The sequence below is a fragment of the Enterococcus sp. DIV2379 genome (assembly GCF_050542965.1).
Lineage (GTDB): Bacteria > Bacillota > Bacilli > Lactobacillales > Enterococcaceae > Enterococcus_D > Enterococcus_D entomosocium.
Genome location: NZ_CP172938.1, coordinates 3445515 through 3560857 on the forward strand (window position 1 = coordinate 3445515; position 115343 = coordinate 3560857).

95 protein-coding genes, 2 pseudogenes and 1 riboswitch (2 of these 98 cut by a window edge) are annotated in these 115343 nt (G+C 42.2%); of the genes and pseudogenes, 28 read left to right on the top strand and 69 right to left on the bottom strand.

What is annotated here, in order from left to right:
* A protein-coding gene (locus tag IGI92_RS15855) for a sensor histidine kinase (RefSeq protein ID WP_430607421.1) crosses the window boundary here: on the bottom strand, positions 1 to 1028 show its 5' portion. It extends 778 nt beyond the left edge of the window; 1028 of the gene's 1806 nt are visible here — the first part of the coding sequence; it begins with the start codon at positions 1026 to 1028; its stop codon lies off the left edge, out of view.
* Between the two features lie 53 nt (positions 1029 to 1081).
* Here IGI92_RS15855 and IGI92_RS15860 point away from each other — a divergent pair, with 53 nt between their 5' ends.
* Positions 1082 to 1798 (top strand): response regulator transcription factor, encoded by a 717-nt coding sequence (locus tag IGI92_RS15860; protein ID WP_008381846.1) that lies wholly within the window; start codon positions 1082 to 1084, stop codon positions 1796 to 1798.
* Here the strand turns inward: IGI92_RS15860 and citG are convergent.
* The 3 genes from citG to IGI92_RS15875 form a co-directional block, all read right to left on the bottom strand.
* Positions 1775 to 2638: a triphosphoribosyl-dephospho-CoA synthase CitG gene (gene citG / locus IGI92_RS15865; RefSeq protein WP_430607424.1), complete on the bottom strand. Its 864-nt coding sequence runs from the start codon at positions 2636 to 2638 to the stop codon at positions 1775 to 1777. The two genes, IGI92_RS15860 and citG, sit on opposite strands and share 24 nt — an antisense overlap.
* Positions 2631 to 3326 carry a GntR family transcriptional regulator gene (locus IGI92_RS15870; protein ID WP_430607426.1) on the bottom strand — a complete coding sequence of 232 codons (696 nt, stop codon included), beginning with the start codon at positions 3324 to 3326 and terminating at the stop codon, positions 2631 to 2633. The genes citG and IGI92_RS15870 overlap by 8 nt, the downstream gene beginning before the upstream one ends.
* A gap of 116 nt (positions 3327 to 3442) precedes the next feature.
* Positions 3443 to 4789 carry a CitMHS family transporter gene (locus IGI92_RS15875; RefSeq protein WP_008381841.1) on the bottom strand — a complete coding sequence of 449 codons (1347 nt, stop codon included), beginning with the start codon at positions 4787 to 4789 and terminating at the stop codon, positions 3443 to 3445.
* Positions 4790 to 5301: 512 nt separating this feature from the next.
* Between IGI92_RS15875 and IGI92_RS15880 the strand changes: the two genes are divergently transcribed.
* The 11 genes from IGI92_RS15880 (at position 5302) to IGI92_RS15930 (ending at position 13760) form a co-directional block, all read left to right on the top strand.
* On the top strand, positions 5302 to 5568 hold the full coding sequence (locus IGI92_RS15880) for a hypothetical protein (protein ID WP_223597790.1): 267 nt from the start codon (positions 5302 to 5304) through the stop codon (positions 5566 to 5568).
* Positions 5569 to 5577: 9 nt separating this feature from the next.
* Positions 5578 to 5991, top strand: coding sequence for an acetyl-CoA carboxylase biotin carboxyl carrier protein subunit (locus IGI92_RS15885; protein WP_194188581.1), 414 nt, complete (start codon positions 5578 to 5580; stop codon positions 5989 to 5991).
* Positions 5992 to 6014: 23 nt separating this feature from the next.
* Positions 6015 to 7130, top strand: a complete 1116-nt coding sequence (locus IGI92_RS15890) for a sodium ion-translocating decarboxylase subunit beta (protein ID WP_005233072.1) — start codon at positions 6015 to 6017, stop codon at positions 7128 to 7130.
* Positions 7131 to 7154: 24 nt separating this feature from the next.
* Positions 7155 to 7280 (top strand): OadG-related small transporter subunit, encoded by a 126-nt coding sequence (locus IGI92_RS15895; RefSeq protein ID WP_008381833.1) that lies wholly within the window; start codon positions 7155 to 7157, stop codon positions 7278 to 7280.
* 12 nt (positions 7281 to 7292) lie between these two features.
* The gene (gene citC / locus IGI92_RS15900; RefSeq protein WP_430607430.1) at positions 7293 to 8288 is read left to right on the top strand and encodes a [citrate (pro-3S)-lyase] ligase; all 996 of its coding nucleotides are present in this window, start codon (positions 7293 to 7295) and stop codon (positions 8286 to 8288) included.
* A gap of 12 nt (positions 8289 to 8300) precedes the next feature.
* Complete coding sequence (citD, locus tag IGI92_RS15905) at positions 8301 to 8609, top strand: citrate lyase acyl carrier protein (RefSeq protein WP_005230465.1); 309 nt, start codon at positions 8301 to 8303, stop codon at positions 8607 to 8609.
* Positions 8597 to 9484, top strand: coding sequence for a citrate (pro-3S)-lyase subunit beta (gene citE, locus IGI92_RS15910; RefSeq protein ID WP_430607434.1), 888 nt, complete (start codon positions 8597 to 8599; stop codon positions 9482 to 9484). Before citD ends, citE begins: the two co-directional genes overlap by 13 nt.
* 2 nt (positions 9485 to 9486) lie before the next feature.
* A complete protein-coding gene (gene citF / locus IGI92_RS15915; protein WP_005233060.1) occupies positions 9487 to 11019 on the top strand; it encodes a citrate lyase subunit alpha in 1533 nt (510 codons plus the stop codon).
* Positions 11012 to 11554, top strand: a complete 543-nt coding sequence (gene citX, locus IGI92_RS15920) for a citrate lyase holo-[acyl-carrier protein] synthase (RefSeq protein WP_430607438.1) — start codon at positions 11012 to 11014, stop codon at positions 11552 to 11554. The genes citF and citX overlap by 8 nt, the downstream gene beginning before the upstream one ends.
* Positions 11551 to 12942, top strand: coding sequence for an oxaloacetate decarboxylase subunit alpha (locus IGI92_RS15925; RefSeq protein WP_430607441.1), 1392 nt, complete (start codon positions 11551 to 11553; stop codon positions 12940 to 12942). Before citX ends, IGI92_RS15925 begins: the two co-directional genes overlap by 4 nt.
* A 278-nt stretch (positions 12943 to 13220) precedes the next feature.
* Positions 13221 to 13760 (top strand): DUF1697 domain-containing protein, encoded by a 540-nt coding sequence (locus IGI92_RS15930; protein ID WP_430607443.1) that lies wholly within the window; start codon positions 13221 to 13223, stop codon positions 13758 to 13760.
* A 78-nt stretch (positions 13761 to 13838) separates the two neighbouring features.
* On the opposite strand, the gene IGI92_RS15935 is transcribed toward IGI92_RS15930, so the two are convergent.
* The 12 genes from IGI92_RS15935 to IGI92_RS15990 all read right to left on the bottom strand — a co-directional run bounded on the left by IGI92_RS15935 (position 13839) and on the right by IGI92_RS15990 (position 27650).
* Entirely contained in the window at positions 13839 to 14462 is a 624-nt protein-coding gene (locus tag IGI92_RS15935) for a YoaK family protein (protein ID WP_430607446.1), read from the bottom strand.
* 352 nt (positions 14463 to 14814) lie between these two features.
* The gene (locus IGI92_RS15940; RefSeq protein ID WP_430607448.1) at positions 14815 to 16191 is read right to left on the bottom strand and encodes an MATE family efflux transporter; all 1377 of its coding nucleotides are present in this window, start codon (positions 16189 to 16191) and stop codon (positions 14815 to 14817) included.
* An 80-nt stretch (positions 16192 to 16271) separates the two neighbouring features.
* Positions 16272 to 16652 carry a MarR family winged helix-turn-helix transcriptional regulator gene (locus IGI92_RS15945; protein ID WP_016613715.1) on the bottom strand — a complete coding sequence of 127 codons (381 nt, stop codon included), beginning with the start codon at positions 16650 to 16652 and terminating at the stop codon, positions 16272 to 16274.
* 411 nt (positions 16653 to 17063) lie between these two features.
* Complete coding sequence (locus IGI92_RS15950) at positions 17064 to 17903, bottom strand: RsiV family protein (RefSeq protein WP_430607450.1); 840 nt, start codon at positions 17901 to 17903, stop codon at positions 17064 to 17066.
* A 33-nt stretch (positions 17904 to 17936) separates the two neighbouring features.
* The gene (locus IGI92_RS15955) at positions 17937 to 18455 is read right to left on the bottom strand and encodes an RNA polymerase sigma factor (RefSeq protein WP_430607452.1); all 519 of its coding nucleotides are present in this window, start codon (positions 18453 to 18455) and stop codon (positions 17937 to 17939) included.
* Positions 18456 to 18491: 36 nt separating this feature from the next.
* Positions 18492 to 19889: a polysaccharide deacetylase family protein gene (locus tag IGI92_RS15960; protein WP_430607455.1), complete on the bottom strand. Its 1398-nt coding sequence runs from the start codon at positions 19887 to 19889 to the stop codon at positions 18492 to 18494.
* Between the two features lie 351 nt (positions 19890 to 20240).
* Entirely contained in the window at positions 20241 to 20588 is a 348-nt protein-coding gene (locus IGI92_RS15965; protein ID WP_194188590.1) for a DUF7006 family protein, read from the bottom strand.
* Between the two features lie 176 nt (positions 20589 to 20764).
* Positions 20765 to 21103 carry an LPXTG cell wall anchor domain-containing protein gene (locus IGI92_RS15970; protein ID WP_194188591.1) on the bottom strand — a complete coding sequence of 113 codons (339 nt, stop codon included), beginning with the start codon at positions 21101 to 21103 and terminating at the stop codon, positions 20765 to 20767.
* A gap of 34 nt (positions 21104 to 21137) precedes the next feature.
* Positions 21138 to 21701 carry a hypothetical protein gene (locus IGI92_RS15975; protein WP_429968883.1) on the bottom strand — a complete coding sequence of 188 codons (564 nt, stop codon included), beginning with the start codon at positions 21699 to 21701 and terminating at the stop codon, positions 21138 to 21140.
* Between the two features lie 25 nt (positions 21702 to 21726).
* The gene (locus IGI92_RS15980; RefSeq protein ID WP_430607459.1) at positions 21727 to 22245 is read right to left on the bottom strand and encodes a hypothetical protein; all 519 of its coding nucleotides are present in this window, start codon (positions 22243 to 22245) and stop codon (positions 21727 to 21729) included.
* Between the two features lie 39 nt (positions 22246 to 22284).
* Positions 22285 to 25401 (bottom strand): BspA family leucine-rich repeat surface protein, encoded by a 3117-nt coding sequence (locus tag IGI92_RS15985; RefSeq protein WP_430607461.1) that lies wholly within the window; start codon positions 25399 to 25401, stop codon positions 22285 to 22287.
* Positions 25402 to 26174: 773 nt separating this feature from the next.
* Positions 26175 to 27650, bottom strand: a complete 1476-nt coding sequence (locus tag IGI92_RS15990) for a helix-turn-helix domain-containing protein (RefSeq protein ID WP_008381810.1) — start codon at positions 27648 to 27650, stop codon at positions 26175 to 26177.
* A gap of 296 nt (positions 27651 to 27946) precedes the next feature.
* On the opposite strand from IGI92_RS15990, the gene IGI92_RS15995 reads away from it, so the two are divergent.
* Genes IGI92_RS15995 through IGI92_RS16005 form a run of 3 tightly spaced genes read left to right on the top strand, consistent with a single transcriptional unit; the run spans position 27947 to position 29885 of the window.
* Positions 27947 to 28282, top strand: a complete 336-nt coding sequence (locus IGI92_RS15995) for an ArsR/SmtB family transcription factor (protein WP_142437256.1) — start codon at positions 27947 to 27949, stop codon at positions 28280 to 28282.
* Entirely contained in the window at positions 28279 to 28971 is a 693-nt protein-coding gene (locus IGI92_RS16000; protein WP_430607465.1) for a type 1 glutamine amidotransferase domain-containing protein, read from the top strand. The genes IGI92_RS15995 and IGI92_RS16000 overlap by 4 nt, the downstream gene beginning before the upstream one ends.
* The gene (locus IGI92_RS16005) at positions 28956 to 29885 is read left to right on the top strand and encodes an NAD-dependent epimerase/dehydratase family protein (RefSeq protein WP_087664488.1); all 930 of its coding nucleotides are present in this window, start codon (positions 28956 to 28958) and stop codon (positions 29883 to 29885) included. Before IGI92_RS16000 ends, IGI92_RS16005 begins: the two co-directional genes overlap by 16 nt.
* 504 nt (positions 29886 to 30389) lie before the next feature.
* Here the strand turns inward: IGI92_RS16005 and IGI92_RS16010 are convergent.
* From IGI92_RS16010 to IGI92_RS16045, 8 genes are all read right to left on the bottom strand, one after another.
* Complete coding sequence (locus IGI92_RS16010) at positions 30390 to 31259, bottom strand: ROK family protein (protein ID WP_416136090.1); 870 nt, start codon at positions 31257 to 31259, stop codon at positions 30390 to 30392.
* 51 nt (positions 31260 to 31310) lie between these two features.
* Positions 31311 to 32303, bottom strand: coding sequence for a LacI family DNA-binding transcriptional regulator (locus IGI92_RS16015; RefSeq protein WP_010729373.1), 993 nt, complete (start codon positions 32301 to 32303; stop codon positions 31311 to 31313).
* A 175-nt stretch (positions 32304 to 32478) separates the two neighbouring features.
* Complete coding sequence (locus IGI92_RS16020; protein WP_016621147.1) at positions 32479 to 33963, bottom strand: glycoside hydrolase family 32 protein; 1485 nt, start codon at positions 33961 to 33963, stop codon at positions 32479 to 32481.
* The gene (locus IGI92_RS16025) at positions 33964 to 35571 is read right to left on the bottom strand and encodes an ABC transporter substrate-binding protein (RefSeq protein ID WP_042890386.1); all 1608 of its coding nucleotides are present in this window, start codon (positions 35569 to 35571) and stop codon (positions 33964 to 33966) included. It lies immediately after the preceding gene.
* A 48-nt stretch (positions 35572 to 35619) separates the two neighbouring features.
* The gene (locus IGI92_RS16030) at positions 35620 to 36504 is read right to left on the bottom strand and encodes a carbohydrate ABC transporter permease (RefSeq protein WP_005230433.1); all 885 of its coding nucleotides are present in this window, start codon (positions 36502 to 36504) and stop codon (positions 35620 to 35622) included.
* A gap of 15 nt (positions 36505 to 36519) precedes the next feature.
* Positions 36520 to 37512: an ABC transporter permease gene (locus IGI92_RS16035; protein ID WP_005233042.1), complete on the bottom strand. Its 993-nt coding sequence runs from the start codon at positions 37510 to 37512 to the stop codon at positions 36520 to 36522.
* 863 nt (positions 37513 to 38375) lie between these two features.
* A complete protein-coding gene (locus IGI92_RS16040) occupies positions 38376 to 39563 on the bottom strand; it encodes an MFS transporter (protein WP_430607472.1) in 1188 nt (395 codons plus the stop codon).
* A gap of 123 nt (positions 39564 to 39686) precedes the next feature.
* Positions 39687 to 40970, bottom strand: coding sequence for a radical SAM protein (locus IGI92_RS16045; RefSeq protein ID WP_194188601.1), 1284 nt, complete (start codon positions 40968 to 40970; stop codon positions 39687 to 39689).
* A gap of 517 nt (positions 40971 to 41487) precedes the next feature.
* On the opposite strand from IGI92_RS16045, the gene IGI92_RS16050 reads away from it, so the two are divergent.
* Complete coding sequence (locus IGI92_RS16050) at positions 41488 to 42333, top strand: helix-turn-helix domain-containing protein (protein ID WP_074934213.1); 846 nt, start codon at positions 41488 to 41490, stop codon at positions 42331 to 42333.
* A 376-nt stretch (positions 42334 to 42709) separates the two neighbouring features.
* On the opposite strand, the gene IGI92_RS16055 is transcribed toward IGI92_RS16050, so the two are convergent.
* From IGI92_RS16055 to IGI92_RS16075, 5 genes are all read right to left on the bottom strand, one after another.
* Positions 42710 to 43390 carry a hypothetical protein gene (locus IGI92_RS16055; RefSeq protein ID WP_430607476.1) on the bottom strand — a complete coding sequence of 227 codons (681 nt, stop codon included), beginning with the start codon at positions 43388 to 43390 and terminating at the stop codon, positions 42710 to 42712.
* Between the two features lie 9 nt (positions 43391 to 43399).
* Positions 43400 to 44275, bottom strand: coding sequence for a carbohydrate ABC transporter permease (locus IGI92_RS16060; RefSeq protein ID WP_016621142.1), 876 nt, complete (start codon positions 44273 to 44275; stop codon positions 43400 to 43402).
* On the bottom strand, positions 44276 to 45160 hold the full coding sequence (locus IGI92_RS16065) for a carbohydrate ABC transporter permease (protein WP_016621141.1): 885 nt from the start codon (positions 45158 to 45160) through the stop codon (positions 44276 to 44278).
* 94 nt (positions 45161 to 45254) lie between these two features.
* Positions 45255 to 46577: an ABC transporter substrate-binding protein gene (locus IGI92_RS16070; RefSeq protein ID WP_315044097.1), complete on the bottom strand. Its 1323-nt coding sequence runs from the start codon at positions 46575 to 46577 to the stop codon at positions 45255 to 45257.
* A 139-nt stretch (positions 46578 to 46716) separates the two neighbouring features.
* Positions 46717 to 48675, bottom strand: coding sequence for an alpha-glucuronidase (locus IGI92_RS16075; RefSeq protein WP_430607481.1), 1959 nt, complete (start codon positions 48673 to 48675; stop codon positions 46717 to 46719).
* A gap of 632 nt (positions 48676 to 49307) precedes the next feature.
* Between IGI92_RS16075 and IGI92_RS16080 the strand changes: the two are divergent.
* Positions 49308 to 49436 (top strand): annotated as a pseudogene (locus IGI92_RS16080) (helix-turn-helix transcriptional regulator); the annotation flags it as partial.
* Here the strand turns inward: IGI92_RS16080 and IGI92_RS16085 are convergent.
* The 8 genes and pseudogenes from IGI92_RS16085 to rplM all read right to left on the bottom strand — a co-directional run bounded on the left by IGI92_RS16085 (position 49419) and on the right by rplM (position 57688).
* Positions 49419 to 49652 (bottom strand): helix-turn-helix domain-containing protein, encoded by a 234-nt coding sequence (locus IGI92_RS16085; RefSeq protein ID WP_016621137.1) that lies wholly within the window; start codon positions 49650 to 49652, stop codon positions 49419 to 49421. The pseudogene IGI92_RS16080 and the gene IGI92_RS16085 overlap by 18 nt on opposite strands.
* Before the next feature lie 363 nt (positions 49653 to 50015).
* Positions 50016 to 50132, bottom strand: a pseudogene (gene rpsI, locus IGI92_RS16090) (30S ribosomal protein S9); the annotation flags it as partial.
* Positions 50133 to 50383: 251 nt separating this feature from the next.
* Positions 50384 to 53461: a type I restriction endonuclease subunit R gene (locus IGI92_RS16095; RefSeq protein ID WP_430607485.1), complete on the bottom strand. Its 3078-nt coding sequence runs from the start codon at positions 53459 to 53461 to the stop codon at positions 50384 to 50386.
* A gap of 3 nt (positions 53462 to 53464) precedes the next feature.
* Complete coding sequence (locus IGI92_RS16100; RefSeq protein ID WP_430607486.1) at positions 53465 to 54643, bottom strand: restriction endonuclease subunit S; 1179 nt, start codon at positions 54641 to 54643, stop codon at positions 53465 to 53467.
* The gene (locus tag IGI92_RS16105) at positions 54633 to 56156 is read right to left on the bottom strand and encodes a type I restriction-modification system subunit M (protein WP_430607488.1); all 1524 of its coding nucleotides are present in this window, start codon (positions 56154 to 56156) and stop codon (positions 54633 to 54635) included. The genes IGI92_RS16100 and IGI92_RS16105 overlap by 11 nt, the downstream gene beginning before the upstream one ends.
* 79 nt (positions 56157 to 56235) lie before the next feature.
* Positions 56236 to 56457, bottom strand: a complete 222-nt coding sequence (locus tag IGI92_RS16110; RefSeq protein ID WP_430607490.1) for a hypothetical protein — start codon at positions 56455 to 56457, stop codon at positions 56236 to 56238.
* A 376-nt stretch (positions 56458 to 56833) separates the two neighbouring features.
* Positions 56834 to 57226, bottom strand: a complete 393-nt coding sequence (gene rpsI / locus IGI92_RS16115) for a 30S ribosomal protein S9 (RefSeq protein ID WP_003128901.1) — start codon at positions 57224 to 57226, stop codon at positions 56834 to 56836.
* Positions 57227 to 57241: 15 nt separating this feature from the next.
* On the bottom strand, positions 57242 to 57688 hold the full coding sequence (rplM, locus tag IGI92_RS16120) for a 50S ribosomal protein L13 (RefSeq protein WP_301280258.1): 447 nt from the start codon (positions 57686 to 57688) through the stop codon (positions 57242 to 57244).
* 406 nt (positions 57689 to 58094) lie between these two features.
* On the opposite strand from rplM, the gene IGI92_RS16125 reads away from it, so the two are divergent.
* Both IGI92_RS16125 and argH read left to right on the top strand, forming a co-directional pair.
* Positions 58095 to 59309, top strand: a complete 1215-nt coding sequence (locus IGI92_RS16125) for an argininosuccinate synthase (RefSeq protein WP_005233014.1) — start codon at positions 58095 to 58097, stop codon at positions 59307 to 59309.
* A gap of 54 nt (positions 59310 to 59363) precedes the next feature.
* A complete protein-coding gene (gene argH / locus IGI92_RS16130) occupies positions 59364 to 60743 on the top strand; it encodes an argininosuccinate lyase (RefSeq protein ID WP_430607493.1) in 1380 nt (459 codons plus the stop codon).
* A 40-nt stretch (positions 60744 to 60783) separates the two neighbouring features.
* Here the strand turns inward: argH and IGI92_RS16135 are convergent, their stop codons facing one another.
* Complete coding sequence (locus IGI92_RS16135) at positions 60784 to 61272, bottom strand: Dps family protein (RefSeq protein ID WP_005230382.1); 489 nt, start codon at positions 61270 to 61272, stop codon at positions 60784 to 60786.
* Between the two features lie 125 nt (positions 61273 to 61397).
* On the opposite strand from IGI92_RS16135, the gene IGI92_RS16140 reads away from it, so the two are divergent.
* Complete coding sequence (locus tag IGI92_RS16140; protein WP_430607494.1) at positions 61398 to 62069, top strand: prepilin peptidase; 672 nt, start codon at positions 61398 to 61400, stop codon at positions 62067 to 62069.
* An 81-nt stretch (positions 62070 to 62150) separates the two neighbouring features.
* On the opposite strand, the gene IGI92_RS16145 is transcribed toward IGI92_RS16140, so the two are convergent.
* Positions 62151 to 68009: a Spy0128 family protein gene (locus IGI92_RS16145; protein WP_430607496.1), complete on the bottom strand. Its 5859-nt coding sequence runs from the start codon at positions 68007 to 68009 to the stop codon at positions 62151 to 62153.
* A gap of 295 nt (positions 68010 to 68304) precedes the next feature.
* On the opposite strand from IGI92_RS16145, the gene IGI92_RS16150 reads away from it, so the two are divergent.
* Complete coding sequence (locus tag IGI92_RS16150; protein ID WP_430607497.1) at positions 68305 to 69723, top strand: helix-turn-helix domain-containing protein; 1419 nt, start codon at positions 68305 to 68307, stop codon at positions 69721 to 69723.
* A 211-nt stretch (positions 69724 to 69934) separates the two neighbouring features.
* Here the strand turns inward: IGI92_RS16150 and rpoC are convergent, their stop codons facing one another.
* Entirely contained in the window at positions 69935 to 73585 is a 3651-nt protein-coding gene (gene rpoC, locus IGI92_RS16155; RefSeq protein ID WP_034871965.1) for a DNA-directed RNA polymerase subunit beta', read from the bottom strand.
* 87 nt (positions 73586 to 73672) lie between these two features.
* Positions 73673 to 77290: a DNA-directed RNA polymerase subunit beta gene (rpoB, locus tag IGI92_RS16160; RefSeq protein WP_430607498.1), complete on the bottom strand. Its 3618-nt coding sequence runs from the start codon at positions 77288 to 77290 to the stop codon at positions 73673 to 73675.
* Positions 77291 to 77723: 433 nt separating this feature from the next.
* Between rpoB and IGI92_RS16165 the strand changes: the two genes are divergently transcribed.
* Positions 77724 to 78686, top strand: coding sequence for a biotin--[acetyl-CoA-carboxylase] ligase (locus tag IGI92_RS16165; protein ID WP_429968891.1), 963 nt, complete (start codon positions 77724 to 77726; stop codon positions 78684 to 78686).
* Between the two features lie 331 nt (positions 78687 to 79017).
* On the opposite strand, the gene menA is transcribed toward IGI92_RS16165, so the two are convergent.
* The 3 genes from menA to pplA all read right to left on the bottom strand — a co-directional run bounded on the left by menA (position 79018) and on the right by pplA (position 82258).
* A complete protein-coding gene (gene menA, locus IGI92_RS16170) occupies positions 79018 to 79971 on the bottom strand; it encodes a 1,4-dihydroxy-2-naphthoate polyprenyltransferase (protein WP_430607500.1) in 954 nt (317 codons plus the stop codon).
* A gap of 12 nt (positions 79972 to 79983) precedes the next feature.
* Positions 79984 to 81060 carry an FAD:protein FMN transferase gene (locus tag IGI92_RS16175; RefSeq protein WP_005232994.1) on the bottom strand — a complete coding sequence of 359 codons (1077 nt, stop codon included), beginning with the start codon at positions 81058 to 81060 and terminating at the stop codon, positions 79984 to 79986.
* 259 nt (positions 81061 to 81319) lie between these two features.
* Positions 81320 to 82258 carry an extracellular electron transfer flavoprotein PplA gene (gene pplA, locus IGI92_RS16180; protein WP_422708984.1) on the bottom strand — a complete coding sequence of 313 codons (939 nt, stop codon included), beginning with the start codon at positions 82256 to 82258 and terminating at the stop codon, positions 81320 to 81322.
* A 270-nt stretch (positions 82259 to 82528) separates the two neighbouring features.
* Between pplA and IGI92_RS16185 the strand changes: the two genes are divergently transcribed.
* The 4 genes from IGI92_RS16185 (at position 82529) to IGI92_RS16200 (ending at position 86652) form a co-directional block, all read left to right on the top strand.
* The gene (locus IGI92_RS16185) at positions 82529 to 84469 is read left to right on the top strand and encodes an NAD(P)/FAD-dependent oxidoreductase (RefSeq protein ID WP_005230327.1); all 1941 of its coding nucleotides are present in this window, start codon (positions 82529 to 82531) and stop codon (positions 84467 to 84469) included.
* Positions 84470 to 84675: 206 nt separating this feature from the next.
* Entirely contained in the window at positions 84676 to 85083 is a 408-nt protein-coding gene (locus IGI92_RS16190) for a NusG domain II-containing protein (RefSeq protein ID WP_144330828.1), read from the top strand.
* 10 nt (positions 85084 to 85093) lie between these two features.
* Positions 85094 to 85654, top strand: coding sequence for a Gx transporter family protein (locus IGI92_RS16195; RefSeq protein ID WP_005232987.1), 561 nt, complete (start codon positions 85094 to 85096; stop codon positions 85652 to 85654).
* A gap of 11 nt (positions 85655 to 85665) precedes the next feature.
* On the top strand, positions 85666 to 86652 hold the full coding sequence (locus IGI92_RS16200; RefSeq protein WP_081119194.1) for a polyprenyl synthetase family protein: 987 nt from the start codon (positions 85666 to 85668) through the stop codon (positions 86650 to 86652).
* Between the two features lie 164 nt (positions 86653 to 86816).
* Here IGI92_RS16200 and gor read toward each other — a convergent pair whose 3' ends face one another.
* The 18 genes from gor to IGI92_RS16290 form a co-directional block, all read right to left on the bottom strand.
* A complete protein-coding gene (gene gor / locus IGI92_RS16205; protein ID WP_313263676.1) occupies positions 86817 to 88163 on the bottom strand; it encodes a glutathione-disulfide reductase in 1347 nt (448 codons plus the stop codon).
* 93 nt (positions 88164 to 88256) lie between these two features.
* Positions 88257 to 89498, bottom strand: a complete 1242-nt coding sequence (locus IGI92_RS16210) for a peptidase U32 family protein (RefSeq protein ID WP_430607503.1) — start codon at positions 89496 to 89498, stop codon at positions 88257 to 88259.
* Between the two features lie 13 nt (positions 89499 to 89511).
* The gene (locus tag IGI92_RS16215; protein ID WP_429968893.1) at positions 89512 to 90432 is read right to left on the bottom strand and encodes a peptidase U32 family protein; all 921 of its coding nucleotides are present in this window, start codon (positions 90430 to 90432) and stop codon (positions 89512 to 89514) included.
* Positions 90433 to 90701: 269 nt separating this feature from the next.
* Entirely contained in the window at positions 90702 to 93182 is a 2481-nt protein-coding gene (locus IGI92_RS16220) for an ATP-dependent Clp protease ATP-binding subunit (RefSeq protein ID WP_008381720.1), read from the bottom strand.
* Between the two features lie 5 nt (positions 93183 to 93187).
* A complete protein-coding gene (locus IGI92_RS16225) occupies positions 93188 to 93655 on the bottom strand; it encodes a CtsR family transcriptional regulator (RefSeq protein ID WP_005230319.1) in 468 nt (155 codons plus the stop codon).
* Between the two features lie 223 nt (positions 93656 to 93878).
* A complete protein-coding gene (pknB, locus tag IGI92_RS16230) occupies positions 93879 to 95882 on the bottom strand; it encodes a Stk1 family PASTA domain-containing Ser/Thr kinase (RefSeq protein ID WP_005232981.1) in 2004 nt (667 codons plus the stop codon).
* A complete protein-coding gene (locus tag IGI92_RS16235; protein WP_005230317.1) occupies positions 95879 to 96619 on the bottom strand; it encodes a Stp1/IreP family PP2C-type Ser/Thr phosphatase in 741 nt (246 codons plus the stop codon). The genes pknB and IGI92_RS16235 overlap by 4 nt, the downstream gene beginning before the upstream one ends.
* 14 nt (positions 96620 to 96633) lie before the next feature.
* Positions 96634 to 97992, bottom strand: a complete 1359-nt coding sequence (gene rsmB / locus IGI92_RS16240; protein WP_430607506.1) for a 16S rRNA (cytosine(967)-C(5))-methyltransferase RsmB — start codon at positions 97990 to 97992, stop codon at positions 96634 to 96636.
* Positions 97982 to 98935, bottom strand: a complete 954-nt coding sequence (gene fmt, locus IGI92_RS16245; RefSeq protein WP_008381712.1) for a methionyl-tRNA formyltransferase — start codon at positions 98933 to 98935, stop codon at positions 97982 to 97984. The genes rsmB and fmt overlap by 11 nt, the downstream gene beginning before the upstream one ends.
* Positions 98928 to 99419, bottom strand: a complete 492-nt coding sequence (def, locus tag IGI92_RS16250) for a peptide deformylase (protein WP_005230314.1) — start codon at positions 99417 to 99419, stop codon at positions 98928 to 98930. Before def ends, fmt begins: the two co-directional genes overlap by 8 nt.
* A gap of 10 nt (positions 99420 to 99429) precedes the next feature.
* Complete coding sequence (priA, locus tag IGI92_RS16255; protein WP_430607508.1) at positions 99430 to 101832, bottom strand: primosomal protein N'; 2403 nt, start codon at positions 101830 to 101832, stop codon at positions 99430 to 99432.
* Between the two features lie 128 nt (positions 101833 to 101960).
* Positions 101961 to 102266: a DNA-directed RNA polymerase subunit omega gene (gene rpoZ / locus IGI92_RS16260; RefSeq protein WP_005232977.1), complete on the bottom strand. Its 306-nt coding sequence runs from the start codon at positions 102264 to 102266 to the stop codon at positions 101961 to 101963.
* Positions 102267 to 102271: 5 nt separating this feature from the next.
* Entirely contained in the window at positions 102272 to 102886 is a 615-nt protein-coding gene (gmk, locus tag IGI92_RS16265; RefSeq protein ID WP_005230308.1) for a guanylate kinase, read from the bottom strand.
* Positions 102887 to 103010: 124 nt separating this feature from the next.
* Entirely contained in the window at positions 103011 to 103292 is a 282-nt protein-coding gene (locus tag IGI92_RS16270; protein ID WP_005230307.1) for a hypothetical protein, read from the bottom strand.
* A gap of 13 nt (positions 103293 to 103305) precedes the next feature.
* Positions 103306 to 104190, bottom strand: a complete 885-nt coding sequence (locus IGI92_RS16275) for a YicC/YloC family endoribonuclease (protein ID WP_008381708.1) — start codon at positions 104188 to 104190, stop codon at positions 103306 to 103308.
* 27 nt (positions 104191 to 104217) lie between these two features.
* Positions 104218 to 104433 (bottom strand): YdbC family protein, encoded by a 216-nt coding sequence (locus tag IGI92_RS16280; RefSeq protein ID WP_005230288.1) that lies wholly within the window; start codon positions 104431 to 104433, stop codon positions 104218 to 104220.
* Positions 104426 to 106090 carry a patatin-like phospholipase family protein gene (locus tag IGI92_RS16285; protein WP_275626464.1) on the bottom strand — a complete coding sequence of 555 codons (1665 nt, stop codon included), beginning with the start codon at positions 106088 to 106090 and terminating at the stop codon, positions 104426 to 104428. The genes IGI92_RS16280 and IGI92_RS16285 overlap by 8 nt, the downstream gene beginning before the upstream one ends.
* A 75-nt stretch (positions 106091 to 106165) precedes the next feature.
* On the bottom strand, positions 106166 to 106882 hold the full coding sequence (locus IGI92_RS16290) for a class A sortase (protein WP_005232974.1): 717 nt from the start codon (positions 106880 to 106882) through the stop codon (positions 106166 to 106168).
* 231 nt (positions 106883 to 107113) lie between these two features.
* On the opposite strand from IGI92_RS16290, the gene IGI92_RS16295 reads away from it, so the two are divergent.
* Entirely contained in the window at positions 107114 to 107902 is a 789-nt protein-coding gene (locus IGI92_RS16295; RefSeq protein ID WP_005232973.1) for a hypothetical protein, read from the top strand.
* Positions 107903 to 107957: 55 nt separating this feature from the next.
* On the opposite strand, the gene thiT is transcribed toward IGI92_RS16295, so the two are convergent.
* From thiT to IGI92_RS16330, 7 genes are all read right to left on the bottom strand, one after another.
* Entirely contained in the window at positions 107958 to 108530 is a 573-nt protein-coding gene (gene thiT / locus IGI92_RS16300; protein WP_015510621.1) for an energy-coupled thiamine transporter ThiT, read from the bottom strand.
* A 52-nt stretch (positions 108531 to 108582) separates the two neighbouring features.
* A riboswitch (TPP riboswitch) is annotated at positions 108583 to 108684 on the bottom strand.
* A gap of 181 nt (positions 108685 to 108865) precedes the next feature.
* On the bottom strand, positions 108866 to 109840 hold the full coding sequence (locus tag IGI92_RS16305) for a ribose-phosphate diphosphokinase (protein ID WP_008381705.1): 975 nt from the start codon (positions 109838 to 109840) through the stop codon (positions 108866 to 108868).
* A 116-nt stretch (positions 109841 to 109956) separates the two neighbouring features.
* Entirely contained in the window at positions 109957 to 111330 is a 1374-nt protein-coding gene (gene glmU, locus IGI92_RS16310; RefSeq protein ID WP_034871957.1) for a bifunctional UDP-N-acetylglucosamine diphosphorylase/glucosamine-1-phosphate N-acetyltransferase GlmU, read from the bottom strand.
* 177 nt (positions 111331 to 111507) lie between these two features.
* Positions 111508 to 112332, bottom strand: coding sequence for a pur operon repressor (gene purR, locus IGI92_RS16315; RefSeq protein WP_008381701.1), 825 nt, complete (start codon positions 112330 to 112332; stop codon positions 111508 to 111510).
* Positions 112333 to 112483: 151 nt separating this feature from the next.
* The gene (locus tag IGI92_RS16320) at positions 112484 to 113314 is read right to left on the bottom strand and encodes a metal ABC transporter permease (RefSeq protein ID WP_005230272.1); all 831 of its coding nucleotides are present in this window, start codon (positions 113312 to 113314) and stop codon (positions 112484 to 112486) included.
* On the bottom strand, positions 113287 to 113967 hold the full coding sequence (locus IGI92_RS16325) for a metal ABC transporter ATP-binding protein (RefSeq protein ID WP_005232967.1): 681 nt from the start codon (positions 113965 to 113967) through the stop codon (positions 113287 to 113289). The genes IGI92_RS16320 and IGI92_RS16325 overlap by 28 nt, the downstream gene beginning before the upstream one ends.
* A 12-nt stretch (positions 113968 to 113979) precedes the next feature.
* On the bottom strand, positions 113980 to 114927 hold the full coding sequence (locus IGI92_RS16330) for a metal ABC transporter substrate-binding protein (RefSeq protein WP_430607514.1): 948 nt from the start codon (positions 114925 to 114927) through the stop codon (positions 113980 to 113982).
* Between the two features lie 306 nt (positions 114928 to 115233).
* Between IGI92_RS16330 and IGI92_RS16335 the strand changes: the two genes are divergently transcribed.
* Positions 115234 to 115343 carry the 5' portion of a hypothetical protein gene (locus tag IGI92_RS16335; RefSeq protein ID WP_005232965.1) on the top strand. The gene runs 70 nt beyond the window's last position, so only the first 110 of its 180 coding nucleotides appear in the window; the start codon lies at positions 115234 to 115236; its stop codon lies off the right edge, out of view.

Sequence of the window (115343 nt, forward strand, 5' to 3'; positions counted from 1 at the left end):
TCTTTCAATGCTTGGTTTTCGACATAGGCTTGATTGCGTTTCATGTAGTTTTTGATCAGGACGGTCAATAAAATCATAATGACAAACAACAAACCCAGTAGGCCAATCAAAATCAAGTTATCTTGTAAAAAGAGACCGCTTTGCTCCAAAAAATCGGCATTGCTGGCGACGATCAGCCGACTGTCGCCGATGGTGATCCATTGATAAGCAGCCAATTTCAGCACTTTTTGCAGTGTTTCTTCGTTCCACCAATAAGAATAATAGACGGAGGTGCCTTCTTCATTGTCGATTTGTTCTTGCTCCAAGCGCTCAAGATCGGTGAAATCCAGCTCTGGAAATTCTTTTTTGCGGCTCTCAACGATGGAAAAACCAATTTGTTCGTCCGATGGGTGCATAACGATCCGCATATCGGCGTTTTTGACCATCGTATAGCCGGAAACATTGCGATCGGTGGTAAATTCATGATGATACATGCGCTGCAGATTCAAAGGCATCACAAGAACCGCTTCTTTGTCGTCAAGGGTTAGGGACTGATACACATTTAAATAGGCCTGCTTGCCATCAAAATAGACTTGCCCATTTTGTACTTGCCGTCCTGCCAATACTTTGTCTAAGGATGAGTCTTTGAATAACAATTCTTGCACCGGCGGGTCTTCTGGTTTATTGACCGACGTTGCGGTATTTTGGGCGATGACCTGACCTTGTTGGTCGATCAAAAACAATCCGACCATGGCATTGTTCGCGGAATTGATCACTGGTAACGTTAAGGGGCGCTGCAAATCAGCCAAGGCGGCACCTTCGAGGTGGTCATCGGCATAATTGGCAAGAGCCATGTGGTACGATTCGATACTACGGCTGATCAGCTTGATCGCCGCTTGGTTGACCGTTTCTAACTGCCGCAGCCCGACGGTTTCAGCTTGTCTTTGTGCGCTTTTATAACTTGTAAAGGTAAAAATAAGTCCAATCAATGTAATGAATAAGGTAGCGACCACGCTTAAATACAGCCAAAACTTTGATGGCGGTTTCATTGTAAACCCCTTTCATATTTACTATAATACTATTGATACAGGAGGCGGATATTTTGCGAGATGAAAAAATTTTAATCGTTGATGATGACCCTGCTATTCGGCGGCTGATTTGGAAATCTTTACAATCGACGGGCATTTTGATCTACCAGACTGATTCCGTTGAAAAAACGATTGCGATCAATTCTCGTGTCAGCTTTGATCTTTTTTTACTGGATATCAGTTTGGAGCATGAAAATGACGGCTATCATTTGGCACAACTGATTCGAGAAGAAAACCCCACGGTGCCGATCGTCTTTTTGAGCGGTAAAAGTGACGAAAAAGATATGATCAACGGCTATGAGATCGGTGCCGATCACTACATTACGAAGCCTTTTTCACCGGCACTCTTAAAAGCACAAATCGTTTCGATTCTTGATCGCCGCAACGTGCTGCGAGAAAAAGGGATCGCCAAACCGGAAGGGGATCTGTGCAGCGGCATGTTTCGTTTTGACCAAAAACGCTATCAGTTTTTCAAAAATGATCAGCCCATCAAGTTGTCTTCAAAAGAAATCATGCTGATGCGCTTTTTCATGGAAAATCCGGATCAAGTGTTCTCGAAAGAACAGATTTACAGCAATGTTTGGCAAGATGGCCAATTCGATGCCAATACCGTGATGGTTTTTATCAATCATCTGCGAAACAAAATTGAAGATGAGCCGAAGCAAGCCCGTTTTTTGAAAACCGTTTGGGGGATCGGCTATACCTTTTTACCAGAAGGAGACGCCTTCTAGCTGCAAGAAATAAAGGGCCAAGGTTAAAAGATCCGCCGAGCCGCCGGGACTCAAATGGCGTGCAATCAATACTTGATCATAGGTCGTTAATTCACGAAGCAAGTCTGTATCCGACAGATTGGCTTGGTGAATTTTTTGCATCTCCTGCTGTACGGTCTTCATCGCCTCGTAGCCGCCTCGGTGGACGAGGTTGCTGTCTTCGGTTTCACTCATTAGATAGACCAACCCTCGCAACAAGGAAACGGAGGTTTTTTGTGGTTGCTGCCGTAAGTACTCCAGCAGTTTTTTAACCGTTGGATAACCAGCTGCGGCTTCTCCACGAATCCCCATCGTGCCGTAGGTCAAATAATTTTTTTCTCCGTAAGACAACTGGTCTTTGTGGGTGATTTGCTGCAGGTCTTGCTTGACCAAATGCTGGCAGATGTTGGCGGCAAGCTGCAGGATCTGATTAGTATCTTCAGCCGTCAGCACAGCCTTGTCATGCTGTTGATAATAGACTCCTGTCGCCCCCAACAAAACTGCAAAGGAAAAGTTCGCCCCTTTGTGGGTATTGATGCCTTTGGTTGCCTGAAGCATCGCTTCTTCTGCTTCTTGACCGATCCCACGTAACTGGTCAAACAGCTGGATCAGGGCGCCTGTATGGGCAAAGCCAGCTTGGCTATAGCGCTGAAAAAACGGCGCCAAACAAGTGATACTATTGATAAAGGTAAACACATTCATGTCCTGATGCGCACCAGAGGAGCAAGGATCTACTAAACCAGGCTTGGGTGCTAACGCTACCTCATAATGCAGCGCATTGACTGCATAGCTGCTGGCGATAAAAAGACGGGAATCAGTCAATTTTTCTTCGCTCCATTTCAGCAAGAATAAATTGCAGGGAGTGATTCAAATGTTCATGGGTCAACAACGTGATCTGTTCCGTGTCATTGGTTCTCATGCCGCGATAAATCAGCCAATGTTCCGCCAATGCCGCATCCCTTCTTCTAGAAGAGCGAATCGCAATGTCACGAAAATAAACGAGGTACGCTTGCAGATCCAGCACGATACTTTTTAACCGCAGCATCTGGCTTTTTTCGTAAATAAACGCATTGAAGTCAGAAAAGTTTTTCAAGACCCCATCCACATCATCCTCACGATTCAGCTGTTCGCCATGTTCTAACAAGCAGCGCATCTCCCGGAAATCCTCCTCACTCATCAAGGCCATTGCTTTGATAGTCGCCAATGTATCCAATGATTTGCGGATATCGTAAATCTCATAAGCATCTTTGATACTGATCCCTTTTACGACGATGCCGATTTTTGGTACGTGTTCCACCAGTTTTTCAGCCACCAGCTGAGTCATAGCGTAACGAATTGGGGTCCGGCTGATGTTTAACGTATCGGAAAATTCTTTCTCATTGATGCGAGAGCCTGCGGGAATGTCTCCTAAAATGATGGTTTTTTTGAACGCTTCATAGATCAAATCTTTTAATGGTTTATTTTTGGTCAGATCCAGATTTTTATTTACTGCATCAATAATTGGATTCATGATTTACTCCTATCATACTAAAAACAAATGAGATTTTTGGGAAAAAATAGATATATCGATAAACAAGGAAAACTACCGAGCAAAATGGCAGCCTGCTCGATAGTTTCTTTATGAAGTTACTGTGGAATATAAAACGGCATATGACCTAATAGTACGATCGTAACGACAAAGATCACGAAAATCCCCAGTGCGTATTTCGCCGCTTCTTTTTGCCATTGCCCCATATCTAAGCCAGTCAAGCGTAATAGCAAGTAGATGAAGGCAACCAATGGACTTAACAAGTGGAACGCTTGGCCCATTAAGGACGCCAAGGCCATCTGCATATTGGTGAAGCCATACGAACGACCCGCTTCTGCTAAGACCGGTAGAACCCCAAAGTAAAACCCATCATTGGAAATAAAGAAGGTCCCAGGTGCAGAGATCAGGGCGATAACTATGCCCCAGAAACCAGCCAATTGTTTAGGAATGATTTGCGTGAAACTATTCGCTAAGGCAGTAGCCATCCCAGAGCCTTGGAACAAGCCCATGAAGACGCCCGCTGCAAAAACTAAAATTACTACTTGCACAGCGTCGCCGCCGTTGGCACCGATCCGTGACGATTGATCTTTCAAAATTGGGTAGTTGACCATCAATGCGATACAAGTACCTACAAGGAATAACAAGATTGGTGGTAAAGCGATACTAGAAATAAAGGAGCTTGCTACTAACCAGCCAATCAAGACGATCGTTAAGATACCGTTGAAGACAAAGTTTTTCGGACGGCGGATCGCTAATGTATCAGGATCAGTCACAGTCGTCATTTCTAATATCTCATCGTTCGTCAGTTCCGTAACCCCTAAACGTTTCCGTTCTTGGATCCCCATTCTGCGAGCCACGAAGAAAATCACATATAACAGAGACAAAATCATTCCTGGTAACAAATAAGAAAGAATATCCGCATCAACTTCCAGCACGGCCATTGCTCGGGCAGTCGGTCCGCCCCATGGCAATAAGTTCATGATGGTGTTTTGCAAAATGATCAAGACACCAAGGTTCATCATTTTCATATTCAGCTTCTTGTAGATGGGAATAAACGCAGAACAACAAATCAAGGTAGTGGTCGTTCCATCACCGTTCAAAGAGACCGCAGCGGCAACGACTGCCGTTGCCATCAAGACTTTCATCGGATCGCCTTTAGCAAAATAAATCATTTTTTTCGTGATTGGATCAAACAAACCGGCATCCAACATAATGGAAAAGTACAAAATCGCAAACAGCAACATGATTCCTGTGTTGGCTGTTGTGGAGATGCCCTCAAGGACAAAATCACCGATGTTGCCTTTTTCGGAAACACCGGCAACCATCGCAACGAGGGTAAATAGTAATGGGATAATTACTAAGGATGTAAAGGGTGACATTTTTTTCTTCATGATGACAAACATGAAGACAATAATCATGGCATAGGACAAAATTGTTAAGAACATTTTCTTCTTCCTTTCATGCATCGAAATGTGTAAGCGTTATCAAAAAACATTTTAAAAAAATTACAGGCCCGTAATTTGTTAGCGACAAGCGTCACTAGTTTGTGAATATTTTTCTTTTCTTAAAGGAAATAATGTTATTGAATGCTTTACACGTCTAAGAATAAACAATCAAGAAATAGAAAAAAAGACCCGTTTAAAAAAAGAACAGCAAAAAAACAATTTCTCTTTTCAAATCTTATTTTTCGTTTAAAAAGTTCTTAACAGAATATTAACGCAAGAAAAACCTTGATAAATCAACGTTTATATCGGTTTTTCACTCTTTTCTCAAAAAAGGAACACTGAAAAAACAATTTTCAGCCGAAATAAATCTCGCTGATTGAACGGGAGTTTCTATAATGAAAGGGAACGAATCATTGAGAAAGGAGAAACCCATGAATCTTATTAAAAGATTGTTCAAAAAAACGCATGATGAACCAGATGCGCCTGTCAGTCCTCCTCTGAAGCCAAGGGAAATGATAGCAGACCCACCCGCGTCTGATTGGCAAGAAGTGTCGGGCTATCAGCCGGCGCCTGCAGAAGATTATCCGTTAGTCAGTCTGATAGCCGCCGCACTAGGTGCCGAGTGTTCCCCTGAAAGTCAGTTTGTCATTCGAAGAATTGAGAAACGCAATCCTGAATTTAAGCGAGTCGCCCTGATTGCCGCCAGTATTGCCGCAGGAGAGCTGCCTGATTCTCAGTTCACAATCAAAAAAATAGCCAAAAAAAATGAAAACAAGTGAGGGAAAAACATGTTACGTAAATTTAAAATAGCAATCGATGGGCAAGAATACCTTGTCGAAATGGAAGAAATCGGTGCGCCGCAACCTACCGCTCCTGCCCCAGCAGTGCCAACACCGGCTCCTGCAGCGGTACCTGCTCAACCAGAGGCAGTCAGCACACCAGAACCAGAAGTAGCACCACAGCCAGTGCCAGCTACACTTCCTGCTGACGGCGAGCCGATTCATTCTCCAATGCCGGGAACGATTTTACGTCTCTTGGTCAATGTGGGGGATACTGTGCAAGAAAACCAATCATTGATGATTTTAGAAGCCATGAAGATGGAAAATGAAATCGTGGCACCAAAAGCAGGAACCGTTGTTGCCATTGCAGTCAATGCGGGCGATATGGTCAACCCAGGAGAACTGCTGATTACGATCGGCTAATTTATTGAAAAGGAAGTGACGTAGTGGAAACGTTAATTGAAGGTGTAGTCGGGTTAGGATCGGAGCCGGGACGGATCGTTATGATGCTCATCGGTGGTCTATTGATGTATTTGGGGATCAAGAAAGAATATGAACCAACCTTGTTGGTCCCTATGGGATTGGGCACGTTGTTAGTGAACTTCCCGAACTCAGGTGTGTTAAGTGCTGGTGGAGAAGCTGGCCCGTTCCAAGTATTGTTTGATATGGGAATCTCAACTGAATTGTTCCCTTTGCTTTTGTTTATCGGGATTGGTGCGATGATCGACTTCGGTCCATTGCTGCAAAATCCATTTCTTTTATTGTTTGGTGCCGCTGCGCAATTCGGGATCTTCTTTACGATCATCGTTGCCGTGCTGCTTGGTTTTGATTTAAACGACGCAGCTTCCATCGGGATCATCGGTGCCGCTGACGGACCAACGTCGATTTTTGTCGCAAATACGCTGAACTCGAAATATATGGGTGCGATCATGGTAGCAGCTTACTCTTACATGGCGCTAGTACCGATCATTCAACCGGTAGCCATCAAAGCTGTGACGACCAAGCACGAACGAAAAATCCGCATGACGTATCGTGCCGGTGAAGTTTCGCAAACGGCAAAAATTTTGTTCCCGATCGTGATCTCGATCGTAGCAGGGTTGATTGCTCCTGTTTCATTGCCATTGGTCGGATTTTTGATGTTCGGAAATCTCTTGCGGGAATGTGGTGTCTTAGATCGTTTGTCCATCACCGCTCAAAACGAACTGGTGAATATCATCAGTATCCTCCTAGGTTTATCAATTTCTGTGAAAATGCAATATGAAGAATTTTTACAAGTCGATACATTGATGGTTATTGGTTTAGGGCTGGTTGCCTTCATTATGGACTCGGTCGGCGGCGTGTTGTTTGCGAAAGTGCTGAACTTGTTCCGTAAAGAAAAAATCAACCCAATGATCGGTGCAGCTGGTATCTCTGCGTTTCCAATGTCTAGTCGTGTCATCCAAAAAATGGCGACAGATGAAGATCCGCAAAACTTTATCTTGATGCATGCAGCCGGTGCCAACGTTTCAGGACAGATTGCTTCGGTCATCGCCGGTGGCTTACTGCTGGCACTGATTGCTTAGGTCACTAGAAAGGAGAGGAAAATTATGAGTCAAGATTTACTGACTTCATTTGAATTGTTGTTATTCGGTTGGGGCGGCGTCTTTGTCGTGATCCTGATCATCTACTTCGCATCCTTGCTTTTGTCGAAGCTCTTCCCAGTAAAAAAATAAAGAAGGCATTGTATGTATACCCTAAAAAGAATCTGGCTGCAAAAAGATCCGGAAGTCTTTTTGCAATGGCAAAAATTGATCACCCGTGCTGGCTTAGCCGTCGGTGAAGAAGTAGCCTATACCGTCGGCATTTTTGACCAGCAAACCTTGATTGCTACTGCTTCTTGCTATGCCAATATCATCAAGTATGTGGTGGTCTGTGAAAAAAAACGCTCCGAACAGCTGTTGACGCAATTGATTTCGCACCTTAGCGATCATATCAAAGACGAGGGCTATACCAAGTCCTTCGTCTATACAGCACCGAAAAATCGTCTGTTTTTTGAATCTCTCGGGTTTCGTGAAGTGCTCGCTGCGCAAGACATCTTGTTCATGGAACAAGGCGTTCCTTCTTATGAAAGCTATGCCCAACAACTGCAACGGCAGCGAATCGGACAAAACAACGGCGCGATCGTGATGAACGCCAATCCTTTTACCAAGGGACATTTGTACTTAGTCGAAACGGCTGCGAGTCAAAAAGAACAGGTTTATGTGTTCGTTTTATCAGAAGGCCGCTCGCAATTTTCTGCCAGTGAACGGCTGCAGATGGTGATGGATGGCGTGGCTCACCTGCCAAATGTAACGGTGCTGCCAACCAACAACTATCTCGTCTCTTCGGCAGTTTTTCCCAGTTATTTCTTGAAAGAGCAAGCACCTGAGGCGATCGCCAAAAAACAAGCCGCCTTTGATGCAACCCTCTTCAAAGAAAAAATTGCCCCGCTGTTGGCGATCACCACGCGTTTTGTAGGCTCAGAGCCTTATTCGCCCGTGACCCAACTCTACAATGAGGCGATGGCTGCCGTTTTTTCTCCCGAGCTTGAACTGATCGTGATCGACCGTCTGAAGATCAACCAATCAACCGTTTCGGCTACAAACGTTCGGAAAGCGATTGCAGAAAAAGATATACCTTCCTTGCAGCAATTTTTGCCAGAAACAACGTTCTCATTTTTAATGCAGCATAACTATATTTAGAGGTGATAATAAGTGGAAATCAAAAAAAGTGCGGTTGCCGGCTCCGTTGAATCCAGTGATATCTTGATCGCGATCGAGCCCACCACAACCCAAACCATCGAGCTGACCCTCGATAGCAGTGTCGAAAAACAATTCGGCAAACAAATTCGCGCCGTCATCCTTGAGACGCTGAACCATCTAGGCGTGACACAGGCCAAAATCACCGCCACCGATAAAGGCGCATTGGACTGTACCATCAAAGCCCGAACTCTGACAGCCGTTCATCGGGCCGCCGAACAAGAACAGTATGCTTGGAAGGAGATCGACACATGGAACGTTTAAGAAGAACGATGATGTTTGTACCAGGAGCTAACGCTGCCATGCTACGGGATGCGCCATTGTATGGCGCCGATTCCGTTATGTTTGATTTAGAAGATGCGGTCTCCTTGAATGAAAAAGACTCTGCTCGGACACTGGTGCATTTTGCCTTAAAAACCTTTGACTATTCTGCCATCGAAACCGTCGTGCGCATCAACGGACTCGACACGGTGGGTGCCTTTGATATCGAAGCGATGGTCCTAGCGGGGGTCAACGTCATTCGTCTACCGAAAACCGAAACCGCCCAAGACATCATTGATGTTGCCGCCGTGATTACACAAGTGGAAAAAGACAATGATCTACCGGTAGGAACCACCAAAATGATGGCTGCCATCGAGTCGGCCGAAGGCGTTTTAAATGCCCGAGACATCGCCACAGCTTCCGACCGCTTGATCGGGATCGCTTTAGGGGCAGAAGATTATGTCACCAATATGAAAACCCGTCGCTACCCAGATGGGCAAGAGTTGTTGTTTGCCCGCAGTATGATTTTGCATGCAGCTAGAGCTGCGGGGATCGCCGCCATCGATACCGTCTTTTCTGATATCAATGACACAGATGGCTTTATCGCTGAAACGACCCGCATCAAGCAGCTTGGTTTTGACGGAAAATCAGTGATCAATCCCCGGCAGATTCCCCTAGTTAATGGGATCTATGCGCCTTCAAAAGCCGAGATCCAACAGGCCAAAGAAGTGATCTGGGCCATTCGTGAAGCCGAAAGCAAAGGTTCTGGTGTGATCTCCTTGAATGGCAAAATGGTCGATAAACCAATCGTTGAGCGAGCGGAACGCGTGATTGCCCTTGCCAAAGCAGCGAAATTGATTACCGAGGAGGAAGTGTAATTATGGTGTTAAACAAAGCAGGAAAAGACATCCCTGAATGCTATGCCAACCAATACGGGGTCTTCGAAAATGAAACAGCCAATATCCATGCCTACAAAGAAGCGAGTCGCAAGATCGAGCCAGTCCTGCCGGGCAAAAGCAAGGTCTTGGGCAGTATTCGTGAAGCCATTGAAAAAACAGGGTTAACGGACGGCATGACGATCTCCTTCCACCATCATTTTCGCGAAGGGGACTTTATCATGAATCTCGTTTTGGACGAGATCGCAAAAATGGGCATCAAGAATCTTGCGATTGCCCCTAGTTCCATCGCCAATGTCCATGAACCATTGATCGGACATATCAAATCTGGGGTCGTGACCAATATCACCTCCAGCGGTCTGCGGGACAAAGTCGGTGCCGCAATCTCCGAAGGCATTATGGATGCCCCAGTCATTATCCGTTCTCATGGCGGTCGGGCTCGTGCGATTGCCGCCGGCGATATCCACATCGATGTCGCCTTCTTAGGGGCGCCTAGCTCAGATGCGTATGGCAATGCCAATGGTACCGTCGGAAAAGCAACCTGTGGCTCATTGGGCTATGCGATGGTCGATGCAAAATACGCCGACCAAGTCGTGATCATCACCGACACCCTGGTGCCGTTTCCAAATACCCCAATCAGCATTCCCCAAACGGATGTCGATTATGTCGTGGAAGTCGACGCCATCGGTGATCCTGCAGGGATCGCAAAAGGTGCGACCCGCTTTACCAAAAATCCAAAGGAATTACTGATTGCTGAGTATGCAGCCAAGGTCATCACGAGCTCGCCTTACTACCAACAAGGCTTCTCCTTCCAAACCGGAACAGGCGGTGCCGCATTAGCCGTTTCTCGTTTTTTACGCGAAGCAATGATCAAAGATGAGATCAAAGCCAGCTTTGCCCTCGGCGGCATTACCAATGCCATGGTGGAACTGTTAGAAGAAGGATTAGTGGAAAAACTGATCGATGTCCAAGACTTTGATCACCCTTCCGCACAATCGCTAGGGAAAAACGCCAATCATTACGAGATCGATGCCAATATGTATGCCTCACCATTAAGCAAAGGGGCGTTTATCAATCAATTGGATACCGCCATTCTTTCCGCACTGGAAGTCGACACGGATTTCAATATCAATGTCATCACCGGTTCTGACGGTGTGATCCGCGGTGCTTCTGGTGGCCACTCAGATACCAGTATGGCGTGCAAAATGAGCTTAGTGATCGCTCCTCTTGTGCGGGGACGGATCCCAACGATCGTCGATACCGTCAACACGATCGTCACGCCAGGCGCCAGCATTGATGTCGTCGTCACAGAAATCGGGATCGCCATCAATCCAGCTCGCAAAGACCTGATCAGCCATTTTGAAGCATTGGATATTCCCCAATACACCATTGAAGAATTAAAAGAAAAAGCCTACAGCATTGTCGGTCAACCCGAACCAATCAAGTACGGGGAAAAAACCGTCGCTTTGATCGAATACCGCGATGGCACGATCATTGATGTGGTCAAAAATGTCTGATGCCCTATTTTCAGGAACCCCTGTGACGCTAACCGATATGCTGCAGGCGCGAGAAAATAGAAGCTCCCTTCAACGGGAGCTTCTCGCTGCGGATGAAAAAGCGGCATTGCTTGTTGCCACCATGAATATTCCCGGTCCCGTGAAAAATTCTGTCCCATTGACCGCCGTTTTTGAAGAACTCATTACGGAAATCGAAGAGGCCGTCAAGGAACTGATTCCACTGGCAAACCTCTACCGTAGTTTGGAAACTGGACCGGAATATTATCTCGTACTGCCCACAGATCCTTATGAACTAAAACGAATGATGGTTCAGATTGAGACCCATCATCCTTATGGTCGATTGGTGGATCTGGATGTCTTAGCCAAAAACCAAGACCAGCTTTTACCTATCAGCCGCACCGAAATCGGACTGCCGGCAAGAAGCTGCTACGTCTGTGAACAAGATGCCAAAGTTTGTGGCCGTTCTAGAACTCATAGCGTAGCAGATATACAGCAGCAGATCCGTAAAATCATTCAGGAAAGAGTGAAAGAATGAAAAAAATCCAATTTACCGAAACCGTCTTGCGGGACGGCCAACAAAGTCTGATCGCCACGCGAATGCCTACCAGTGATATGCTGCCGATTTTAAAAACCATGGATCAAGCAGGCTATCATGCCCTTGAAATGTGGGGCGGCGCGACCTTCGATGCTTGTCTGCGTTTTTTAAATGAAGACCCATGGGAAAGATTGCGGGCGATCCGCAAAGAAGTGAAAAATACCAAATTGCAAATGCTCTTACGGGGACAAAATCTCTTAGGTTACAAAAACTATGCCGATGACGTCGTTGCTGACTTTGTGACCAAATCGGTCGAAAACGGCATCGACATTCTTCGTTTGTTTGACGCCTTAAATGATGTTCGCAATTTAGAAACCGCCATCCGCGCCACAAAAGCAGCCGGTGGACACTGTCAAACGGCAATCTCTTATACTACTAGCCAAATCCATACCGTGGATTACTTCGTTGACCTTGCCCATAAAATGGCAAACCTCGGCGCCGATTCCATCTGTATCAAAGATATGGCCGGCGTTTTGACGCCGCAAACCGGCTACGAGCTGGTCAGCCGAATCAAAGATGCCGTCGATCTGCCGCTAGAAGTCCATACCCATGCCACCAGCGGCATCGCTGAGATGACCTACTTAAAAGTTGCGGAAGCCGGTGCAGACATCATTGATACCGCCATTTCCTCTTTTGCTGGCGGCACCAGTCAGCCAGCAACCGAATCTGTGGCAATCGCCTTAGAAGATTGCGGCTTTGCTACGGGACTTGATTTGCAGAAAGTCGCTGAGATTGCTGAACATTTCAATCCCGTTCGTGATCGTTTCCGCGAAGAAGGACTACTGAACCCGAAAGTCAAAGATATCGAACCTAAAACCTTGATCTATCAAGTACCTGGTGGCATGTTGTCAAACCTACTCAGCCAATTGACGGAACAAGGATTGCAAGACAAGTATGAAGAAGTCCTAGCAGAAGTACCAAAAGTCAGAGCAGACTTGGGCTATCCGCCACTAGTGACCCCATTGTCGCAAATGGTCGGTACCCAAGCCTTGATGAATGTGATTTCAGGAGAACGTTACAAACTTGTCCCAAGTGAGATCAAAGATTACGTCAAAGGACTTTACGGTCAATCGCCAGCACCCATCACCGACGAAATCAAAGAAACAATCATCGGAGATGCTGAAGTGATCACCGTCAGACCAGCTGATCTACTGGCACCACAACTGCCAGCCTTTCGGGAAGAAATCGCTGAGTATGCCCAAAGTGAAGAAGACGTGCTGATGTACGCCCTCTTCCCTCAGCAAGCCCAAGACTTTTTAGGCCGACGAGAAGATCCCTTTTATGATGTCCCCGTACAGACAGTGTCTGTGAGGATTGCGGTGGATTAACAATGAAGCCAGAAATAGAGAAAACAACTTAAAGTGCCCCTCACAAATTCGCTTGCTTTAGCAAATTTGTGAGGGTTGTTAGCATTTACGGATATTTTCATCTTCATTTTTACTAAACCGCCAAGCTCGAAAGCCCCGCGCTGTATCCACCTCGCCAATAATCTTGTATTAGTCGCTTCTCGCTCACGTATTTTGGGTAGCTGAGAAGCCAGGATTGTGCTTCCGCTCCATCCATTCTATAATCAGCTAAAAGAAGGGTTTTAAAGGAGGGGTTATCCATGCAACGATACATCGCTTTATTAAGAGGCATCAATGTCGGTGGAAAGAACAAAATTTCTATGAAAGAATTGAAAGCCGGTTTTGAAGAATTGGGATTTAGCAATGTGGTCACTTATTTGAATAGCGGCAATGTGATTTTTTCCAGTAAAGGGGATGATCCACAAGCCCTTGTCGAAATGATTCAAGCAATGATCAAACGGTACTTTTCCTTTGATATCGCTATTTATATCATTCGCCAAACAGAGCTGCAGGAACGCTTGACCCATATACCTGACTGGTCAGGAACGGAAGATAAAACCATCTATGACAACCTGATCTTTTTGATGCCTTCACTGTCCTACGAGGTGTTATCTGAAAAACTCGGGGCTCCGAATGCCACCCTTGAACAGGTTTTTCCTTACAAAGACGTCGTCTTCTGGTCCTACCTCCGCAAAGACTATCAAAAAACCAATTGGTGGAAAAAAACAGCCAGCACTAGCGTCGGCAAGCAGATTACGATTCGGACCATCAATACCGTACGGAAGATTGCGGAGCTGTGAGGACATTCTAAAAAATATTCCTGTTTCAGCTTATAAGAAAAACCGTCAGCAGGAGTCCCTCTGACGGTTTTTCTTTGACTATCGAATCGTCTTTTTCGCTTGATGGATTTCAATAAAAAGTGCCAGCAGAAACGTGAAGGTTACGATCCAAATTGAATATTTTTTCAAAATAAGACTGATAAAGGCTAGTAAACAAGCACCAATGACAAATGAGAGCACGACGATCGTATAGTTATGGGCATTGCGTTTTTGAAGCGACGTTTTATTCCGTGAGGTCAGATACAGATACCATTCATTTAGCATTTTCCGATAATTTCCTGAGGTCATCATGATCGTATAAGGATTTCCTTCGATTTGCGTTCCAGTAAACGTCAGCATCAGCAAGCCACTGCCAAAAGCAAGCAGACCAATTTTAAAAAGGTGCAAGTTTTGAGACAACAAGGGAATGATCAAGCTCGATAAAATAACAGGTAGCATGGTGTAACTGCGCCAATAATGACTGAAATTGCTGCGCTTTAGAAGAATACCTAATAAAAATCCTACCGTAAACAAAACGATCGATACAATCTTAGGCAGCATTTGCTGCCAATTATATTGGGATAAATTCGAAGCCATCAAAATAATGTTCCCAGTTTGAGTAGCAACTAATCCATGAAAGTAATTATGAGAATAGACATCTAATGCCCCACCTGAAAAAGCCATTAAAATCGCAAACAGACGACTGTTATTCGAGACAGCGACAACTTTATAAATTTTTTTTGCATAGTAGATTCCTCAATCGCTTGATAATTTTGCTAATAGCATTTGTTTTAGACGCTTTTCTTCTATTGATACATGAAAAAGATCGTTTATCCTTGAAATGGAGTTTTTTTCAATAGTAAGTATAACAGAATCAACATCTCCTCTTACTTTAATGCAAAGAAAATAAATAGCAAGTAAAGAAGCCCAACAAAGCAAACTTCGTTGAGCTTCCCATGCCCGAGATTCGAAAAGAAACCTTTCGCTATCTTTTCATCCAGAAACCAATAGTTCAAACGTACCTGCTTCTTATATGCTACTGGTTTTGCATGGCGGGCAGGTCATCCTTATTTAGTTTATTTAGATAAGGAATCATCATTAAGACACCCGCAACAAACGCGATACCTTCTGTAATCGTCATTGACCAAATCAATCCATCCAATCCATAGAAATGATGCAGCACTAAAACGATTGGAATAAAGAATGTTCCTTGAATCGTGGACATCACTCCGGTCTGAGCACCTAGTCCAGATGCCTGAAAGATGCCCGTGAATAAACCAGAGAAACCATTAAAGATCGAAGAAACCAACTGGGCCCCTAAAATCGTTAAGCCAACTTGGATCACACGAGAATCACTTGTAAATAACCCCAGCACAGGCACTCGCAACCAATACACAATCAAGGCAAAAAGGATGGAGATCCCACCTATCCACAAAGATACTTCTTTTAGTGCTTCTTTCACTCGTTTCGTGTTATGGGCAGAGAAACTGTAAGCAAATAACGGTATGACACCCAAAAATAGACCCATTGTTAAAAATTCCGGTAATTGCGTGATTCGAACAGCGATACCAAAGCTAGCCACAACATTGTCCCCATACTCAGCAGAAAAATTGTTCAACAATAATGTGGTGACGATCATGAAAGCTGATTTAAACAGCTCGGATACCCCTATTTTATAAACTTCTAGCTGATCTTTGATTGAAAGTTTCATGCTTTTTAAAAAACCCTTCAATGTCTCGCTTTTCGTTTCTAGGAACCAGACATAATACGTTGTTGAAGCGATATTCGCAATCACCAGTGATAGCCCTGCACCGATCACATGTAGGTTAAAGACGAGAATCAATAATGCATCAAGTAGGATACTCACTGCAACACTGACAAACATGCCATACATTGATTCTTTTGATGCCCCTTCTGAACGCACCAATTGTTCCAAAGCAAAATTTAAAATGAACGATGCTCCACCAACAAACAAAATCAGTGAATATTGTTTTGTATACAAAAATGTCTGCCCACCTGCTCCTAGTAAATGAATAAATGGATCCATGAAAATTACTGCGACAATCCCTATGATTACACCGAGCAGGATGCTCGAGTAAAACGCATAGCCGGCAACTTTCTTGCCCTTTTGAGTGTCTCCATTGCCTAGTAGTCGTGTGATATAGCTTCCTCCACCAACACCCAGCATGTTCCCAACGGCCATCAACAGAATCGTAATGGGCATCGCCAAGGTAATCGCCGACATCATATTGGTATCATGGATCAATCCAATAAAATAGGCATTAATCAAATTATAGATCGTCGTGGTTGAAATACCAACCATCATCGGGATCGATAAATGGGCAATTGCCTTTCGCACCGGACTTTCGCTTAAGTAGTAAATATTGGATTCATTCATTGTGACTTCTTCCATGATGATTCCTCCTTCTATTAGATAGTTAACTGTTAGAATTCTAACTTTAAGGCAATAAGCAGTGATTGACTGCTTATTGCTCATAGACTTTGATCGATTTTTCTTAACAAACGAGTCAGTTCTTCGACTTCTTCTGCATTCAGTGCTTGGACCAGTTCTTTTTCTGCCGCATAAAAAGCTTCATTGGTTTGATCAATCAACGCTTTTCCTTTAGGTAAAACGTATATATTTTTTTGCCGCTCATTATTTTTTGGGATGCGGCGTTCGATATACCCTTTTTTTTCTAACCCTTGAAGCATACTTGTGATACTGGCATCACGACGTTGAAACACTTGGGCCAAATCCTTCTGAATCAATCCCTTGTCTTCATTTTGTGCGATATACGCAATCATTCTTCCTTGCTGCTGACTGATATCCAGGTCTTTTATACGCAGTTCCATCGATTCCCGTGACTTATTCATAATGGAACGCATCAAATTCGAAACGATCAGTTCCTCCAAAACGACTCCCCCTTTGCCAAATGTTAGATATCTAACTATTCGAAAAGAATATACACCGGTTAAAAAGGAAAGTCAATAAAAAGATTCGCTACCTAATAATTAGATCTCTAATTATTTTCAAATCCAATAATGGTAGTAAGGCTCAGGGAGTTCCACACTGTGGAAAAGTTACTCACAAAAGCAGACAACAAGGGACTTTTTATTGCCTTTGTAGTAAACGTGTATAAAAGAGACTCTGGGTTCATCGATTTTTTCCCCTCATGGTATCAAAGCCAATTAGAAAAGTAGGCTTTATTTTCCGCTCTTGCTAGCGAAAAAAAGAAAGCTTATCCAGAAATCATTTTCTGAATAAGCTTAAACTGATTTATCGATCTAATTAAAAAAATTTTCGTCAACTAAGATCGGCTTCAATACTGTAGTAGGTATTATGAACTCTTGTGTCCCCATGTATCCAGCCGAAACTTCATATTTATCAAACGAAATAACTAGTTCATGATTTTCATTAATATAAAAATTCGGATCATTCTCCAACCAATTTGTATCTTTATAGTCTAAAACCCAATATTTGATATCGCTATTTACTCTCATCCGCTCTTTCATTTGGTGCTCAATTTCCTGAGCCAGCACCTCTAAATAGTTTTCCGTTTTAAATAACATCTTTAATGATAATAAGACCTCGTTCTTTTTATCGAATGTATCAAATCGATGTTCGACATTGGTGCTCCCCACTGTCTCTTCAAATGTACGGTCGATTACTAAAAATCGATTATCATTGACTTTCACATCATAGGTACCACTGACATACATTTGTTTTTCGTCCACCTTATTTATTACGTCTATATAACTTTGATATGCTCGTTGTCCTTCACGGAGATATTTTTCATTTAATTGCGAATACACTTGATTTTCTTCTGTTATCTTAGGCACATCAATAGTGATTTCTGCCTCCTCTTGACTGAACAGAAGCGTTTCCCCAGTTATAATTGATACCAAATCCCCCAAAATAGGTATTTCTGATGCAAAACCTCTAAAGGTAGTATTTTGAAGCATAATCAAAAAACTAAAAACCACCAAGATCACGCTTTCGACGCCTCTTCTAAGTACTTTTCGCTTCTTTTCTTCGTATACCTTTGCCTTTTCTATTTGAAAACGTGCAACTATTTCACGCTTTAATTGTTCTTGGTTTTCTCCATCAAACGTGTGCTGTTTCATTTCGCTCATTCTCCTTTTCATATCTTATTTTTTTTAATTTAAAAGATGCTTAAATTGAACAAGAGAACGGTACATCTTCGTTTTCACCGTATTCTCATTTAAATTAAGTATTTGAGCAATTTCCTGCAAGGTAAATCCATCAAAATATTTTAAAATGATGATATCTCTTTCCGGACTAGGCGTTCTCTCTAGAATTTCCTTTAGTTCAAGAAATTCACTTTGATCGAAACGAAAATGTCTTAGTTCTATAGTTTCTTCAAAGGCTAACCCAAATGGTCTTAGTCTCTTCACTCGCCATTGATCAATCGCGGTTCTTACTAAAATTTTATAGAACCATGCTTGAAAATTATCAATTTCTACTGTGTTTCTAAAGCTTTTTAACGCCTTTTGAAAGCTATCCTGCAGGACATCTAAAGCATCTTCGTGATCATAAACATAACTGTAGGCAATTCGATACATTTGATCATATTTACCTTCTATCAGTTCTTCTAGTAGATGCTCATAATAGCGCACTTTTTTTGTTTGACTTCTATGCTTAAAAATAAAGATCACTCCTTCAACAACTCTCCAAGGGACTAGAAAAGACTGCTATTTAATTTCTCTTTGGTCAGCTAAACCAAAATACTGATTTAGTGGTTTTTGTCCATAAGAGAGCAATTCGCTTATAGTCACAAACTCATAGCCTCTTTTTCTTAGTTGACTTACCATTTCTGGAATGGATTCTACGGAACGTTCATGGATATCATGAATCAAAATGATTGATCCATTTTCTACAGTATCAATTACCTTATTTACAATCAAATCTTTATTTTTGACTTGCCAATCTTCAGAGTCTACATTCCATTGAATAATAGGCAATCCGATGGTTTTGGCAACGGCGCCGTTTACTGCTCCGTAAGGTGGTCGAAAGAGTTTTGGCAATACCCCTGTAGCATGAAATATTGCCTTATCAGTCTTCAGTACTTCTTCTTTGACTTTATCCAGGGTTACTTGAGTCAAGTCTGGGTGAGTGTATGAATGACTGCCAATTTCATGCCCCTCTCCCACTATTTTTTTCGCGACCTCTGGGTTCTTATCAACCATCTGACCTAAAACAAAAAAAGTCGCTTTGATCTTTTCTTTTTTTAACTCTCCTAGTAATTTTTTCGTAGACGTATCGTTAGGTCCATCATCAAAGGTGAGCGCGATATAGTTTCTTTTTTGGTCTAAGGATTTTTTCGGCAGATTATTATCAGAAACGATCGCTGGATTAATAAAAGGCAGAATTTTTTCAATGTCGACATTCATCTTTGTCACCCCTAAAACCTCTTTATCAAAAGCGATTTGTATTGAGTGGGGGAGAATGGTTATCTTACTATCCTTGCTTAAAAAGTCATTTGTTAACACTTGATCTAATTCGTCCTCATCAATTGTTGATTTTAATTTAGTTCGAGTACTAAGTAGCTGTTCTTGTACAATTCTGTTTATCGCAAGCAAGTCTGATTCATCGTTGACAATATCTTTTAATCGAGGCTCATTTCGATTTTTGGATAAGAGTATTTCAGATAATTCTTTTAATTCACCTAAATATTTCAAAGACTTTGTTTTATCATCCCAAATATATTCCTTTGTTACTAATTGTCGATTAATAAGGGCATCATTCACCTTTTCCTCATTGACATAGGAAAGCACCATTGACCGAGAATCCTTCAATTGTTTCGAAGCAACCTGAGTTTGAGCTTCCAATTGTTTTATAATATTTTTATTTTCAGTCGCAGAATAGTACAGGTAATATTTATTGTATTGATTATCGCCACTCTTTGATTCTTCAATCTGAGTGATATCACGATCAAAAAATTCAGTTTTAATTGTTTTTTCGACTTGCGTTTCAAAATTTGTTTGTTCTTCTCCATACACTTGACTCATTAGATACTTATACGTGACACCCACTACTAACGTAAGAATCAGTGCACAGAATATAGCTATTAACAATAATTTTTTTCTCATAGTATTTCCTCTCTTTCGTTGTTCTATAGGGTATGACGAAAGAACAGGTCAAATAGTTTCATTTATTAGCAAGTTTTTATCAATCGTGAACTTTCTTAATCGTGATTCCTTTATCTCCATAATGTTGCTGTCTAAATTCATTAGCGAAAAATAGTAACTTCCAAATTATTCGTTTTTTCCTATCTTTTCCTTTAAGGTTTAGCTTTGACATCAGACCTTTGCATTTTCCCTTAACTATGTCATTAGACAATAGCGTTAGTTCTTAATCTTAATACTTGCGGAAAACAAAAAAAGGCTTCAAAAAATTTTTTTTCGAAGCCTTTTTTAAGATAATTTTTATTTATGCAAAACCTATGACACATTGAATACGATAGAATTCTTCTTTTCTACACTTAGATCATAACCACAGATTTCTTTGAAATATGTCTTGTAATCATTCTCAGTAATTCTAATAATCTCATCTGCTGAGAAATCGTCGAATCGAGATAATTCTGAAACTAGATTCATCTTTGCATCAAGTCCTAGAATTTTTGGGAGCACTTCCCAGAAATTATCTTTTGAAATCGATTCAATCAGCTGACCGAATTCAGTTAGGTGTTTTTCGCAATATACTTCCAATTTTTCACGTTCAATACCTTTTTTTATTTTCTTAAAATTGAAGTAGTAAGAAAAGGTTTCGTGGTTGTTTCCACCGTCCATTCATTTGCCCCTCTTTCTATGTATTTTTCCTAAAATTTTATTTGTATCAGCTAAACGCTATTATCTTGCCTTCCTTTTTATAACAATTAAATAAAACTGCCCTATCAGCTCCATCGAGGTGTTCTGATAGGGCATAAGTAATTATAGAATACTCTGCCTACTCATTTATTTGTTCACTAATTATAGTAATCAGTCGTTCCATAAATGTGTCTGCTTTTACTCAATAGTAATAAGATAGAAAATACTATGAGTGCATACCCCAGGATGATCAAACTGCTTGTGTTTGAAGAACCTGTTTGCGGTAATTTCCCTTGTCCGATTTGAGAAGTATCTGCGACGATCGTTTTCTTATTGTCATCGTCTGCTTCTTCCTCTTCCTTCGCTGTTTCACCAATTCGACCAGTCACAGTGACCTGCCCTGTTGTCGCCTCTGCGACAACAGTTTCTGATAGCTCCCAGACAGTCAGAGCCAGTAATGCAGCGATGAAAAAAATGATTCTTTTTCGTTTTTTCATACGATAGATCCCTTCTTTACTGGGATTTCAGTTTTTAGTCTTCCTCTACATCCGACGCAAAACTCAAGACCAATTTGAAACTTGGGTTTGATTCTTCTGATGCATTGGCAGGTGTTGCTTCACCAGTGAACGCAAACGTCCCTTCATTCGTTCCTTGGTTGCCTTCAAGGGTAAACAATTCTGTTTCTGTTACAGTTGGTGTGCCGTTTTCAAACAACTCAATCCCGTTTACGTTTAACAAGTCTACTTCAGACATATTCAATGGTGTATCAACACCTGCAACAGAAGCGATCACACCAACTGCTGAGTTATTTGTCACTGTGTACGTAGGCGAAACGATCTCTGTATGACTTGACGCTTCAGTCGTATAGAACAAAGCAGTCGTTGGAATCGTTACATTGATCCATTGGTTCAAGTCATCGGGATTTGGTCCAGGTGTTGTATTCTCGAATTCACCGATGATCCCGTTTACTTGAACATCTCCTGACGTATCGCCTTCACGTCCATCAATAGTTTGTGTCGCAAAAGCGGTGGTGCCGCTTGCGATTACTCCTGCGATCGTTGCTGTACTTAGAATAGCTGCTACAAATTTTTTCATTTTTATTTCCTCACTTTTCCTTTTTTTAATTCTTAACGATAATCGTTAATTCAGCTTCAGTGACCCCTTGTTTTTCTTTGCTTTCAGGGTCGTAAATATTGATGGTGGCTTTGGCAGGATACTCTCCTTTTGCCAATGGTGTCGCTAAGGCGACATTTTCAACAAATTGATTTGGATAGATCGCACCGGAAGAATAGATGACTTCCCCGCTCGCCAGTAAAGAGATGTCCACGGCGATTGGGTACACATTGGTGCCTGGATTAACGATTTCGATGGATCCCGTGCTTTGACCATCTTCAAAAATGGCTTCTGGATTGATTTGCAGGGTGAAATAATTCGCATCTGCAATTTCCTGCGCCCGTTCAGATAATCGCTGATCGGTGGCATCGCCAGATTCAGGCAAAAGGTCTGCACTGATCAACGGAACCGCTTCGTTTGATTGATAGAAATAGTACCCGAGTCCACCGGCAAGTACGGCCAATAGCAACAACCACCAGAGCCATTTCCGTCGTTTTTTGTTTTCGGTTTGATTCGTTTGCTCCAATGGATTCACCTCCTTCACATTTGGTACGATCTTTTTTTCTTAGTCTCGTGGAACAAAGCGTAAGACGATGCGATAATTCGGTACAAGTAAGTCTTCATAATACCCGCCTTGATCGGCTTCTGAATCAACGACCCACTGGGGATAGTCCCCATAGAAATCCCCCGTTAAGGAAATCGGCACGCGACTTCTTTCTTCTAAGCGAACCAAGTGTTGTTCTTCCATCGTTTCATAGAGTTGGATCTGGGTTTCTTCCGTTTTTAGGTTCAATCGCAACAGCGGGGTTGAGATATCGTCATAAGTAAGGGTTGGGTCTTCCTCTTCGCTCTCACTTTCAGCGTAATCGAGGGGATCTTCTCCCTCTTCTAACAAGACGATTCCGGCAGAATCATCGATCGCCAATTGATTGATATAGGTATCCACAGCAAGTGGCGATTGATTGCGGATCTCATACGCTTGGCTTTCAAAATTACGATTCGATTCCGCCGGATTGTACAAGGATTCAAAGACCATTTTGGTCGGGATCGTTACTCGCATATGCTCAAGTTTCGATGTCACATCGATACCGATGGTCATCTGGTAGGCTTTATTCCCCACCTCAAGAACAGCGAAGTAACTGCCGTCTTCGTCCACTTCTCGTGTAAGATCCGTTTCTACGATGCGAAAGTCATCCGTCATATCCGCTTCCGTCAACACATTTACGGCTTGCGCGCGACTTTCTTGAAGGATCAAAGCATCTAATTCTTCTTGCGTGCTTAATTCATTAATTTTGAAACGGTCTAAAGTGAAGTTATTCGCTCGATAATTAATTCCTTTTATGACTGTTTGTTCTTCCGTTCTATCACCGGTCGTTTCAACAGAAGGTTTCGAAACTGTAATCGTTACCTTTGTCTCGGTCTCAAGACGTTCATTCCCTATCAAATCAATTTGGAACTGTCGGACTTGTTGATTTGACTCTTGATAATCGCCCCAAACAATTCGAGGATCATCTTTTTCAAGAACTACCTTATCTCCAGACGTCGTTTGGTAACTAATAGTCAACTCATCTACGGACTCTGTTGCATATCCAGTAATAGTTTGGGACTGATCGCTTACTCGATCAATGCTTGCGACAAGCTGTTCTGGAGCTACTCGCTCCCAGATATAGGTTCCTGGGGAACTACCATCATAGTTAGCCATAAACTCAGTTGAGTTTTCAAAAGTTATAACCGAACCATCACCCGACAAATTTTCTTCTAGCGTCCAGCGTCCAGTATATTGTTCAGTACTTGGGATTGCTGGTAAGTTTGCAGCAGCAGAAAAAATAGATTGTTCTCCTAATGTTATTCTATTTAATGTGTTAGTATTACCAAACATACTCTGCATATTAGTTACCTGAGAAGTATTCCAGTTGCTGACGTCAATTTCTTCTAAGTCACTTGCATTGGTAAACATGAATGCCATGTCTGTTACTTGTGAAGTGTCCCAATTGCTAACATCTATCTTCTTTAAAGAATTCGCATTTTGAAACATCGTTCGCATATTAGTTACCTGAGAAGTATTCCAGTTGCTGACGTCAATTTCTTCTAAGTCACTCGCCTGGGCAAACATGAATGCCATGTCTGTTACTTGTGAAGTGTCCCAATTGCTAACATCTATCTTCTTTAAAGAATTCGCATTTTGAAACATCGTTCGCATATTAGTTACCTGAGAAGTATCCCAGTTGCTTACATCTATTTCCTCTAAATTCACATTGTTAAACATAGTTTGTGTAGACAGTAAACTAGAGGTGTTCCAGTTGCTGACGTCAATTTCTTCTAAGTCACTCGCCTCGGTAAACATGAATGCCATGTCTGTTACTTGTGAAGTGTCCCAATTGCTAACATCTATCTTCTTTAAAGAATTCGCATTTTGAAACATCGCTCGCATATTAGTTACCTGAGAAGTATCCCAACTACTAACATCTAGTATATTCAGTGCACGGACCTGACTAAACATGAATCTCATGTCTGTTACTTGAGAAACATCAAACTTATCAGCATTTTCGATAGATTCCAATTCTGCTAGTCCATCAAATAAGAAGGAAGAATTTCTTGGTAAAGTAACAGAATCATTGACTAAGATTTTCTTGACCGATGGATAAGTTTTCCAAGGAGCAGTTGCAACTGCTCCAGCTTCTCCACCATACAAGATGATCGTTTCTGAGATACCATCATATAGCCATGGAACGGATCCCCACATTTCAAATATTTCCCATGTATACGTACCTGGAAAACAGCCATCATAACTTGTCATGAATTCACTTGAACTGGTATACCTGATCCCAAGATTTTCTGTACCTGGTTCCAACTTCCACCCACCGGTATAACCGTCTGTTTGTTGAATCGCTGGAAGCTGAGTGTCAGCTGAAAACAAGCTGTTTTCTCCGAGTGTCAATGATTTTAAATTAGTATTATTAAATATCTGACTCATATTTGTAACACTGGAAGTGTCCCATGAACTAAGATTCAATCGTGTGAGAGATCGGGTTAAATTAAACATTCGGCTCATATTCGTAACTTTTGATGTGTTCCATGTTCCTAAATCTAAAGTAGTAAGACTATTGGCTTGAAGAAACATGTCCCTCATATCCGTGACATTTGATGTGTCCCATGCTCTTAAATCTAAGGTGGTAAGACTTTGAGCATTCATAAACATTTGACTCATATCCGTGACACTTGATGTATCCCACGATGCAAGGTCTAACCTAGTAAAAGCTGCGGGTGTGGCCGCCAGATTCCCAAACATAAGTCTCATATTAGTCACATTTGACGTGTCCCAATTACTAACATCTATTTCCCTTAACCGCCATGTAACTTGAAACATACTCTCCATATTAGTGACGTTAGAAACATCTAGTTTGTCTGCATTCTCTATGACTTCTAAAAGTTGTAATTCCCTAAACATCCCCGACGAGTTACTAGGTAAAATCACTTGATCTTCAAAAATTATTTTGCGAATGTGACGATACTGCCACCATGGCGACTCTCTTGCCGCCCCTGCTGTTCCGCCACCTACTATGATTGTTCCTTCTCCTTCGTAATAAGACCAAGGTACAGTCCCCCATAACCCTTGATCTGTAGGTATCCCTCTGACTAAAATCGAGTCTGTAACTTTACTATCTCTTTTTTCTTGTGCCACTGCCACAGACTCTATTTCTTGTTTTAGTTCATTGTCATGTGAATTTTCTGATATATTGCTATCTACTACTTTTGATGTCTCACTCTCAAATAGTGTATCATCTGAATATTCGTCACTATCTGATTCATTTATTTCTTCTCTTGATGATTTGGATTGAGCAATTTCGTCTTCTTGACGAACATGAACCTCGGCAAAAACAATAATAGGATGAAAAACTTGAACAACCAAAAAACATAATACAGTCAATAATCTTTTCTTCACCTGACCACCTCCTAACATATAAATATAAGGTCATTTAACCAAGTGATCTATATATTCAAATCACTTTCACCTCGTTTTTCGTACTAATGTGATTCAATATTTAAAAATTTCAGAACATTTAACGAGAAAGGTCTGTACACTTAATAAGTGGAATACTTTATGGATGAAAAACACCAAAAACAACCTTCCTAAACCAATAAAGAGATATCTACTTCTTAATTAGTCTCAAATTTCTTCGATTTTTAGATTAGAACAAAAATAGACATTCGATCCGATCGAATGTCATGGAAAAGTTATTAGATTAGGTTTTCTATTTTAGAGAATAAACAACAAATGTCTATTCTAAAAAACGAAGGTTTTTGATACATTTGTCTGTAAGTTTGTATGCATACCTATCTCTTACATGATAAAGGTTACATGATTTTTAGATAAAATGGGAATCAACATTTTCATAGACAGATGAAATAAATGAAAAAAAACACTCGTTAATACTTTTAACGAGTGTACGGAGATTAGAGAAATGGTTTTCGATACGGATCAATTTTTCTTTCCAGATTCCGCCAGTCATGCTCATCTGGGACAGCTTTCAATAACAAGTAATCTGTTTCAATAATATAGTCTAAGAGGTACCGATTATAGTTTGTGACAATCAAATCAATATGATCGGCATTTAATATTTCTTGTGTCAGATGTTGCAATGGCAAAAAGGTCAACGTGTGCTTTGTACCAAACTGTTGCATTGCACGAGTTCGAATCTGTTGGCAGATGAAGTGATCACCTTCTAGAAGAAAATAAATTCTTTTTGTCGGTGAATAAAAATCAAAAATCAAATCACTGTAGATCGTTAAACTCACACAAATATCTTCAAGATATGGCGCAGCCAAAAAGTCTTTTCTTTGATGCTTCTTTAAAAATCGTAAATTCCGTTGATAGTTTTCATTGTCAGAACGCATGAGAGATTCTTTGATGTCCTGTGCCTCTTTGTTCAATGCAGGAGCTAACGCATAGTTCACTTTTCTAGACAAAAAGAAGGATTGCAAGAAAATTTTTATCTTGGCATAGCTCTCATTTGTGAGCTCAAACTCTTGTAAGTAAGCCTCCGTAAGTTTGGCAATTTCTGATCCTTGATGAAACTGCTGGTAGAACTTTTCCTCCGATGCTTCTCGATCTAAGGTACGTTTACAAATAGTAACTAAATAAATCCATGCAAATTCTTCCTTCGCTAGTTCTACGCCGTAAAGCTTGTTGATTCCGTCTTTTAAAGAATACAGGAGGGAGAAGCTATTTCCTTTGTAGGCTAATTCAATCAAGTATTTCGGGACTGTTATCGGAAAACCAAGGCTCGCCCGTTTGATTGCAATAAAAAAAGTATAGTAAAAAGCAGCTGGTGTTGTTCCAGAGCCAATATCATATTGTCCTAGTTTGTTGTTTAACTGGGTTAAGACCAACTCATGCAATGCGGGGTCGGGAACAAGGGTATGGGCAGTATCAATCCCTTCGTAATAAAAGTCTTTGAAGAATTTCCGTAAATCCGCTTCGCTCCCTTCAATTGTCAATGGATTCGACACCCATTTTAACCGATAACTGCTCAATATTTTGTTCGATTGACCCAACAACCGTCGAAACGTGCTCTCAGAAAAATGATAATGATGGGCCAACTCGTCAATATCCATCAATTCCCCTTGAAAAATATGACCGATGATTTCAAATAAGCACTCATTTTCTAGCAAATCTTGTTTCTTTTCTTGGTACACGGAAGGTTTTTTCTCTTCAAAAAGAAAGCCACTATTCCCCGAAATTAGGGTGATACAATCACCAAAATAGTCTTTCACATACTTGAGATCATTTGCAATTGTGCGTTGTGTGACTTGCATCTTTTCTGCCATTTCACCAATTGTAAATAAACGATCTCGTTCCATCACACTCAAAACTCGAAATAAGCGCTTAGTTGTGCGATTACTGATAAATGCTAACTGTAAGTCTCTCATATTCTCCGCCTCATATCTCACTACGTCTTTTGTCTAGATGTTACATACATAACACAACAACAAAAAATGAGCAAGACACGGCTCTTAATCACTTCATAAAAAAATAAGCTGCTTCTATACACAAAAAAGGATCAAATGCTCTTATGCTTTTCCATTATTATCTATTTGCTTACAGAACATTCTAATCTCCTTAGCGATGGTGGAGAAGAGGAATGCTCTCAAGCTTCTTTCATTGCAAAAATCTCCTTTAAATGGTTTAATGGTTTAAACTTTTAAACGATAATGGAGAGACAATTATGATAGATTATGCCAATCTGCAACAAGATTTTTCTGAGTTAAGTGATTTTTTAATCGCGCTAGGTGACAAAAAAAGACAAGCTATCATCATTCGGTTGCTAGAAGCGGAAAATTGTGCTGGCTTACAGGTCACTTCCTTATTAGAGGCCACCAATTTATCTAGACCCGCCATTTCACATCATTTGAAAATCTTGAAAGAAGCCAAAATCGTGAATTTCAGGCAAGAAGGAACAAAAAATTATTACTATCTCGATCATGAGCAAACAGAAATAAAAAAACTCCAATCCTTTTTAACGAAAGTCATTCACATTATGAACGAGAGGGACCATTCATGAAGAAAGTATTAGTTGTTGAAACAAACACTCAAAAATATGCTGGCACGAACGAGGCTACCGGACTTTGGTTAGGAGAAAGTGCCGAGTTTCTAGATGAGGTCTATCAACAAGGGGTTGACGTTGATTTCGTAAGTCCATTAGGAGGCTTTGTTCCTCTAGATCCAAGAAGCATGAAATATATAGATCAAGCCATTATGAACATTTATCTGGAAGAAAATTTCATTCAAAACGGCTTGATTCAAACGAAAAAACCCGCAGAAGTAAATCCAAATGACTACCATGCGATTTATTTTACCGGAGGGCATGGTGTCATGTGGGATTTTCCTGATAATAAAGAGCTGCAAGAACTCGCTTTAGCCATTTATGAAAACAATGGGTATATTTTATCTGTTTGCCACGGAATCGCTGGTTTACTAAATATAAAAGATAGAGAAGGAAGCTTTTTGATTTCTGGAAAAAAAATCACAGGATTTACGAAAACCGAAGAATTTCTCGCCGGGAAAATGAACAAAGTTCCTTTCTTTAATCAAACCGCCGCAGAAGAAAGAAACGCTCAATTCAAAAAAAGACGCTTTTATAAAGCATTTGCCCTAAAAGATGGGCGGATCATCACTGGCCAAAATCCTTTTTCTGTACGTGCTGTAGCAAAACTATATCTTGAGGAGGTACAGTCATGCAAACAATTTTAGGAAGCAATGGACAAATCGGCTATGAACTAGCAAAAGAACTATACAAAAATTACACAAATGAGCTTCGACTAGTTAGCCGGAAGCCTCAAAAAATCAATCCTACAGATCAGATCGTTTCCGCAGATTTGATGGACTTTTCGCAAACGAAAAAAGCGATTGAACATAGTGAGATTGTTTACTTCACTGTTGGGTTACCGATGGATGCTGAGCTGTGGGAAACCAATTTTATGAAAATCACAGAAAATGTCATCCGCGCTTGCCAAGAAGCACAGAGCAAACTGGTTTTTTTTGATAATACTTATATGTATCCAAAGGATCGTACCCCCCAAAAGGAAGACACGCCATTTTTTCCAGCAGGCAGGAAGTCCCTCGTACGCTCTAAAATGGCTCAATTGGTTTTATCCGAGATGGAAAGTGGCCGTTTAGATGCGGTGATTTGTCGAGCCCCAGAGTTTTACGGCCCTGGCAAGACCCAGAGCATTACTAATACACTTGTCTTAAACAATATAGTCCACAATGCTCCCGTCAAAATACCTGTCAATAAGGACACCTTACGCACACTTATATGGACACCTGATGCTAGCCGGGCAATGGCCCTTATCGGAAATACGCCTAGTGCCTATGGCCAAACTTGGCATTTGCCCTGTGATACACCTCATAGTTTCCAAGACATGATCGATCTCGCCGAAAAAATTGAAGGCAAACCATTGAAATACCGCGTCATTCCTTTGTGGCAATTTAAACTTGCTAAGCTATTCAGTAAAAACGCGCGCGAACTAAGTGAGTTATTACCTAGATACACGGTGGATAATCTTTTTGTCTCTGATAAATTCAAAAAGGCATTCCCTCATTTTAAGATCACAACGTTTGAAGAAGGCATTAGGCAGGTACTTGTTGAGAATAGGGCAGGATGACTGACAACACTTTATTAACCCCAATGAAGAGAATGACTGATGAGAAGCTACCCAGCTTTTAGTAAATCAAATTCAAAGAATATTCGCGTTAGTAGAAAGTTGAATTAGATATACTTATTTTACCGTTAGCAAAACCGTTCATTACACCGTCACTATTATTAATAAAAAGGATATTCATCCCACCCAAACACAATTAGAACAGGAATATAGAAAACCAATTAGGCGTAGGCCTAATTGGCTTTAATAAGACATTCTGTTTCCTTTTTCTTTGCTCGGGCTAATAGAAAAAAACAAGCACTAAGAAGTAATTTTGAGGCAGCTAGACAACAATATAACTGAAGACGAGAACGAAAGAAAAAATTCTTATTTGCGACATTCGATTACGCAAAAAATATATATGAACATCTATTATTAGCCATCCTTTTTTCTAGCTCTCATTTTAGTTAACCTTTTTATCTATCCTAACTGCTATAAAAACTCTCTCACACGTTCTTTAACATGCTGCTATTGTTCCAACTTCTTTATTGCTAAAGCTAAGCAGCCGATCAATCCTGCATCGTCAGCAAGCATTGGAGTTAGTAGGTATTCTTCGAGAGTAGGGGTATCCACATAGGAAACCATTTTTTCTTTAAACGCTTGGCGAATCAACTCGAGTAGTTGCGGCTGTTTCATTACACCCCCGCCTAAAATTATTACTTCCGGTGCATATAGTAACGTTGTGTTATACACACACTGAGCAAGATAATCTGCCTCAATCGCCCAATAAGGATGATCAAATGAAATGGTTTGGGCTTTTCTTTCAAAGCGCTTTTCAATCGCGGGTCCTGAGGCTAACCCTTCCAAACAATCATGATGAAAAGGACAGATTCCTTCAAATTGATCTTCATCATGACGTTGTAAGAGCATATGTCCCATTTCAGGATGACTGAAACCTGCGACTATTTTCCCACCCACTACAGCACCACCACCAACACCAGTACCAACGGTGTAATACAGAACACTATTTTTACCTTTTCCATAACCTGCCATATATTCTCCATAACAAGCAGCATTTACATCGGTAGTCCAATAGATGGGAACCGACAAGGCGTTTTCCAAAGCTCCTACAAAATGATAATTTTGCCAAGCTAACTTCGGAGTGTTGGTGATATATCCGTAAGTTCTTGATTCGATTTGAATATCAATTGGCCCAAATGCTCCTACACCAATTGATGCGATATTTCCTTTGTACTTATCAAAGAAATCAAACACTTGCTTCATCGTTTCTTCTGGTGTTGTGGTAGGAAAACTTTTCCGTTCTATCACTTGTAATTGTTCATTACCAATCCCACAGACAAACTTTGTTCCACCAGCTTCAATTCCACCATATAACATTTTATCTACACCTTTCATTCACTTATCTTCAAAAAAAGAAACGTATTTGCACTAAGCAAAATCGTTTCTCACTAAAGGTTTCGTTGTGTCACCTTCGCCAAATTCAATCGGCAATACGGTACGTTTTTCTACTGTCTCTCCATTAATGACAGCAATTAATTTTGCCACTGCCACTTCCGCCATTTGCTTTGTAGGTTGGGCAATCGTTGAGACTAGATAAGGATCTCCTTCTGTCATCTTTTGACCATCAAATCCGATAACTTGGACATCCTCTGGTACGTTTTTCCCTATTTTTTCAAGCATATCAATGACAGCTAATGCCATTGGATCGTTGATCGTAAAAATCCCATCGATATCGGGATTCTCTAACAAAAAATTTGTTACACGTTCTGAGAGATGGTCTAAAGGTTCTAACATATCTAACGCTTTATAGGAAATCCCCAGTTGACGGCACTCGATCTCAAAATATTTTCGACGACTCTTCGTTTCATTCGGTGTTTCTTGGTACCCACCGATATATGCTACATTCTGACATCCTCGGCGATAAAGTTCATTTGCAGCCAAACGTCCACCGGCCGCATTGTCAGCGGTCACATAAATCACCTCTTCAGTGAAATAACGGTCAATACTAACAAAAGGCAGATTACTCGAAATGTATTCATCGATATCTGAATAAGTAATTCCAATGATGCCGTCTACTTTATTTTGGCTGACCATCTGGATATATTCTTGTTCTTTTTCACTATTACCACTGGAGTTACACAAATAAAGCTTGTAGTTTTGTCTTTCTAATGCTGTTTCTACATGGTAGGCAAATTCGCCAAAAAATGGATGCCATACAGTGGGTAGAATCAAAGCAACCGTGTTCGTATGCTTCATCTTTAACCCCCGGGCATAAAAATCTGGTTGATAGTTTAACTCTGTCATTGCTGCTTCAACTTTTTCTCTAGTAGAAGCTTTAACAGAACCGTTATTCAATACCCGGGAAACAGTTCCTACTCCGACACCTGCTAATTTTGCGACATCTTTCATTGTTGCTTTCATAGTTGATCCCTCACATTTCTGCACAAGTTTAGTATAATGAATTTTGTCATAAATTACTAATTTTTTCAAAATACTAATAGCAAATCCATGGGAAATCTAGCTATCTGTTCTTTTCTAAAAAATTATCCTTCAAAACCTATTAAATAATCGATTCATCGCCTAAGCAATCAAACATTTATTTCACACTCGCTGTTTCAAAAGCTTGAATACGACTTTCTCCGATCGAATGAAACAAGATATCTCGAGCTTTTTCCAGCTCATAGAAAGTAGCCGTCATAACTTCTAACCCATTAATAAAGACTTCAACTGATGAGGTATCTCTAAAAATCTCAAGAACGAGCTGATTATCAATCAAAGGTACTTCAACTTTTCGGACATTCAGAGGGTCTTCTTCCGCCCCTGTAAGCTCTCTTCCTAGTTTCTGACGATCCAATTCAAAAACCTGTGTAGCAGTGTCATAAGTTAATTTGAGACAATCCGTCTTAGACCTCAGTAATTCAATTGTAAAAACTTCAGCTTTCTCCAAATCTACGACTAGATGTAAATATGAAGAATCAGACAGCGCGTTTCGAAATACGACTGATGTGTCAGTCACTGCGATATTTTCACTGCCTTGTTGATAAACTAAATGACTATATACAGTTGAGATGGGTTTTTGTACCAATCGATTTTTTTTCACTCTTAACTCTCGGGGCAAACTCATAGAGCCTGCCCAAAGATGGCCTAACTCATGTGTAGGCAATGTACGATCCCACATCTGCATCCAAGCAATCATCACCCGTCCACCATTAGGATCTGTTGTTGTTTGTGGTGCATAAAAATCCATTCCAAAATCCATTTCATGGAAATTATCAACTATCATCTGACCTGTTTCCCAGTCAACCTCACCAATACAAGCCATGGTAGAACTGATATTATGATATTCCAGTCCGTTCTTCTTGATTTGTATCGGTGACATGATTAAGACATCTCGTCCGTCTAAATGGAATAAATCAGGACATTCCCACATTATTCCTTGCTCTGAAGTCCCTTCTAGCAACACAGAGTAAAAGTGCCAAGTATACAAATCTGACGATTGAAACATCACTATTCTACCAGTAGACTGTGTAGATTTAGTAGCTACTACCATATAGTAAGCCTCGTTGTGAACAATTACTTTAGGATCACGAAATTCTTGTATCAGCCCATTTTCACCTAGCTGTTTTTCTGCTACCACAGGATTACCACTGTATTTGCTAAAATGAATACCATCTTCAGAGATCGCCAAACATTGATGCTGATGGCTAATACCATCAATTTCTTGGCAGCCTGTATAAAATAAATATAGTTTTCCGTCTCTTTCAATTGCACTTCCTGAGAAACATCCGCCGCTATCATAAGGTTGATCTGGGGCTAACGCTACTGGTAGATCTTCCCAATGGACCAAATCACTACTGCGCGCATGCCCCCAATGCATGGGCCCCCATCGACTATCATAAGGATAGTATTGATAGAAGAGATGGTAATGCCCTTTGTAATATATAAACCCATTGGGGTCATTTATCCACCCGATGGGTGCGGAAAAATGATAGTTTTGTCGATACTGAGGGTTAACTTTTCCTCGCATCATTTCAATAAATCGATTTGCTTTATCCAAAATCGCCGTTTCTTCTACTAACACTTATTGTGCTCCCTTCAAAAAATTATCATAGCCAGTTTGTTTTATTTGAATCCATTCTTCCAAACCTACACGTTCCAATTCAGCAAGGTATTCTTCCCATTCTTCATCGATTTTACCGCCGGTGATCCACTCTGCTCTTTTGCGATAGATGTAATCCCACATATCTGTTTCAATTTTTGCTAATCGATCTGTTTCTTCTTTTTCTAAAAAGACACGTGGATAGATATTGTCTTCTGTAATATATGGCAAATACGTGTCATGCATCAAATCTAAACGCCACTTCGCATCATCTGGCATAGTCGTAACTGTGCCGTAATAAGAATCAAGAACTGCTAATGGTCCTCCAGCTTCGGTTTTTTGTCTTAGTTCCCCCGGTGCTGTCCCCTCTAAAGGCAAATGTTTTAACATACCATCCTTTAATTCAAAAATATTGGCCTGTGCTTCATCACCGTAGGTTCCCCAGTTATTTTGGACAGACTGTAACGGTTCATACATTTTATCTATCCACCTAGCTGTAAGTTCCAAGTTTTTATTCGCACTAGTAATTACGAAACGATCTCTTGAGAAACCCATGCCATTCGTACGAGTAACGTGTTTCGTTCCATCTGGTCCCGCTAAGACTGGCAAGACGTCATAACTATCATCTGCACCCGTGATATTTGCTTTATCCCAAGTAAAGTACACGCCATACTTATGTTCTTTCCCTTTGGCAACATACGTATTCCAATCTTGTTCGAAAGCCTCTTTATCAATAAGACCTTTATTATTCATTTCATTGAAATATTTGATGGCTTCTTTATACCCTTCTTTGTTAGCAGTAAATTGTACCTGGCCATCGTTATCAACGACTAAGTGGTCATCATTATCACCTAGACCGAATGCCCCCATTAAAAATTTTAAGTCTTCATTTCCTCCATTGTTAATAAAGCTAAAAGGAATTTCATCTGCTTCACCATTACCATTTGGATCTTGCGTCTTGAAAGCCTCCAACACAGTCATCAACTGATCGGTGGTTTGCGGCATTTCAAGACCCAAATTATCCAACCACTCCTTGTTAATCCAAGCCATCCCATTAACTGTATGGATCGACTCTTTTCCTTCGCCTAATTCTTCAATCCAAGGCATAGAGTAAATGTGACCATCAGGTGCAGTAGACATTTGTCGGTATTCGGGATTTTCATCAAAAATTTTCTTCAGATTTGGCATATAATCTTCGATCAAATCTTCAATCGGTACAATAACGCCACTTTCCGCCCAGTTTAATAAATCATAGTCACCTGCAGCGGCGTTGAAAATGGCATCTGGTAAATCACCACTAGCGATATCCAAATTTCTTTTTTCGGCAAAATCACTACTGTAGTTTGTCCAATCAATATGGAGATTGGTCTCTTCTTCTAACCGTTGGAAAATCAATTTGTCATTAGGATCATTGGGAGCCAAAGGGGCACTTTGAGACATCATTTTTAAAGATATTTTTTCTTTCAATGGGAAAGAGACACTTTCTAGTTCATAATCAGGGCTTGATGTACTCTTTTCTTTTGAGCCTCCACAAGCCCCCAAAATTAGTACGGAAGTAAAAACGATTGGCAGCATCCATTTTGCTTTCATCTTAAAATCTCCTTTATAATTTTTATTCATTCAAATAGTGAACAATACTTACCCTTTAACAGAACCAACTAAAACACCTTTATCAAAATATTTTTGGAAGAAAGGATACATTATGATTAATGGCAGACTAGAAATGACGATCGTTGCGTATTTGATCAACTCAGCAATTTGTTTCATTTCTGCCATGGCAGTATTGGCTCCCACCATGTCTTGTGAGGGCTGGTTTTGGATCAAAATATTTCTTAATACGAGTTGCAACGGCTGTAAGTCGGGATCTTTGATGTAAATCATGGCATCAAAATATGAGTTCCATTGCCCAACAAAGGCATATAAAAACAATACGAACATAATTGGTTTAGCTAATGGAAGCATGACTTTGAACAGTATTTGCAAGTCATTGGCGCCATCGATAGTAGCAGCTTCAGAAAGTTCTTTTGGCAAAGCACTAAAATAGGTACGGGCTAAGATAATATTCCACACATTTATAGCACCTGGTACGATAATCGCCCATACACTATCTAACATGCCCAAGTTCTTTACCAATAAATAGGTAGGTATCAAGCCGCCACCCACGAACATTGTAATGACAAAAAAAGTCATAATAATCTTTTTCCCCGCCAAGTTAGGTCGAGACAAAGGATACGCAGTGATCATCGTAATAAATACAGTCAATAAGCTGAAGCTAAAAGAGTAAAACAACGAATTTACAAAACCGCGTAAAATGGAATCATCTGCAAATACCCGTTGATATCCTTGTATTGTCCAATCTTTCGGATTGAAGCTTATACCTTTATTGATCAAAGTAGCTGGGTCCATAAAAGAAGCTACCAGTACATAAATCAGCGGAACAATGGTGATGACGACTAAAAAAGTTACAATCACTCGATTCAACCATAAGATTTGACGGTCGATTTTTGATAAAGCACTATTCATAATTTTCTCCTTTCATTACAAGCCTTGACCATCGTTTAGCCGCTTGGTTATATTGTTGACAATCAGTAATAAAACGACATTAATAATCATATTGAACAGACCAACAGCAGCAGAGTAGGCATAATCACCTGATTGCAAGCCGACTTTGTATACATAAGTGGAAATGATTTCTGAGGCAGGGATGTTCATTGAAGTTTGCATCAAGTAGGCTTTTTCATATCCTACATTCATAATACCGCCGGCGGCCAAGATGAAGCTGATCACCATCACAGGCCTCAATGCAGGCAAATCGATATGCCAAATCTTTTGTAAAATATTTGCCCCATCGATATTTGCTGCCTCATATAAATCGGTACTGACTCCCGCCAGCGTCGCGGTGTAAAGAATGGATGACCAGCCGATTCCTTGCCAAATTCCCGATAAAATATAAATCGTTCTGAAATAAGCTGGATTAGACATGAACATAATTGGTTGCCCCGTAACCTTTTCTACTAACCCATTAATAGGTCCATTTGCGGATAGGAACAAAAACAGCATCCCCACGATAATAACTACTGAGATAAAATTCGGCGCATATAGAATCAACTGGATTTTCTGTTTTATTTTTTTATTGATAATTTGATTCAAGCTCAGTGCTAAAATAATTGGTGGAAAAAAACCTAACAATAAACCATAAATGCTAATTTTTAATGTGTTGCTCAGCAAAAGCGTAAAATTTGGTGAACTGATAAATTCCCTAAAGTGATCTAGTCCTACCCAAGGACTTTCCAAAATTCCTAGCATAGGATTATAGTCTTTAAATGCAATCACAGCACCGTACATTGGCACATACTTAAAGATAAACGTCATGATGATACCTGGTAAGAGCAACAAGTACATCCACTTATCACGCCGCAACTGTTTCTTTAATTTTTCCCACTTCGAGATATTTTTTTTATCTCGTTGTACCGCCCTTATCTCACCACCTGGTCCCAATGTCTTTTCCAATTCGATCTCCTCCCAATACATTTTAGAAACGTTTCCATTTTCGTTTAAAAAAATAAAAATTTAACGAAGACACTTTTTGGAAACGTTCCCACTATTTTCGTTTATAGATTACCATAGCCATTTTTTTAAGTCAATATTTTTTTGTAATTATTCTTTCACCCACACTAAGCTTCCTTCAATTCATTTATGGTTTTCGAAAATTGTTAAAAAATAAGGATCTCGATTATTTCATTAATCCTATTTTTCTCTACTTTTCTAGCATTCTTCTTTTATGAGTTTACTTATCACAACTCGCATCCTCTAATCTCTTTTCTACCAATCATTCACTATTTAACCGTTCCAATCGGAAGATTATCTGGTTAATTATTTAAAAATAGCTCGGATTCACATTTATTTTTTGCTTTTTAACTAACTAAAAGCGAAAAGATAAGAGTTAGATATGTAAATGTATATAAGGTTAGGAGCTGTTAGATGAGCTTTTTAGGGGAATCTCGGAAAACTCAAGATATTCAAAAAAATTGTGAATTTACTCCAAATCAATACAAAGCTTTTCTTTCAAGTAATCAAGTTTTCTATAGAGACGCTTGCGCTTTCCTCCTATAGCAGCCCCATACTTAGTCAATCTCAATATACAGCCACATAATACTTTTGCATATGAATAATCTGTGATTAGCTACCGATCAAATCTACAATAATCATTGTATTCTCGATGTAAGAACGTCTAGCTCACCACACAAAAAGCTAGTCAGGGACTATTCCTAACTAGCCGTAATTACTTTTCCATCTTCCTGCGTGTACCATTACCTAAGCTAACCGTTAAAGCTAGTTTTATCTTATAGAACTTAGTAAAAAAGAGTTTCTCTTGACTACTATCTCTCTTACTTTTAACTGATTTTAAGCTTCCCTGCAATCAGCCCCACTAGAAGCAATAAACTGCCGGAAAGAAAAAACACCCACCGTACATCAAAAACATCTGCCACCTGTCCCATCAGCAAGGTGAATAAAGCAAAAACACCGGAATTTAAGATGCCTGAGGCAGCGTAGATGGCAACCAATCGATCGGCTGCTACTTTTTGTTGGATTAATGAGGCTTGTGGGATATTTTTGATCTGGGAGAAAAGCCCGATTAGAACGGATAATCCTAGAATCAAAAAGCGGTCGCCTGATAGGGCAACGGCAACTGTGATCAGTCCGCCTAAAATAGCGCCCATTACAATCGCTGTTCGTTTGTTTTTATCAAACCGCTCGGAAAATCGCATCACCAACGCACTTCCTAGCAACGCACCAACAAAATAAGTGGCGTTGATATAGCCCCACCAAGCATCAGGTGCCTGCATCACTTCTCGGACGAATACTAACACAATCGCGGACACCCAGGCTGTATTGGCGATACTTTCCAGCATGTCCATGCCAACGATCACCCGAACCAGAGGATCTTTCATAATCCAGCGCCAACCGATAAACAACTGGTGCCCTAACGGCTGCTTTTCGTTTTTTTCTCGAGTCGTTCTAGGCAAAAACGCTAATACTATCGAGGCACTTAGAAACAGAAAGCTGTCTAATAAAACCAACTGATGAACAGAAAATACCAGCAACAAGGAGGTTCCGATCGCCCAGCTGCCGATGTTGACTGTTTGAAGCATCGAATTGAATATTCCATTGGCTTTGACGAGGCGATGCTTTTCCACATATTTCGGGATCAAGGCACGACTAATTGGTTCTGAACAGCCGTCCAAAAACGAAATCAATGCGACAAGGCAATATAAAACCAATAGATTCATCGTTTCAGCTTTCAAATAGAGATACGCGGTCATAAAAAAGAGTAAGGCTGTTTTGCACATCTGGCTGACCTTCAGCACTTGTTCTAAGCGAAAATAACTCGTGATGACCGGTGAGAGAAAGCCGGAAATGACACCGCCTCCTGTTACTAGCACTGGGACAAGCGCCGCTGCCAAAGCAGAGTCCGTCCAGCTAAAAATAGAACTGATAATTGCCACAATATAAATGGTATCCCCGACATTCGCCACGGTTTGGCCAATAATCAATTGGGTAAATCCCTGATTCTTCTTCATTTGTTTTCCACCTTTACTTAGAAATAACGATTGCTCGTTTTTCTAGTTATTGATCGCCATTTGCTAAGTAAAGGATTTTATTTTGTCTGATTCATTTGTGGGCCTCCTTTATTTTGTACCTCATCATTTTTTTAATGCACATAATATATCCTGCTGACTTTGCTCCCATAGACAATTGTCTACATTATTTTTTCTGATTATGGATTCAGAAATACAATCATGGCAATATTCTTCTTCGGGACATCCACTGCAAAAAGTATCTTGAGGAAATTCTAATCTAGAAAAATTTCTATAGCTCCGCTTCAAAATTTCTGGTAATGACTCCCTGTTCAGGTTCCCAATATTTAATTGCATCATTGCACACGGAGTAACAGTCATATAAGGCGTTATTTTAATTGTTTTATATCCGGCTCCACAGCTTTTCAAACTGTTCAAGCTTTCTTCTAATTCTTCGACTTGAAATACCTCATCATCATATATTTCTTTCAGGCTAACCAATGTTTCTTGATATTCTTTAATACTATAACTATTCAAATTATTTGTTGTTGCTCTGCCTTGATTTGTAATAATCCCAAGTCTAACTTGCTTCACTCCAAGATTTTTTAATTCCAATACAAGTCCATCTATTTCCTCGAAAGTTTGATCAATTAAAGTCGTGGCAACAATAATCGGTATATTTTTTGATACTGAATATTTTATAAACTTAATTGTGTTGTCATATGCATCGTTTTTGCCTCGTATAGAATTATGTGTATTTTCTTGACCATCTATTGATACTTGTATTAAAGGAGAGTTACTACCAAGCAACATTTCCAAGCATTTTTTCACTTTTTTATTTAGTATATAACCGCTGGTAGAAATATGTATATTTGCACCTTCGGCGATTAAAATTTCGATTATTTGATCAATACTTTGGTAAGAAAAAGGTTCCCCCCCTGTTAATTGGAATGTTCTAGTACCTATATTTAATAGTTCTTTTAATAATTGCATACATTTATTTGCGGGTATTTCTCTTCCAATACCTGCATTGACAAAACAATGTTTACATTTCAAGGGACAGTTATGTGTTAATTCCATAGTAACATGTTCTGGTGTGTAGTAGTCTCTAATTCCTTTTTTTATTGCTTTTTTTACAGGAACATCATGTTCTTCTATAAGATTATTGTCTCTTAATTCATTTATAAAATCATTTACCATAATTTCTACTTCATGCTCATTTTCTTGGTATTTTTTAGCAAGAAATTTCACTATATCATTAATTTTATGTAAACCATTTAGCTTACACAAAATAAACTCTGCGCTATCATTAACCTGTACTAACAGTCTAGCACCATTAATAACATACGAAAAAAGCACTCCATCTGGCTGTTCTAATAGAAAATTATTATTTTTAAGAGATACGTACATTATACTTCCGTCTCCTATCTTTCAGTAATATATTAAAAATAATCGGAAAACAGTTTCTTATTTACTTATCTTACACATTTAAGATAAATAAACACAAAACTTATTTTCCGACTAACATTTGTCTCCATAAAAAATAAATTACCTTCTACGATATACCGCTCTAATGCTCTGTTTTAAACTCTGCCTTGTGCACAACGTTTAGGGGTCATACCTAACGGAAGTGAAACTACTTTTGAAGTACTTACATTTAAAAAAGTCGGTTTTGTCATATTCTTTCCTCCTAAAATTATTTTATATAAAGTGTTTTAACACTAAATAACAAAAACGATAAATTTCAGCCACCAATTAACCACCCTGTAAAAATAGATATACTCAAAATAAATTTATTAATATTCAAGAGTAACTTTCCTCCTTTACAAAATATGAGATTCACACTTGTTATGTTCTTCACTATACTGGATTGACATAATAATTTTTACTTTGTAAACTATAATCACATTATTTTTAGGAGGGGCTTATGGATGGATTAGGATTGACTTATCGTGAAACTAGAAAGAGTAAAGGTATAACACAATCTGAAGTTTGCAAAAACTTAATTTCAAGAACTACATTATCTAAATTTGAGAACGGAAAATTAATTCCTTCTATAAATATTTTTGTCGAACTCTTACACAGAATAGACCTCAGTTTCAATGAATTTATCTTTATCAATCAAAGGTACCAGTTAAATGAAAAGCAACAAATCCTCAATCAATTCTTCTCTCTTTTTTCAAATCAAAAAACTACAATTTTACTCGATTTAAAAAAAGATTGCTTAGCTTTCCAAGAAAAATCTTTCAGTAAAACAATCGAATTACTAATTTATGTTATAGACTCACTTGTTGAGCTTTCAGCAAATGAAGAAAAAGATATTCCTTGTCTCCCAAAAATCATTCTCTCTGTGCCATGGGAACAAATTCAAAAATATTCTTGGTGGAATATTGATGACATCAAATTAATTAATTGCTGTTTATATATGTTCCCACTTGAAACAGCTATTACTATCTCTAACCAGTTAATAGATCAATTAAAGCGTTATGATCCTTTAGAGAATACAAGTTCCTTACAATGTGCAATATATTTGAATATTACTTTGCTATGTCTTCAAAAACACCATTTAGTTTATGCAAAAGAAACAGTTGAACACGCCATTAATCTTGCGAAAATTATAAAACGTTATGACTACTATGCTTTAGCAATTGCACGCAAGAGTTTTATGACAAAAGATAACCAATTACTTGAGAAATCACTTCATATTACTAAATTGTTTGAAGACAATTTAACTTACGAGCTAATTGAAAGTGAGCGCAATTTATTCTTTTAAGACAGTCAAAATGCTTCATGATTTTGCTAGTTCTACTAGCTGCTTACTATCTATAATCATAGAAAAATTATTTTACACCTCTTTTTTCTAGATAAATAAAATTCCGGGATCTCCAATTATTTCTGCAATTATGACAGATTTATATACTAAGTTAGAATATTCGAAAGCTCCTAAAATTATTCATCTTCCTATCATTTTAAGGGATACGATGGAAATTAATTAACATCTTATAAGGAGTTAGAAATATTATTAATTCAAATTATTTAAAGTGCTTCTTTATGAATTGATTAATAAATATTAGGATATAAATATTCAATCAAAATCTAATAAATGATAAATCCATTTCAACGATTTGCGAATACAAAAATTTGTTTCTTCACTCAATTACCCACTTCTCAAAAAACAAATCAAGTGAAAATCGTCGAATCAAATTACGATACACGCCGTAATTGATTGCACCACTAAGAAAACAAAGATACGCCAAAGAGAAATACTGCATTAACAAAATTGACAGTCCAATAAATGCACTATTATAAACCGTGACTAAAGGCAAACGGTAGCTTATCAGCAACGACCATTCTATTTTCTTCTTAAATGGGATTTGAGTGACGCGAGAATCGCTTGAGATCAGTAACACAAAGAGCATACTGCTTAATAAAAAACAGCTCGTCAGGACAAATGGCAAAAACATAACAGAGCGTTGATATACTATCAGTATTTTCAGTCCAAAGAGGATCAAGAGAATGATCAGAGAATACAAGAAATATAATCCCCAGTTTTTCTTCAAGCATTCTCGATAGTACTGAAAATAGTTCTTTGTAATCGATAAATGCTCTGGGTTGTTAAATAAGCCGAATTGAGCGGACAGACTTGCAATAAAAAATACTAGGGGTACCCAAAAGAAGACAATATTATTCAGAGTCAGTCGAAGAAAAAACAAGTGCATCAGGAGTAAACTATTCGACAGGATGAAATACAGCTGATAAACCAAAAGCCGATAGGCTGAGTGGACGATGGTAACGGTCCACTCAGAAATAGCGTGAAAGAAAGGATTCATAATTACCTCCTATCCTTTGATACCCGAACTTGTAACACCTTCGACAAAATACTTTTGCGCGCTGAAGAATAAGATGATTGCTGGCAATAATGAGATCACCGACATTGCAAACACTTGATTCCATGGGGTATTAGTAGATGGATCAACGTTGAGCCGCAACGCAAGAGATACTGGGAATTTGTCTTGTGAAGTGATATAAATCAATGGACCTAAGAAATCACTGAAACTCCAAACGAATTGAAAAATCACACAAGAAATCAGTGCAGGTTTTAATGCCGGAATCAGGACACGCCAGAGAACACCGAAAGAAGAACAACCGTCAACGATCGCTGCTTCATCGAGATCCCGTGGAATTGAACGCATAAACTGGATCATCATGAACACGAAGAAGGGTTCTTGTCCTAAAAATGAATTGGCCAGTAACGGAACATACGTATCTAATAGATCCAAGCGATTCCAGAAGAGATACAAGGGGATTCTGGTTACGACTTGAGGTAAAAACATCGTTGCCATTAACAACGAGAACATGATTTTCTTGAATGGAAAGTCAAACCGAGCAAATCCATAGGCTGTAAGAGTCGCCGAGACAACGGTAAAAAGAATCTTTGGAATGACGTATTTAAAGGTATTGATAAAATACAAGGTGAACGTATAATCGCCCTTGGTGTTCCAACCATCAATATATGCTTGGAAATCAATCGTTGAAGGAATGAAGCCGATTGATGTGAAAATCTCTGTGTTCGTTTTGAAGGACGCTCCAACCATCCAAATAATTGGATACAGCATAATCAGTGCAACGACCGTCAACAAAACATAGCGAATCAGTGCTTGACCATGCTTATTCGAGTGCTTCTTTTTTGCAGATGCTATAGGGGTTGCCTCCATTTATTTCCCACCTCCATCAGAATAATAGACCCATCGTTTTTGGCTCGTGAAAAGAAGAACCGTTGAACAAACAATCAACGCAAACAATACCCAACTTGCCGCACTTGCGTAGCCCATATCAAATTCTTTAAATGCTTTATCATAAATAAACATTGAGGACAGATACGTGGCATTGAGGGGACCACGACCGGTGACAATAAAAGGGCCGTTAAATTCTTGAAAGGCATTGTTTAGTTGCATCACTAAGTTGAAAAAAATGGTTGGTGTGATCAAAGGAATCGTAATTTTGAAAAACTGGGTCACCCTTGATGCGCCGTCCAAACTCGAGGACTCATACAAATCCTGGGGGATTTCCTTCAATGCAGCTAAGAAAATCAACATTGAGGAACCAAATTGCCACACTTTCAAGAGAATCAAGACGACCATTGCGCCTGTAGGTGTCGATAACCAGTTAATTGGCTCGATGCCAACGGTTCCTAGAAAAATATTCACCAAACCTTCTGGTTGAAACATTGATCGCCAAAGCACACCAACGGCCACGTTTCCTCCTAGAATCGAGGGAATATAATACGCCGTCCGATAGAAATTGATGGCTTTTAATTTGAAATTCAGAATAAACGCAACGAACAACGCAAACCCTAGTTGAAAAGGTACAGTGAACACTGTATAAATTAATGTCGCCCGCATCGAATCAAGAAACGTTTGATCCTTAAAGAGATTCACATAATTTTGAATGCCTAAAAATGCAGGTGTCTGTCCGACACGAGCCAAAGAATAATCGGTCAGTGAGTAATAAAATGAGGACAAGATCGGCCAAGCGGTCAGCAGTAAAAAGCCAATCAGCCAAGGGGTTACATAGATCAAGCCCACTTTTTCCTTTTTCATAAAATCCCTCCAATCTTTTTGACAACGATTCACGACACTTCATGGAAGCAAACAAAAGCCATTCACTCCCATAAAGCATGCGGATAGTTGCCTATTACAATTTATAGTCTTTCGCAAGCTTTTCGGCTTGTTCTTTTGTTTTCGTGTAGACGTTGCGAGCAGCTGTTTCTAAATCCGTTCGTCCTAATTCGACAGCTTCCATTTCTGCAGTGTAAATAGTCGTTAAGGTACCATCTTCATAGAACGGTGTTTGGTTGATTTTTGCGACACTTTGGGCGTACTCAAAGCCTTCTTTCATCACGCCTGATAATTGTCCATCTTCCGTCAATACTTCGATCGCTTTGCTTGAAGCAGGAATCCCTCTGGAAAGACCCAAAATTTTATTTGCTTCCTCGCCATTTAAAAATTCATTTAAAAATGTTCCTACTTCTTCTGGATGTTCGACATTTTTCCGAACGGCAAAAAGCAGTGAAGGTTTTGACATTAAATTCACCTCGGTGCCGCCTTCTGCGATTGGGTAGTCAACGACGACCATTTCATCCCCTACTTCTTTCAATGCTTCATAATTAGAAGACATACTGGCATTCCAATCGATGCCGCCCGCATATTGTCCTTCAATCCACTTTTTGTTGGTGGCTAAGGATACCGGTTCTGAGCCGACATTTTCTAAATAATCTTGTCTTGAAACGAAGACCCCAGCATCTGCCATTTCCTTATACCAAGTCATCGCTTCTAAATAGTCTTGTTCTGTCCAATTCATATTTCCTTGTTCATCAAACTCAGACGTTCCAGTCTTTTGTTGCAACCAAATGGTTACCGGAAAACGCCAAGTTGGGGATACGACACAAAAGGTCCCTTCTGGTAACTTCTTAGCGGCTTCCACATAATCGTCCCACGTCTTCAACATAGTGACATCAATACCATGTCTTTCATATTCGGATTTGTTTAAATACATAACTAAAGTATTTTCCCCATAAGGAACGGCAACCTGCTTTCCATCAACTTGTCCGAATGCCAAAAAATCAGGATCATAGGTGGACAGATCCAAACTATCGATTGTATTAAGATCATAAAACCCGTCATTTTGTCCGAATTGCGGCACCCAATTGTAGAGTAAAGTCGTGATATCCGCCAAAGTATTGCCAGCATACCTCGTCGTGAAGGCTTGATCCAAATCGCCAAAGCCGCTCGGCTCTCCTTTTACTGCAATTTCAGGATGCTCCTTTTCAAAATGAGCGATCATCTCTTGGGTTGCCTGGTGGCGATCGTCATTTCCCCACCAACTAAAGCTGATTTCTACTCGATCACCACTCCCCGTTGTCTCAGTCTTTTTTCTCCCAGCATTGCATCCAGCCAACACCAACGATATCGAAAGCAAAGAACCTACCACTATCAATTGTTTTTTCCATTTTTTCATCACTCTTCCTCCTGATTCTTTTTAGTAAGTTGGATAAACTAACTTATATTACAAAAAATTTTACTTCTGGTTGAAATCTTTTTTCTTAGTGATATAAACGAGCTATTTCTTCTTTGAAACCTAGCACCTGATTCTCTTTCTACGCATAAATTTGACGTCCATATGCATCCGGAATGCCGCTTTTACGATAAAAATACGTGTTGATTTGATCCCGCCAATCTCTAGCAGAACGAACTTGATCTTGCAATCGTTCGGCGACGTTTTGATAACTTTCTTCATCGATTTGTCCCTGTAAGGAAGCCCACTCGGTAACATATTCCTCTACTTTTTCATAGCCTTCGAAATGCGTGTCATAGATGTGTTGAATGATCGTTTTGCCGCTTTGTAAGACATGGTCGTATGGCAGATGGTGGAAAAATAAGACAAGTTCATCTGGGCAAGTTTCTACATTTTCGTATGTTTCACACCAAGCATCCGCATACTGCCTTACATAGCCGGTGCCGTCTTTTAACGTTCGATTGACGCCAATGCCCTTTCTATCTGCAAATTGATACGTCCCCCATCTATCATATTCGTAGCCATCGACATCAGGCCCATAGTGATGATTGGGACGAACCATAAAACCGATACCTAGTGGGGCAGTATAATTTTCATAGGTCTGATAGGACGTAGCGAGGATTGCAAGTAGTCGTTTTTTAGCAGAATCATCTAACTCAAAGGACAAATCGATCCATTCGCAAAGGATAGCTTCCGTGCTTAATTCATTGTTCCAAATCAATCTGCCATAGCCAAAAAGGTTCGCTTGCGCTAGCTTGTGTCCGGTCCAATTATCATCCATGCCGACATTGACGACTGCTGCCACGCCAGAGTATTTAGGATTTGGACTTTGCTCTGGTAGAATCTTCTTTACTGTAGCGTGTTCAAGTGGATGCTTCGTATTAAAATCTAGCACATCTTTCCACATCTGTAGTAAGCAGCAAATGTGCTTTTGTTGTCCGGTATACTCTTGCGTCACTTGGAATTCCAACATTTGATTGGTGTATTTTAACGCGCCAAAAAGCGGCGTCACGGGTTCTCGTACTTGAAAATCAATCGGTCCATTTTTGATCTGTAAAATAACATTTTCCTCAAACGTACCGTCTAATTTCATAAAGTGGTCGTAGGCAGCTTTGGCACGATCAATTGAACGATCTCGCCAATCCTGTAAACAGTCATAAACAAAGCAGCGCCATATCAGTAGCCCTCCATAGGGTTGCAACGCCCGTGCCAGCATATTGGCACCATCATTATGGTCACGCCCGTAAACAAACGGTCCCGGTTCCCCTTCAGAATCAGCTTTGACTACAAACCCACCAAAATCCGGCATCACCTGATAGATTGTATCTGCTGTTTTTTGCCAAAATGCAATAACTTCCTCAGCTAACGGATCGGCGGTCATTAGTCCTCCAACGGATAAAGGTGCCGCAAAGTTGATACTTAAAAACGTCCGAATCCCATAGGCAGCGAATGTATCTGCGATCTTTTTAATCTCGATCAAATACGGTTCCGTAATAAACCATTTGGCATCTCCGCGAACATTCACGTTATTGATAGAAACCGCATTCATTCCGATGGAAGCTAAGAAACGCGCATAGACGCGTACCGTTTCATGGTCTTGCCGAAACTGATTGTTTGAAAAGAAAATCGATTCTCCAGCGTACCCACGTTCGATCGTCCCATCAAAATTATCCCAATGATTGACCATACGAATGGCTTGATTGGGAATCGACCTCAGATTTTCTGGCAACTCAGTGGTTCGAATCACATGCTTGTAAAGTTCAAAGAAGCCATATAACCAGCCTTTACTAGCATTCGCATAAACGACTGTCTGATTGTGCTCATAACTGATCTCAAATCCTTCATCCCCAAGCAGCGCATCCGTTGCCTTTTTGAAATATAACTCTGCATTTGCCTCTTCCACACAGCGGCACATTGGAAATAATGTCTGCATCTCTCGTTTGATCGTATCCGTCAATTGGTCCGACTGCTCGAAACTATATGTCGAAACTACATCAGTTGCTACACGCTTTTTTAGCCAACACTCGTCTTTCTTTCTCATTGCTTCATCCCCTCTTTTATCTAAAAAATCCCTTCCGGCAGTTTCCAAGCAACTTCACTTTCTATGTGAATCCCTCCTCAGAACTTTTTGATTATTTGATAGACGAATAGAAACCGAGGCTTGCCGACACTTTATTTTATAAATGAAATGTGTCAATACCTGTTATTTTAACTTCCCCATCTGAAACACAAAAAAAAGGATTGGACGACTGTCCAATCCTTTTGACATAGCGAAATAAGCATAAGGCATCCTGCATAAAATACCATAAAATCTGCTTTTCCTACTAGAAAAAGAACAGAATATTAGGTACAATAAACAGGTCGATACCTTAGGGTATTGACTATGGCAACTTGATTAGTCAGTGTGTTTGACTTTTCAAGGCCTCGTATTGGAGCGCCAACTCTGATACGGGGTGCCTTTTTTTATTCGGTTTCTATTCCCCTCTATTGTATAGAAACCCGTTTTGGAAAGCAAGACCAAATCTGAGGGAAATGATTTAATAACAGAATTGATTTATGGTTTTTTGATGTTTTCTTATGCTTTTTGATGGATAATGTGTAATCGGTGTGTACAATTTGTTATTACGCTGTAATCTCTTTGACCGTATTAATATTATCATATGAGGTGATTTTGTGTATCATAGAATTCGCGACTTACGCGAAGATAAAGACTTGAATCAAGAACAACTTGCTAAACTACTGAATATCAGCCAAACCACTTACTCCCGCTATGAGTCAGGGAAATTAGACATTCCTACTCAACTTTAATATCCTCGAGATATCATCAATCTCCAACGCATCTGCAATCCTTTCAATGTGTTCTAAATAAATTTTTTGTCTTTTTCCATTTGCCAAATTGCTTAAATTTGATGGCTCAATTCCCGACAACCTTGCGAGTTCTCTTAAAGACATCTGACGTTCTGCTAATAAATCGTTGATTAGCACTTCCACTTTTCTATCACCTTCATTTTCGTTCATTTATATTTCCTCCTCGTGTTGTCTATATAAACATGGTATAGTACAATAATTTTAGATTGTTGTTCGTATAGACATGAAGTTTATAAATATAGAAGAAGATACCCTTATGACATCGGAAAATGAAAATAAAGAATTCCTGACAAAGAAGAATCAACCGATTAAAACCATTACTCAAAAAGATATTAATGCGCTATAAACAACACATGAGCAATTTCGATCATGGTCATCGATGCTAGAGGTATTAATCAAATTATTTGATTGTAAAAAGAACTGAATAATAATGAAAAATTATTCAAACTTACCATTAGATACGAAAAAAGACACTCTCTAAAAAGAGAGTATCTCGAATCTTCGATAAAAAGATTAACGTTTTGAGGATTGTGAAGCTTTACGAGCTTTCTTAAGACCTGGTTTTTTACGTTCAACCATACGTGCGTCACGAGTAAGTAAGCCAGCACGTTTAAGAGCTAGACGGAAATCCTTTTATATCAACATTTATGACGGTTTTTATCACCATCTTTTATACATTAGAATACAGTCTTAAATTCTTCGATTTACCTCAAAATTTCAAAATCCAGACCCAAAAATTAAATGGAGTTTAGCCATATGTATCAAGGGATTAGATAACATTTCAAAAATAAAATAGACCCAATTTATTAAAATATGAAAAAATTTCTATGTTCGTGGGTAAAATAAAAAAGCCTAAAATTAAGGCTTTTCTATTTTTACCTTTAAACCAAGTTTTCTGCCATTAACTCTGCTTGCGTGATTACTAAATCAATGGTTTCTAAATCTGTCTTAAATTTATTTTTTCTCAAAAAACGTTTGATTTCAACTCTCATCCGAGCTTTCTCAGAACTACGTTTTGTCCAATCAATTGTCATATTTTCTTCAATAGTTTTAGCAATACCTATTGCAATATCTTTTAGAATTTGCTCGTCTTCATCGGAACTTTTAGAGATAACATCAAAAAAAGCTTTTTCCTCAACTGTCAAGCCTAATTCTTCGCCTTCTTCTTTCATTGTCTTCATATCTTTTGCCAATTCAATTAATTCACGAATGGCAATTTCAGAAGTAATTCCTCTAGTATTGTATTTATTTATTGATTTTTTCAATAGTTCAGAGTATTTTTCTGCTTGAACAACATTTGTTTTTTGAATAGACTTTATTTTTCCTGCTAATAAATTTTCAAGTAGTTGTAAAGCAAGATTCTTCTGTGGCATTTCTTTAATTTCTTCTAAAAACTTATCAGACAAAATAGACAATTCAGCTTTTTCTAATCCCAGAGAATCGTAAATATCCACGATATCTTCCGTTACAACAGACTTAGAAATTAATTGCTTCAGTTCTTCATCGATTTGTTGAGGAGATTTAACTCCATCTACAAAATTCAATTTGATTAAATATACTTTTACAGCTTTAAAAAAGGCAATTTCAGCATTGTATTGTTGAACTTCTTCCTCTGTCACACACAAAGCATACGCTCGAGTGATTTCCGTTACCAAATCTTTAAATCTCTTAACATCTTCAACGTCATCTAATCCCAAAATATAGTTTGCAGCATTTGTAATAACTTGTAATTTTTTTGTATAATCTGTTGAATTGAAATCAGAATAATCGAATTTATCTAAAATCGTATTGGTAATCAAATCATATTTTTCTTTGACTAAATTTACAGCAACTTGGGTATCAATACCTGCTTGTTTTTGGTCATTTGGTGTATATTCTTGTAGAGCATTTTTCAAATTCGGTGCAATCCCAATATAATCGACAATCAATCCACCTGTTTTGTCTTTAAATACACGATTCACACGAGCGATTGCTTGCATTAAATTGTGACCTTGCATTGGTTTATCAATATACATCGTGTTCATAGACGGAACATCAAAACCTGTCAACCACATATCTCGAACAATGACAATTTGAAGTTCATCAGAATCATCTTTCATTCGCTTCGCTAATTTATCACGTCTTGTCTTATTCCCAATAAAAGGTTGCCAATAATCTGGGTCACTACTTGAACCTGTCATTACAATCTTAATTTTCCCTTTATCATCATCATCAGAATGCCAATCAGGACGAAGTTTAATTATTTCTTGGTATAAATCAATCGCAATTCTTCTAGACATTGTAACAATCATGGATTTACCGAAAGAAGCCTCTTGTCTTGTTTCAAAGTGTTTCACAAAATCTTGAGCCAATTTTTCTAATCGAGGTTGTGAACCTGTGATAGCTTCTATCCGACTCCATTTTGCTTTTGTTTTTGAAGTGACATCATCTTCTTGACCTTCCACAATGTCTTCTACTAAATCGTCTATATCTAATCCATCAGGAAGTGATACAGGGATGATTCGGCTTTCATAATAGATTTTTACTGTAGCTCCATCTTCTACCGCTTGGGTCATATCATATACGTCTATATAATCCCCAAACACAGCTTTTGTAGACTTGTCTGCACTAGAAATAGGTGTTCCTGTAAAACCAATGTAGGAAGCGTTAGGTAACGCATCTCGTAAGTATTTAGCATACCCGTATTTGATTGAGCCATCTTTATCATTCACATCCGCACTAAATCCATATTGAGAACGATGAGCTTCATCTGCCATTACAATAACATTTCGTCTATCAGTTAATACATCCATTTGATTGCCTTCTTTAGGTGCAAACTTTTGCATGGTACTAAAAACGATGCCACCTGCATTGACAGACAGTAATTCTTTTAACTCATCCCCATCATTGGCTTGTTTTGGTGTTTGCCGTAATAAGTCACTTGATTGACTAAACGTTAAAAACAATTGGTCATCTAAATCATTTCTATCAGTTAAAACTACGACAGTGGGATTGTCTAATTCTTGCACCAATTTCCCAGTATAAAAAACCATTGATAGACTTTTACCTGAGCCTTGAGTGTGCCAAACAACCCCAATTTTATTGTCTCCTTCGGTGCTAACCGCACGTTTTGCTTCTTCTACTGCACGATTCACTGCATGATATTGATGATAAGCCGCTAAAATCTTAATCGTTTTATCCCCATCAGTTTTAAACAAGATAAAATGATGAAGTAAATCAAGTAGAACTTCTGGATTGCACATTCCTTTGATTAACACTTCTAATTGACTACTAGCTGTTCCATGTTCCACTTTTCCATCAATCGTTCGCCATACCATGAAACGTTCTTCATTACTTGATAAAGTCCCTACTTTTGCTTGCACACCATCACTAGCAACCATAAATTCATTAAATGTAAGTAATGAAGGGATTTCTTGTTTATATGTCTGTAATTGGTTATAAGCGTCTGAAATACCCACGGCTTCATCCGTAGCATTCTTCAATTCAAACAGCACAATAGGTAATCCATTGACAAAGAGAATAATATCCGTTCTTTTTCGTTGATTGTCTTCTTCTACGATAAATTGATTGACTGCTAAAAAATCATTGTTTCTTGGCTCATTAAAATCAAATAATAAAATACGTTTTGTAACATTACGATTGCCTTCTCGTGTAGGAATTTCAATACCATCGGTAATGTATCTATGGAAAGTCTGATTATTGACTGCCATATCGGGATGTTTATGGACAGTAATTGTCTTAATAGCTTCATCAATCACTGCCATTGATACATCAGGATTAATTGTTACAAGAGCTTCTTTCAGGCGGTCTATCAAAACAACCTCTTTGTAATCTTTCCGTTTAGACATCCCACTATCTTCTAATTCTTTGGCAGAAACAGAAGTATAGCCCACTTCTTCTAACCAACGTAAAGCAACTAACTCTAAATCATTTTCATTGAAATGGTATTCTTCAGCCAAAAATTACACCTCCTCATCTTCTGGCAATTCTATTTCACCAGATAGTAGTTTGGGTAGTAATGCATCTCTCATTTCTTTAAGATTCTCGTTTTGATTCCTTAAATTCATAATTTGCTCACTTATCCCTGAACAAATTTCACCATATTTATTAATTAAATCAACTGCACCAACAAATTTAAACCCCATTGCTATACTTGGTTTTATACGTTGTCTACTGCCTGTTGACCCAGTAGCATTATTAACTAAGAACCTATTAAATGCGGTTGACTTGCATAAAAAATAAGTATAAGTTTGTAGATTAATATTTTTACAATCTAATGCTATAAACTCTGGTGAGCAAACATTTAAATAACTTTTATTTAGTTCTGTTAGCCATACTCTTTCAAAATTTGGATTCATTTTTGAAAATAACACTGTAAAATCTGTTATTTTTGTTTTATTACTTTTAATAGTATTTACATCCTCTATAACAGGAAACTTTTTAGAATCAAAATTAGGAATGCTAAAATGATTTACTTTTTCCACTTCAGTTTTATTTGGATTGAATGTTTCTTTTATCTGAACAACTAAATCTGACAATTTTATTATTTTCCATCCTTCAGGAATTTCACCTAATTCACTATCGCTCATCTTTCCATTATTTGATTTATATGGATTTCCATTTTCATCAGGAAAATCAAAATCAACAAACCATCGTTTGAATAATGTAGATGCTAGTTCTTCAAGGTTAAAAATAATTTGATTGTTTATTTCAATTTTGGAATCAAGCTGTTGTAAAAATTCACTAATTTTTATTTGATATTTTTTTTCAGGTACTTTGGCTATTAATGAATATAAATTTTCCCTATTTAAACCAGGAACAGCACTATGTGTATTCATTTTGTTTAAATTCAAAGTATTAAGCAAATAGAAAATATATTTTAAGTCATATTTATCACTTTTTTCAATATAATACGTAGTATCTATTGGAAAATAATCTTGTTTTTCATAATATAGACTACCTACAGTCCCTTTCCTTCCTATCACAATACCCGGACCTTTTACTAAAGCAGTGTCGTGGTATCCGGATATGCCTCCAGAACCATAAACCTTAATACTTCCATCTCTTCTTTGGTTTTTAGGTAAAGATTTCCCGTATTTAGCTTCAAATAAATTCCCTAACTGAATTTCTTTAAATTTCATATCCAATTCCCCCAAGTGCTTTTCGGATATCTTCTTCTATTTGATGAGATTGGATAAATTGTTCTGATAACAATGTAGTTAATCGTTCCATTTTTTCTTCAAATGGCTCAGACTCTTCTATTTCATCTTCTAAACCTACATAACGACCAGGAGTCAAAATATAGTCTTGTTCCTTAACTGTATCTAATGAAGCTGATGAACAAAATCCTGCTACATCAACATATTCTTTGTCATTTGTTCCTTTCCATGCATGGTAAGAATCTGCTATTTTTTTAATATCATTTTTACTAAAAGTTTTTGTTGTCCTATCAGCCATGTAACCTTCATTTCTAGCATCAATGAATAGAATCTCTCCTTGATGATTGCGTTCAATTTTTTTGGCTTTAGATTTTGTGACAAACCATAAACATGCGGGAATTTGAGTGTTATAAAACATTTGACTTGGTAAAGTCACGATACATTCTACTAAATCATTTTCGATTAGATTTTTACGAATTTCATATTCATTTTTTGTTGATGTAGACATACTTCCATTAGCTAATACAAAGCCTGCCGTTCCTTCTGGAGCTAATTTGGATATAATATGTTGAATCCAAGCATAGTTTGCATTGTTTTTTGGTGGTAATCCATATTTCCAACGAGAATCTTCTAATAGCTTTTCTTGCCCCCAGTCACTGATATTGAAGGGTGGATTAGCTAAAATATAGTCTGCTCTTAATCCTTTGTGAAGGTCATTTTGGAATGTATCAGCATTATGTGTTCCAATATTTCCGTCAATTCCTCTAATTGCAAGATTCATTTTACATAATTGCCATGTAGTTGGATTAAATTCTTGCCCATAAACAGAAATATCGCCAATTTTCCCTTGATGATTTTCTACAAACTTTTCAGATTGAACAAACATCCCTCCTGCCCCACAACATGGGTCATAAATACGTCCTGAATATGGTTCTAACATTTCAACCAACAAAGTAACTACTGGATTTGGTGTGTAAAATTCACCGCCGCTTTTACCTTCAGCACCGGCAAACTTACCAAGAAAATACTCATAGGTTCTTCCTAATGTGTCAGTTTTACGGTTTTCTGAATCTCCTACTTTAATGTTAGTAATTAAATCAACCGTTTCTCCTAGACGAGTTTTATCTAATTGGGGCCTTGAATAATTCTTTGGGAGTACTAATTTCAATGATGGATTCTCTTTTTCAATCGCAATCATCGCTTCATCAATCGTTTCACCAATTTTTGGTGTTTTGGCATCACGATTGATTTTTTCCCACCTTGCTTCAGCAGGCACCCAAAAAATATTATCAGCCAAATATTCATCTTTATCTTCCGGATCCGCATACTCATCTTTGGTTAGTTCTGCATACTTTTCTTCAAAACTATCTGAAACATATTTTAAAAATATTAATCCTAAAACAACATTTTTATATTCTGAAGCATCCATGCTACCTCTTAGTTTATCTGCAGCTGCCCACAGTTTATCTTCAATTTTAAGTTCTTCTGAGACCATTATTTACTTCCTCCTAATCATTATCATACTTTACTATTATAACAGCTTTTAAGCATTTTTAGGACAGCAAAAAACCCATTCAAAATAGAGTGGGTTTATCCGTTTGAAATTTTTGAGACATATGATAATGCAAAGCAATTGCTCTAGAATTCTCCTCTGTATAAACTGAAAAATCATAGTTTTCTTTTAGCTCATCCATCAGTGCTTGTAATTTCTCATTATACTGTTTTGGATAATAATTCTTTTTCCTCAAATAATGGAAATCTTTTTCGATTTCCACGTAAGTACGCTTTGTATTCATTTTTAATGCATCATCCTTTATCATTTAATCAATTATATCCGGAAACATCAAGAATGCAACTTCTCTCTGATTCTCCTACTTAAAAATACGCTAGATATTTCGTTTTGTATGGATTATAAAAATTTATTTTCAAGTAATTGTTACATCACCAACAGTTACTTGAATGACTTCCAGATATAACCGATCAACTAAATATTCATATAGCACTATACCTCCTGCTAGTATATTTTTTTGTTCTTATTGTAGTAATGATAGATCTTTATATCAAAGAGGAATCATCATGAAAACTCTTTATAATTAAGCAGATCTATGCAAAATTGACAAAAAAACACCTCTCGAAAAATCGAGAAGTGTTTTGAAATCTTCGATAAAAAGATTAACGTTTTGAAAACTGTGAAGCTTTACGAGCTTTCTTAAGACCTGGTTTTTTACGTTCAACCATACGTGCGTCACGAGTAAGTAAGCCAGCACGTTTAAGAGCTAAACGGAAATCAGGATCAACTTGTAACAATGCGCGTGCGATACCGTGACGGATTGCACCTGATTGTCCAGCGTATCCACCACCATTTACGTTTACAAAAACATCGTATGAACCTTTAGTTTCTGTAACGCCGAATGGTTGGTTGATTACTTCACGCAAGTCTGCGTGTGGGATGTATTCTTCAACATCTTTTTTGTTAACAGTAATTTTACCAGTACCTGGTACTAAACGTACGCGGGCTACTGCATTTTTACGACGGCCAGTGCCGATATATTGAGCTTGTGCCAATGAAATTCCCTCCTATTAGATTAAGTTTGTGATGTCCAATACTTCTGGTTGTTGTGCAGCATGTGGGTGTTCAGCGCCAGCATAAACATGAAGTTTCATTCCTTGTTTACGGCCTAAAGTGTTTTTAGGAAGCATGCCTTTTACAGAAGTTTCGATCAAACGACGAGAATTTTTAGCACGTAATTCTCCAGCAGAGACTGATTTCAATCCTCCTGGGAAGTTTGAGTGACGGTAATAAATTTTATCGCTTGCTTTGTTACCTGTTAATTTGATTTTTTCTGCATTAATGACGATTACGAAATCGCCTGTATCCACATGAGGTGTGAATGTTGGTTTATTTTTACCACGTAAGACAGATGCTACTACTGCTGAAAGACGACCCATAGGAACATCTGTTGCATCTACTACGTACCATTTACGTTCTACTTCGCCTGGTTTGGCCATATATGTTGTACGCACAATTTTTTCCTCCAATTCAATTTCACGAATGTTTGACATACACTTGAGTTTCCGGGGCTCTTGTGGGGCAAACAATACCATATAACATAATACCTTCTATAAAGCCTAATGTCAACGTAATTCCGCCTCTTTTTGAAAATTTTCTCCATTCGTTTTCTGCCATTTTCTCTGAAAAACGAAACTTGTTGTTGCAGGATTCTAAAACTGAATAGATTTATGAATATCGTGTATAAACTTTCATTAAAAAAGTGAGCATCCGCTTCTTCTCCTCAATCACCGATAATAGTATAAAAACCTGATAATCACCATTTTTATGTATAAATATTTAATTTTTCCCTTGATTTATTATTTTTATTCTGATAAGATAGCTTCAATCACTTGAAAACACGCGGAAAAGGAGTTAATAAGTATGAAAGAAAAAGTAATATTGGCCTATTCTGGAGGATTAGATACCTCCGTTTCAATTAAATGGTTAACGGACCAAGGATATGATGTGGTGGCTTGCTGCCTAGACATCGGTGAAGGTCGCGACACGCAATCCATTAAAGACAAAGCTTTGGCAGTTGGCGCGATTGAATCTTATGCCATCGATGCCCGCGAAGAATTCGCCCAAGATTTTGCTTTGATCGCTTTACAAGGCAATACTTTTTATGAAAATTCTTATCCTCTTGTTTCCGCTTTGTCTCGTCCATTGATCGCCAAGAAATTGGTGGAGTTGGCATTAGCGACTGGCGCAACGACCGTCGCCCATGGCTGTACTGGTAAAGGCAACGACCAAGTTCGGTTTGAAGTGGCGATCGCTGCTTTAGCGCCTCACTTGAAAGTCATCGCACCGGTTCGGGAATGGAAATGGTCCCGAGAAGAAGAGATTGCCTATGCGGCTGAAAAAGGGGTGCCGATTCCCGCTGACTTGGACAATCCGTATTCCATCGATCAAAACTTGTGGGGACGTGCTTGTGAGTGCGGCGTCTTAGAAGACCCTTGGGCAACACCGCCAAAAGGAGCCTACGCCATCACGCAAGAATTAGAAGATACTCCTGACGTACCGACGATCGTTGAGATCACCTTTGATCAAGGGGTACCGACCGCCATTGATGGCGAAACGATGAATCTAGCAGAATTGATCATGAAACTGAACCGGATGGCTGGCGAGCATGGCGTTGGTCGGATCGACCATATTGAAAATCGTCTGGTGGGGATCAAATCACGGGAAGTTTATGAATGTCCAGGAGCGATCGCTTTGATGACGGCTCATAAAGAATTGGAAGATTTGGTCTTTGTCCGGGAATTGGCGCATTTCAAACCAATCATCGAGCAGCAATTAGCCCAAGTCATCTATGACGGCTTATGGTTCAATCCATTGACGGAAGCCTTGATTACCTTCCTGAAAAGCACGCAAGTCTACGTCAACGGGATCGTGCGTTTGAAATTGTTCAAAGGCAACGTCATTTGTGAAGGACGGAAATCTGAAAACAGCCTGTACGATGAAAACTTAGCAACGTATACTTCTGCAGATACCTTTGATCAGCATGCGGCCATCGGCTTCATCAAATTATGGGGACTGCCAAGCAAAGTGCACGCTGAGATCCAAGCACAACAGCAACTAACAGAAACATTGATTTAAGTATGCACGGCTGAAGCTGCCGCTTCAGCCGTAATCTTTTTTTGAGGTGAGAATATGGCAAAATTATGGGGCGGACGTTTCGATGGGAAAAATGAAGCATGGATCGATGCTTTTGGGGCTTCCATCACGTTTGATCAAAAGTTAGCAAAGCAAGACATTCTTGGCAGTTTGGCCCATGTCAAAATGCTGGTCCATACGGGCATCATCAGTCAACCCGATGGCGAAGCGATCATTGACGGCTTGACCACGATTCATCAGCAATTAGCCGCTGGCGAGTTGACCTTCACGATTGAAAATGAGGACATCCATTTAAACATCGAGACATTCTTGCATGAATTGATTGGACCAGTGGCAGGCAAATTGCATACTGCCCGTAGTCGTAATGACCAAGTGGCGACCGATATGCATTTGTATTTGAAAGAAGTCGTGCAAGAGGTGATCACTTTGATCGCTGAATTGCGAGAAGCGCTGGTTTTACAAGCCGAAGCCAACATCTACACCATCATGCCCGGTTATACCCATCTCCAGCATGCACAGCCGATTTCTTTTGCCCATCACCTCTTAGCCTATTACAGTATGCTGACACGTGACCAAGAGCGTTTCAGTGAGAGTTTGAGCCGCATCGATGTGATGCCTTTAGGCAGTGCCGCTTTGGCAGGAACTACCTTCCCCATCGATCGCGCCTTCACCGCTCAAGAGTTAGGGTTCAGCAATATTTACAGCAACAGCCTAGATGCGGTCAGCGATCGTGATTTTATCTTGGAATTTTTAAGCAATGCCTCTTTATTGATGATGCATCTGTCTCGTTTTTGTGAAGAGCTGATTCTTTGGTGCAGCCACGAGTACCAATTCGTGGAACTGACCGATACCTTCTCCACCGGCAGCTCCATCATGCCTCAAAAGAAAAACCCTGACATGGCGGAGCTGATCCGTGGAAAAACAGGACGTGTCTATGGGAACCTCTTTGGTCTTTTGACGGTCATGAAGGGCTTGCCGCTGGCGTACAACAAAGATTTCCAAGAAGACAAAGAAGGCATGTTTGACAGTGCCGAAACCATCACGAAAAGCTTGCAGATCATGACGGGCATGATCGCAACGATGAAGGTCAATCAAGCACGGATGCAAGAATCTACTGAAAAGGATTTTTCCAACGCAACAGAATTAGCGGATTACTTAGCTGGCAAAGGCGTGCCTTTCAGACAAGCCCATGAGATCGTCGGCAAACTCGTCAGCGAGTGTTTAAGCAAAGGTATCTATCTGCAAGATGTTTCCTTGGAAGAATACCAAGCGATCCATCCTGCCATCGACAGCGATATTTTTGAAAAACTTGATTCCTATACCGCCGTCAAAAATCGCCATTCTTATGGCGGCACCGGTTTTGATCAAGTGGCACAGCAAATTGAAGCCGCTAAAGCATTATTGGCAGGCAAGTAAAAAAACCAGCGAAGAAAATTCTTCGCTGGTTTTTTGTTGATTAATGACGTACGCGAGATTTCGCTGGATCGATCAATGGCGCTTCGCCTAAGTGCGCTTGGATCATCCAAATACGTTTTTCGATGGCTGTTTTGAAGCCGATGAAGATATCTTGGGTTGGATCGTCGCCTTCTTCACCAGATACTTCGATCCCTTTTTGGTATAAGTCCGCTAAGTAACGGTAACCTTCCACCAATGTAGCTAAGCGTTCTGGAATCGTGCGGTCCCAGTTACCCACTTCATCAGGGATTTGAGTGTGTTCAGCCATTTCACGCAAAGTTGAATATGGTGAACCGTCTAATGTAATCAAGCGTTCAGAAACTTCATCCAATTGCTCATTTAAATCATCCATGAATTCGTCCATCATTGGATGCAATGTCAAAAAGCCAGGTCCACGCATGTACCAGTGTGTTTGGTGAACGACCATAGCCATTTGGCTTAAATCAGCAACAAGTTGGTTTAATACTTCTTTTGTTTGTTCAAATTTCATAACGATTCCTCCTCTAAATTATCTATTTTAAGGATAATACGAAACAAATAAAAAGTACAACAAAATCATCTATTTGAGAAAATTTCTCACTCTCTTACGTATTTCTTTATAAGGGGGTACGAAAAATGACGATTTTCGTGTTTTTTTTAGGCGCTTTACTCGGCTTCTTTTGGCTTTTGCTCTTACATACCCTGTTTTGGAATCCACTAAAAAGTGATTCTCGTTCTCATTACCAGAAGGTGAACAAAGTTTCGGGTAACCATTGGTTTTTTCGCCTTCCTACAAGATGGCTTTTACCCCTGCTTTATTGGGCCATCGTCTGCTTGTGCTATGGCGGACTTTGCGTGGTTGCCTTTCATGATTCCCAAAGCTTCCTGGCTTTTGTCTGGCTGACCAGTGCCTTTTTACTCAGCTTGACCGACTTGATAGACTATAGCGTCTACCCGCAACTGCTGTACCCCGCCCACCTACTGCTAGCGCTGGCACAGCTTAGGAGCGGCGCTTCTTTTCAATGGCTGTCTTTAGGCTTGCTGGTTCCACTGGTCTTTTTTGTCTGGCAGGAAAGAATGGGCGGTGGCGATCTCTTAGTGCTGGCAGGTTGGAGTATTTGGCTAACGCCGACGACCCTTTTGGCCCTCTTACTGGTAGCCAGTAGTCTTGGGCTCCTCGCTTTTTTTAGCTATCAAGGCATTTGGAAGAAACGATTGGCGCAGTTGCCCTTCGTCCCCTTCTTGAGTCTTGGTTTGCTGATTGTTCGCTTCCTAGCGTTTCATACTTTTGACGCTTTTTTTCTTTGAAGTGAAGAAAAATAGGGCAGGAAAAAGCGGGACAAGTTGGCCTCATCCCGCTTTCTCTTTCTGCTCTGTTGCTTCCCCTGCCTATGATAACGGCGTCCGTTTTTTGCGATCAAGGTAGATGCCTACTGCGATCACTACTAACAACAGTCCCAAGACGACCCAACCAGCGGTCGTGGTGTCATTGGTTTTCGGTAAATTGCCAGTGCCCGGCTTCGTTGTTTTGCCTTCTTTGACACGGTTGTTGAATACCATCTCTGCCGTTTGTTCCGCTTCAGCCACTAATTTTCCTGCTTGATCTTTGACTGTGACCGTTACTTGATAGGTGGTTTCATCATAGATGATCGTTGCGTCATTGCCAGCTTTTTCACGAATCGTGTAACGATGTTCCCCAGCATCGTCATACGTCAATACATCAAAGGTAATCGTTCCATTTGCGTCATTGCGTTGGGTTTGCAGAACCTTTCCAGCTTCATCCACTAATTCAAATGCGAATTCGTTGGCTTGCAAGTCTCTACCCGTCAAGACTTTCTTGGCACTTAGTACGACACTGCCAGCTTGTGGTTGGTAGCTGTTTTCAAAGACTTGATCGCCTTCGTATTCCGCCACTGCGGTCAACTGTCCAGCTTCATCGGTGACCGTTACGACTACTGCCAGTTCTTTTGCATCGTAGGTGATGGTACCGTCAGTTCCTGTTTTCTCACGAATGGTGTAGTGGTACTCACCTGTTTCATCATATGTGAGAGCATCAAAGTAGATTTGGCCGGTTGCATCGTTGGCTTTTGTTTGAAGAATAGTTCCAGCTTCATCGACTAGTTCAAAGTCGAATTCGTTTGCTTGTAAGGTACGGCCGGTTAAGACTTTCTCGGCATTCAATACGACACTACCAGCCTTTGGTTGATAGCTGTTTTCAAAGACTTGATTGCCTTTATATTCCGCTACGGCGGTCAACTGTCCATCTTCATCGGTGACGGTCACGACTACCGCTAGTTCTTTTGTATCGTACGTGATAGTGCCATCGCTGTCTATTTTCTCACGAATGGTGTAGTGGTACTCACCTGTTTCTTCGTAAGAAAGAGCATCAAAGTAGATCTTGCCAGTGGCGTCGTTGGCTTTTGTTTGAAGTACAGTTCCGTCTTCATCCACTAGTTCAAAATTAAACTCATTTGCTTGTAATGTGCGGCCGGTTAAGACTTTCTCGGCACTCAATACGACACTGCCAGCTTTTGGTTGATAGCTGTTTCCAAAGACTTGGTTGCCTTCGTATTCGGCAACTGCGGTCAACTGTCCGTCTTCATCAGTGACGGTAACGACTACTGCCAGTTCTCTCGTATCGTAAGTGATGGTGCCGTCAGTTCCTGCTTGCTCACGGATGGTATAGCGGTATTCGCCAGCTTCCTCATAGGCGAGAGCGTCAAAGTAGATTTGTCCGGTTGCATCATTGGCTTTTGTTTGAAGAACAGTTCCATCTTCATCGACTAGTTCAAAATCGAATTCATTTGCTTGTACCGTACGACCGATCAAGACTTTTTCGGCACTCAGTACGACACTACCAGCTTTTGGTTGATAGTCGTTTTCAAAGATCGCATTGCCATCATACGTTGCTTTTGCCACTAGTTGCCCGTCTTCATCGGTTACTTTCACGACAACGCCAATTTCTTTCATGTCATAGGTAATGGTACTATCTGCGTCAGCTTTTTCTCGAATCGTGTAGCGGTATTCGCCGTCTTTGTCATACATTAATTCATCGAAGTAGATTTGTCCGGTTGCGTCATTGGCTTTTGTTTGGAGTACGTTGCCTTCTTCATCTACCAGTTCAAAGGCAAATTCGTTGGCTTCCAGCGTGCGGCCGGTCAATACTTTCTCAGCATTCAGCACCACTCCGCCGTCTTTTGGCGTATAGTCATTTTCAAAGACTTGGTTGCCTTCATATTCCGCAACTGCGGTCAACTGTCCATCTTCATCCGTCACGGTCACAACTACCGCTAGTTCTTTTGCATCGTAAGTGATGGTGCCGTCAGTTCCTGCTTTCTCGCGAATGGTGTAGTGGTATTCGCCTGCTTCATCATATGCGAGAGCGTCAAAGTAGATCTTGCCAGTTGCATCATTGGCTTTTGTTTGAAGTACAGTTCCTGCTTCATTGACTAATTCGAAGTCAAATTCTTCTGCTTTCAAATCACGACCGATCAGCACTTTCTCAGCATTCAAAACGACACTACCGGCTTTTGGCGTATAGTCATTTTCGAAGACTTGATTGCCTTCATAGACTGCTTTCGCAATCAACTGGCTATCTTCTTCAGTGACGGTCACGGTTACCTTTAGTTCTTTGTCGCTATAGGTGATGGTTGGATCATCGCCGGCTTTTTCCCGAATCGTGTAATGGTATTCGCCAGGCTCATTGTAAGTGATGGCGTCAAAGGCAACTTGACCGTTGCCATCATTGGTTTGTGTTAAAATCACAGAGCCAGTTTCATCCACTAGTTGGAACGTAAATTCGCCGTCTTTTAGCTCGCGCCCATCAAGCAGCTTCTGAACATTCAAGGCGTGGGTCGTTTCTTTGATTTCCCGCTTGTTGGCTAGTTCAAAGACATAATTGACTTGCTTATCAGAAATAGTGAAGGTGTACTGAGTCGCATCTCGTTCGTATCCTTCCGGTGCGGTGATTTCTTGGATCATATAATCGCCGTAACGCAGATTGTCGATCCGATCAATGGCGTTGCCGTTTTCCATGATCTGATTGTTTTTAACCACCAGGTTCGACAAGATGACTTCATAGGTATTTTGTGCATTTTTGCGGCTTAATTGGAAAACCGCTTCTTCATCGATCCCTCGTTCTTTGGTGCCATCGGCATCGTATTTCACGATCGTCAAGGAACCGTTCGTCCCAGAAGACGTTCCGCTGCCATCTGTCGATTTGATGGTGATTTCTTTGGTTACTGTGTGAATCTCGATCTCACTACCCGTCAAATTGACATTGTTGGTCACCCGTTCATTGTTCAAAATCCCGGGGTCAAGTTGTGTTTGATAAACGATAAAGTATGGTTTATCAATCATTTCTTCAAAAGCGATCACTAACGATTGCGTCCCTGCTACCACATCCGAGGTGATTTTCGGATTGTCTTCGTTGGTGAAGGTGACTTTTTCTCCTTTTTCCCACGTACCATTGTTTAAGACCGCTTCATACACATCTACGATCACGGCATCGTCGGCATCTCGTAAAAAGGTGTGTTGATTGTAGTTGATGGTATCGGTCACTACCGCATTGTGGATTTTGCGGCTATCAGCATTGATCATGATTTCCCAATCGATCAACCGATTGTTGTCGGCATTCTGGCTACCATTTTTCATCAACCAATCCGTTTTCGCAGACTTGTCGACTTGGCCATCGGCAGTCAACGTTGTGTCATTGTCCGTCAATGTAATAGTATTTTTGTAGGTAAATACTTCTTCCGCTGCTTCCGTTGCCAAGAAGACCGCCAGTGTTTCTGACGTTTCTTTCAGCAAGGTGATCGTAACTGTCTTCGTGTCAGGGTCATAGGTGTAACTGTAATCCTCGTTTAGCACCAATTGCTCTTTTAGTGCTCTGACTTGCGTCGTATATCCACTTACTGTGACCGTGTAAAGCGCCAGGTCTTTCAAGGTTTGGCCTTCTTGCAGCTGGTCAGTGATGACTGCATCTTTGTTGATTTTTTCTTTGTACGTATTGAATAGCCCCATCCAATAGACTTGATCGCTGGAAGCGGTCTGCTCATCAAAAATAGTTCCTAAGTTCCGACCAAATACGGCGGTAATCGCTTTGGCGACATCTTCGCCTTCACCAATAAATAGTCCGTATTTCAAGGCATTTTTTACCCAGTTGGCGTCCAGCCATGTGTTGGTTTCAGAAGCTTCCGTGAATTCATTGCCGGCTTCGTCTGTGTAATAGACAAACGCTGCGTTGCTAAAACGGGTGCTAGAACTTCCTAGTGCGAGATGCTGTGAGATATCGAAGCTGGTTTTGAAGTTGGCAGTGATCGTGGCTGAAGTCGTTTGGTACGCTCCTTGCAGCTTGATGCGAAAACCAGTCTCAAGTTCCTTTGTTGATCCGTCCGTCAATGTTTTCGTTTCTGTGATCAGCTCCAGCGTATAGTCGTTATTGAGCTCTAAAGGCTCGGTCACGCCGCTGGCCGTCACTACTAACGTATCTGCCAACAAAGTTAATGCGCTGCTGTTTGCGCCAGAGATCAATTGATAGCGATCTTCGATGATCAGGTCACTGACTTTTTGTTGATTGGTGTTGGCTTCAATTTTCCATGGGACGGTTTTTGTCTCATAATCTTTGGTACCGCCTGTTTTGACGACACCGATCATTTTGGTTGGTGTCACTGTCCCACTACCCGTCAACGAGCTATTTTGATTGTCGCGGACCGAAGCGTAGTTGTAAATACGGGTATCGGCTAAAACCGATTCATACAACTGAGTATCGTATTGGATCTTGTAATAGCCAGCTTTAGCAAACGTGATGCTAAAGCGTACGATTTCCCCCTCTTTTTTCCGCTCGTACGTTTCATCAAAAGACCAATCCTCTGAAGAAATCGGGTTGCCGTCTTTATCGGTGATCACCAAACTCTCTGGCACAAAGAAGTGCAGGGCTTTTTCAGGATCCGATCCTGCATAGGTCTGATCAAAAAATTGGGCTTGGTCTTTGTCCAATGAGACGGAAACTTCCCATGATGCTCGTTTCGTCTCTTGATCATAGCCTTTGAACCGTTTGTATTCCGATTGTTCATCGTAAGTAACCGTTGCTTCTGCGGTTTTTTCTGTAAAATCGCTGCCGTTGATTGTTGCCGTGTTTTTGAAAGAAGAAGCCGTTGGATCGGTGACTACACTATTGATGACGATTCGAACAGGTTGATTAACCGTTTGATTGAAGGTAAAGGTATTGTTGACGCTGTTATAGGTATATAAGCCATCAGTACGAATCCACTCCTCGGTGTCTTCATCGTACAAGTAGCCTGTCGAAGTACTATAAGACAAACCTTGAGGCATTTTATCGGTGATCACCACATCATGTAATTCTCGACTGGTTTGGTTAAAAATAATTTCCCAAACCACTGAACCGCCGGAAGTCACGTTACCAGTCTTAATGATGTCGACTTCATAAATAGGCAATGTAATGATGATCTCATGGCCATCTTCATCGTAGATCCCAGTATGAATCGTCACTTCTTCGGTGACAGTGCTCACACTTAATTCCGTAATTAGATCGATAGTCCCTGAGCGGTTGGAAAGTGTTTGTGCCGCTTCGTTAAAAGTAACAGTCAACGTGCCATCGAGTGCTAAGGTAAAGGTTCCGATCGATTGCCCGCCAGAACGGGTCAATTCGCCGCTAACGGTGTTATGAATAGCAAAATATTCCGGTAATTGATACGTATAATAATCGCCAGCGCGAATTTCTTCCGTATCTGCTAACGACCAGTCAAAATGAATTTTGATGTTGCCGTTATACATCGGTGGATTTTCGGCAGTGAAGGGTTGATCGTTTAAGTCAGTAATTCGGACATTGTCAAAAAGTTGTACTCCCCGTTCGTTTAGGTTGGCACTAAGATTCTCAGCGGTAGTAGAAGCTTCCGTTTCCGCCTCAGTATCTGGTGCTCGGGGTTGAATGCTGTTTTGATTCAGTGTCGAAGATGCTTGGGTTGCTTGACTTTCACTAGGGACGGTTGCTTGTTCTTCTTCTGCTTGAATCGTTTCTGACTGAACTGCTCCCGCTGTCGATGAATCCGTAGGTGCTTTTTCCGTATCGATCGTTCCCGTCTCAGGCTCGGTACTTTCCAGCGTTTCAGTCGTTCTTTCGGTACTTTCGGTTGCGTTGATTGCTTCTGCTAGTATGATCGTTGGTTCACAAAAAATGGAGCCAAGCAAGACTAGCAAACATATATAGATAGAAAATTGTTTTTTCATAATTGTTCATTCCTTTTTTATTTAAATTTTTTCAATTGATCTCGGAAACGCTCGACGAATAACATTGTTCAACAGTGAGCAAGATATCCCAACAAACAACTGCTTTTTGCCTCCTCCCCATGATTCAAAAATTTTGGTCTTTGCTACTTGTATCAAACGTATTACTACTATTCCACACTTCTATTTTCCCAAAATTTTGGGGTGGGATGTATTCAAAAAAAATACAACACGCAATTTTTTTGAATACATGTAAAAACGTGATACTATTTACTTAAAAGGGGGCTCAGGGGCAATCATGTTACGGAAATTGTTATCATCTACGACACAAAAGAAACTACAGCTGATTGAGTATTTATTAGACGATCAGGGAACGAGTCTTCACGATTTGGCAGTAAAATTTTCCATTTCAATGTCTGCAGCAAAAACCTATATCGCGGAAATCGACAATGAATTTTCGTTTCTGGACTTACAATTTGACGATTATTCAGCTGTTCGCCTCCACTTGCATCCCTTTGCTACTCGGCTAGACGTATACAGCCAGTTTTTGACTCGCTCTTCTGCATTTCAATTATTGGAACTACTCTTCTCATCAAGTTTCACTAGTTATGATATGTTGGCTCTAGAATTAAATTTAAGCAAATCGTCGATCATTCGTTTGATCAAGAGGATCAACATGGTTCTGGCACCATATGATTTCTTCATCGTGACCAAACCCATCCAGTTAAAAGGAAATGAACACAACATTCGCCAGTTTTTTCTGATTTTCTTCTTAGAAAAGTACCAGTATGAATTTGTGGATGCCAACATCAACCAAGAACAGGATTTTTTGAAAATCGCCCGTATCATGGCAGCAGCGACGCCCTTAAAGCTTTATTTTTCCGACATCAAAAAAATCGCTTTTGTGATCTATATCAACACGAAGCGCGATCGCCTATACGCCTCCAACCCCAATGGAAACCACGTCGAATATTTCTTAGAGAAAATCGATTTGAGCGAATTTACCGGCTACAGTCGGGCCTACGTCGAGAAAATGGTCGGTTATGTCACGACCCATATTGGTCAAGACCCCAACGTCTTCCGTAAGACCAAACAAGAGTTTTATCAAATGACCAAACGTATATTTAAAAAGTATAACTATCATGAAGCCGACTTTGAAGAGAAACTCGACGCTGTGGTCTTTTCTTATTTTCTTGGGATCAACTTGCGCGTTCCTTACTGCATCTTGGATGATCGCTTTGCTCGTTTTGTCAACAACTGTGATTTGGTCCAACAGGCAGTCAATCGAGACATCGTTCACCTTTTGACCCATTCAAATTTACCGATCGTTCGTCCAAGTACGATCAATTACCTGATTTATATTTTCCATATATCTTTCCCAAATTTCGCTAAAGAAATCATCGATGCCAATGCTGGCTTTCGCTTAGCTTTGTTTTATGATACGAATAGTTATCATACGGAATTTATCCAAACGAAAATCCAACAGTTTATTCCTTATCAGCTAACAATCACGATTTTAAATCCTCTGGACTCGTTCTCTCTGACCAAACTGGACGAGACGTATGATTTGATCATCGGCAATCTGACCCCCTCCTGCAGAAAAAATTTGTTTCACTATGCAGACATCAACCTGACTTCGAATGATTTGGCGTTTATCGCTCGGCAGATTCAGGAAAAGGGGATTCGTATGCTGCAAGAACGGCAAGAGGAAAACTAATAAAAAAAAATCACCTTCGAAAGAGTTGAATGACGTACGCCAAGGAACAATTTGAGCGCATGTCGGGATTCATCATACTTTCGAAGGTGATTTCTTTTGCACATATGGACCTAATAACATTAATTTCTATAATATAGACAAAAAAAGCTTGCCATTCCGAAGAATGACAAGCTTTTCCGTCACACTGAGTCAATCAGGTGCTGGGCATTGATTAGTTTTGGCTATTCAATGCGTCTTCAGCAGCCATTTGTGCTTCGATGTCTGAGATGCTGTAGACATTTTCGCTGGCAACTGTTACTTCTTTTGGTTCCATTTCACGGTAACGAGGCATACCAGTACCAGCTGGGATGATCTTACCGATGATAACATTTTCTTTCAATCCAAGAAGTGGATCTTTCTTGCCGCGGATCGCTGCATCGGTCAACACACGAGTGGTTTCTTGGAAGGACGCAGCAGACAAGAAGCTGTTGGTTTCCAAAGATGCTTTCGTGATCCCTAGTAGGACTGGACGGCTAGTTGCAGGAACGCCGCCGGCTACCAATGTGTCGTAGTTGCGGTCTTTAAAGTCGGCGATATCCAACAATGTTCCTGGCAAGATGCCTGAATCACCTGGATCCATGACGCGGACTTTACGCAGCATTTGACGAACCATTACTTCGATATGTTTGTCGCCGATTTCTACCCCTTGCATCCGGTAAACGCGTTGAACTTCTCGTAATAGGTAGTTTTCAACAGACAAGACATCGCGAACTTGTAACAGTTGTTTTGGATCGATCGATCCTTCCGTCAATGGCGCACCACGATGGATAAAGTCGCCTTCTGCTACTTTCATCCGGGCAGTATAAGGAACGGTATACGTACGCGTATCGGTTTCCCCTTTGATGGTCACTTCTTTGGTCCGAGTTGAAGGGTCTTCTGAGATATCGATGACTTCTCCGGTAACTTCGGTAATGACCGCTTGTCCTTTCGGATTACGGGCTTCAAAGATTTCTTGGACACGAGGGAGACCTTGCGTGATATCGTCTCCGGCAACCCCGCCGGTATGGAAGGTACGCATGGTCAACTGAGTACCAGGTTCACCGATTGATTGGGCAGCGATGGTACCGACTGCTTCCCCAACTTCAACTTCAGAACCAGTAGCTAAGTTGCGGCCATAACAATGTTTACATACACCATGTTTGGTGTTACATGTAAAGACAGAGCGAATGGATACTGTTTCGATACCAGCGTCCACGATGGCTTTAGCTAAATCTTCAGTGATCAATTCATTGACCCCTAGAAGGACTTCGCCAGTTTCAGGATGGATCACTGATTTACGTGTGTAACGTCCAATCAAACGTTCTTCTAAGGATTCGATGATTTCGTTTCCTTCGCGAATTGCTTGAATGTCTAAACCACGGTCAGTACCACAATCGTCTTCACGGATGATAACATCTTGGGCAACGTCAACGAGACGACGTGTCAAGTAACCGGAATCGGCTGTTTTCAAGGCGGTATCGGTCATCCCTTTACGAGCACCATGGGTCGAGATAAACATTTCTAAGACAGATAGACCTTCACGGAAGTTTGAGATGATCGGCAATTCCATGATTCGTCCGTTAGGCGCGGCCATCAATCCACGCATCCCAGCAAGCTGAGTAAAGTTGGAGATGTTACCACGGGCACCGGAATCAGACATCATGAAGATTGGGTTTTTCGCTTCCAATGATTCCATCAGTTTTAACTGAATTTCATCTTTGGCTGCATTCCAAACACCAATAACTCGTTCATAACGCTCGTCATCGGTAATCAATCCACGACGGAATTGTTTCGTGATCGTTTCAACTTGTTTGTGAGCATTGTCGATGATTTCATGTTTTTCGTGCAAGTTCATGATATCAGCGATACCAACGGTGATACCCGCCATTGTTGAATGGCTGTATCCTAAGTCTTTCATGCGGTCAAGCATGCGTGACGTTTCAGTGATGCGGAAACGTTTGAAGACTTCTGAAATGATGTTTCCTAAGTTTTTCTTCTTGAATGGGCCAACAAGCTCTTGTTCTTTGATGAAGGCAGGCACATCTGTACCAGCTTCAATAAAGTACTTGTCTGGTGTTTGAACCGTCAAGTTGTAGTCTGTCGGTTCGTTCAAGAATGGGAATTCTGGTGGCATGATCGAGTTGAAGATCACTTTACCTACCGTTGTTACCATCAAACGTTGTTTTTGTTCAGACGTGAATGGTTTGTCCCCTAAAGTGTTTGGATTGATGGCGATCCGTGTGTGTAAATGCACGTAGCCATTGCGCCATGCCGTAACTGCTTCGTCCATGTCACGGAAAATCATGCCTTCCCCTTCACGGCCTTCTTCTTCCATCGTCAAGTAGTAGTTCCCTAGGACCATATCCTGAGATGGTGTTACAACTGGTTTTCCGTCTTTTGGATTCAAAATGTTTTGGGCTGCTAACATCAGCATACGTGCTTCTGCTTGCGCTTCTTCGTTCAATGGTACGTGAACGGCCATTTGGTCTCCATCGAAATCGGCATTGTAGGCTTCACAAACAAGTGGGTGCAAACGAATGGCACGGCCTTCAACTAAGACGGGTTCAAATGCTTGGATACCTAATCTGTGAAGCGTAGGTGCCCGGTTCAATAGCACTGGATGTTCTCTGATGACATCTTCTAAGACATCCCAAACTTCGTCTTCTTGACGTTCGATTTTGCGTTTGGCATTTTTGATGTTTGACGCGATTTCACGAGAAACAAGTTCCCGCATCACGAATGGTTTGAACAATTCGATCGCCATTTCTTTTGGCAGACCACATTGGTACATTTTAAGGAATGGACCAACGACGATAACTGAACGACCTGAGTAGTCGACCCGTTTTCCTAGCAAGTTTTGACGGAAACGACCTTGTTTCCCTTTCAACATGTGAGAAAGAGATTTCAATGGGCGGTTCCCTGGCCCTGCAACTGGACGGCCGCGACGACCGTTATCGATCAAGGCATCGACTGCTTCTTGCAGCATCCGTTTTTCATTTTGAACGATGATGTTTGGTGCATTCAAATCTAACAAGCGTTTCAAACGGTTGTTACGGTTGATTACACGACGATACAAGTCGTTCAAGTCACTTGTGGCAAAACGTCCACCTTCTAATTGCACCATTGGACGCAAATCAGGCGGGATAACTGGGATAACGTCCATGACCATCCAGCTTGGTTTGTTTCCTGAAGCACGGAATGCTTCTAAGATGTCCAAACGGCGGATCGCACGGGTCCGTTTTTGACCAGTCGCGTTTTTCAATTCTTCTTTCAATTCAGCAACTTCGCCTTCAAGATCAACGCCATCTAATAATTGTTTGATGGCTTCGGCACCCATTGCTGCTGAAAATTCTTGACCGTATTGGTCACGTTTTTCACGGTATTCCCGTTCAGTCAATAGTTGTTTTTTCTCAAGGCTGGTGTTTCCTGGTTCAATCACTACGTATGAAGCAAAGTAGATGATTTCTTCCAATGCACGTGGGCTCATGTCTAAGACAAGACCCATCCGTGAAGGAATGCCTTTGAAGTACCAAATGTGTGATACTGGTGCTGCTAGTTCAATGTGTCCCATGCGTTCACGACGCACTTTTGAACGTGTTACTTCCACGCCGCAACGGTCACAAACGATGCCTTTATAGCGGATCCGTTTGTATTTGCCGCAAGCACATTCCCAGTCTTTGGTTGGACCGAAAATACGCTCGTCAAACAACCCTTCGCGTTCAGGTTTTAACGTACGGTAGTTAATGGTTTCTGGTTTTTTTACTTCACCATAAGACCAGCTTCTGATTTTTTCAGGAGAAGCCAAACCGATTTGCATACTTTCGAATTTATTTACATCGATCAAAAAAGGTTCCCTCCATTTCATTTCATGGACATATCCGATAGAACGGGGGCTATTCCCGCTGGTGGCGGAAATAGCGAGGGCCGTCTATTATTGCAAGCGATCTTCTGCTGTCTCGATTTGTTGGTTCAACGCGTCGGCGGCATTTTTAGCTTCTGTTTGTGCTTTTTGTTCTAATTCACGGGCTGTTTGTTGCTCCGCAAATTTTGTTAAGGCATCAACGGTGATCAAATCATCATCGTCATCATCCATATCACGCAGTTCGATCTCTGCATCATCGATATCTAGGACACGCATGTCTAGACCCAGTGATTGCAATTCTTTTACTAATACGCGGAATGATTCTGGTACACCTGGTTTTGGAATTGGTTCCCCTTTGACGATCGCTTCGTATGTTTTCACACGACCAACCACGTCATCTGATTTGTAGGTCAAGATTTCTTGCAAGGTGTAAGCAGCACCGTATGCTTCCAGTGCCCAAACTTCCATCTCTCCGAAACGTTGTCCACCAAATTGGGCTTTTCCTCCCAATGGTTGTTGCGTAACCAATGAGTAAGGTCCAATGGAACGGGCATGCAATTTATCATCGACCATGTGGGCCAATTTGATCATGTACATGACACCAACGGAGATGCGGCCATCAAATGGTTCGCCGGTACGTCCGTCGTAAAGCACTGTTTTGGCATCGCTGGCCATTCCTGCTTCAGCAACGGTTGCCCAAACATCTTCATCGCTGGCACCATCAAAGACTGGTGTTGCCACGTGAATGCCTAGTTGACGCGCAGCCATTCCTAAGTGTAACTCTAATACTTGTCCAATGTTCATCCGAGAAGGTACCCCTAATGGGTTCAGCATGATATCGACTGGTGTGCCATCTGGTAAGAAAGGCATGTCTTCTTCTGGCATAATGCGAGAAACGACCCCTTTGTTTCCGTGACGTCCGGCCATTTTATCCCCTTCATGGATTTTCCGTTTTTGAACGATATAAACGCGAACCAGCATGTTCACACCTGGTGACAATTCATCGCCAGCTTCGCGGGTAAAGATTTTGACATCGTGGACGATTCCGCCGCCGCCGTGAGGCACGCGTAGAGAAGTGTCACGCACTTCGCGGGCTTTTTCACCAAAGATTGCGTGCAACAAACGCTCTTCTGCTGAAAGTTCCGTTACTCCTTTTGGAGTGACTTTCCCAACAAGCAGATCGCCATCTTTGACTTCCGCACCAATGCGGATAATCCCCATTTCGTCTAGATCTTTCAATGCGTCTTCCCCTACGTTCGGGATTTCGCGAGTGATTTCTTCAGGTCCTAATTTTGTGTCGCGAGCTTCTGATTCATATTCTTCAATATGGACAGAAGTGTAAACATCATCTTTCACCAAACGACGGCTCATGATGATGGCATCTTCATAGTTGTACCCTTCCCAAGTCATGAATGCGACTAAGACGTTTTGTCCTAATGCCATTTCACCTTGTTCCATAGATGGGCCATCTGCTAAGATGTCGCCTTTTTCCACTTTTTCACCAAGTGCCACTAATGGACGTTGGTTGTAGCTGGTTCCTGAGTTTGAACGACGGAATTTGGTAACAGAATAAACGTCTAATGCGCCATTGTCACGACGAACGCGCACTTCGGCTGCATCCACGTATTCTACGATTCCATCATGTTTACATAACAAAGCAGCCCCTGAGTCATGTGCTGATTTGTATTCCATACCAGTACCAACCCAAGGTGCTTTCGGATTGATCAATGGTACAGCTTGCCGCTGCATGTTGGCACCCATCAAGGCACGGTTGGAGTCATCGTTTTCCAAGAAAGGAATACATGCGGTTGCGACTGCGACTACTTGTTTTGGTGATACGTCCATGTAGTCGACTTTATCGATCGAAACTTCCAAGTTTTCAGAAGTAGCACGCGCCATAACAACGTCGTTTACGAAAGAGCCGTCTTCATTTAACAGGCTGTTTGCTTGGGCCACAACGTAGTGGTCTTCGGTATCGGCAGTCAAGTAATCGATCTTGTCTGTAACACGGCCTGTTTCGCGGTCAACTCGACGGTATGGGGTTTCAATGAAGCCATACTTGTTGACTTTGGCATAAGAGGCCAAGCTGTTGATCAACCCGATGTTTGGTCCCTCAGGCGTTTCGATCGGACACATACGGCCATAGTGGGAATAGTGAACGTCTCGGACTTCATAGCCGGCACGGTCACGGGTCAAACCACCAGGTCCTAAGGCAGATAGACGACGTTTATGGGTCAACTCACCCAATGGGTTTGTTTGGTCCATGAACTGTGACAACTGAGAAGAACCAAAGAATTCTTTGATACTTGCGACAACCGGACGAATATTGATCAATTGTTGTGGTGTCAAGGTTTCGGTGTCTTGGATCGACATCCGTTCACGAACGACACGTTCCATCCGAGCAAGCCCGATCCGGAATTGATTTTGCAATAATTCACCAACAGAACGAATCCGACGGTTTCCTAAGTGGTCGATGTCATCGACATTGCCGATGCCTTCCATCAAGTTGAAGAAGTAGCTCATTGAAGCAATGATGTCTGCTGGACGAACGGTACGTGTCGCAGTATCTGGATAGCCATTACCGATCACGTTGACTTCTTGTTCTGGATCTTTTGGTGAAAAGACTTTGATGACTTGGACCGTCATTGGTTCGGTAACGACCCCATCTTCTGATGGATAGTACGTTACACTGTTTAGGCCATTATCGATAAATGCGCCTAGTGTTTCCATGACTTGGTGAGTCAAAACAGTGCCTTTTTCAACAATGATCTCGCCTGTTTCAGGGTCAACCAAGGTTTCTGCTAAGGTCAAGTTCAATAGACGTGTTTTCAAGTCTAATTTTTTGTTTACTTTGTAGCGACCAACATTTGCTAAGTCGTAACGTTTTGGATCGAAGAAACGTGCGTTCAGCAAGCTGCGTGAGCTGTCTGCTGTTTTTGGCTCGCCTGGACGAAGACGTTCGTAAACATCTTTCAATCCTTCTTCGGTACGAGAATCGCTTGCGTTTTTATGCAAGTCTTTTTCGATCGTGTTACGCAATGATTCACTGTCGCCGAAAATTTCAAAGATCGTATCATCAGAACCAAACCCTAGGGCACGGACTAAGACCGTCAAAGGAATTTTACGGGTACGGTCAATCCGTACGTAAGAGATATCTTTGGCATCAGTTTCCATTTCTAACCACGCACCGCGGTTAGGGATAACGGTTGAACCAAAGCCTTCTTTTCCGTTTTTATCGACTTTGCCATGGAAATATACACCCGGAGAGCGAACCAACTGAGAAACGATAACCCGTTCTGCCCCGTTGATGATAAAGGTTCCTTGTTCAGTCATTAATGGGAAATCACCAAAGAATACTTCTTGGGATTTGATTTCCCCGGTTTCACGGTTCGTCAAACGCAAAGTAACATGTAATGGTGCCGAATAGTTTGCATCATGGGCACGCGCTTCTTCTACTGTATACTTTGGTTCTTTCAATTCATAATCCACAAATTCTAGGGACAAGTTACCGTTGAATCCTTCGATTGGCAAAATATCTTCAAACATTTCTCTTAGGCCCTCATCTAGGAACCATTGGTAAGAGTCGATTTGAATTTCAATCAAATTCGGTAATTCTAATACTTCACTGATCCGTGCGAAACTTCTACGTTCGCGATGCTTTCCGTATTTTACTACGTGTCCAGCCAAGCTCTTCACCTCTTCATAAAGTCTTTCAAAAAGGCTATCCGATTATTTACAAAACTGTAACAAATATTAAATATAGGTTACAGAAAGCATTTTTTGCGGCTTTTAGGCAAAAAAAAACCAAAAATAGAACGGATGCATTGGGCATTTTCTACTTTTGTTTCCTTATTCCTAAGCCGAAACGGACAATATTTCGTTTCTGCTTTTTTCGTTCAGATAGTTTTTGCAACTCCTTATTATACAGATGAAGCACTTCTCTGTCAAGCTTTCATTGGAAGTTCCAATGCTTTTCTGATGCACCCATTTCCTAAGATTTTCTAAAGAAAAAAACAAGGCTGGTGTGGACGGTTTTTCGTAAGAAACTACTTTGCTTTTTGCCGATTTCTTGCTATGCTAACGAAAACGTTACACGTGAAACATTAGGAAGGATATCCTTATGACGACAAAAGAAAAAATACTGACCTTATTACAAAAAGAAGATACTGTGCTATCTGGAGAGAAACTGGCCCAAGCTTTGTCGATCTCTCGTACCGCAGTCTGGAAAGCCATTAAAGAACTCGAGAAAGAAGGCTATCATTTCGAACACTTGGCCAACGGCTATCGCTTTGTCTCGGATGATCGCTACGATCAAGCAGCACTTGCGGCAGCCTTGCCGATGATTCCCACGATTCAAATCATGGAAGCTGTTGAATCCACCATGAAAGAAGCCAAGATTGCCGCTTTGGATAGTGGACTGGCAACCCCCGCCCTTTTTTTGACCGAAACGCAAACAGGCGGTCATGGCCGCTTCGAACGACCGTTTTTCTCACCGAAAAAACAAGGGATCTATATGAGCTTGCTTTTAAAACCAAACCAAGCGTTTCAAGAATTGCCGCAATATACCGTTCTGGCGGCGGTAGCAGTTGCCGAAGCCATCGATGCCCTTCTAATGAAGGAAACGGCCATTAAGTGGGTCAACGATCTGTACTTAGATGGGAAAAAAATCTGCGGTATTTTGTCTGAAGCAACCAGTGACTTTGAGACAGGCCGTATTACTTCGGTTGTGATCGGTATCGGCATCAGTTTTTCAATTCCGCAACAGCAGTTTCCAGCAGAGATTCGGGAAAAAGCGACCTCACTCTTTCCTGGTGAAGAGTATCCAACCTTTTCTCGAGCCGCGTTGATCCAAGAAATTTGGCGTCGGTTCTTCCAATTGTTGACGCAACTGCCTGACATGGATTATATGGCCCGCTATCGGCAGAAATCCTTCGTTTTGGGCCGCACCGTTCAATTTACGCAACAAGGTGTGACCTATGAAGGGATCGCCAAAGACATTACCAACACCGGTGAATTAGTGGTGGAAACAGCGACGGAGCGCAAGGTGCTTTCTTCTGGAGAAATCAGTTTGGAACGGTATTGATGCTGCGAAAAAACCGCAAACCAGCTTGCTGATTCGCTGCTTTCGTAGGCAATCAGTTAAAGCAAGCGCAAGCACAAATGCTCCATAAGCTGACCTGCTTATTCCGAGGGTTTAAGCAAAAAGCAACCTAGGTATCACCCCTTTCTATCGGGATTAGCCACCATCACAAACTTTATTGCTGCGATCAGGATCGCAGAGAAAGCAAGCCTAATCTTTTCATAATAAGCATTATGATCGTTATTTTATCAAATGATTTCTGAAGTTTTTTACGTTATTTTGGTTCTCAAAAAAAGATCGACCTGCTCTTTCAAGAGCAGGTCGATCTTTTCTTTTACAGCAATTGCCACAGCAGGCACAAAAGTAAGCCCAAGGCATAGCTGCTGTTGAATAACATCATGTTTTTAATCGAATAGCCGAAGCTACGTGGGTGCGGCAGGCTGGCTTGATGTTCTTTCAAGTTTTGGCGGATTTTTGGCAGTGTCAGAAACACGAGCAATATCGGCCATTGAAAGAGTCCAAACAAGAGGCCCAATAAAATAGCGGCGTAGGAAGCTAGCATCATTCCTTGAAACAGACGGATACCTGCTTCACGACCGATGTAGTACACCAGTGTGTAGCGGTGATTTTCGATATCGGCTTCCAGATCCCGCAAGTTATTGGCTAACATGATGTCAGCAATCGTGAAAATCAATGGCAAGGATGCCAACACGATGGCACAAACGGCCCAGAGGTTCCCCACTAAGCCAAAGGTTCCGTTCGCAAAATCCAGTGCCAGATAAAACACTTTTTGATCAATGGTATTGATATAGATCGTGATGGCAAAAATCCCTAATCCCATCGTTACGCCGCTGAATACCTCGCCTAAAGGCATCCGCGATAACGGAATGGGACCAAAGGTATAAAAGACCCCGATAAAACAAACCACCAGCCCCATCACTAGCAGCAACCAGCCAGTGACAAACGACAAGTAAAGACCAATTAACAAGGTTCCTGCCAACATCGCAAAAATCAGATTGCGAACAGTAGCTTCTGAGATGTTTTCGCGCCCGATCACATTGTGCTGGTATTTGTAGGTTTCTGATTTGGCTTTTTTGAAATCCATATAATTGTTGATGGACGTCGTCGTCAAATCAAACAGCAACATCCCCAGAAAAAAGATTGCGGTATTCAACGGATGAAATTCATGAAAATACACCAACGAGAACAACACACCCATAATGAAGGGGAAGACACTGGCCACTTTGGTACGGATCTCCACTACTTCTAAAAACACTGAAAGAGACATCTTTCACTCCTCCTATTCTAAATCAGCACGATCACCCATCGTGTAGCCTGATTCCTCTGAAAGTTCAAAGGTATCTTTGATACCGTCGGTTACATACACTTTATCTTCTTTTGTGATAAAGATCGCATCGGTCCCCTTTTCGGTATGCTGTTCGATATAAGCCAAGCCTTCTTTGACCCCTTTATCAAACGCCACCGTAGTCAACCCGTCACCATCGATGGATTTGTCGGTGATCACAGTCACACTTGCTACATCGCTATCGTAAGGATAGCCAGTCTCAGAATCAAAAATATGGTGATACGTTTTGCCGTCTACTTCTAAGTAGCGTTCGTAGATCCCTGAAGTAACCACTGTTTTATTGGTTTCTTTGATACTACCGATAATCGAGCCGCGAGATTTGTTCGGGTCTTGGATTCCGACATTCCATGGCTCATCTGTGCCACGGTTACTATGACCTAACACATAGACATTCCCGCCCAAATCGACGATCGCGGAAGTCACGCCATTGTCCTTCAACACTTTGACGACTTCGTCCGTGATATAGCCTTTAGCGATCGCCCCAAGGTCAAGGATCATGTCCTTGTCTTTTAAATAAACGGTTTGATCTTCATCGTTAAACTCGACTTGTTCATAATTGATATGTTTCAATGCTTCATCGATCTCAGATTGCTCTGGCTTGCGGGCATCATCAAAGCCGATTCGCCATAATTGGGTGATGGCACCGATGGCCATATTAAAGCCGCCTTCTGATCTCACACTGTAATCGTAAGCTTCTTTTAGCAAATAATAAATATCATCCGAAACCTTCACTGGTTTGATGCCAGCTTGCGCATTGATTTCATCGATCTCTGATCCTGCTTGGTTGATGGTGATTTTATCGCCTAATTCTCTGATGCGGTCAAAGGCTGGCTTCATAGCGTCCTCTTTGCCTTCATCATAAATGCGGATTCGAGTATAAGTGCCTAATAAAAATTCTTCTTGAAAATATGGTTCTTCCCGCAGCGTCGTTGCTTCCTGATTACTGCCACAAGCTGCCAACATTGTGCCTAAAAAAACAAACATCAGAAAAAACGTTACTTTCTTTTTCATGATTTTCCTCTTTTCTATTGTCTTCAACCTTCATATAATAGCCTTTTTTTGGCAGAATGAAAAGGGGCATTCCGTGATTTCTCAAGGTATTTTAGGAATCCTTAATCGATGCTTTCCATCATTAAAGAACCCATTTCTTTTTAAAAAAAGTACTCACCAGATTGCTTTTTTTTGCACGAACTTTCCCCCTCTCATGGTTGTCCACAAAAAAAACAGCATTCAAAACGAATGCTGTCCTCTTCATTCAAAAAAGTTGTGATTATTCAGTAACGAAGTTATCGACTTCAATTGTTGTTTGGTCACCTTTTTCAGCTGCATTCAACAATTGTTGTGCATAGATAACAAAGCTGTGGAAGCTGTGGGTTGCACCAGAAACAACGTCCATATCAGCAACAGAACCATCTTCAGCATTGACTGCAGAAACAAAAGCTTCATTGAAGTTTGGAATGAATTCTTCTGGACTTGTACCAGATTTAGCTTCCATGTTTTCGTTGTATGATGCATCATCTTTTTTCGACTCGCCGGCTTCGTTTAGGTAGTCGTAGTTTGATTCAGCGATTTTGCCGTCAGCCACAGTCATTGAGAAGACCACGCGGTAACCGTTTGAGTAGTTCTTTTCTTCTAATGTATAGGTTCCGTCTTGCAAGTCTGCACCGTTGTCGATTTCAATGGTATCCGTGTTGCCTGCTTGCGCCGCTTGGATCAATTGTTGTGCATAGTTTTGGAAGGAATCAAAGGAATGAGTCGCGCCAGAAACTACTTCGATTGAAGAAGGGCTTTGTGCGGCAACTAATTCTTCATTGAATTTAGGAATAAATTCTTCTGGGCTGATGCCTGCTTTTTCTTTCATCGTTTCATTGTATTCAGTGTTTTCTGTTTTTGATTCGCCATCAGCATTCACGTTGTCATATTTTGATTCAACGATTTTGCCGTCTTTGACTGTGATCTCAAATGTGACACGGTAGTCGTTTTTATAGTTCTTTTCTTCTAAACGATACGTCCCATCTTGCATTGGCTCGCCCGCAACAACGGTTGCTTCCGTGCTTTCTGTTGATGCTGAATCGCTTGCAGAAGTTTGTGATGTACTTTCACTAGTTGACGAAGAAGCTGTGTTATTGTCATCTGCTCCGCAACCCCCTAACAACATTGCTGAGAATGAAAATACCGCCATACCTACAATCAATTTCTTTGCTTTCATAATTATCCACCTTTTACTTGTTTATTTTCCCCACAAAAAAGTTTGTGATACATCTAACATTGTAAAGTAAATTTACGATATGTCAACCGCTTCCTTTCCGCTTTTTTACGGAAAAAGGACTTATTTTTTGATTTTCGCAAGTTTTCACGAATTTCAGGAAATATGCGTTTTTTTCATCAGAATCGTTAGACAAATGAACCATTTGTCTATATAATAGGAACGATTGTGTAATTATTATCATAGATTATTTTTATTAAGGAGAGATTTGCAATGGCAAAGAAAAACATTGTCGTTGTCGGTGCCGGTTATGCAGGCGTTTCTGCTACGAAGTACATGGCAAAGAAATTGAAAAAAGACAATGATGTTGAGATAACATTGATCGACCGTCACTCTTATCATACGATGATGACTGAACTGCATGAAGTCGCTGGAGGACGTGTAGAACCTACCGCAATTCAATATGACTTGCAGCGCTTGTTCTCACGCAAGAAAAATGTTCGTTTAGTAACCGATACAGTAACTGGGATCGATAAAGAAAATAAAACCGTCCAAACAAAATTAGGTAGCTATTCATTTGACTACTTGATTTTAGGGATGGGTGGCGAACCGAATGACTTCGGTACACCTGGTGTTAAAGAAAATGGCTTTACTTTATGGTCATTTGACGATGCTGTCCGCATTCGCGAACACATTGAAAAAACTGTCGCAAAAGCAGCGATCGAACCAGATGCAGCATTACGCAAAGCAATGTTGACCTTTGTCGTTTGTGGTTCTGGGTTTACTGGGATCGAAATGATCGGTGAACTGATCGATTGGAAAGATCGTTTAGCTTCCGATTATAAATTGGACCCAAGTGAAATCAGCTTGAAAGTCGTTGAAGCAATGCCAACGATCTTGAACATGCTTGATCGTAACGATGCAGCCAAAGCAGAACGCTACTTGAAGAAAAACAATGTTGATCTTGTCTTGAATGCACCAATCGTTGAAGTGGCACCTGACCACATCAAACTAAAAGATGGTTCAACGATCCCAACCCACACATTGATCTGGACTGCCGGTGTCAAAGGAACTAGCGATGCTGCTGATTTCGGTTTAGAAACCGCTCGTGGATTCCGTCTAGTTGCCAATGAGTACATGGAAGCAAAAGGCTACGAAGACAAAAACATCTATATTATTGGTGACTTGGTTTACTTCGAAGAATTCCCGAATACACCAACACCACAAATCGTGCAAGCAGCTGAACAAACAGGTCACACTGCAGCAACGAACATCGTTTCAGCCATCAAAGGCGGCGAAAAACATAAATTCAAAGGAAACTACCAAGGATTTATGGTTTCGATTGGTGCCAAATGGGGCGTGGCGAACTTATTCAATAAGATTCACCTGAGCGGTTTCTTAGCGATCATTATGAAACACATCGTTAACTTGAAATACTTCTTTGATATTCGTTCTGGTTACTACATGTTCCAATACTTGATGCATGAAATCTTCCACATCAAAGATGACCGGACAGTCGCTCGTGGTCACACGTCTCGTTACGGTAACGTCTTGTGGAGTGTTCCGCTTCGTATTTTCTATGGTCTTGTCTGGTTCGTTGAAGCCTTCAAGAAAATTTTAGGTACGAATGGGGAAGTCTTCAAACCTGGTACTTGGTTCGGTGAAGGTTCTTGGTTCCAAGGCAACAGCGTATTCCCTTGGACTTGGGAATATCAAACAGTCGCTGATGCAGCAAGTGGTGCTAGTGAAGCAGCCGATGCAGCAAGTGCCGCTAGTGGCGCCGGTGAAGCAGCCGATGCAGCGACACAAGCCGCACACTTTGGTTTGAGCTATGCTTACGGGGAACAACCAATGATCGTGATCGAAAAATCACCTGACTGGTTCACAAAAGTTATGCAATTTATTATGCCAAACAACGACGTTGCAATGTTCTTCCAAAAATTCATGGTCTTCTTTGAAATTGCTTTAGCTCTTGCATTGATGGCTGGTCTCTTCACTTGGTTAGTGAACGCAACGACCATCGTTTTAGTGTTGACTTTCTGTATGTCTGGTATGTTCTACTGGGTAAACATCTGGTTCATTCCAGTTGCGTTTGCCTTGATGAACGGTTCAGGACGCGCAGTCGGTTTAGATCGTTGGGTAATCCCATGGTTGCAACGTACCCTTGGAAAATGGTGGTACGGTACCCCTCGCTCCTTATATGGCAATAAATAAGCCAGCAAAATAGAATACCTGTACGACTTCATGAGACTAAGACATTCTGATTTTCAATCAGTGTCTTGGTCTCTTTCCAAGTACAGAACTTTTTCTTGATCGTCCTTGCACAGAAATCGGTGGATTATTGAGGATTCAGCTAGTAGAATCTTGTCTTCTTATGCTAGAATGAGACACATCACATGAAAGAACAGGAGTCTTTTTTGATGAAACTAAAAGAATTTATCCGCGATGCCCATTTAAAACCATGGGATGGCGTCATCATACTTGTTTTGATCCTCAGCTCTTTTTTACCGATTTTTATTTTTGGCCAGACGCAAACGGCTGAGAAAGAAGCCGTCTTGCGGGTCGATGGGACAGAAATCAAACGTTTTGACTTAGTTGAAGGTCAAAAAACGTACACCTATCTTTATGAAGATGAAGACGGGGATACCAATTTATTGGAGATCGAAGGCGATCGGATCCGAATCAAGGAAGCTGATTGCGGCGACCAGATTTGTGTGCGCCGTGGCTGGGCCAGTAAAAATGGGGAAACCATTGTCTGTCTACCTCATAAATTGGTGATCGAAATCCAATCCGCAGATGGGAGTGAGACCGACGATCTAATCTATTGATCGTTTGCTTATGAGTCGATTACAACGAATAATTTTCATCTCACTGCTGGTCGCCCAAGGGGTCGTGATTGGTTTAGTTGAAAATATGATCCCTTATCCATTTGCCTTTGCGCCTGGTGCGAAACTAGGTTTGGCAAATTTAATTACCATTATTGCTTTGTTCACCATGCCGAAAAAAGACAGTTTTCTCTTGATTTGGCTAAGACTGATTTTAACGACGTTACTAGGAGGAACGGTTTCGACCTTCTTATATAGTATGAGTGGTTCCTTACTGAGCTACTTTGGGATGTCTTTGGTGAAACAGTTGGGGCCTAAGCGTGTCAGTATCATCGGCATTAGTGCGGCTGGCGGTTTCTTGCACAACGTCGGACAGTTGATCACCGCCTCATGGATCGCTCAATCCTGGAGCGTGATGCTCTACTTGCCGGTCCTGTCTTTCTTTGGGATCTTGTCCGGGATCGCTATCGGGATCGCCGCCAACTACTTGCTGCGTCGTGTTGAAACACTGCGCCGTTTTCAAATTGATTATGAACGCCAGACCAAAGTCAAATGGCGCTCGGATTCAGAATAAAGGAGTTAATTATGAAACTTCATTCCATGTGGCAAGAGTATCCAGCACTGCAAGCTGACTTATCTGCCTCCTTGCAATTGATGGAAAAATCATTAAAACTAAAAAACAAAGAGGTCGAACAAGCGATCCTGTCCATGATCCATTCAGGTGGAAAACTGCTGCGTCCTGCTTATCAGCTGCTCTTTTCTGCTTATGGCAGCGACAAAGATCGCGAAAAAGCCGTCGCATTGGCGGCTTCGATCGAGATGCTCCACACTGCTTCGCTGATCCACGACGATATCGTCGATCATGCGGACACCCGACGCAAGCTGCCGACCATTCGTTCCGAATTTGGCAACGATGTCGCTGTCTATGCTGGTGATTACCTCTTTGTCTGCTGCTTCAAATTGATGGCGGATTATGCTAGCTCCATGAAAAGCTTGCAAATGAATTCCCGTAGTATGGAAAAAATCCTCGCCGGCGAATTAGGGCAAATGAGCAAACGATACGATTTGTCCGTCACCGTCGAGGATTACTTAGAAAACATTCGCGGCAAAACCGCTGAATTGTTTGCCTTAAGCTGCTTTATCGGGGCTTACGAAAGCGGCACCTCCTTGCGCTTTGCCAATCAAGCCCGTGAGATCGGCGAAGCCATTGGCCTTGCCTTTCAAATCATGGATGACGTCTTGGATTACAGTCAAGATGCGACTGCCTTAGGAAAACCAGTATTGGAAGATGTTCGGCAAGGCGTCTATTCTTTGCCGCTGTTGATGGCATTGAAAAATGACCGCCAACAACTGTTGCCACTGCTGGAAAAACAAGCTGCCATGACTGAGGCGGATACCCATGAAGTCTATCGGATCGTCCAAGAAAGCGCCGGTATTGACGAAGCCAAGAAACTCGCTGCCGACTACACGAAAAAAGCTTTGCAAGCGATCCAGAAATTGCCTGAGACCAAAGATGAAACCAAAACATATCTTTATCAGATCACTGCTCAGATCCTTGGGCGTCAGAACTGATCAAGGATCTAGGATAAACCCAGCAGCTGGGATCATCCTGAAATAAGCCCCCAAGGTTCGATTTCTGATCTACTTTTGGGGACTTTTTAGTTGATAGCTAGAATTTTATACGCAAAAAAAGCCTCAACGGACAACTCATCTGTCCGTTGAGGCTTTTTTTTCTTTTAACGCATCGTCACAAATTCTTCTGACCCCGTCGGATGAATGGCAACGGTTTGATCAAAGTCTGCTTTTGTAGCACCCATTTTGATGGCTACAGCGAAGCCTTGCAGCATTTCATCGACACCGATCCCGATGCCGTGCAGACCGATGATTTTTTCTTCTTCTCCTAAGCACACCAATTTCATCTCACACTTTTGGCGATACTCATTTAAAGCAAAGTACATCGGTGTAAAGCGCGAACGATACACCTTTATCTGCTCTTGGCCGTATTTTTCCAAGGCTGCTTCTTCGGATAAACCAATCGTGGCAATCGGTGGATGCGTAAAGATGACCGTCGGTACTAAATTATAATCCAAGTACGCATCGCTTTGACCGTTGAACAAGCGTTCAGACAAGCGACGACCAGCGGCAATCGCAACGGGGGTCAAATCCAATTTTCCAATGACATCGCCCACCGCAAAAATCGAGTCAGCTGTGGTATTTTGATATTTGTCCACAATGATAAACCCTTTTTCATCCAATTGGACATCGGTGTTTTCTAGGCCTAACTTATCCGTATTCGGCACGCGACCACCAGCAAAAAGGACGCAATCGCCGGTCAAGGTTTCACCATTTTCAAAGTGAACGATATACTCGTCACCTTCTTTAATGATACGAGAGGCAACGTAGCCTGCATAAGTTTCGATCCCTGATTCTTGGTACATCTCCACAAGATTATCCGCAAGCATTTTGTCAAAGGTTCGTAATGGCCGCTCTTTGCGGTACGCCCAAGCCACTTGGCTGCCCAGCTGTTGGCTGACACCGCTGATTTCGGCTGCGATGTAGCCTGCCCCTAAGACGACCATACGCTTTGGTGCTTCTCGCAACGCAAAAAAACCATTCGAGTCAATGGCGTACTCACCACCGGGAATATTCATCGCGCTGGGTTTTCCACCGGTGGCAATCAAAATATTTGCTGCATGGTAGTTTTCCCCATTGACGGTAACCGTGTGGTTATCCACAAACTGTGCATAACCGTGGATAACTTCTACATTATTGCTATCTAAGCCTTTTTGATAGGCTGTGTGTAAAAAATCAATGTATTTTTCACGGTTATCCACAAGCTCAGTGAAATTAAATTTATCCACATGTGGATAAATACCGTAGCTAGTTGCGTCCCGCTTGATCATTTCTAACATCTCACTGGCTTGCCACATGACTTTTTTCGGCACACAGCCGACATTGACACAGGTGCCGCCTAATTCATTGCCTTCGATCAATAATACTTTGGCACCGTGCATTCCTGCTCGATTGGCTGAGGCGATCCCGCCGCTGCCGCCGCCAATTACTATGTAGTCGTATGTTTCCATATTTGTTGTTTCCTCCTTAAGATTGTCTATGTTCTCATCGATCCTTTTTGGCTGGATTGATTCAACAAAAAAAGCCGAGAGAGACTCTCGACCTTATTTTTTCTTCCGAATCATGTCTCCGACTTCCACCGGTTCTTTGACCGGCATCGTCAGCAGCATCATAGGATTTGGTGCACGATCGATGGATTCACCGTCTTCATTATACATGACTTCGACGGTTTGGTGAAAGTGATGGAATCCGGGACCGTAAAATTCGATTTCATCGCCGACGGAAAAGTGGTTCCGTTGCCGGATCGTAGCTGTTTTCGTTGCCGGATCATATGCCATGACTTCCCCAATAAACTTGTATTGTGGAATTTTCCGACGTGGACCAAACAACTGCTCATTTTCACTCGGGGTATCATAGTAAAAGCCTGACGCAAGCTCGCGCTGCGCAACTTTCCACAGTTCATCGATCCATTCTTGTTTGCAGACATAGTTCTCTGGATCGGCCATGTAACTGTCCACGGCTGCTTTATAAACGTTCGTCACGGTTGAAACATAGTGGATCGATTTCATGCGGCCTTCGATTTTGAAACTATCCACGCCGTTTTCAATCAGATTAGGGATATGTTCGATCATCGACATATCCACGGCACTCATGGAGAATTCTTCTTCCACTGTCCCATTCTTGGTCAAACTGTTTCGTTCCGTTGCAAACGGCATGTCAAACAGATCATATTTCCAACGGCAAGATTGCGAACAGCCGCCGCGATTAGCGTCTCGCATCGACATATGATTGGACAAAGTACAACGGCCAGAATACGAAATACACATGGCGCCATGAATAAAGGCTTCGATCTCCACGCTGGTATTTTTGCGGATCTCAGCGACTTCCTCCATCGACACTTCCCGAGCGAGGACGACCCGTTCTAGGCCTTCTTCTCGCCAAAATTCCAACGTTTCATAGTTCGTGGCACTGGCTTGGGTGGACAAATGGATCGGTAGACCCGGCGCTTCTGTTGCGCAGATCTGGATCAAAGCTGGATCAGAAACAATCACGGCCGAAATACCGACATCTCGCAATTCCCGAAAGAACTCCCCTGCACCTTCTTGATTGCCCTCATGAGTCACCATGTTGGCTGCTACATAGACTTTTGCGTTGTGAGCTTTGGCAAAAGCTACCCCTTCCGCCATTTCTTCATAGGTAAAGTTTCCCGCGCGACTCCGTAGGCCATAGGCATTGCCGCCGATATAGACAGCGTCAGCGCCATAGTGGATCGCTGTTTTTAATTTTTCTAACGTACCAGCTGGTGCTAACACTTCTGGTCGTTTCAATGCTTGTTTAACGGTCATTTGTTCTTGCTCCTTACTTGATATCGTCAGGATCGATGGCATAAAATCCAGTGTCTAACCCACGTTCTGCCGGATGAAGTTGGGCAACATGTTCACTGAGCACAGCAGCTTGCTCTGCTTGCCACTCCCCACTTTCTACAAGGATCTTGGCTTGGGCAAACAGTTTAGCAATTGCCACAAAGGCTGCCCCTCGTGTATAGATTCCGTCCAACTTCCAGGTTTGAAAGCCTGTTTCGGCTAATTCCGCCAGCTGCAGCAGCAAATTAATGTCGTTATTGGCAAAAATGTGCGTACCGTGGCTATCTTCATAAATGGAATAGTGGGTTTCTTCTTTTTTCGGTTCGGATAAAAACAACCCCCGGTCATGGTTCTTTTCTTCCGATTGTTGGGTATAGTTATAATAATTTTGTAAAAGCGGACGCTTCGATTGGTGAATGCAGGTCGCACCATAAACCAATACTTCCACAGGAATATTTAGTTGCGGGGCCATGATTTTCATTTCCTCGAAAGGAACTTCTCGCGCTAAAACGGCTGCCCTTGCCCCTTTTTGTCCCCAAAAATTGATTTGACGAGCGCTTGTTACTAAGGTTTCCCCTGCATAGATAAATGGCAAGGCACATTCTGGATTTTGCTTCATGCGGTAAATGATCCCAGGATCTCCGAGAGCGATTTGATCGGCTTGATTGGTCTTCAGAAATGCTAGGTATTCTGGAATCAGCTTCATTTTTTCTGGGTGCATGATGCCATTGACCGCGATCGTCACTTTCTTTCCAGCTTCGTGGGCCATGTCGATCAGTCTGATTTGCTCTTCACGAGAAAAAGAGGCCGGTAGGCGCAGCCCAAATGTCTCTTCTCCAAAAAACAATGTATCAACATAAGGGATCAGCTGCTGTGCTTGCTCGATCGATTCCACCGTGGCGATAATCTCAACCATAATACTCCTCCTTTTTTCAACTCATTCATAGTATCACACAGCAGGATTCTTTCCAAGAGGTCTCGTTACTCTTTTTTTCACGAATAGCGCTTTGCTCATTAATCAACCGTTGTCATAAAGCTATTTAGAAGGATATTTTTTTGTGAATCATCAATCATAATCAGTGGAGACTTCTTGATCACTACTAGACATAGCAAGACAAAAAAGCGGCGTTCCTATGGATGCCGATTGCTCGACCATAGAAACGCCACTACCGTTATTGGCTCGACTTAAACTTGTTGCAAGACCCGTGCTTGTCCCTCTTTGACATTGAGGGTGATCGATCCTTTGGAAGCACCGATCGTCACTTTGTCACCTAAATGAATTTGCCCTGATAGGAGTGCTTCACTTAAACGGTCTTCGACTTCTTTTTGCAAGGCTCGACGAATCGGCCGTGCCCCATATTCTGGATCAAAACCAGCTTTACCGATCACATCGATGGCAGATGGCGTGATCTTCAATTGGATGTCTTGATTGCCTAATCGTTTGATGATCGCTTTGCTCATGATCTTCACGATTTCGTGGATCTCCCCTTCACCTAAGGATTGGAAGACTACTGTTTCATCCACACGGTTCAAGAACTCTGGACGGAAGGCTTTTTTTAGCTCTTCTAATATCCGTTTTTGCATCGCTTGGTGATCTTTCGTTAAATCAGTGACATTGAAACCAACGCTTTTTTCTTCGCGGATTTGTTGGGCACCGATATTAGAGGTCATGATCAAAATCGTGTTGCGGAAATCGACCTTCCGACCTTTGGCATCCGTCAAATGGCCATCATCCAGCACTTGCAAGAGGATATTGAAGACATCGGGATGGGCTTTTTCCACCTCGTCCAATAAGATGACGGAGTATGGTTTTGAACGGATTTTTTCCGTCAATTGCCCACCTTCATCGTAGCCGACATAGCCTGGCGGTGAACCGATCAAACGGCTCGTGCTGTATTTTTCCATGAATTCGGACATATCGACACGAACCAAGGCATCTTCACTACCAAACATCGCTTCTGCTAAGGCTTTGGCAAGCTCGGTTTTCCCGACACCGGTCGGGCCTAAGAACATGAAGGAACCAATTGGACGGTTCGGATCTTTCAACCCACTGCGGGCGCGGCGGATCGAACGAGCGACTGCCTTGACTGCTTCTTCTTGGCCAACTACCCGTTGATGCAAAATCTTTTCAAGATCCAACAAGCGTTCGCTTTCTTTTTTCTCCATCTGCTGCAAAGGTACGCCGGTCCATTGGGAAACGACCGTAGCAACATCTTCTGCAGTAACACTATCGGCATAGCCTGATGCTTCTTTGACTTCCATAAACGCTACTTCCGTCAGCTGTTGGGTCAATTTCTTTTCCTTGATCCGTAAACGAGCTGCTGCTTCAAAATCTTGCTGACGAATAGCGGCTTCTTTTTCTTCGATCAAGTTGGCGATCTCGTTTTGCAGATCTGCCAATTCTGAACTTTCATCGGTTTTGTCTAAACGCACTTTGGCAGCTGATTCATCCATCAAATCGATGGCTTTATCTGGTAATTGGCGCGAATTGATGTAACGCACGGACAGTTGCACAGCGGCGTGTAACGCATCATCAGAAATTTCCACCCCATGATGTTCTTCATAACGAGGACGCAAGCCCCGTAAAATTTCTTCCGCTTCTTCTGGTGTCGGTTCGTCAACTTGCACCCGGGCAAAACGGCGTTCTAATGCAGAATCTTTTTCAATGTATTTTTGGTACTCATCTAGTGTCGTGGCACCGATGGTTTGCAATTCCCCACGGGCTAAGGCTGGTTTCAGAATATTCGAGGCATCAATCGCCCCTTCTGCTCCGCCGGCCCCAATCAGTGTATGCAATTCATCAATGAATAAGATGATTTGACCATCTTGATAGATCTCATCAATGATTTTTTTCATTCGGTCTTCAAATTCCCCACGATATTTCGTTCCGGCAACTAAAGCCCCCATGTCCAGCATCATCAAGCGTTTGTTTTGCATGTCTTCTGGGACTTCCCCATTGATGATTTTTTGGGCTAAGCCTTCGGCGATCGCGGTTTTCCCAACACCAGGTTCCCCCACGAGAACAGGGTTGTTTTTGGTCCGACGGCTAAGGATCTGGATCAGGCGTTTGACTTCTTTGGCACGACCGACAACAGGATCCAACCGTTTTTCACGGGCTAATTTGGTCAAATCACGGGCTAAGGAATCCAAGGTCGGTGTTCCTTGCTGCGCTTTGGCTTGGGCTGGACGACGACGACCAGCACTTCCGTTGGTTTTGCTTTCATTGAAGCCCATTTTTTTCTTCAAAAGCTGACGCATTTTCGCGAGACTCAAGCCGAGATTCAGCATGATTCGAGAAGCCAAAATGTCTTCATCTCTTAATAAGCCTAATAATAGATGTTCAGTACCGATTTGTGGTGCCCCTAAGCGTTTGGCTTCATCCCCTGCATAAGCAAATGTATGTTTTGCTCGTGGTGAATACGCGAGATAGGCGTTTTCTGGGTATTGACGGACAGTGCCATACCCTGTTAAATGTTCGATTTCTTCACGAATATCATTTTCTGTGATATTCATTTCCCGCAAGGTTTTGCCGGCAATCCCGTTTTGTTCAATGACCAATGCCAATAGAATATGTTCAGAACCTACTGCTTGGTGCTTAAAGTATTTTGCTTCTTCTTGGGCGATAGCCAAAACGGCTTTCGCGCGTTGGGTGAATAATTCATCCATCTCTTTCACTTCCTGTCTTCGTAACTTAATCGTTCTAGAATTGCATGGAGCAAATCAGCTCGTGTTCTATTTTCATAAGGAGAACGTCCTAGAACTGCTTTCGCGATGACGGTCAATAATAAGTTGCCTTCTCGCTTGGACAGGATTCCTTCCTCATAAAGTTTCTGGATTATTGCATACGCATCTTTTTCCGAGATGGTTTCATCGAATAGTTGATTCATTTCTTTTAAGTAGTGGTGGCTGTCCGTGATTTTGACTTTTTCGATCCGAATATAGCCGCCCCCGCCGCGTTTGCTTTCAACCGCATAGCCTCTTTGAACGGTGAAGCGGGTATTGATCACGTAGTTTATTTGTGAGGGCACGCAGTTGAACAAATTTGCCATTTCCGCGCGACGAATCTCAATGGTTTCACTATCTTCAAGAATTTTCTTCAAATATGCTTCAATCAAATCGGAAGTATTGTGATGACTCAATTCATTCCCTCCCTTGACTAATTCTGACCTTCATTATACCCAATTTTTGAATCCTTGGAAAGATGTACGCTTGCACAAATGGCAGGACTAAAGGAAATTTTAAAGACACCTGTGCCTCACTATAAGGTTTAGAAACAAAAACAAGCAGCTGGACGGGGAACAAAAAGAGAATTCTTTGGTCCCCGAAGGCTGCTTGGTTAAAGTATTTGGTTTTAGCTAGTTTCTAATCACTTTCTGAGCTACTTTCACTCGTAGCGCTTGAATCAGAGGAATCATCTGAACTACTGCTTGGCGTCGATGAGGACGAATCATCTGGTTCAGGTCCTCTAGAGATCGTGACCGTTACAGTAGAGCCAACTTCGACGGAGGTTCCAGCACCTGGAGAGACACGGACAACATGTCCAGCTGGTACCGAGTCATTATAGCCGTCCTCTTCCTCAAAAGTTGAGTCCAATCCCGCTTCATTCAAGTCTGCTTCTGCATCGGCTTGGCTTTTCCCAACGATTCTTGGTACATTGACCATTTCCTGCCCACTGCTGACCGTCAAAGTGATGGTCGTTTGAGAAGTCACCACCGTTTCACCTGTTGCGGGTGCTTGGGCGATGATCGTGCCTGATGGTTGACTGCTGGATTGATAGTTCACTTCGATCTGTGATCGGTCGACACCGCGAGAAGTCAATGCTGCTCGTGCATCTGCCTCTGTCATGCCATAATAGTTGTCCATTGCGAAGCTATCTGGTCCGGAGCTGACCTTAAAGGTGATTTCGTCTTCTGCTGGGGAAACTTCCCGCCCTGCTGCTGGTGATTGACTGATAATATCCCCTTCATCGACATCATCTGACGACTCTAGCTCTTCTTTGATTCTGTCTTCATCAAAGCCCAAATCGATCAACTCTTTTTTGACATCATCAAAGGAGCGGCCTTCATAGTCATCAAGGGTGATTTTCTTCGTTCCGCTACTGATGTAGAGGGTCACGACGGAATTCTTTTTGACTTCATTGCCTTCTGGCGGATCGGTCTTGACGACATTGCCTGCTTCGACTTCATCGTCTTCGATTTCTTCTACCTCGTCTGCCACTTGTAAGCCAGCGGCTTCCAGTTCGGCCCGGGCGGCCGCTTCTGTCTGGCCGTTGACTTCAGGAATCGCTACATCCCCCCGACCACCGCCGAATAGGAAGTAACTGCCTATGCCTAGCAGTGCGATCACCATAATGACCGGCAGCAGCAGCCAGCGTTTGCGTTTTTTCTTTTTCGGTTTCGCTGATTCTTCGGCTTGATCCGCAGCCGTTTCTGCCACGGGTTCTTCCACTGGCGGCGTTTCAACTTGGGCTGCTTCTACAGGGGTCAGCACTCTCGTTTCATCCATCAGGGCATGAGGTTCCCATCTCGGTTCATTGAGTCGATCAGGTGACAATACAGTATCAAGATCCGCTCGCATTTCATCGGCAGTTTTGTACCGATCCGCCGGTTCTTTGGCGGTCGCCTTCAATACGACGTTTTCCAGCGATTGCGGAACATTTTTGTCATAGATCCGAATCGAAGGGATCTCATCTTGGAAATGTTTCAAGGCGATCGTTACGGCTGATTCGCCATCAAAAGGTACTTTGCCGGTTAAAATTTCATAGAGAATGATCCCAATCGCATAAATATCTGATTGATTGGTCGCCATACTGCCTCGTGCTTGTTCTGGTGAAAGATAATGCACCGAGCCTAGCATCGAGTTGGTTTGGGTGATCGATGTTTCTGATAGGGCGATCGCGATCCCAAAATCGGTGATTTTCACCACGCCGTCTTCATTGATCAGCACATTCTGGGGCTTGAGGTCCCGGTGAATGATGCGGTGTTGATGGGCCAGCGCTACCGCTGATAAGATTTGTTGGATGATATCAACGATCTGCAAATAAGGTACGGGATAGTGCGTTTGGATATAGCGCTTGAGATCCATCCCTTTGACATATTCCATCACCAAAAACTGCATGCCGTCTTCTTCGCCGACATCATAAACGGTTACGATGTTGGGATGAACCAGCTCAGTCGCCGCCAATGCTTCTCGTTGAAAGCGCCGAATCGCACTTTGGTCGTTTTGGAAGTCAAAACGAAGCACTTTGATTGCCACTTCACGGTCTAAGATCAAGTCATGCGCCAAAAACACATTTGCCATTCCGCCGCTGCCGATATTGCCGATGATTTTGTATCGGCCGTTTATCTTCTTCCCAATTTCGATCATGGGCGCTCTCCTCCAACTTTAATCAATAATACCGTGATATTGTCGACACCGCCGCGTTCGTTGGCTTGATCGATCAATGATTGCACTGCTTCTTCCAGCACAGGGGTTTCTTGGATCGTTGCTGTGATCTCTTCATCTGAGACCATGTTGGTCAATCCGTCTGAACACAGCAGCAAATAATCCCCGTCTGCAATAAAGTGGATCGCCACATCGACTTCGACTTCGCTTGGCATGCCGATCGAGCGGGTCAAAACGTTTTTGCGAGGATGATTCAAGGCCATTTCTGCTGTGATTTGTCCTGACTTCACCAATTCATTGACCAGTGAATGGTCCTCTGTGATTTGGGTCAGCACTTGATTGCGTAAAAGATAGGCACGGCTGTCCCCGACATTGGCAATCGTAAACTGGTCGCCTAATAAGGCCACAGCAATGATCGTGGTGCCCATGCCGCTAAGTTCTTCTTGTTCTTGTCCTTTTTGGAAAATCACTTGGCTTTCTGCTTGGATTTTTTGGATCAACCATTGGGCAGTTTTTTCACTGTCTGTCAGCTCTGTCTGTTCCCAAGCGGTGCCAATCTCACTGACTGCTTGACGGCTAGCGACATCTCCGGCCCGGTGGCCCCCCATGCCATCGGCAAGCAAGGCCAATGTCACATTGGCTTTATTTACATAGGTTGCTGCAAAATCTTGGTTTGTGTTGCGACGTTTGCCGACATCTGTTTGAAAACGAATCTCCAATTTCTTTCACCTCGTTACTTTTTGCGTAGACAACTGATAAAAAAGCCATCTGTCATAAAATCTTGCGGATAGATCGTCAACATATCCTCTTGAACAGCTTCGGCTGCCAGCGGTCCTACCGCAAGAGGCATTTGCTCAAATTCAGGATGGTCAGCGAGAAACGCTGCCACGACTTGTTGATTTTCTTCCTCTAGAATCGTACATGTGCTGTAGACCATTATACCCGATTTTTTCAAGGTTGGGGCGGCACTTTCCAAAATCTCTCGCTGAATCTGCGGCAAGCGTTGGAAATCGGCCTCCGTCTTGCTGTATTTGATGTCCGGCTTACGGCGCATCAACCCTAATCCAGAACAAGGGGCATCCACTAAGATGCGATCAAATTGTTCGGGGGCAAAGGTTTGAGCCGTCTCTCGGGCATCCATCACGCGGGTTTCCACAACTGCTTCTACGCCTAAACGTTGGGCATTTTGCTGAATCAGCTTAACTTTATGGGCATGGATATCCAGTGCTGTCACTTTGCCGCCCTCTGCGGCAAACAAGAAGGCAGCGATATGGGTCGTTTTGCCTCCTGGGGCGGCGCACGCATCCAATACTTGATGGTTCCGGGCTACTTGTAAAACGGGGGCAACCAGCATCGAACTTTCATCTTGGATCGTCAGTAAGCCTTCTTTGTAGAGGGAAGAGCCCGCCATAAAGCCTTTATCAGCCACAACCCCATAAGGGGAAAGCTCACTTGGTCGTGCGTCAATGCTTTCTTCTTGTAGCCGTTCGATCGCTGCTGCTTGCGAGATGCGCTGCAGATCGATACGACCACTGGCATGATTGGGTTCAAATAGGGCATAGCCTAGCTCACTGGTTTCTTCGATCCCAATTTGTTTGACTAGTTTCTTCGTTAGCCATAAGGGCAGGCTGATTTCCGTTGCTAAACGTTCCATTGGGTCTTTAATCAATGCCAAGTCTGGCACTCCTTGTCGTTGGATCGTGCGCAGCACGCCATTGACGAATTTACCAGTCCCCGGATTGCCTTTGGCTTTCGCAATATCCACGGCTTCATGAATGATGGCATGGGCGGGTACTTTATCGAGATACAGCATCTGATACAAGGAAAGCCGCAGCAGCGTTTTGACCCACGGGTCGACTTTGCGGGCATTTTTAATAAACCGGTCCAAATAATAATCCAATAAAAGCTGACGACTGATGGTGCCGTACACCAATTCAGTCAGTAAGCGACCGTCCTTGTCATTTAAACGCCCTTGATTCATCAATTCCCGCAGCAGTAGATTGGAATAAGCACCGCCTTTTTCGATTCGCAACAACGCTTCTAGTGCCACAAAACGCACTGTATATTGTATGTCTCCAAGATTACGCTTCATAGGTACCTACCTGATCCCCTTTTTGAATCTGTTGTCCACTGCCGTTTAAGAATGCGGCAATGTCTTGTCGGCCTTTTCCAGCTGGCTGCAATTCATCGATAGCCAATACCGTGCCTTCACCACAAGCGATCAGCAACGTTTTTTTCGTCCGTTCAATGATCGTTCCTGGCTGGGCTGTCGTCGTTTGCTCCAGCGGTGTTACTTGCCAAAGCTTCCAGCGGTTGCCGTTTTGTGTCGTAAAGGCGATCGGCCATGGCCGCATGCCTCGGACTTGGGCATCGATTTGCACCGCCGTTTTCTGCCAGTCGATGGCTTCTTGTTCACGGCTGATATTCGGCGAGAAGGTTACTTTCGCTTCTTCTTGCGGAACCGGCTGCAACTCTCCTGACAAGATTTTCGGCAGGGTTTCCAGCAACAAGTCTTTGCCCAGCAGGCTCAACTTATCAAACATCGTCCCCACATCATCTTGTGCCGTGATGGGCAAATGAGCTTGAGCAAAAATACCGCCAGCATCCATTTTTTTGATCATTTCCATGATGGTTACACCCGTTTCTTGCTCGCCTTCCATGATGGCATAATGCACAGGTGCTCCGCCCCGATATTTCGGTAGTAGGGACGCATGAACGTTGATAGCGCCATACTTCGGTACTTCTAGTAAAGCACTAGGTAAAAATTGGCCGAAAGCTGCCGTGATCAGCAGATCAGGTGCTAAAGCTTGAATCTGCTCCATTTCTGGTGACCCACTGATTTTTTCTGGTTGTAAAACCAACAAGCCATGCTTCAACGCCGCTTCTTTGACGGGTGTCGGAGTGATGGTTTTTTTGCGACCGACGGGACGATCCGGCTGTGTCACGACTGCTGCCACTTCATAGCCGGCTTCAAGCAAGCCTTCTAAAATTGGGACGGAAAACGCCGGGGTACCCATAAAGACGATTTTAGTCATTTTCATGTTCCTCCATATACTTTTCTAAGTCTTCTTCAGGAATGCGTTCGACGAGCTTGTCGACAAACAGCACGCCATTTAAATGATCGATCTCATGCTGCATCGCACGCGCCAAGTAACCGAATGCTTCCACTTCCATTTCTTCTCCTTCTCGATCGAAATAGCGGACAGTGATCTCGTCTGCTCGTTTGACGGTCCCAAAGGTGTGGGGAATACTCAAGCAGCCTTCCACATCAAGGGATTCACCAGAAGAAGCGATGATCTCAGGGTTGATCATTTCAAAGCGATCGTCTTCTTCGACTTCCACGATCGCCACTTGCAGGTTTTTGCCGACTTGCGGTGCGGCAATACCGATCCCGTCATGGGCGACCATCGTTTCATAAAGGTCGTCTAGTAGCTGAACGAGTTCATCGGTAATTACTTTGACGGGTTTTGCTTGCCGACGAAGACGTTCATCGGGGGTGATAATAATAGGATAACGCATATTTTCTCCTCTAAATAAAATTCAACGGCTCTTGGTCAATCGATACGTACAATCCTTTGCGCTGATCGATTTGACTTTGATCCAACAGACGGGTCAACAAAGCAGGTAGCTGCGGTTCATTTTTGTATTTAATGATCAATTGGTAGTAATAACGGTTTTTCACCCGCAAAATCGCACTTGGTGCCGGACCCAACAAAATACTTCGCGGTGACAGCTCCTGCTGCAGATCCCGCGCGATCGCAAACATCTTCTGAGCGGCGACTTGCTCTTCGGGATGGCTGCAGGTGATTTTGACGGTGAAATAATACGGTGGATAACCGCTTTGGTGCCGCATCCACATCTCTTTTTGATAGAAATCTTCGTAGTCTTGCGACTGCGCCAACTGGATGGCATAGTGCTCAGGGTTGAATGTTTGGATCACCACTTCGCCGGTTTTTTCCGCCCGACCTGCCCGACCACTGACCTGAGTCAGCAGCTGGAACGTCCGTTCACTCGAACGAAAATCTGGCAAGTTCAAGGCGGTATCGGCATTCAAGACCCCTACCAGCGTGATATCAGGAAAATCCAAGCCTTTGGCGATCATTTGGGTCCCCAACAAAATATCCGCTTTTTTCTCCCCAAACAAGGTCAAGATTTTTTCGTGGGCGCCTTTTTTGCGGGTGGTATCGACATCCATCCGTAAAACCCGCGCTTCGGGAAACAGTTCCTTCAACTCTTCTTCCACTTTTTGCGTGCCCGTTCCGTAATAACGAATCTTGTCTGCATTACAGTTGGGGCAACGATGGGGGATGTGTTCTTCATGTCCGCAATAATGACAGCGCATCGTTTTGGTATCCATATGGAGCGTCAAGGAGATGTCGCAATTTGGGCAAGGCAAAACATACCCACAATCGCGGCACATCACGAAGGAAGAGTAGCCGCGCCGATTCAGCAGCAAGACGATCTGTTCTTTGCGGGCCAAGCGGTCTGTGATTTTTTCCTGTAACGGACGAGAAAAAGTTTGATACTTTTTATTGGCAAATTCGGTACGCATATCCACGACTTCGATCTGCGGTAATTGCGCACTGGTTTTTGCCCGCTGATTCAATTTCAATAAGCGGTAGACTTCTTTTTGGGCCCGAGCACGAGATTCTAATGACGGCGTCGCACTGCCTAACACCACTGGACAGTGATGGTACTGGCTGCGCCAAATCGCTAAATCTCTCGCATGGTAACGAGGGGCTTCATCTTGCTTATAGGAGGCTTCGTGCTCCTCATCGACGATGATGACCCCGATGTTTTTCAACGGAGCAAAAATCGCCGAGCGGGCGCCAACCACCACCTGCGCCTCCCCACGTTCGATCTTACGCCATTCATCGTATTTTTCACCTTGGGACAAGCCGCTGTGTAAAACAGCCACTGCGTCGCCGAGACGGCTTTTAAAGCGTTCGACCATTTGCGGGGTCAAAGCGATCTCCGGTACGAGCATGATCGCAGATTTGCCTTGTTTCAGCAATTGGGCGATCGCTTGTAGATAGACTTCTGTTTTTCCACTGCCGGTGATCCCTTCCAGTAAAAAAGTCTGCGCCTCTTGGTTATCCGCACAAGCAGTGATTTGCGCTACTGCAGCTGCCTGTTCTTCATTTAATTCAAGGGGGACCGTTTTTTGAAATTGACGGTCTTTGTAAGGATCACGGTAGTCTTCAACTTCCGTAAAGGTCAGCCAGCCAGCTTCTTGCGCTTGGTTCAAAGCCGCGGTGGAAATCCCTTGTTCGGTAAAAAAGGAAACCGGCAAGCGGGCTTCCTCTGTCAAAATCTGTAAGATTTCCAGCTTGCGTTTGGCCCCTTTGCGCAGCTGTTGCTGAACGGCGGGGATTTCTGCTGGCTCGATCTTGCGTTCAATATAACGGGTCATTTTCGCTTTGTTTTTATTTTTCACGAGGTACTGCAGTTCAACTACTGCGGCTTCCCGCAAAGGCTTCAACTGCGGCAGCAGCCCTGCACTTTCGGCGTCTTGCCAGCTGAGGATGCCGTCTTCGGGAAAATATTTTTTGATGGGATGATTTCCTTCCAGCAAAACGATCTGCTTTTGGTACTCGGCTTTCATCACACTAGGCAGCATCGTCTGCAAACAAGTAATCTTAAAGGCAAAGGTCGTTTCCTTCATGTAGTCGGCTAATTGGAGAAGTTCTTCATTGACGACAGGCGACAAATCCAACAAACGAACGATTGGTTTTAAGGTCTGTTGCGGTTCGGCAACTTCTGAAAGCCCGACGACGAACCCTTGGATATGACGGTCACCTTTGCCAAATGGCACTTCGACCCGCATTCCTGTCTCAATGGCGGCTTGTAATTCTGATGGGATCAGATAAGTAAAAGGCTGATCGGTCTGCATCGTGGGAACATCCACGATCACTTCTGCTATGTACGCCATCTCTTCTCCTCCTTTTAGGTTCTATTTTACTAAATGGGCTGGGGTTTGTCTGTACCCCTTACAAAAATTTAACCATCGCCATTCAAAAGAAAAAGCCAGAACACAGGCGTGCTCTAGCTTGCTTTTGTCTATAGCTTTTGTTCGTCGCGGATACGCGCTTCTAATTCTTTTTGTTCTTGGTCTTTTTGCGCTTTGCGCTCTTCTTGTTCCATTTTCAAACGGGCCCGTTTGATTTCCGGATGCGGATCATTAACGACTAATTCCGCTTCGATTTCTTCAAGCGCTTGACCCACGCTTTTCACTGAATCAAAGTTTTCTAATGTTGCTTGCGCACCGGCATCAAGTTCATGCGCCCGTTTGCTTGCTAAGATCACTAATGAATATTTTGAGTTGACACGATCCAACAAAGAATCGATTGAAGGTTTTAACATCATATTTCTTACAGCTCCTCTAACATTTTGATATAGGTTCCGATCACTCGGTCAACGCGAAAATGTTCACTCGAAATAATTTCGCGAATTCGTTGGACTGCCTTAGGTACTTCATCATTGACAACGGCATAATCATATAAAGCCATCATTTCGATTTCTTCACGGGCGACACGCATCCGTTCATCGATCACTTCGGCAGAGTCGGTTCCTCTTCCTGTAATACGAGAGCGTAATTCTGCCAGATCAGGTGGCGTCAGAAAAATAAACACACCATCGGGAACTTTGTCTTTTACTTGTTTTGCCCCTTGCACTTCGATCTCTAAAAATACATCTTTTCCTTGATCCAGTGTTTGTTGGACATAAGATAATGGGGTGCCATAATAATTGCCGACATATTCGGCGTATTCCAGCATTTCACCGGCTTCGATCAAGGCTTCAAATTCTTCCCGCGTGCGGAAATAGTAATCGACCCCTTCCACTTCCCCCTCGCGTTTTTGACGAGTGGTCATTGAAACGGAATATTGAAAATCGTTGTCGTCACTCTCAAAAATTGCTTTGCGCACGGTCCCTTTCCCTACTCCGGAAGGTCCTGATAAAACTATAAGTAATCCTCGCTCTGACATAATGACGTCCTTTCACTGACATTTGCTTAACGTCTATTTTGCACTTTTTTTCAGCAACTTTCAAGAACTACTTTATTATAATGGGAATTTCATGAAATTGCTAGTCTACACTTCGGCTGCTTTCTTAAAAGCCCATGTTGCTTAAGGTATTGATGACCCCTGCTAATTCGTCTTTGGCAGTGATTGCTTTTTCGGTCGGATCCGTCACTTCTTGGCAATCGATACGCACGATGTACCGACGATTTAAAGAAACAGCTACGCCATCAACTAGTAGATGAAGAAAATCCGGCTCGATGGCTACGCAGGCATCTTCCCACGCAGAGAAATTCTCTTTATCAGAGGGAATACTGCGCTTGATGACATTTTTCCCGCTCAGTTCGTGAAAGGTGATATCGTAATATTTCATTGGTTCATTCCTCCTACTCGATGTTTTGAACTTGTTCTCTGATTTTCTCAATGATCGTCTTCATTTGGACGACACTGTTTTTGATTTGGATCGGACTTGATTTTGAGCCAATCGTATTGACTTCTCGGTTCATCTCTTGGATCAAGAAATCCAGCTCTCGACCTATCGGCGTCTCAGCTGCCAGCAGCTCCGTCATCGTCGTTAAATGGATACTTAAACGATCCAGTTCTTCGTGGATATCGCCGCGTTCCAATAAAATCGCCAACTCTGTCAGTAAACGATCGCGCTCGACTTCTTCCCCTAGATAGGCAGTCAGTTTCTTTTCAAAGCGTTCTTGGTAGTCCGCTTCATAGAGGGTCACGAATTGTTTGAGTTCTGTTAGTTTTTCCTGCAGCTGTCGCTGATTTTCTTGTAAGATCTGCAGAATGCCTTGCCCTTCCACCCAGCGGCTTTGGTCGATCGCTGCCAACGCTTGGTCTAATGCTTCCATCACGCCATCGGCTAAGGTGCTTTCTTCTGGCTCTTGATCAGAGATCGTTAGAAAAGCCTCATGGAGCAGGAATTGTTCCAGCAATGCTGCTTTTGGCAGCTCTGTCAGGTCAAAACGGGCGTTGGCTTCGGTATCGATCTCCTGCATGAAACGTTCCAGCAGGTCCCATTGGATCTCGATCTGTTTCGTATTTGCGGTTTTTTCTTTTAACGTCACATACAATTCGATTCGCCCCCGCTGGAGGGTCTGCTTGATCGACTGCCGTAAAGCACCTTCTAGAGGATTCAATTGTTTGGGCATTCGCAGCTGCAGGTCCAAAAAGCGCTGATTGACACTTTTGATCTCAATTTCGATCTGCACATCTGGCGTTTCTGCACTGCCTTTGCCAAAACCAGTCATACTTTTCATTTGATCACTCCTCACCGTTTTGCTTTCTTACATGGAAAGCAGGGCTTTTTTAAGTTCTGCAAATTCTTCATTGGATAAGGTCACGCCTTTGCCCATCTTCTCGTGCTCTGGACCCCAATCTCTCAGATCAAATTTTGGCGGACGCCCATTCCAGCTCACCAAATTCAATTCTTTGCGCCAGCCTCTTTGATTTTCCGAAAGCACGGCGATCTCTTCAACGATTTCATACGAAAATTTATCCATTTTCTGCTCCTTTCAAAAGATAGTGACTATACGCTGCCATTAAAGCAGTCAGCGGGTAACGCCGACGAATCTGCTGAAGGGCGGGCAGATTCAATTGCTGCGTCCGATAAAAAAAGAAAAAGCGGTTTTGCTCGGACAAGACAAAAAAACGGTCGCGATAATAGCTCAGCCACTCGGTGATCGACCAGGCATCGGCTTCTTCCACTGCCTTTAGCGCAATTTTTTCAGCTAAAGCCGTTAGAATCGTTTCCTGCTCATAAATCACCGTAGGCGCTAGATACAATACTTTCGCGGTACACTCTATCAGTATACGCCCCCACTGCTCAAATGGCACATCCTGTTGATAGAATTTACGCATTTTTTTCCAAAATTCTTTTTTCTTTAGTTCCTGATAAAGCAACGGGTCTGTCTGGCGTAGCTCTTTCAAAAAGCCCCGCCATAACGGCTGAAAATCAACCGTCTTTTCAAAGGTATACCAATGGCCTTGGTATTTGCCGAACACTTTCAAGGTTTCCAAATAGCCCAAGGTCATATTATCCAGCGAACGCTGGGCATCAAAAACCAAAAAGCTGCCTAAGGACCAAGGAGACCCTAACGAAAGTTGCGCAGTTTCTTCCGTCAAAACCGTCCTTTTATTGATGCCGGGTCCTTGGACATCCACGGTGATACATTCCGTTGCCCCCTGCTGTAGAGCGACATCGATGGGCAGGTTGTTGCGATAGCCGCCATCGATGTAATAGGCGTCATTAATTTTTTGCGCCTGCATCGCTGGATAAAATGAGGCGGATGCCAATAACCAATGCAGGTTTTCTTCTACTGCTGATGGATCAAAGGCATAAACCGTCTCCTTGAAATCTGGCAGACGAGTCGTACAGATTAGCAAATGACAAGCAGTTTGGCTGAATTTTTCTTGATCAAAGGTCTTTTGCAAAAGCTTTGCCAAGGGTTCGGTACTGGCGCCGTTGCTTTTAACCGCTTCACGGACCAGCGAGTTGGCTTGATTCATCAAATCCCGCAGTGTTTGGGCTCGTACCGAAGCAAGCGGATAGTGCAATACTTGCTCGCTGGAGATATTTGCCCATAAATCGACGGCCGCTTCCACATCGTTCATTAAAATCAAGGCACCATTCAAGGCACCGACGGAAGTTCCCGTGATCCATTCAAAGGTGATGCCCCGTTCTTGCAGCGCTTGCCAAACACCGATTTGATACGCCCCGTGAGCACCGCCACCGCCTAAAACCAGCGCCGTCTGATAAGCTAGCGCTTTTTGATACCCTTGAGGGACCACTTGATACCCTTGCTGGATAAACCACTCCGCCAAGGGGGTCCGATGAGGAAGCTGCCACAAGACGGCTGCTACAAAGCGACTGCGGGCGAAGTTTTCTGTCACGGCCAGCAGTTGTTTCCAAGTAAACTCGGCGGCCGCTTCCACCAGCAGATTGGTGATAGTCAGTGTCTTTTGGTCAAAATCAAACTGCCCAGCAAGGTAAAGACGTCCGTAACGGCTGTCGATCTGCCAGCCCTGCTGCGCTATATCGGCTAGAAAGGCTCGTCGCGCTTTTGAATGCGACTCAAAAAAGGAAAAGACGAGTCGGCTTTCTTGAAATCCTGCCCTTTGTGCAAGAAAATCGATCGAAGTCAGTTTTTTCACTTTCATCAAGACGCCTCCTTATGCAAAAAAGAATAGACGAATGACACGCCAGCTGCCGTACCACTCGAGCTATTCTTTTGATTAAAATGTTCGTTGTGCCATGTTGAATGCTGCCAACATCTCATCCGTTGCTTCGTCGACAGGCGTTACAGATTCCAGATCACCTTGGATCACACGACGGGTGACACCGCCCATTTCCCCACAGGTGATCAGCGTGATCATTTTGCGGCCTTCTACTTCGTCAAGCAAATAAACATCGGTCGGGTCGACCCGCACAGAAGAAGTCGCAGTATACGTGTAAATATTTTCCAGATCGGTCACATAGATAGCCGCCCCGATCGCGACATCATCCAATGGTGTAAACAGGAGCTCTGGCGATTGAGCGCGATGGCTAGCTAACGCGTAATTGCCTTCCCCCATTTTTTGGGTGGGACTTAACGTACCAGCACCATACAGCAAGGCCTCGTTGGCCAAGCCTTTAAAAATCGGCAGATTGATCCCAACACTGGGAACCGCCACGCCGCCGATCACTGGCAAAGCTTTGTTGCTCAGCTGCGCCCGTAAGACTGCTTCTGAACTTGCCGGCTCCACGGCATCAAAATCAAAGGTCGCTTCCGCTTCCATATTTTTTTCGACCTCACTACGATCAATGGTGCCGACTGCGTATGCTTCACCTGTTTGTTTAATAAAATAATTTTTGATTTGATTATTAAAAATCAATGCTAAACCAATCAATAACAGCACAAGCAAAAAGAGATTGCTCAGCCAATTCGAAAGTCTGCTTTTCTTTTTTCTCATAGGTTCTCGTCTCCATTAGTTTCTTCTTTTATCATACCAAAATCCTCATAAAGACGCCAATTTTGGCCAGTTTTTTTACGAAAAGACAAGATTTGCCTTTTTTTGTCGAAAAAGGGAACTTAAAAATTGTTTTTTCTGTTATTTTGTAATATAACTTTAAACGAAAAGATACAAGCAATTTTCAGCGCTTTGTTGTAGAATGAACTTAGTATATAGGAGGGATCGATCGGCATGTCTAACACGATTTACGTACATATTGATACAACCAGCAATGCCGTCTTGACCCGCGGGCTTGCCCCCCAAGATTTTAACAAGAGCATCGTCCATCAGCCCAAGAATTTGCTCTTGCTTGATCCTTCCAGTGATTTCGGCGAATTCGACGGTCATACGGGCTTAAAAGTGATACGCGGAATGGAAGATGTCCAACTGTTTTTTCAGCAAATCAACAAAGGTCGCATTGCCGAAGAAATGAAGTGGATCGATTTTAATGATTACGAGATGGTCAAAGAATTGACGCCTTTAGAGATCTCCGAATTGTTATATTTTGGCCACATGAAGACACACCTCCACTCCCCTTTCTTTTACAAACTGCAAAATAACTTTGTTTTCTTTGACTTAAAAGATGCACGTTCCCGCGTTTATTATCGCTACTTAGATGAATATTACCGAATCTTGGCGGATCGGATCACCCGCATCGTCTTAGAAAAAATCAATGATCGCCTCTCCTTTTTTAAAAAAGCAACACCGGTGGAAAAACTCGATTTTAATTTGCTGAAAGAGTTGCGGGGAATCATGCAAGAAGGCATCGTCTTCTGTCTGACACAAGAACAACTGATCGATAAAACTTATACGATTCCGATCTATCTGTCAGAAGATGCTGGCTTGAAAAGCACATTGGTCAATCAAAAAGAGTTAGATCAAATTGCAGTTTTGCGCTACTCAGCCAGCAAAAAAAACTGGTCGTTGGAAATTGATCAAGAAGATTTGGCTTTTGGCTTTTTCGACAAAAAAATGTCTTGATGCTTCTCTTTTTCAAAGAGCATCAAGACATTTTTTCATGGTTCCATTTCTAAAACTAAGCTTTAGGCACAAATAATTTCGGGGCTGCCTTGACTAAGAGACCTAGGACGACCCCTACATAAACGATATTGATAATGACCGATGATCCATTGAAGATCAAGGAATACAGATACGGGCTTTGTCCTGGCGGTGCGTACATTCCCCAGACAAAGACTCCAGCCCAATAATGCCAAAACCAACGGCTGATCACCGCCACGATGCCCCCTAAGACGACATACCACGTAACGGTTTTGCTGTTTTGACGGATCGCTTGTTGGATTTTATTAGCAAACAAGCCGCCCATCCCGCCAAAAGCAAAGGCAAAGGGGTATTCAAAGATGATCTGTGGAACGGTGATAAAGTTACGCATGGCGCTACCAATCAAAATATTCAGCAAGCCCCACATAAATCCCGCCGTCATTCCCGGTAGCACCCCGCGACGATACGAATACAAGACCAAGGGCACGAGCCCTAGAGACAAGTCGATACTGGAATTGGCTGTCTGGATCGGGATATACGACAAGACGACCCCGATCGCAGCAATCATCGTTCCTTCCGTCCACACTTGCAGCGACATTTTTCGTTTCAAAAAAAACTCCTCCTTTAGAATCATCACAATTCACAAAGGAGAAGTGTTAGACACTTCAACTCGTCACAATTCCTACGTTCGCATGATCGAAACAGGTACGAAGGGTTTAGAGTACTCTCATTCTCAGCCTTTGCAGACTCCCCTTTGTGATTAGATTCTATTTTATTTTGTGCTTGCGTTTCGCAAGTCACTTTCAAGAATACCATAAATTGGTGAAAAGAAACATGACTGCGATCGTTTTTTCTAAAAACATCCTGAAACTCCTCAGAAAAAAACAACCAATGAGCGGTTAAAGACCGACCATTGGCTGTTGTTCTCATGCTTATGAGGCACGATTAAATTGATAATTTTGATTCAAACAGTGGACTTACTGGTTTGTTCTCATGGATTCGTTTGATCGCTTCGCCCATCAAGGCACCAACACTGATCTCATCGATTTTTTTCGACTTACGGTCTTCTGGCAAGTAAATCGAATCTGTCACAACTAGATGCTCAATGGCCGAATCTTCGATCCGTTCCAAGGCAGGTCCTGACAAGACAGGGTGAGTACATGAGGCGTAAACACTTTTGGCACCTGCTTGTTTCAACGCATTCGCAGCCAATGTGATGGTACCAGCAGTATCGATCATATCGTCGATCAAGACACAAGTTTTGCCTTCAACATGACCAATGATATTCATGACTTCCGCTACGTTGGCTTTCGGACGACGTTTGTCGATGATCGCGATTGGTGACTTAAGAAACTCAGCTAATTTGCGGGCACGAGTCACGCCACCGTGGTCTGGTGAAACGACTACGACGTCATCGCCTTGAATGCCTCTTTCCAAGAAGTAGTTGGCGATCAATGGTGCACCCATCAAGTGGTCAACTGGGATATCAAAGAACCCTTGAATCTGTGAAGCATGCAAATCCAGTGTAACCATACGGTTCGCACCGGCTTTTTCGATCATGTTTGCTACAAGTTTTGCGGTGATTGGTTCTCTTGATCGCGCTTTGCGGTCTTGTCTTGCATAACCATAATAAGGCATTACTACATTGATCGTCTTCGCACTGGCGCGCTTCAAAGCATCGATCATGATCAGCAATTCCATTAGGTTATCGTTTACAGGGCTGCTGGTTGATTGAATCACGTAGACGTGAGCACCACGAATACTTTCTTCAATATTCACTTGGATTTCACCATCGCTAAATTGTTTGACTGAACACTTACCTAATTCAACACCTACTGCAGCTGCGATTTTTTCCGCCAAAGGACGATTTGAGTTCAGAGAAAAAATCTTCAATCTTGGATCAAAATAATGATTTGACATGAGAACCTCCACTTTCTTTGCGTTCATCTAGAAAAAAATGACTCCTTTTTACTAGAATCTTCTTCCTAATAAATAGTAGTCATTTTTCCTTAAGAAATCAAGTCATTTCGCTATTTCTAATTTAGATAAGGTAACTTTTTCGCGTAATCCGCTTTATTTTCCTGACGGGCGCGAGCAATCGCCATACTGTGTTTAGGAACATCTTTGGTGATCGTTGAGCCAGCAGCGATCATCGTTTCCTCTTCGATGGTCAAGGGTGCAACCAGATTAGACCCGGAGCCGATAAAGCAATTGTCCCCGACAGTCGTTTTAAATTTGCTCTTGCCGTCATAATTAACAAAGACTACACCGCAGCCGACGTTGATGTTTTTGCCTAAGGTTGCATCACCGACATAGGACAAGTGTCCGACTTTGGTGCCTTCACCAATCGTCGCATTTTTGATTTCCACAAAGTTACCGATATGGGCATGGGCCAAAATTTCCGCATTGGGGCGAAGGTGGGCATTGGGACCGACATCGGCGCCATCATGAATGATGCTCTCCTCGATCGTCGATGCCTTGATCGTCACTTGGTTGCCGATCTTGCTGTCTTCAATTTCAGAAGCTGCCGTAATGACACAGTCTTCTCCGATCGTCGTCTGCCCTTTGATGATCACACCGGCTTCGATCAAGGTATCTGAACCAATCACAACGCCTTCGTCGATATAAGTCGTCGCCGGGTCGATCAAGGTCACGCCGTTTTGCATGTGTTGACGGTTGATCCGCTGGCGCATCAAGCGATTGGCTTCGGCTAAGGCGATGCGGTCGTTGACTCCTAAAGATTCATGGAAATCTTCGGTTTGATAAGCAGCGATGATTTTGCCGTCTTCCTTTAAGATCTCGATAATATCAGTCAAGTAGTACTCCCCTTGAGCATTGTCCGTATCTAATTTTGCCAAGGCGTCAAATAACAATTCATTGTCAAAGCAATACGTGCCTGTATTAATTTCTTGGATCAGTGCTTCTTCGGTCGACGCATCTTTTTGCTCGACGATTTTTTCCACGATGCCGACATGATCCCGTACGATCCGGCCATAGCCCGTTGGGTCTGCCGCTTGTGCCGTCAAGATCGTTGCCGATGCATTTTTCCCTTGATGGTAATCGAACAAGTTATTCAAGGTTTCCGTCGTCAATAACGGCGTATCCCCACTAATTACTAAGGTCGTGCCTTTTTTGCCCTTTAAAAATGATTCGGCTTGAACGACAGCGTGACCGGTACCTAATTGTTCGGCTTGTAAGGCGTAATTGGTGCGATCCCCCAGTTGCTCCTTGACCATTTCCGCCCCGTGACCAACGATCGTCACAATCTCTTCAGGATTTGTTTCCACCACTCGGTTCATGATGTGCTCCACCATTGGCTTACCGCAAACCGGATGTAACACTTTATATAACTTCGATTTCATGCGCGTGCCTTTTCCAGCCGCTAAAATTATTGCAAAACGTGCGTCCACGTATTCCACTCCTATCAATCTGAACGATTTTTGTTCATTGAATTTCCTATAAACAGTTTAGCCCAAGTACTTGTAAATTTCAACGATTTAAGGAATCCCCACCTAGACCAATCAAAAAAAGACTGGCAGCCGCCGTTCAAAAAACAGCTGCTTGCGCCAGTCTAAGAGCCACATAAATCAGGCTTTTTTCTCAAAATAATTTCCCGGTACTACCGAGATCGTTTTGGTCTGGGTATCGACATCTTCAACATACAGCAGAGAGCTGTAATCGCTGATGGCCCGCTTGCCTTTGAATTTCGTTTCGGCAAAAACCGTAATACCGACTAATTCGGCTTCAAATTCTTCAATCAAGCTCTTCATCCCATTGACCGTGCCGCCGCCTTTCATAAAGTCATCGACCACCAATACTCTAGAGCCGCGCTTTAAGCTGCGTTTGGATAATTCCATTTTTTCGATCCGCTCTGAAGAACCAGAGACATAATTGACACTCACGGTCGAGCCTTCAGTGATCTTGGAATCACGACGCACGATCACGAAGGGAACATTCAAGTAGTAAGAGACTGCTTGAGCGATCGGAACTCCTTTAGTAGCAACGGTCATCACCGCATCGATTTGTTCGCCTAAATATTTGGAAGCGATGATGCGGCCGACTTGGCGCAGCAATTCCGGTTCGCCCAATAAGTCAGATAGATAGACATAGCCGCCAGGCAACAAACGGTCTTGCTCAGACAAGCGTTTTGCCAGCCCTTCAACGTACGCATACGCTTCTTCTTCAGAAATTTCAGGCACAAAAAAAACACCGCCAGCAGCGCCTGGCACGGTATCAAGAATGCCTGTTCCTCGTTCTTTAAAGGTCTTTTTGATAATAGATAAATCTTCGCTAATCGATGATTTTGCAGAGGCATATCGTTTAGAAAAGAAGGACAATGAAATCAATTCATGGGGATGATTCAACAAGTAATGTGTCATATCGATCAGTCGTTCACTTCGACGTATTTTCACACCGGACAACTCCTTTAGTTTATTCGCCTTATTATAAGGCTTTTTCGGGATAAATGCGAGCATTATCTGAAATATTGCTTATATCGTTCGGTTTTGATTAGAGTTTAAAAAAAAGAAACGAAAATTCTTCGTTTCTTTTTCATAAAGCCCTTTATTTGAGGCGTTGTTTTCGTTGCACGAGGATCACGATGCGTTTGATCAAATTGATTACTAAGAAAAGAGCGATAAAAACCAGCGTGATCGTCGCTCCCGGTGGTGTGTCCAAATAAAAGGAACTGGTCAAACCAGACATCATCCCAATCATGCCGATCACGACACTGATCAAAATCACCGCGTTGAAGCTTTTGCCTAAACGCATACTGATGGCAGCTGGTAAAACCATGATCGCAGAGATCAGCAATGCACCCGCAATCGGGATCATCATGGCGATTGCCACCCCCGTCAAGACATTAAAGAGCATCGACATCACTCGCACAGGCAAGCCATCGACATGAGCGGTATCTTCATCAAAGGTCAAAATGTACATGGGCCGTTTGAATAAGAAAAATAAAGCAAAAACGACTAAAAACAAAAAGCCTAAGATCCAAACTTGCTCTTGTGTGATCGTAACGATCGACCCAAACAAATACGATTGGATACTCGTTGCGGAGTTTCCACCGCTAAGGTTCATCAAGACGAGGGCTAACGCTAAACCGCCGGACATCAAAATGGCGATCGAAATTTCTGAATAACTGCGGTACAGTGTTCGCAAGTATTCCAAAATGATTGCGGCAATGACTACGATCAATAGCGTCGTCAAACTCGGATTTAGATTTAGAAAGAAGCCTAGTGCCACCCCTGCTAAAGAGACATGGGACAGCGTATCAGCCATCAATGACTGTCTTCGAATCACCAGAAAGACCCCTAGCATTGGTGCGATACCAGCAATAAAAATCGCCGCAAGAAAAGCTCTTCTCATGAATTCATATGAAAGCAGCGCCATGGTGAATCCTCCTTCCGCACTAAACGGATCTGACGGTCCGCATATTCTTTGATATCTTCGTGATCATGAGTGATCATCAAAATCGACTTGCCGTGGTCATGAGCATTGTGCCGCAGCAGTTCATAAAACAGATTGCGGGATTGTTCATCCATCCCCGTAGTCGGTTCATCTAAAATAAATAAATCAGGATCCGTGGCAAAGACCCGTGCCAAGCTGATCCGCTGTTTTTGGCCACCGGACAACTCACCGATCCGTTTATGACGCACGTCCCACATCCCGACGGCATCTAATGCACGGCGGACATGTTCATGGTCTCGTTTCGTCAGTCGCTTGAACCAACGATCTCTTGGGTAGCGGCCTGATTGGACCAATTCCAAAACGGTGCTGGGGAACCCGACGTTAAAGGAAGCAATCTGCTGAGGAATGTAGCCGATGCTTAATTTTTCACCAGCTGCATTCTTGGTCGCCAAGGTGACTGCTCCTTTAGAAGGTTTCAACAAACCAAGGGTTGCTTTGATCAAAGTAGATTTTGCCGCCCCATTTTCGCCGGTCAAAATCACGAATTCGCCGTCTTCAACAAAGTAAGAAATGTCTTCCAAGACGGGCTCATCATCATAATAAAAGGTCAAATCTTTTACATCGATATAACGCACGCAGGCGCCTCCTTAGTGAATACTTTTTTGTAATGCTGCCAAATTGTCTTCCATTACAGACAGGTATGTTTCGCCGTTATCCATCTGCTCTTGCGTCAAGCTTTCTAATGGATTCAAGACCGCTAACTCCACGCCCGTTTCAGAGGCTAAGGTCTCAGCCACCTTCGATGAGGCATTTTCTTCAAAATAAATAACTTTGACTTGTTTTTCTTCCACATATTCTTTCAGCTCAGCCAACCGACTTGGCGTTGGTTCTTGATCGGGTGAAATGCCCGAAATCGATTCTTCGACTAAATCATACTGCCGTGCCAAATAACCGAAAGCTGCATGTTGTGTGACGAAGGTCCGTTGAGTCGCATCCTTTAACGCCGCTTGATAGGCTTCATCTAGCACAGAAAGTTTTTCGATATAGGCAGCCGCATTTTCCGTAAAGGTTGCCTTTTGCTCAGGAAACTTCGCAATCAGGTCATCGCGGATCGTTTCTACTTCTTGGATCGCTAAGACTGGGTCGGTCCAAACATGAGGGTCATACGTATGATCATGGCCTTCATGGCTGTCTTCGTCCTCGTGACCATGCTCTTCCTCTGTGCCTTCCACCAACTGAATGTTTTTGGCCGCTTCAATCACTGCTGTTTGCTCAGGATCGACGGAATCCGTCAAACTAGCAACCCAAGTTTCTAGCTCAGGACTATTGTAGACAAAGGCATCTGCATCCATAATTTTGGTCATATCTTTGGCACTTGGCTCATAGTCATGAGGTTCTGTTCCTGCAGGGATCAGCAAGGAGACATCCGCTGCCTCACCTGCGACTTCTTTCGTAAATTCGTACATTGGGTAAAAGGTCGTGACGATCGACAGCTTTTCTGCGTTACTCGATTGACTTGTCGCTTCTTGCTGCCCACAAGCGCCAAGAAGCACGCCCCCTAAAAGGAGTGCTGTAGTAAGTAAGATTTTTTTCATCGGGATTTCCCCTTCCATTTGCTGGCTCATCTTTTTATTTTAAAACGGAACAACTCCGTTTTGTTAGCAAAAGTTACTCTATCAAATGATTTCCGGTTCGTCAAGACAAATCGTACGTTTTACGATTTAAAACTTTTATTTCGAGATAAATCGGAAAACATAGGAGAAAACGTTCATTTGAAGCGGATTCTTCTCTCGGGAACATCGTCTTATTTTACACCGTTGGCCATGCGATTCCTTTGTGATAACTTGAAAAATTAGAGAGTAAGTAAGATAATCATCTAAAAGCACTTGGAGGAAACGAAGATGAACGAATTTGTAACTGTGCCGCCAACTGTAAACAACAGCGAACTGCTGAATCGAATCGATTTACCAGAAGATCCTGCATCGCAGCAAACCGAAGAAATCCGCAAAAC

Coding starts and splice junctions, on each gene's coding strand:
- IGI92_RS15870 (WP_430607426.1), bottom strand. CDS start 3,326: ATGAATCCAATTATTGATGCAGTAAATAAAAATCTGGATCTGACCAAA.
- IGI92_RS15875 (WP_008381841.1), bottom strand. CDS start 4,789: ATGTTCTTAACAATTTTGTCCTATGCCATGATTATTGTCTTCATGTTT.
- IGI92_RS15880 (WP_223597790.1), top strand. CDS start 5,302: ATGATAGCAGACCCACCCGCGTCTGATTGGCAAGAAGTGTCGGGCTAT.
- IGI92_RS15885 (WP_194188581.1), top strand. CDS start 5,578: ATGTTACGTAAATTTAAAATAGCAATCGATGGGCAAGAATACCTTGTC.
- IGI92_RS15895 (WP_008381833.1), top strand. CDS start 7,155: ATGAGTCAAGATTTACTGACTTCATTTGAATTGTTGTTATTCGGTTGG.
- citC (WP_430607430.1), top strand. CDS start 7,293: ATGTATACCCTAAAAAGAATCTGGCTGCAAAAAGATCCGGAAGTCTTT.
- citE (WP_430607434.1), top strand. CDS start 8,597: ATGGAACGTTTAAGAAGAACGATGATGTTTGTACCAGGAGCTAACGCT.
- citF (WP_005233060.1), top strand. CDS start 9,487: ATGGTGTTAAACAAAGCAGGAAAAGACATCCCTGAATGCTATGCCAAC.
- citX (WP_430607438.1), top strand. CDS start 11,012: ATGTCTGATGCCCTATTTTCAGGAACCCCTGTGACGCTAACCGATATG.
- IGI92_RS15925 (WP_430607441.1), top strand. CDS start 11,551: ATGAAAAAAATCCAATTTACCGAAACCGTCTTGCGGGACGGCCAACAA.
- IGI92_RS15930 (WP_430607443.1), top strand. CDS start 13,221: ATGCAACGATACATCGCTTTATTAAGAGGCATCAATGTCGGTGGAAAG.
- IGI92_RS15935 (WP_430607446.1), bottom strand. CDS start 14,462: ATGGCTTTTTCAGGTGGGGCATTAGATGTCTATTCTCATAATTACTTT.
- IGI92_RS15940 (WP_430607448.1), bottom strand. CDS start 16,191: ATGGAAGAAGTCACAATGAATGAATCCAATATTTACTACTTAAGCGAA.
- IGI92_RS15945 (WP_016613715.1), bottom strand. CDS start 16,652: ATGAATAAGTCACGGGAATCGATGGAACTGCGTATAAAAGACCTGGAT.
- IGI92_RS15950 (WP_430607450.1), bottom strand. CDS start 17,903: ATGAAACAGCACACGTTTGATGGAGAAAACCAAGAACAATTAAAGCGT.
- IGI92_RS15960 (WP_430607455.1), bottom strand. CDS start 19,889: ATGAGAAAAAAATTATTGTTAATAGCTATATTCTGTGCACTGATTCTT.
- IGI92_RS15965 (WP_194188590.1), bottom strand. CDS start 20,588: ATGGACGGTGGAAACAACCACGAAACCTTTTCTTACTACTTCAATTTT.
- IGI92_RS15970 (WP_194188591.1), bottom strand. CDS start 21,103: ATGAAAAAACGAAAAAGAATCATTTTTTTCATCGCTGCATTACTGGCT.
- IGI92_RS15975 (WP_429968883.1), bottom strand. CDS start 21,701: ATGAAAAAATTTGTAGCAGCTATTCTAAGTACAGCAACGATCGCAGGA.
- IGI92_RS15990 (WP_008381810.1), bottom strand. CDS start 27,650: ATGAGAGACTTACAGTTAGCATTTATCAGTAATCGCACAACTAAGCGC.
- IGI92_RS15995 (WP_142437256.1), top strand. CDS start 27,947: ATGATAGATTATGCCAATCTGCAACAAGATTTTTCTGAGTTAAGTGAT.
- IGI92_RS16000 (WP_430607465.1), top strand. CDS start 28,279: ATGAAGAAAGTATTAGTTGTTGAAACAAACACTCAAAAATATGCTGGC.
- IGI92_RS16005 (WP_087664488.1), top strand. CDS start 28,956: ATGCAAACAATTTTAGGAAGCAATGGACAAATCGGCTATGAACTAGCA.
- IGI92_RS16010 (WP_416136090.1), bottom strand. CDS start 31,259: ATGTTATATGGTGGAATTGAAGCTGGTGGAACAAAGTTTGTCTGTGGG.
- IGI92_RS16015 (WP_010729373.1), bottom strand. CDS start 32,303: ATGAAAGCAACAATGAAAGATGTCGCAAAATTAGCAGGTGTCGGAGTA.
- IGI92_RS16025 (WP_042890386.1), bottom strand. CDS start 35,571: ATGAAAGCAAAATGGATGCTGCCAATCGTTTTTACTTCCGTACTAATT.
- IGI92_RS16030 (WP_005230433.1), bottom strand. CDS start 36,504: ATGAATAGTGCTTTATCAAAAATCGACCGTCAAATCTTATGGTTGAAT.
- IGI92_RS16035 (WP_005233042.1), bottom strand. CDS start 37,512: ATGTATTGGGAGGAGATCGAATTGGAAAAGACATTGGGACCAGGTGGT.
- IGI92_RS16040 (WP_430607472.1), bottom strand. CDS start 39,563: ATGAAGAAGAATCAGGGATTTACCCAATTGATTATTGGCCAAACCGTG.
- IGI92_RS16045 (WP_194188601.1), bottom strand. CDS start 40,970: ATGTACGTATCTCTTAAAAATAATAATTTTCTATTAGAACAGCCAGAT.
- IGI92_RS16050 (WP_074934213.1), top strand. CDS start 41,488: ATGGATGGATTAGGATTGACTTATCGTGAAACTAGAAAGAGTAAAGGT.
- IGI92_RS16055 (WP_430607476.1), bottom strand. CDS start 43,390: ATGAATCCTTTCTTTCACGCTATTTCTGAGTGGACCGTTACCATCGTC.
- IGI92_RS16060 (WP_016621142.1), bottom strand. CDS start 44,275: ATGGAGGCAACCCCTATAGCATCTGCAAAAAAGAAGCACTCGAATAAG.
- IGI92_RS16065 (WP_016621141.1), bottom strand. CDS start 45,160: ATGAAAAAGGAAAAAGTGGGCTTGATCTATGTAACCCCTTGGCTGATT.
- IGI92_RS16070 (WP_315044097.1), bottom strand. CDS start 46,577: ATGAAAAAATGGAAAAAACAATTGATAGTGGTAGGTTCTTTGCTTTCG.
- IGI92_RS16075 (WP_430607481.1), bottom strand. CDS start 48,675: ATGAGAAAGAAAGACGAGTGTTGGCTAAAAAAGCGTGTAGCAACTGAT.
- IGI92_RS16085 (WP_016621137.1), bottom strand. CDS start 49,652: ATGAACGAAAATGAAGGTGATAGAAAAGTGGAAGTGCTAATCAACGAT.
- IGI92_RS16100 (WP_430607486.1), bottom strand. CDS start 54,643: ATGAAATTTAAAGAAATTCAGTTAGGGAATTTATTTGAAGCTAAATAC.
- IGI92_RS16105 (WP_430607488.1), bottom strand. CDS start 56,156: ATGGTCTCAGAAGAACTTAAAATTGAAGATAAACTGTGGGCAGCTGCA.
- IGI92_RS16110 (WP_430607490.1), bottom strand. CDS start 56,457: ATGAATACAAAGCGTACTTACGTGGAAATCGAAAAAGATTTCCATTAT.
- IGI92_RS16125 (WP_005233014.1), top strand. CDS start 58,095: ATGAAAGAAAAAGTAATATTGGCCTATTCTGGAGGATTAGATACCTCC.
- argH (WP_430607493.1), top strand. CDS start 59,364: ATGGCAAAATTATGGGGCGGACGTTTCGATGGGAAAAATGAAGCATGG.
- IGI92_RS16135 (WP_005230382.1), bottom strand. CDS start 61,272: ATGAAATTTGAACAAACAAAAGAAGTATTAAACCAACTTGTTGCTGAT.
- IGI92_RS16140 (WP_430607494.1), top strand. CDS start 61,398: ATGACGATTTTCGTGTTTTTTTTAGGCGCTTTACTCGGCTTCTTTTGG.
- IGI92_RS16145 (WP_430607496.1), bottom strand. CDS start 68,009: ATGAAAAAACAATTTTCTATCTATATATGTTTGCTAGTCTTGCTTGGC.
- IGI92_RS16150 (WP_430607497.1), top strand. CDS start 68,305: ATGTTACGGAAATTGTTATCATCTACGACACAAAAGAAACTACAGCTG.
- IGI92_RS16165 (WP_429968891.1), top strand. CDS start 77,724: ATGACGACAAAAGAAAAAATACTGACCTTATTACAAAAAGAAGATACT.
- menA (WP_430607500.1), bottom strand. CDS start 79,971: ATGTCTCTTTCAGTGTTTTTAGAAGTAGTGGAGATCCGTACCAAAGTG.
- IGI92_RS16175 (WP_005232994.1), bottom strand. CDS start 81,060: ATGAAAAAGAAAGTAACGTTTTTTCTGATGTTTGTTTTTTTAGGCACA.
- pplA (WP_422708984.1), bottom strand. CDS start 82,258: ATGAAAGCAAAGAAATTGATTGTAGGTATGGCGGTATTTTCATTCTCA.
- IGI92_RS16185 (WP_005230327.1), top strand. CDS start 82,529: ATGGCAAAGAAAAACATTGTCGTTGTCGGTGCCGGTTATGCAGGCGTT.
- IGI92_RS16190 (WP_144330828.1), top strand. CDS start 84,676: ATGAAACTAAAAGAATTTATCCGCGATGCCCATTTAAAACCATGGGAT.
- IGI92_RS16195 (WP_005232987.1), top strand. CDS start 85,094: ATGAGTCGATTACAACGAATAATTTTCATCTCACTGCTGGTCGCCCAA.
- IGI92_RS16200 (WP_081119194.1), top strand. CDS start 85,666: ATGAAACTTCATTCCATGTGGCAAGAGTATCCAGCACTGCAAGCTGAC.
- gor (WP_313263676.1), bottom strand. CDS start 88,163: ATGGAAACATACGACTACATAGTAATTGGCGGCGGCAGCGGCGGGATC.
- IGI92_RS16210 (WP_430607503.1), bottom strand. CDS start 89,498: ATGACCGTTAAACAAGCATTGAAACGACCAGAAGTGTTAGCACCAGCT.
- IGI92_RS16215 (WP_429968893.1), bottom strand. CDS start 90,432: ATGGTTGAGATTATCGCCACGGTGGAATCGATCGAGCAAGCACAGCAG.
- IGI92_RS16220 (WP_008381720.1), bottom strand. CDS start 93,182: ATGGATGAATTATTCACCCAACGCGCGAAAGCCGTTTTGGCTATCGCC.
- pknB (WP_005232981.1), bottom strand. CDS start 95,882: ATGATCGAAATTGGGAAGAAGATAAACGGCCGATACAAAATCATCGGC.
- rsmB (WP_430607506.1), bottom strand. CDS start 97,992: ATGAAGCGTAATCTTGGAGACATACAATATACAGTGCGTTTTGTGGCA.
- fmt (WP_008381712.1), bottom strand. CDS start 98,935: ATGACTAAAATCGTCTTTATGGGTACCCCGGCGTTTTCCGTCCCAATT.
- def (WP_005230314.1), bottom strand. CDS start 99,419: ATGCGTTATCCTATTATTATCACCCCCGATGAACGTCTTCGTCGGCAA.
- priA (WP_430607508.1), bottom strand. CDS start 101,832: ATGGCGTACATAGCAGAAGTGATCGTGGATGTTCCCACGATGCAGACC.
- rpoZ (WP_005232977.1), bottom strand. CDS start 102,266: ATGATGTTAAAACCTTCAATCGATTCTTTGTTGGATCGTGTCAACTCA.
- gmk (WP_005230308.1), bottom strand. CDS start 102,886: ATGTCAGAGCGAGGATTACTTATAGTTTTATCAGGACCTTCCGGAGTA.
- IGI92_RS16270 (WP_005230307.1), bottom strand. CDS start 103,292: ATGAAATATTACGATATCACCTTTCACGAACTGAGCGGGAAAAATGTC.
- IGI92_RS16275 (WP_008381708.1), bottom strand. CDS start 104,190: ATGAAAAGTATGACTGGTTTTGGCAAAGGCAGTGCAGAAACGCCAGAT.
- IGI92_RS16280 (WP_005230288.1), bottom strand. CDS start 104,433: ATGGATAAATTTTCGTATGAAATCGTTGAAGAGATCGCCGTGCTTTCG.
- IGI92_RS16285 (WP_275626464.1), bottom strand. CDS start 106,090: ATGAAAGTGAAAAAACTGACTTCGATCGATTTTCTTGCACAAAGGGCA.
- IGI92_RS16290 (WP_005232974.1), bottom strand. CDS start 106,882: ATGAGAAAAAAGAAAAGCAGACTTTCGAATTGGCTGAGCAATCTCTTT.
- IGI92_RS16295 (WP_005232973.1), top strand. CDS start 107,114: ATGTCTAACACGATTTACGTACATATTGATACAACCAGCAATGCCGTC.
- IGI92_RS16305 (WP_008381705.1), bottom strand. CDS start 109,840: ATGTCAAATCATTATTTTGATCCAAGATTGAAGATTTTTTCTCTGAAC.
- IGI92_RS16320 (WP_005230272.1), bottom strand. CDS start 113,314: ATGGCGCTGCTTTCATATGAATTCATGAGAAGAGCTTTTCTTGCGGCG.
- IGI92_RS16330 (WP_430607514.1), bottom strand. CDS start 114,927: ATGAAAAAAATCTTACTTACTACAGCACTCCTTTTAGGGGGCGTGCTT.